The organism is Oceanobacillus sp. B139/18 (assembly GCF_055524595.1).
The window spans coordinates 749,729-865,071 of sequence record NZ_JBVFXI010000001.1; the positions used below are offsets into that span (position 1 = coordinate 749,729).

Consider the following 115,343-nt stretch of genomic DNA (forward strand, 5'->3'; position numbering starts at 1 on the left):
TACGGGCAACGGATTTTATTTATCCGATATTTGTTATTGAAGGAGAAGACATCCGTAATGAGGTTTCGTCAATGCCGGGAGTTTTCCAGGTTTCTTTTGATCATTTATTGAAAGAAGTGGAGGAAGCGTATCAATTAGGAATCCGTTCGCTTATTTTATTTGGCGTGGTAGAAGAAAAGGATGAAATCGGATCCGAGGCTTTTCATGATCATGGAATTATTCAGGAAGCAACAAGAATCGTGAAACAGGCGTATCCGGAAATGCTTGTTGTTGCGGATACCTGTTTATGCGAGTATACCTCGCATGGACATTGCGGCGTGATTGAAAACGGAGATGTAGCCAACGATGCTTCTCTGGAGCTGTTAGCTAAAACAGCTGTATCTCAAGCAAAAGCAGGTGCCGATATTATTGCTCCTTCCAATATGATGGACGGATTTGTAACTGTCATCCGCCATGCTTTGGATGAAGCCGGTTTTCACCATATTCCGATTATGTCCTATGCGGTGAAATATGCTTCCGCTTATTACGGTCCTTTCCGTGATGCAGCAGACAGCACACCTCAATTTGGAGACAGGAAAACCTACCAGATGAACCCGGCTAACCGTTTAGAGGCAATTCGTGAAGCGAAATCGGATATTAAAGAAGGCGCTGATTTCTTAATTGTCAAACCGAGCCTGTCTTATATGGATATTATGCGGGAAGTGAAAGATAATTTTGACGTGCCCGTCGTTGCATACAACGTGAGCGGGGAGTATTCCATGATTAAAGCGGCTGCTTTAAATGGCTGGATTGATGAGAAAAAATTAGTAACAGAAACCCTGCTATCGATGAAACGTTCAGGCGCAGACTTAATTATTACCTATTTTGCAAAAGATGTGGCAAAATGGTTGCAAGAAGATAAATAAGGGAGGAAGAGCATGGTAAACACAAGATCAGTAGATGCATACAAAGAAGCTGTTGATTTAATGCCCGGCGGGGTAAACTCTCCGGTACGTGCATTTAAATCAGTGGGGCTTGATCCGATTTTTATGGAAAAAGGAAAGGGCTCTAAAATTACCGATATTGACGGCAATACGTATATTGATTACGTACTAAGCTGGGGACCGTTAATTTTGGGACATGCAGATGAGCGTGTGACGAAAAGTTTAAAGGAAGTTGTTGAAAAAGGGACAAGCTTTGGAGCACCTTCATTATTAGAAAATCAGCTGGCTAAGCTCGTTATTGACCGTGTTCCATCGATTGAAATGGTTCGGATGGTCAACTCTGGGACAGAAGCAACGATGAGTGCGATTCGTCTGGCGCGGGGTTATACAAACCGGGATTTGATTATTAAATTTGAAGGAAGCTATCATGGCCATGGGGATTCCCTGCTGATTAAAGCCGGCTCTGGTGTTGCAACACTTGGTCTTCCAGACAGCCCGGGGGTACCAGAAAATATCGCTAAGAATACCATTACCGTTCCTTATAATGATGTAGAGAGCTTAAAGCTTGCTTTTGAGCATTATGGTGATAAAATCGCAGCGGTGATTATGGAGCCTGTATGTGGAAATATGGGAGTCGTGCCTCCAAAAGAAGGCTTCTTACAGGCTGTACGCGATATTACCGAGCAAAATGGTTCGTTGCTTATCTTTGATGAGGTAATGTCAGGCTTCCGCGTCGGTTATTACAGTGCGCAGGGACATTTTGATGTTACGCCTGATTTAACCTGTCTGGGTAAAGTCATCGGCGGCGGTCTTCCTGTCGGCGCATACGGCGGAAAACGGGAAATTATCGAACAGATTGCACCGACTGGTCCAATTTATCAAGCCGGTACATTATCCGGTAACCCGTTAGCTATGACAGCGGGCTATGAATCGTTAGCTTCCTTGACAGAAGCGTCTTATGAAGAAATTAATAAGAAAGTAGACCGTCTTACAGAAGGGTTCCGCCAGGCGGCAGACAAATATGATATACCGCTTCATATTAATCGTGCCGGTTCCATGGTCGGTGTATTCTTCACAGATCAGGAAGTCGTTGATTTTGAAACGGCGCAATCCTCTAATTTAGACTACTTTGCGCAATATTACCGTGCGATGATTGAAGAAGGCGTATTTTTACCGCCATCTCAATTTGAAGGATTATTCTTATCTACTGCACATACAGATGAGGATATTGAAAAGACAATTGAAGCGGTGCATACTGCTTTTTCTAAGATTGAAAAATAATGATAAAGAGAAAATAAAAGAGAAATCCATGCGGGTTTCTCTTTTTTACTGACAGAATATTACTTTCTCAAATTCAAGTGGAGGTCATACAAAGATGCTGTTTCAAAATAATAAGCTAACTGTTCGTGAATTAACAAAAGAGGATAATTATTTACTGGCAAAGTGGCTTTCCGATCCGGCAGTTCTTCAATTTTACGATGGGAGAGATAATCCATTTGATTTAGAAAAAGTGAATGAAAAATTTTATCCGCTTCAAGACAATGTAGTCAGATGTATCATAGCTTTTGATAATATTGAAATCGGTTATATTCAATATTATCTATTAAATGTAGACACGAGAAAAAAGTATGGTTATTTAAATGATAATAATGTTATTTATGGAATAGACCAATTTATAGGAGAAACGCAATACTGGGATAGAGGTATTGGCAAACTCCTGATCCAGTCTATGGTTGCTTATTTAATGAATACGAAACATGTAAATAAAGTCGTCATGGACCCCCAAGCCTGGAATAAAAGAGCGATTCGCTGTTACGAGAAAAGTGGTTTTAAGAAAATAAAATTACTTCCTTGCCATGAACTGCACGAGGGCGAGTATCGGGATTGCTGGTTAATGGAATACCCGGAAACAGAGTGATTTCTTGAAGCGCGTTTAACATAAACGATACCCCTGCTTTTCTTGTTTGCTTTAAACCAATCTTCCTCCTTAGCATATTCCAATGTTTCTTATCATATAAATGATAACGAATGATTCGCATCTGGACTGTTTGCGAGAGGAGGAATACATTTGTCAGTAGATTCTAATTCATTTGTTTTTGAACTGGAAGAATCACTGTTTTTTGAAAAAGGACAGGAAGTAGAAGAGCTCAGAGGAATTTCCATTGAACCAGAAATAACAATCGAATCATTAGATAACTATATTTCTATCCATGGCAATCTTGAACTGCAGGGAGAATATCAAAAAGTAAATGGTGAAGAAGAAGGAGAAGAGATTTTTGACTTTGATCAAATTCAGGCTAAGCGTTATGTCGAAAGTATTAGAGAGGTAAATGGACTGTATGTATTCACCCATAAATTTCCTGTAGATATATCTGTGCCGCCTCATCGGGTGAATAAAATAGAAGATGTCACGGTACAAATTGAATCCTTTGATTATGATTTATTAGGTGCAGATAGTTTAAAAATTACTGCTGCAGTTGAGATTCAAGGGATTTTACAGGATGAAGCATATCGTCCGTCAGAAGAAAATTGGGAAACAGCAGAAGCGGATCAAGAACAGGTAGGAGATACATTTTCCTTCGAAATAGAACTTCCGGAAGAAGCATTGACCCGCAATGAACAAACGATATCGGAAAATCAGCAAAAATTAGAAGAACTGCTAGCGTCAGAAGAAGAAATTAAACCGGAAGTTGAACCGATATTGGAAGAAAGCCCCCCGGAAGAAGCATTAATTCGTAATGAGCAAGCGATATCGAAGGATCAGAAAAAAATGGAAGAACTATTAACATTGGAAGAAAGCTATTCAGAAGAGGAGCCAGAAGATGACCCGGATCGATGGAAAGTAAAGTCACAGCCTCTTTCTGAATATTTCGAGTCTCTTTCGAAAGGAAAGGCTTCAGAGGATGAGTCGGAAGAAGAAGAGCAGGTGGAAGAGGTATTAGAGGCTGAGGAAGATATGGAGATGACAGGGGAGGAGCCAGGCTGGGATGTCGCTGATGAATCCGAGGTGATTGATTATATAGAAGATACCTTCTATCCAGATACACCCAGGGAGGAAGAAATACTGGTGGCTGAAGAACCGAAAAAAGAGGAGGAACGAACAGAAAGCGAATCGTTACTATCTCAGATTTTCCGCGAAGCAGACGAGGATCATTATGCCAAAATGCGTCTGTGCATTGTTCAGGAGAATGATACGATCGATACCATAGCAGAACGGTTTGCAATCAGCCCGCTGCAATTAATCAAGCATAATCAATTAGAAGAAGAATTAGAAGTAAATGAAGGACAGCTGCTTTATATTCCGTCTAAACAATAAATAAAGACTCTGCACAAATAATGAATAAGATTATTTGTGCCGGAGTTTTACATAATCTATGTTTTTAATTATTTTATGCAGGTTAATATTCAGATGTAATGCAGATTTGATATACACGAGCAATTTCAAGTTTACAAATAAGGGGTGACATGTGGTGAATATATGGAAGAAGGTCCTGGAAGCATATCATATCTATCCCGTCAGTATTGAAAAACAGACAGAGCGTGTTGTAAAAGTATTTGACGGTATGCAGGAATATGCTTTGAAGCGCAGTTTTTTAACAGAACAGACGATGGAGAATTGGCAGCATGTCTACCGTATTGCTCGTGAAAAAAATGTGACAGAGATTTTACCTGTGTATTTAACCCGGGACAATGCATTTTTTCATAAGGAGGAAAATTTTTACTATTATTTAACACCTTGGATTGACTCTCCGGAGGTCACAGATTCCGCGTATAACATTGAGCGAACATTGCAGACACTTGCACAAATTCATAAAAAGACAAGGCAGACCAGCCGTATTAAATCTGATCGTCTCAAAGAATCCTTTCAAGGGTTTTCAAGCTTTTGTAAACAATCCTTAGATCAGCTCCATGCCCGTGTCACCGATTATGAAAGCAGAAAATATATGTCGCCGTTTGAGCTGCTTTATTGCACGCATTATAAAGGGGTTTGCCATGCTGTAGGGCTGCTGCAAGATAAACTGTATCAAATCTATGGAGAGGAAGAAACGGAGATTTTATGGTCTTCCAGCTTATGTCATCAGCGAGTCGACGATACGCATTCAAAGGGGGGCTATTTAATTAATTGGGAATCAGGAGGATTCGAGCATCCGGCACGTGATTTATCACATTATTTCCGGGGCTTGACAGGAGCTTATAACCAGCCTGAGGAAACAATACAGCAGGCATTTACGGTCTATCAAAAAACAAATCATCTGACTGTAAAGGAAATGCATCTTGTTTCTGTCTATTTGTTAAATCCATCATTCTATTTAAGTGTACTTAAGAATTATACAGACCGCCGCACAAAGAAATCGATGGTTAATCAGGTCAAAGAGCTGCAGCAGCAATTCCGCCGTTTAGAATTTGGGATGAATTGGGTGGAGTTTATTCAAGAAACATATGAGTCCAAAGAAGAACAGCCAGACTAAATCCATTGCATGTAAAAAGAAAGGGCAAGGCCAATTAGTACAGCTAGTATTAAAATATCAAATGCTGTTGGTATTAAAAGCGTTCGGATAATCTGAAAGACCAGAATTGGTGTGACGCAGGCTTCTACAACGAAAATACATTTTCTGGCCCAAAGCGGTATACGATAACGATAATAACGGGACATTTATTTCCCTCCTTTTTTGAATGAAGTGTGACTTCAGGAATGATATATAATATGTTATGTATAAATGCTCGAAAAGTGTGTCAATAATATAGATACACTTTTTAATGAACTGGGAACAAGCCTATTTATCGGTAAATATATGAAAATCTAGTTGACGTTCTTAAGCGGAAACGATAAAATAAATGTTACTAAGAAAACATACGAATACGTGGAAGAGAAGTAGTAAAGAGTAAACGCTCTTAGAGAGGGAAATCCTGTGCTGAAAATTTCCCGGGAAGGTTGTTCTTGAAGTCGTCTCTGATGTAGAATCTCTGAAAAATGAAGTAGGAGGTTCCGGTTGTCAGCCGATATCCATGACCTTGAGTGTGCATTAATGAAGCTGCAGCAGCTTTTATTGATCAGCAAACAAAGGTGGTACCACGGAAATATACCTTTTCGTCCTTTATGTATAAGGATGAAAAGGTTTTTTTAGTTGAATGAATGAAGGAGGTTTTTTAACATGTCAGATAAACAAAATCAGCTTCCTCCTAAATATAATCCACAAGAAGTGGAAGCAGGAAGATATCAATTTTGGTTAGATGGGAAGTTTTTTGAAGCAAAAGATGATCCGAAGAAGGAGCCGTATTCCATTGTGATTCCGCCGCCAAATGTAACAGGACGATTGCATTTAGGGCATGCATGGGATACCACGATGCAGGATACAATCACACGTATGAAGCGTATGCAGGGCTATGATGTATTATGGCTTCCTGGAATGGATCATGCGGGGATTGCTACCCAGGCGAAGGTAGAAGCAAAATTAAAAGAATTGGGAACCAGCCGCTATGAGCTTGGACGGGAGAAATTTCTTGAAAAATCCTGGGAGTGGAAAGAGGAATATGCAAGCTTTATCCGCTCGCAGTGGGAGAAGCTTGGACTTGGATTAGACTATTCCCGGGAACGTTTCACGTTAGATGAAGGTTTGTCTGAAGCTGTTCGGGAGGTATTTGTCCGTCTTTACGAAAAAGGATTGATTTATCGCGGCGAATATATTATTAACTGGGATCCCTCCACGAAAACAGCTCTTTCTGATATTGAGGTGATTTATGAAGAGATTCCAGGGAATTTTTATCATATGCGCTACCCGATAAAGGATAGTGATGAAACAATTGAGATTGCGACAACCCGGCCGGAAACTATGCTCGGTGATACGGCGGTTGCGGTGCATCCAAAAGATGAACGCTATCAGCATTTAATCGGAAAAACGGTTATCCTGCCGATTGTAGGAAGAGAAATGCAAATTGTTGCAGATGATTATGTAGATATGGAGCTTGGCTCCGGAGCAGTTAAAATTACACCTGCTCATGATCCGAATGACTTTGAGATTGGGAACCGTCATAATCTAGAGCGTGTGCTTGTGATGAACGAAGATGGCACCATGAATGAAAATGCAGGGAAGTATCAGGGATTAGACCGTTTTGAATGCCGGAAGCAGCTGGTTAAAGACCTGCAAGAGCAGGGTGTGCTCTTTGAAATCGAAGAACGTCCGCATCAGGTCGGGCATTCGGAGAGAAGCGGTGCAGTGGTAGAGCCTTACTTATCTACACAATGGTTTGTAAAAATGGAGCCGTTGGCAGAATCAGCTTTGAAGATGCAGGATTCTGACGCGGAAAAAGTCAACTTTGTACCAGAGCGATTTGAAAAAACATATTTCAACTGGATGGATAATATCCGTGACTGGTGTATTTCCAGACAATTATGGTGGGGGCACCGGATTCCGGCCTGGTACCATAAAGTAACAGGTGAAATTTATGTAGGTAAAGAAACGCCGGAGGATGTTGAAAACTGGGAGCAGGATGAGGATGTATTGGATACATGGTTCTCATCTGCCTTATGGCCGTTCTCTACCATGGGCTGGCCGAATGAAGAATCCGCTGATTTGAAACGTTATTTCCCTACCAATGTTTTGGTAACAGGCTATGATATTATTTTCTTCTGGGTATCCCGGATGATTTTCCAATCAAAGGAATTTATGAATGAACGTCCATTTGAGGATACATTGCTGCATGGCTTAATTCGTGATGCTGAAGGAAGAAAAATGAGTAAATCCCTGGGGAACGGTGTAGACCCGATGGATGTCATTGATAAATACGGTGCCGATTCGCTGCGTTATTTCTTAATGACTGGTTCTACACCTGGTCAGGACCTGCGTTTTCATTGGGAACGAATCGAGTCTACCTGGAATTTTGCCAATAAAGTATGGAATGCCTCCCGTTTTTCTCTGATGAATATGGAAGGGTTCCAGTATGAGGATATTGATTTAACAGGGGACTTAACGGTTGCAGACAGATGGATTTTATCCCGATTGAATGAAACAATTGACCATGTAACGAGAAATGCAGATAAATATGAATTTGGCGAAGCAGGAAGATATCTCTACAACTTTATTTGGGATGAATTCTGTGATTGGTACATTGAAATGGCTAAGCTGGCGCTGTATGGTGAAGATGAAGCCAAGAAAAATACAACCCGTTCTGTATTGGCACATGTATTAGACCAGACGATGCGTATGCTGCATCCGTTTATGCCTTTTATTACAGAGGAGATCTGGCAGCAGCTTCCGCATGAAGGAGCATCTATTACAGTCAGCGAATGGCCAAAAGTAAATCCGGCATTTGATGATAAAAAAGCAGTTTCTGAAATGCAGCGCTTAGTTGCTATTATCAAATCTGTACGTAACAGCCGGGCAGAGGTAGATACACCGATGTCTAAGCAAATTGAGATACTTATCTCCGCAGAAAATGAAGAGCTTGTGCAGGAATTAGAAAAGAATCGGGAGTATTTAGAGCGTTTCTGTAACCCGAGCTCTCTGCAAATTGCAGAAGATATTGCAGCACCGGACAAAGCGATGACCTCTGTTGTGACAGGTGCAGAAATCTTCCTTCCTTTAGAAGGCCTGATTGACTTTGATAAAGAAATCGCACGTTTGGAAAACGAACTCGCTAAATGGAACAAAGAAGTAGAAAGAGTGCAGAAAAAGCTCTCTAACCAAGGCTTTATCAGCAAAGCACCAGAATCCTTAGTGGAAGAAGAAAAACAAAAAGAAAAAGATTATCTGGATAAACAGGCGAAAGTAAAAGCCCGTTTAGCAGAATTAAAACAGTAATTAAAAATGCTATGAGACAATTTCTCATAGCATTTTTTCTTTTATATACGTTACATATTCTTCTAATATATTGATATCGCTGAGTTTGCTCAACGTACGCGAACCAACGGCGTCTTCAATTTCATTAAATATAAATTCTCCATTTTCCGTGAACATAAAATCAATACCGGCAAGGCCGAAATCATAAGCATTTATAATTGTTTGAACGATACTTTTTTCTGTTTCATTTAACGTATACAGAGATGCTGTTCCGCCAAGAGAGTAGTTTGCTCGAAAATCGTTTAAGTTCTCACGTAAAACAGCTGCTATAATCCTTGTACCAATCACGAACACGCGTAAATCCTTGCCCGGCTGAATATGTTGAGAAGACTGAAGTACATAGTCTTCGGTCAGGCTCTGGCGGTATGCTTCCCATTCTTTTTGGCTATGAAGCATCGCAACCTGCTTTCCTCCTTTCCCATTAGCTGTTTTGGCAACAAAAGGGAAGTTAAAAGGCAAGGAGGGAGGGGCCATCTTTCCGGGGAAAAAATAGGTTTCCGGAACAGGAATACCTAGTTGCTGGATAGCGAGATAGCCATATGCTTTATGATTAAATGTTTCTGAGATTATAGAGTGATTAAATACGGTAATTCCCATTTGTTCTAATTGTTTATTGAGCAGAGGTTCCATTGTCCGGATAACTGCGAAATCTGCACAGATTTCTTCTCCATTCGCATAGATAACCTGTTTATTTTGATTTATGCCAATCGATAGATCTTCCCTGATCAATAATCTGAGATAGATGGATTGCTTTTTAGCTTCATCTATAAACCAGTCGATATAGCTTTTATTTCTTATTGAATCTGCTTTCGTATATATCAGCCATCCATTCATCGGGAAAGCTCCTTTTTTATATAAGTTATCATGTAATCAGCGGCGTTGACGCCCGTACACTCATAAAGATTGCGGATATGTGCATTCGCATTTATTTCACAAATCAGCAGTTCACTGTCTTGGCCAAACAATAAATCGACACCGGCAAAATCAGCTCCAATGGCTTTAGCTGCTGCTACAGCCAGCTTTTCTGTATTCTCATTAAGGGGAAAGGGCAGCATTTTGCCTCCATTAGTTACATTTGCCCGAAAATCTACTTCGTTTTGCCGTTCCACAGCAGTTATCGCTTTGTCACCAACTACCTGAACGCGAATATCCCTGCCTCTGCTTTCCTCTATATAACGCTGAAATACGAAGGGGCGCTCGCCAATATTCGAGATAATATCTGTTAAGCTCTGTTGATTGTCGATTAAATGAACCTGTTCACCAAAGGAGCCATATGCTTCTTTCACAATCAGCGGAAATCCAAAATGATTGATTATTTCCTGGATATAGTCGGATGGCAGATTATCTGCATGATATTTTTTAGGAGCAATAACCGTTTCCGGAATAGGAAGCTGATTTCTCATGAGCATTTGATAGGTGTAGATTTTATCGTCGCTGATTTCGATAGCAAGTGAACTATTAAAGACACGAACCCCCAACTGCTCCAGCTGTCTTGCCAGATAAATATCCTTGTCGATAAAAAAAGCAAAATCAGGCAGTTTATTATGGTTTGGTATAGGTGACACCGTTCCATTTTTCGGGCATAATAAAGTTAAAACCGCATCATTTTTTAAACAAATGGTTTTCATTTTTTGTTTTGCAGCGGCTTCTTCAATCATAGTTGCATAATCGATAAATTTATCCGTTGCGATACTTCCATTAATAATAATCCAGCCAGTATAATTCAAAGTTGTACATCCTTTCTGCTAAAGGGTGAAAATTTAGCTATTGGTCAATTTCTCCTGATAACCTTAAGGCAGTCACTGAGGAGATGAAGCGGCCACTTCCCTGTATAAAAAAATTTTTAGCTGTATGTAATATAGCAGGGAAAAGCACAGACGCTTATGCTGTGATAATTAGTATACGATGAAATAGATAAAGGAGGAAAGAAAGATGCGTACCAACATCCATGAATTTTTTGAAAAACGTCAGCAGCTTGGTGTACAGCCTGGACTAGACCGGATAGAAGCATTATTAGAAGCTTTAGATCATCCGGAGAAGAAGTTTACTTCGGTCCACATTGCCGGTACAAACGGAAAAGGGTCCACAGGAGCTTTTTTGCAGGCTGCTTTAAGAGCAAATCGTTATCGGATTGGAACCTTTACATCACCGAGTTTAAACGGTTTAACCGGGTTTATCCTTTACAACGGGGAATTTATTTCAGAAGATGTATTTGCAGAGTTGTTTGAGGAAATAGAACCGGTCATTGAACAAATGGATCGAGAAGGCAAACCGCCAAGCCATTTTGAAATTATGACAGCAATGGCATTTTTATATTTCTCCAGAAATGTTGATATAGCTATTATTGAAGCTGGTATGGGCGGAAGAGACGATACGACCAATGTGATACAACCAGTTTTATCCATTATTACCACGGTTTCCAAGGACCATACTGCTTTTTTGGGAGATACACTTGTGGAAATCGCAGCGCATAAAGCTGGAATTATAAAACCTCATACTCCGATTATAACAGGGGTAGAGGGAGAGGCACTCACTCCAATTGTTAATGAAGCAAATAAAAATAGAGCAGTATTATATCGTTTTGGGATGGACTTTACGATGGAAAATATCCAGATAGATGAATTTGAATGGAAAAACCTTGGCTCACGTTACCGAGTAAAGCTTCGGACAATTGGATTACATCAGCATCATAATGCTTCCGTAGCGATACAGGCGTTAAAAGTGTTAAAAAATCGATTCGGTCATCTGGATATGCACACGTCCATCGAAGCAATCCAAAAAGTGACCATCCCCGGCAGAATGGAAAAGATTCATGATAACCCGTTTATTCTAATAGATGGTGCTCATAACGAAGCAGGAGTAAGAGCTTTTATTAAAACTGTGAGAGCTATTTATCCAAGAAGAAAAGTACATGTACTGTTTGCAGCTTTTAAAGATAAGGATATAGAAGAAATGCAGCGTCTGCTGGCAGATGTCTTTCCAAACTTATATATAACATCGTTTGATCATCCCCGGGCAGCTGCCCTAACCGATTATCCGCTGCAAGATAAGGGAGAGCAGGTCGAGGACTGGCAGGCATGGATGAAAGAAAAAATAAAAACGTCAATGGCACCGATCCTGATAACAGGTTCCTTTCATTTTGTTGATTATATCCGTTCTTTTGTGAAGTCACTTGAAGCGTCTGAATAGAGGGAGGATTATTAAGAAAATTGTAGAACGATTATAATAGATAGTGTCATGATTCGCCTTACTTTTTACAAGGGCTGTGCTAGAGTGAAACAAAACTGGCACTGGAGGGCTGGATGAATGACAAAACATAAACTGCATAGAATAAAAGATACGAAAGGTACTTGGACATACAAAGTCCATACATCCTCCAAAGATGATAGTGCAGAAAGAACATCGGCAGCAACGCTGGAGAACGAACCAGAAGAAACAGACATCACCACGCTGACAGCCGTTAAAGGCACGAATAAGGGGAAATTAAAAAGAAATCCTGTATGGAAAACAATCCTGATTAGTGGGGGAAGTGCTGTGCTTGTCGGTACCTTGATTGGTTTTTTAATTTTCCGGATGTTTCTGCAGGTTGATACACCGACAAGTGCTGAAAATCCATCCCAAACAACCCCAGCGGTAACGCCGGCAGAAAAAGAAGAAGCCAGTCCAGATGTTATTGCTGTCACACTCGCTTCGTTAGAAACCTATATCCTTCAAGCAGGTGTTTTTTCAGATCAAGAAAATGCTGACCCATTAATCGCCAGCTTGAAGAATTTAAATATTCCATCTGTATTTTTTGACAGGGATGGGGAGTTTTATCTAATGGCAGGAGTTGCATCGTCAGAGGATGCTGCACAGGCTCTTGCTGCATCCCTTTCCGATAATCAAGCAGAGCTTTATGTGAAGGCATGGGGAACGCAGACAAAGGACATAGAAATGACCGAAGCAGAAAGGGAATGGATCACAGCGTTTCAAGCTTTTTTTGAGGAGCAGCTTCAGCAGACAGAGTCCAATCAGCCGATTCCTGAGGAAGAGATAGCTGCTCTAGTGGACAAGGCTCCTGCAGAGACTGTGGCGATTGATGAATTATTAAGCAGCATAACCGAAATGCAAGGAGAGCCTTCTTTTTACCAATTGTTGACCTGGATGAAAATCTATGACGAATTATAGGGAGCAGACGTTATAAAACCCTTAGAAAGCTGGATTGAGATGCCCGCTTTCTAAGGGTTTTATAATGAACTGCTGATTTTACATAAAATTTATTTTTATAGTAGTACAAGGTTATCAAAACAACAATTTTTTATTAGAAAACAACGATTATTACTAGATAATTCTTATTGAAAATGGATAATTGTCAAGTTGTAGGAAAAGTGTGTTCTCGCTATGATATAAAGGAAACTTCATTCAGCGAAAGTTTTATCTCCGTTGAAGAAGGAACAAAGGCTAAGTTTACGCCGTCTCCGGGACATTTGTGACCAACAGCCAGTTGAACTGCAATAAATAAACGAAAGGCGGGATACCCGTGGCAAAACCAATTTTTATACGAGATTTACCTACAGAAGACAGACCGAGGGAGCGTTTGTTAAAGCATGGAGCGGATAAGTTGAGCAATCAGGAAATACTTTCTATTCTAATCGGCAGCGGCTCTAAAAATGAACCTGTCCAATTACTAGCAGACCGTATTTTGATGCATTTTGAAGGAATTAAACTGCTAAGAGATGCCACCGTGGAAGAATTGAAAGCGATTAAAGGGATTGGAACGGCAAAAAGTTTAAATATACTGGCTGCCATTGAGCTTGGAAAGCGAATCAGCAGCTATAAGCCGGTGGATGCCTATGTAATCCGCTCTCCAGAAGACGGCGCGAATTACGTTATGGAAGAGATGCGTAATTTATCACAGGAGCATTTTGTAGCGCTTTTTTTAAATACTAAAAATCAAATCATTCACCGGCAGACTATCTTTATCGGTTCGTTGAATGCTTCTATCGTCCACCCCCGTGAGCTGTTCCGGGAAGCTGTAAAACGGTCAGCCGCCTCCATACTAGTTTGCCATAACCACCCCTCCGGAGATCCAACCCCCTCACAAGAAGATATTCTTGTTACAAAGCGTCTTGTCGAATCTGGAGATATCATTGGAATAAAGGTTATTGATCATTTAGTTATTGGGAATGAGTGTTTTGTTTCATTAAAACAAAAAGGATACTTATAAATACTATCTATTTTAGCGTTTTTTTCGTATAATTATATTTGGAATTAATTTTCAGCGCCATTTTTCGGAAAATATAAAAGTGGCGCTTCTTAGAATTGTATAAAGTATCACTCCATTCTGCAGGGCGGTTCTTTTCATCCCCTGCAAACGAAGCTTTACTGCGAAAGGAATACATTCTAGAGTGCTGATATAAAACGAAATTGCCTTCCAAGGGAATTTTACGGATGGCTATCCGTGATAGAGGAACAGCTAAAAATTAATATTTGATGGAAGAACGGAAAGGATGAAATTTATGGGGATATTTAACTTTTCACAGGATTTAGGAATTGATTTAGGAACAGCAAATACATTGGTTTATGTAAAAGGTAAAGGAGTTATTGTCCGGGAGCCTTCTGTTGTAGCTAAAAATTTGGAGACTGGGGCCGTCGAGGCTGTTGGAAGTGATGCAAGAATGATGATTGGGCGTACACCCGGAAATATTTCTGTTGTCCGCCCGATGAAGGATGGGGTAATTGCAGATTACGATACTACTTCCATCATGATGAACTACTATATGAAAAAAGCAATGAAGAAACGTTCTCTTTTTGCTAAGAAACCTAATGTAATGATTTGTGTTCCATCTGGCATCACCATGGTGGAGGAACGGGCAGTTATTGATGCAACGAAGCAAGCCGGTGCGAAAGAAGCCTATCCGATTGCAGAGCCCTTTGCAGCGGCAATTGGAGCAGGGCTTCCTGTCTGGGAACCGACAGGAAGTATGATCGTTGATATCGGCGGAGGAACGACGGAAATCGCTGTTATTTCATTGGGAGGAATTGTAACGAGCAGCTCCATTCGAATTGCAGGAGATGATATGGATGAAGCGATTATCTCTTACATAAGAAAAAAATATAACCTAATGATTGGAGAAAGATCCGCTGAATCGATTAAAATGGATATAGCAGCAGCGAAAAAAGGCATTGTTGGAGAAGAACGGGATATTAGAGGGCGTGATTTGTTGACGGGATTGCCAAAAACAATTACAGTTACATCGGAAGAAATTTCTGGAGCTTTGGATGATAATATTGATGCAATTGTGAATGCTGTCAAAACAACATTGGAAAAAACGCCGCCAGAATTATCGGCTGATATCATGGATAGAGGAATCGTCTTATCCGGAGGCGGTGCTCTATTAGAAAATCTGGATAAAGTCATTAGTGATGAAACGAAAATTCCTGTATTTGTTACAGAGGAACCATTGGAAAGCGTGGCAATTGGAACTGGAAAATCACTAGATTACATCGAACAATTCCGTTCAGCTCCGAGTGTGTCTTCACGCGCGTTAAATTAATAAGTAGGTGTTTGTATGAATTTTTTTCGAAGCAAGAAATTATTTATAATCCTTATCGGATTTATTGTACTCGTCGTATTAATAGGATATTCTCTAAACAATCGCGGACATTTAAACGTTGGTGAAAAGATTGTCAGTGATGCCGTGGGGTGGGTGCAGAATGTTGCACAGGCTCCAGTAACGTTTGTCACTGATATTGCTTCCAATATCAGTGATTTCAAGACAACATATGAAGAGAACCAGGTATTAAGGGAGCAGCTTTCTCAACAAAAAAGTGTAGCCTATGACCTGCAAAATCTGGAAGAAGAAAATGAAGAGCTGCGTTCCATGATTGATATGACGGAAACAGCTCGAGACTATGAACCAATCTATGCAACAGTGATTGCCCGTTCGCCGGAGCAATGGGTTAATCAGGTAACCATTAATCGCGGAGAGAATGACGGGGTACAGGAAAATATGGTTGTGCGTACAGCTGAAGGAATGATTGGAAAAGTGCTTCATACATCAGGGGGTACGGCCACGGTACAATTACTGACAGGTTTTGACGAGTTCAACCGTGTTTCTGCAACTGTATTGAGAGAAGACGACAGTGATATTTTTGGAATGATAGAAGGGTTCGATGAAGAGACAGAGATGCTCTTATTCCGCATTATTGAAGAATCGGATACAGATATCGAGGAAGGAGATACCGTATATTCCTCAGAACTTGGCGGAGAGTTTCCTGCTGGCATAACCATTGGTGAAGTAAATGAAGTAGTTGCCGACCAATATGGATTGACCAGAATCGCAATGGTCGAACCGGCGGCGGATTTATTTGACATCCGCAATGTTATTGTTGTGAACCGTTCTATTGACCAGCCGGAAGACGATGTTGAAGAAGGGGATGACGAGTCTTGACTAGACGTGTGATATTCCCTTTGATTCTGTTCGTCGTCATGGTACTCAGCGGCGTGGCTTTAGAGCTTTTACCTCAACAGTTATTAATGGGTACATATATGATTGTGCCGCACTGGCTGTTTATTATGCTCATTTACATTGCCATATTCTACGACCGTAATGATACTTATTATGCTGTTTTATATGCACTTATTTTTGGATTGCTTTTTGATATTGTGTATACAGGTATTTTAGGTGTTTATATGTTTTCTTATGCACTGGTAATTTACATTGTCCGCGGTTTAAAGAAAATGCTGCAAGGTAACTTTTATGTGCTGTTAATCCTTTCCGCTTTTGGAATAGCTTTGGCTGATCTAAGTGTCTATACGGTTTTCACTGTGATTGGATTAGCAGATATGCCGATAGAAGTATACTTATTGAATCGATTAGTGCCTACTATTCTTTTGAATCTTTTATTCCTGGTATTAATCTATCCGCTAATAATAAAACCGATACGGAAATGGGGAAGAGAATTAACCTGATCTGACCGTTTGAAATAAATCTGTTCAAACGTATATTTATGAAAGAGCGGCGGACTCTGCTCAGTCAGTAATCTGCTTTTATGCTGGCTGTAGAAAAAAGAGGTGAATATATCGTGCAAGAAACCAAACCGACCATCACGATTAAAGGGACAAGAGATGGTTTGATTTTATTTATAGATGAAAATTCTTCTTTTGAAGAAATTGTCCAAGATTTAATCAAAAAGCTTGATGAAAGCAGCCCGAAAAAAGAGGAACCTGTAGTTTCTGTAAAAGTAAAACTCGGACACCGTTATTTAACCGAGGAACAGCGCAATCAATTAAAGAAAATTATTGAAGAGAAGAATCGTTTCCAGATTGAAGCAATGGAATCCGAAGTTATACCAATCAAAGATGCAAAAACTTGGCTGGATCAGAGTAAATTAAAAGTAGTTAACCAGATTGTCCGATCTGGACAAGTTCTTGAAACAGAAGGCGATTTGCTGCTGATTGGTGATGTGAACCCTGGAGGCAGAGTAAGAGCCAGAGGAAACATCTATATCATGGGGAACTTATTAGGAATTGCACATGCTGGCACAGAAGGGGACCAAGAAGCTTTTATAGCTGCTTCTTATATGAAACCGGCACAGCTTCGAATTGCAGAATATATCAGTCGGGCACCTGATTATGAAGCAGATGGAGTATACATGGAATGCGGAATCATTGATCCGGATCAGAACAAGATTGTAATTGATTCTATCAAAATACTTTCTAAACAGAGAAAGGTGATTAGCGCATTTGAGAGGAGAATGAATAATGGGTGAAGCGATTGTAATTACATCCGGGAAAGGTGGAGTTGGTAAAACAACGACAACTGCAAATATTGGGACATCTTTAGCATTAATGGATAAAAAAGTTTGTTTAATCGATACAGATATCGGCCTTCGTAATCTCGATGTAATTATGGGGCTGGAAAATCGTATTATTTATGATATTGTTGACGTTATTCAGGGACGCTGTAAGCTGCAGCAGGCTTTAATCAAAGATAAACGTTTTGATTACCTTTCTTTACTTCCTGCCGCACAGACAAGCGATAAGTCATCTGTCACCACAGAGGGAATGAAAGAGATCGTGACAGAATTAAAGCAAGAATACGATTATATCATTATTGATTGTCCGGCAGGTATTGAACAAGGCTTTCAAAATGCCATTGCTGGTGCGGACAGAGCGATTGTAGTCACAACACCTGAAAATTCCAGTGTACGCGATGCAGATCGAATTATCGGATTGATTGAAAAAGAAGATATGATCGAACCGCCGAGACTCGTCATTAATCGAATCCGTAATCATATGATGCAGAATGGCGATATGCTCGATGTAGACGATATTGTTCAGCTCTTAGCAATTGATTTAATTGGGATTGTAGCGGATAGTGAAGAAATGATTAAAGCTTCTAATAAAGGAGAACCCATTGCGCTGCATCCAAATTTTAAATCCTCTATCAGCTATCGCAACATAGCCAGAAGGATTTTAGGCGAAACCGTTCCGCTTCAGTCGCTCGAGGAAGAAAAAAGTTTTATGCAAAAGGTAAAAGCATTCTTTAAAATATAATAATCTTATAAATAAAACATCCGCTGCGGAAGTACCGTGGCGGATGTTTTATTTATTCAGTAGCCAGTAAAAGCTTCTCCAATCGTTTTTCGATAAGGTCTCTCATTAAAATAGAAATCCAAGCATTCATTATCCTCCACAGAAATGCGTTCTCTATCAGGGTATTCAATATAAATAGTATGTTTTTTTTCACGATGAAACCGGGCTAATACATCCAAAAAGCTATCTTGAGGAGAGGCATAAATCGGTTGGATAGCACGTACAAAATGTCCGCTCTCATATCTCTTTAAAAGGAAACGGATAAATACATAAAAGCGATATTTCCATTCTTTTCGATTTTCATGTATTAAAAAGAGCCAAATAAGAAAACTGCTCAGTGTAAATGGAAAGAAAAGAAGCTGAGCGAGAATAATCAGGGCACAAATTACTAAAGAGCTGATGATAGTTACATAATACGCCTTTTTAAAGGTTAAGAAAGTAGTTAAAGCTAAGAAAACAAGTTTTCCGCCATCCAGCGGCCAAATAGGCAGCAAGTTAAATAAGAGGATGATTGTATTATAATAAAGAATTAATCCGTAGTAATAGTCTGGTATCATTCCAAAGGAAAATGCGCTATAAAGGAAGCCAAATATGAAAACTTGTACCATCGGACCTGCCAGTATAACAATTACTTCTTCACGGACGGGGCGAGTCCCGTGTTCATCTGTCTTCATGACGCCGCCGAAAGCCCAAAGAATAATAGCGGAAATTCGCCATTTAAAGGAAGAAGCAGCAATATAGTGCCCTAATTCGTGAAGAAAAACAAGGCTGAATATAATAGCAAGTTCAGTAAAAGAACCTGTTAAAAAGGAAATGACAAAGAATATCCAAAGAATCGGATGTAGATGAATAAGCTGTACGGAATTTTTAAGGCTGTTGATCAACCAGAATCACCTGCTCAGGATCAATATATTGGTTTTCTTGCTCAATTGCGAAAAAAACAGATGAACTTTCGCTTTCCATTTCCATTCCTGAGGTTCCCAGAACTTGCCCATTGGCAATATGCTGATATAAATGAACCTCGATGGAATCTAAAAAGCCATATTGTGTCGTGGTTCCATCTGCATGCTGAATCTTGACTGTTTTTTCTGTGGAACGGTCGTTGCCGGCAAACACAACAATACCTTCTTGGACAGCTGCTACATTTTCTTCTCCCTCCGGTTCAATATAGATGCCTTGCCCATTTTCATGGAAATGCTCTGAAATGATGCCGTTGACTGGAAGATACCCTGCATCGTTGGTTACTTCTTCTGAAACTGTACTCGGCCTGAATGACAGGGGAGCACCAAATGCATCAGAATACCATGCATTTACTTTTGCAAAAGGAAATTGATTCGTTAAAGTGGAAGTAAGCCACTCTTTAGGCTGTTGCATAAATGGCCTGTCTATTTCTGTAACGAATGCGGTCCCCAGAAACAGTGAAACGGACAAAAGAGCCTTCACAGCAATACTGGTAATACGGGAATTGTTCTCAGGACTTGCTGAATTTGTATGGCTGGCGGATATAGAAGGATAAAAACCGTGAGACTCTTCCATTTCCGGTAACGCGTTACTTTGCAGATAATCTTCTTGCTGGCTCCGATTTGTTCGATTTAATCCTTTTGCTTTTTGACGCATTTCAATGGCTTTGCGAATTCTTTTTAAGTTTTTATCCATACATCTCACAATCCTTTATAGCGTGGTGTGATTCATTATATGTGGAACAAGCTGTATATATGAGTAAATGGAAGAAAGATAAATGACAGACTGTGCAGGCTGAAGATGATTGATATTTATCCCTTTATCAACGGATATATCGCAGTGTAATTAAAGGTAAGGTTCTTGCAGAAGGATGCATTATTTTATATAATTTGAAAGACACTCCGTCTAAATGGACGAATATAAAGGTATTTTTTAAAAAAGGTTGACAATGAAACCTGTAAAATGATAAGATTTATCTGTTATGCAAAGTAGCACCCGTGCTACAACCGCGCAGAACAGGTTTTAAAACTGCTGTCTGCAGTACCTGAATGGCGAGTCTGAGTTTAAAGAGGAGGTGCATATAAATGTACGCAATTATTGAAACTGGTGGTAAGCAAGTTAAAGTAACTGAGGGACAAGAAATTTATGTAGAGAAAGTTACTGGTGAAGTGAATGACACGGTGACTTTTGAGAAAGTCCTATTCGTCGGCGGAGACGATGTGAAGGTTGGTGCTCCATATGTGGATGGCGCATCTGTAACAGCTAAGGTTGAAAAACATGGCCGTCAAAAGAAAATTGACGTTGTGAAGTTCAAGCCTAAAAAGAACTATCATCGTAAACAAGGTCATCGTCAACCATATACGAAACTTGTAATCGATAAAATCAGCTTATAAGGATCTGTTGTTCATAATGATTCAGGTAACGGTTTTTCAATCTGACAATCAGGTTACAGCATTTAAACTTACTGGACATGCAGAGAGTGGTCCTTATGGGTATGATCTTGTCTGTGCAGGAGTTTCAGCTGTGACATTTGGTGCTGTGAATGCAATTATGAAGCTATGTGAGACAGACCTCGATATTGATCAGGGAGCTGACGGCGGTTATCTTGCTGTGAAGCTTCCAACAAATATAAGCTCCGAAAAACTTGAAAAAATACAGTGGCTGGTAAAAGGGATGATTGTCTCTTTAGAAACCATTGAAGAAAGTTATGGGGAGCATATTGAACTGAAATTTTCATAAGGAGGTGCATTTTCATGTTACGTCTTGATTTACAATTTTTCGCATCTAAAAAAGGTGTAGGTAGCTCAAAAAACGGTCGTGATTCAGAATCAAAACGACTTGGATCTAAACGTGCTGATGGACAGTTTGTAACTGGCGGTTCTATCCTTTATCGTCAACGCGGTACAAAAATTTATCCAGGTGAGAATGTTGGCCGCGGCGGGGATGACACGCTTTTTGCTAAAATCGATGGTGTTGTGAGATTCGAACGCTTCGGTAGAGATCGTAAAAAAGTCAGTGTTTATCCTGTAGCTAAAGAAGCATAATGCTCGGATAACAGTATAGTTAAGAAACGAACAAGACAGGCTGTCGAGATAATCTCTCGGCAGCCTTCTTTGATTTCTAAAGTATAGCCGGATTCTGCTGTTTACGACTTTTGATTTCCTCTGATTTCTGCTATACTCAATTTTAATGAGGTGAAGGAATGGACGAAAAGGAGACAGTTGGTTTAATCCAGAAGTATCGACATGATCTAATGAACCGATTACAAATTGTTTCCGGTTATTTGAGTATGGGAAAAGCAGATAAAGCAAAAAAGAATTTAGATGATGTAATCAAGTTTTATGAAGAGGAACGAAAACTGATGCGGTTGAATGCTGATGCATTTATGATCTGGGTATTGCGGTTTCAGGATAACTACCCTTCTTTTGCATTAACCTATCGTATAGATTTGCTGGAATCAATGGAAAAATCCATTGACGGGCAAAAGCTTCTCTCTGCTTGTGAAGCATTATTAGCTGTTTTATCAGATGCTGCAGAAGCGTTCCATGTGCACGAACTCTTTCTCCATATGAAAGAAAAAGAAACCCATTGGGAAATCGGGATGAACATAAATGATGTCGTACTTGAGAAAATAAATATGAATAACGTAGAAAAACAATATGGGATTTCTATGACGAATGAAAAAGAACAAACAAGCTTTAATTGGAAAATAGCAAAGGAAGAAAGAGGTGAATAGCCATGTTTGTTGATCAGGTAAGTGTCTATGTGAAAGCCGGAGACGGCGGTAATGGACTTGTTGCATACCGCAGGGAGAAATATGTTCCAAAAGGCGGCCCCGCAGGTGGAGATGGCGGTAATGGAGCGGATATCGTCTTTAAGGTAGATGAAGGTTTAAATACATTAATGGATTTTCGCTACAATCGTCATTTTAAAGGTAAACGCGGTGAAAACGGAATGAGTAAAACCCAGCACGGTAAAAATGCTGCTGCTTATGTGATTCCAGTACCACCCGGAACAACTGTAATCGATGAAGATACAGAAGAAGTAATAGCCGATTTAACAACTCACGAGCAAGAGGCTGTTATCGCAAAAGGCGGACGGGGAGGAAGAGGTAACACAAGGTTTGCCAGTCCGCGTAATCCAGCTCCCGATATGGCAGAAAACGGTGAACCGGGGCAGGAGCGTAATATTAAAGTAGAGCTGAAGCTGATTGCTGATGTGGGATTGGTCGGTTTTCCAAGTGTTGGAAAGTCTACATTATTGTCTGTCGTCAGTGCGGCTAAGCCAAAGGTTGCTGCTTATCATTTTACAACGATTGCTCCAAATCTGGGTGTTGTGGACACAGGAGACCAGCGCAGCTTTGTGATGGCCGATTTACCCGGTTTAATAGAGGGCGCCTCCCAGGGGGTTGGATTGGGCCATCAATTCCTGCGCCATGTGGAGCGTACAAGAGTTATTGTTCATGTGATTGATATGGCAGGGACAGAAGGACGCGACCCTTATGAAGACTATATTAAGATTAATGAAGAGCTGGCGGCGTATGATAAGAAGCTTTTAACAAGACCGCAAATCATCGCTGCCAATAAAATGGACATGCCGGGTTCAGAAGAGAATTTAGCAGGGTTCAAAGAAAACCTTGGGGAAGAAGTTCCGATATATAAAATTTCAGCTGTTACCAAGGATGGTCTGAGAGATTTATTATTTGCAGTGGCAGATAAGCTGGAAGAGATTCCAAAATATGAGCCAGAGATAGAGCAGGCGGATGAAACGGTTGTTTATCGTTACCAGAAGGAAGAGGATCCTTTCCATATCACAAGAGATCCGGATGGTGCATACGTACTCTATGGACATCGAATCGAAACATTATTTAAAATGACTGATTTCCAACATGATGAAGCTGTTCAGCGTTTTTCACGCCAATTAAGAGGAATGGGTGTAGATAAAGCGCTTCGTGAGCGCGGAGCACAAGACGGTGATACGGTTCGGCTGTTAGATTATGAATTTGATTTTATTGAATAGATTTTAATTTTCAGTTCCAAGCGCCAAAAACGAAGAAATAACACATGAGCCCCGGCGGAAAAACTTAGCAGCCTGCAAGCCTGCAGGTGCGGACAGATCAAAGTTAAACCGCTCTAAATGAACAGGGGCTCAAGTTTCGGCGTTGTTTAACAGGTGCTTTGCATTTTTCTATTTAGGAGGAAATGAAGTTGACGAGTATTGGTTATTTAGGCCCCAAAGGAACATTTACAAAATTAGCAGTAGATGCAACGTTTAACGGAGAACATAAAGAAGCTTTTAAAACAATCCCAGAATGTATCGATGCCGTAGATAAAGGAGAAATTGATATTGGAGTTGTTCCGTTAGAAAACGCTATTGAAGGAACTGTACAATTGACGGTGGATTATTTGATTCATCAAGTGCGGATCCCTGTAGTGGGAGAAATCGTTGTCCCGATTCAACAGCATTTATTGGTGCGCAGTGATATAGTTCAAAAAGAATCCGATATAGAAGAGGTGCATTCGCATAGTCATGCTATTGCTCAGTGCCATCAATATTTGCACCAGAATTTACATAATGCCAAAATTGCTTTTACTTCCTCAACGGGGAAAGCGGCTGAAATCGTAAGCAATTCTGATCAGCCCATTGCAGCTATCGGAAATCGGGCAGCAGCTTCAGAGTATGGCTTGGAAATAATGAAAGAAAATATTCATGATTATCCAAATAACCATACCCGATTCCTGGTCCTTTCTCACCAGCCGGAGAAGGTTAAAATCAAAAGCGAAGCCAAGGGTGATAAAACAACGCTTTTAATTACGCTGCCAAGTGACCAGGCAGGAGCACTGCATCAAATTCTTTCTGCCTTTGCGTGGCGTAAATTGAATTTATCTAAGATTGAGTCCAGGCCTACGAAAACAGGATTAGGCAATTATTTCTTTATTATTGATGTGAATCAAGCCTATGATGACGTTCTTCTTCCCGGTGTAAAGGCTGAACTGGAAGCATTAGGATGCCAGGTTACAATTTTGGGATCATATTCTGTTTATGATATCTTATAAGTTAAAAGTCCTGTCCCTATTTGAAGTTTAGAAGTGATAACAGCGATAATATAATATTTTAAAATAAAAGATAGGTAACAATTTGCAAACAGAATATAGGAGAACAAAAGAAAAAAGTGCTGAGTGATTACGCCCAGCACTTTTTTCTTGCTTATATACCTTTTGTATCGTCTTTTTGCTTTTCTCTGTACGTTTCTAATTTTTTCTCATATTCCTCTGGCGATGTTTCCAGATAAGTTTTCACCCGCTGTTTGTTCGGTGTAATCGTTAGCCCCAGGAATTTTCTTTCTTCATTAGCAATTTTGAAGAAGGATATAACCAGCAATATGACTACAATACTAAATGGCAGAGCAGCTGTTATCGCAGCTGATTGTAATGCGTCAAGACCAGTTTCTCCTCCCGCTAATAAAAGAATAAATGCAATAGCTGATAAGGAAACTCCCCAAACAATTTTCACTCTTCCAGGCGGTGTCAGAGACCCGAAGGAGGTTTGCATTCCTAAAACGAAAGTTGCCGAGTCGGCAGAGGTTATAAAGAATATGGATACAAGCAGAATCGCAATAATTGATAGTATCACGCCCATTGGAAGTTCGTTGAAAATTCCAAACAATTGTGTTTCGGGCGGCATATCAAATATATGTGGAGTACTTTGACCGATAGAGATGCCAGTGACTCCAAATACGCTGAACCATATAATACCTATTACTGTAGGAACCAGCAATACAGCAAGAATAAATTCACGTACTGTACGACCCTTGGAAACACGTGCAATGAAGATTCCCACAAACGGGCTCCAGCTCATCCACCAGCCCCAATAGTAAATCGTCCAGTCGGACATCCAATCACTTTTTTGCTGATTCAGCGGTGCGACATCTAAAGCATTATATACGAAATTTTGCAGATAGCCGCCAGTGCCGGAGGTCATAATATTCAAGATTAAAATAGTCGGTCCGACAATTAATATGATTAGAAATAAAATTCCGGCCAATACCATGTTTGCATTACTTAAATATTGGATTCCTTTGCTTAAACCGCTCCAAGCGCTGATTAAGAACAGCACTGTTACCACAGCTATAATAATTGCTTGTACGAATATGTTATTAGGTATACCGATTAAGTAGTTTAAACCGCCATTAATCTGCAAAGCACCTACACCAAGTGAGACGGCAACACCGATTACGGTTGCAAAAACTGCAAGAACGTCTACCACGGTGCCCAATGGTCCATCAACGCGATCGTGGAATATCGGGCGTAATGCTTTGGATAAAAGTCCAACTTCCCCTCTTCTAAATTGAGAATATGCGAGTGCCAATGCTACAACACCATATATAGCCCATGCATGGAAGCCATAGTGTAAGAAAGTAGAGCGCATCGATTCAAGCATCGCTTCGTTCGTCTCTGGATCCGCTGTTGGCGGAGCAAGATAATGCGAAACAGGCTCAGACGCACCATAGAACACTAACCCAATTCCCATCCCGGCACTAAATAACATAGCAAGCCAAGAAACGGTATTGAATTCTGGTTTATCTTTTGGTTTTCCTAACTTTAACGTTCCGATTGGACTGAAAATAAGAAAAATACAGAAGAAAACGAGGATGGTTGTAAGAATCATGTAATACCAGCCAAAATATTCTGTAATCCAATCTGATAAATTACCTGCAATGTTTCCAAATCCTTCTGGAAAAACTGCTCCAAGTATTACTAAAATGCCAATAACAATAGAGGCGTAAAGAAAAACGTTAGACATTTTTCTTTTTGATGAGTTTTTACTCATAATTTGCTCCTTCCCGTATTTAAAACAATCCTAAATACAAATTTGAATTTTGTATTTTATAGACTTTCATATCCTAACAAGGAACCATCATAAAATCAACTGCAATCTGGATAAAAATAAAGCGAAAGCCTTATTGTACAGCGGTAAGAATGGATTTTAAATTTTATTAAGCTTCTTGTTTCAGGATATCCCCTTATATCTATATACCTCTATAAGATAAAAGAAAACATTTTTATATCAAAATGCGCCTTCAACAGAATAAATGAACTGTCCAATGAAAAAAGAAAACCATTTTTAAGGTGCCTGTATGTTTGCAGGTTCTGTTCAGGCGGACAGCCCGGGATAAAATAAAACGGTACAAGAAAAAGCGCTGAGTTATTTTCTTCCCAGCACTTTTTAAGCATCTAATCAGTGTTCAAAAATCTTTCATAACAGAACCTGTCCCTAAGCATGCAACAGCACAGAGTCTGACGGAGAAGCAAGCTGAGAGGCGTCCACAGAATTTAATTTGTTTGCATACTTATTTACCACGGAGAACCGTCCGTAAAACTCCCGCTGAGTGAAGTTTTATTTTATATTCCTTTGGTATCGTCTTTTTTCTTTTCCCGGTATGTTTCTAAATTCTTTTCGTATTCCTCTGGGGAATTTTCCAGATATGTCTGCATTCTTTTTTTGTTAGGCGTTATAGATAAACCTAAAAATTTCCTTTCCTCGTTAGCAACTTTAAAGAAGGATATCACCAGCAATATAACCACGATGCTGAATGGCAAGGCAGCGGTTATTGCGGCGGACTGCAGTGCATCGAGGCCATTTTCTCCGCCTGCCAAAAGAAGGATATATCCAATGGCTGATAATGCAATCCCCCAAATAATTTTTATCTTCCTATCTGGAGTTAAAGACCCAAAGGATGTTTGCATCCCTAAAACGAAAGTTGCTGAATCCGCAGAAGTTATAAAGAATATGGTTACGAGCAGAATTGTAACAATGGATAAAATGGTGCCCAGCGGCATTTCATTGAAAACTGCAAATAATTGCGTTTCCGGGCCCATATTAAAGATTTGCGGAGCACTTTGGGCAATCGAAATACTTGTAACGCCAAATACACTGAACCATAAAATACTAATGATTGTAGGAACAAGCATTACAGCCAAAACAAATTCTCGAATTGACCGGCCTCTGGAAACACGGGCGATGAAGATGCCGACAAATGGACTCCAGCTCATCCACCAGCCCCAATAATAAAGCGTCCAGTCAGCCATCCATTCACGCTTTTGAGCATTTAGCGGCGCGACGTCTAAAGAATTATACAAAAGATTTTGCAGATAGGAGCCTGCTCCGCTTGTCATCATATTTAAGATTAGAATAGTTGGTCCAACAATTAATATAGTAAGAAAGATGATGCCGGCTAACACCATGTTTGCATTGCTCAAATATTGAAGCCCTTTATTTATTCCGCTCCAGGCGCTGATAAGGAATAGCACCGTTACAATAGCGATAATGATCCCCTGAACGATTGAGTTATTAGGCACACCGAACAGGTAGTTTAACCCGCCATTGATTTGTAAAGCTCCGACACCGAGCGATACGGCAACACCAATTACAGTTGCAAAAACGGCTAATACATCTACGACAGTGCCGAATATACCGTCCACACGATCATGGAATAATGGACGCAGGGCTTTAGATAATAGTCCGACCTCTCCTTTTCGAAACTGGGAATATGCGAGAGAAAGAGCAACTACGCCATATATCGCCCAGGCATGAAACCCATAATGTAAAAAAGTGGAGCGGATCGACTCAAGCATCGCGGCATTGGTTTCTGGATCTTCTGTAGGTGGAGCAATATAATGTGAAATTGGCTCAGAGGCACCATAGAACACTAATCCAATCCCCATCCCGGCACTGAATAACATGGCAAGCCAAGAAATTGTATTGAATTCTGGTTTATCTCTTGGCTTCCCTAATTTTAAAGTTCCTATAGGACTGAAAATAAGAAATAAACAGAAGAAAACAAGAATCGCAGTAAGAATCATGTAATACCAGCCAAAATAGTTCGTGATCCAGGAGGATACGTTTCCGGAAATTTGTCCGAATTGATTTGGAAATACTGCACCAAGTATCACTAAAATACCTACAACAATAGAGGCATAAATGAAAACATCAGATATTTTCCTTTTTTTAGAGGGGTTGCTCATAATTTTCTCCTTCCAGTATTTAAAAAATACCTACAATGATTTTTATTATTTTTTAGAATCCAGTTTCCTAAGCAAGCATAAAAAATAATCTCTGCCATGAACGACTCATCTCAGACGCTATAACATTTACGGCCAGCATGAAAACAGACTCCAGACTAAAACAAAACCTATGATTGGAGCGTGTCCAAATAAATACCCGACACAAGAAACGTTATTTAAACGATGCTTTCTCTGGTTAGTATGTACAAATCAGATTGAAACATTTATGGATATGGACACTATTTTGACAGGTCGTCTCTTCTGTGAGGAATATGAAATAAAAAATTTGGCATATTTCTTTATCAATATAAAATGCTGGATTGAAAGCTTGAAAATGAACAAGCATGTAACCATACATGTGCAACTTTTTTCTGTTTCATGCATATGCTGATATAGAGCATTAGCCCATTTCAATCATGAAAGGGAAAGGAGTTCGTTATTTTTGAAAATACACATTGTGCAGCTTGGAGATACGTTGTGGAAATTGGCTGAGAAGTATAATGCTTCTTTTGAGGAATTAAAAAAGGTAAATTCACATTTGGCTGACCCGGAGAAACTAATGCCTGGAATGAAGATCAAAATACCCGGATCAAAAAAAGCGGTACAAAAAAGTACATCTAAAAAAGAAGAGACAGCACCACTATCTAAGGAAGAAAAGAAATCCAAGAAAGAACAAATGACGCCGGTTTCCAAAGAAGAGACAAAAACAACCAAGAAAGAACAAAAAAAACCGGTGCAAAAAGAAGAAAAGAAAAAAGAAGAGCATCCTTATAAGCATAAAACACCGACACCAATTGCTGTTTTAAAAGAGGATGATCAAAAAGAAAAGAAAAAGGAACAATTTGAAGCAGTGATGCCCAAAATGCCTCAAATGCCACAGGCGCCTGCTATGCCTATTTTAGAAAAGGAAATGAAAACAGAAAAGAAACCAGCTAAAATGCCAAAGCCGCCGAAGCCTAAAGAACATAAGCAAGAAAAAACAGCACCAGCTAAAGAGCAGCAGCCGGCAAGTAAGACCGAACCGCAAACACAAGCGCCAGAACAGCAACAGCCTGTATTTGACTTTGATTCTTACCAGCAGCCGGCAGCGATGCCTTGTGAACCTATGCCGTTTTTACCGCAGATGATGCCAGTGTTTTATATACCTTGTCCGCCAATGCATCCGCCGGTACATCCGTATCACCCGTATCCTGTTCATCCGGGAATGCAGCAAGGATTTCCAATGATGCCGCCGACGGGAGACTGCGGCTGTGGAGGACAGCAACCACTACCGCCGATGCAAGGGAGCTTTGCCCCGATTCCGGCTGGTTTTAATGAATCACAGTTTGAAGCAGCTCCTCAGCAGTTTCAAGACATGATGCCTTATCAGCAGCAGCCGTCTGTAAATGAAGCAAGTCAGCAAACGCCGATGCCTGAGTCTTATCAGTCAGTAACGAACCGAGCATTGCATTCTAAACAACAGTCCGATAATGATAAACCGTTGTCTTCTAATAAAGCTAATCATCTGCCAACATCAGCATCATTTTTGGAGCAGCCGCAGGAACAGAGTCCGAAATTCTCTGAAAATCGACACTATTTTCAGCCTCATCAGACGCCGTTATCTAATTCACATGGAAATACATTCTATCCAAAGCCGCCATTTTTTCCGGAACAGCCTGACGATAAACATGATTCCAGCTCGTAAAAGTTTTGATAAAAAAGGTGTAAAAAATCCTTCCTTATCCATACTAAAGTATAAGGGAGGATTTTTATTATGTTTAAAATACAATATATAGTTTATGCAGTGTTCACCATGATAATATTAACAGGCTGTTCAGATACCGATACAGCTACAGAAAAAAATGCAGGCAATGACCAATCTGTTCAGCCAATTCATTATGAGGAAAACAGAAACCGAACAACCTCGGAGAATGATGCTGAAAAGCAAACAAAGGCCCCGTCATTAGAGAATTTTGACCGGGAAGAATCAGCTGCATTTCAAAAATTGGTCAGCGAGCATGTTGATGCAGAAGATGTTCGGGTTGTTACAGGAAGAGATCGAGTGGTTGTTGCTGTTCAAATGAAGAAAGGGACAGATCAGCGTGATTTTGAAGAAATAAGTGAGGAAATCGAACAAATTCTGGATACAGATAAACAGCTTTTTATCTATAATGATGTGGCAAAGTGGGAGCAAGTTAAAGATTTTTATGCACGTGATGAAGCAAACCAAATGGGAGAAGATATGGAACGTATGTTTGAAAATCTGTTCGAGTAGCTAAGGAAAAAAGACGGTTTTCCTTTTCTGATGGGACTTTTTTTGATATAGTAAAAAAAGAGTTTCGAGAGAGGAGTATGTCTAATGGCTGGACATTCCAAATGGAAAAATATACAGAAGAGAAAAAATGCACAGGATGCAAAAAAAGGTAAAATTTTTATGAGGCATGCGAAGGATATCTATCTTGCTGCGAAAAGCGGCGGCGGAGATATGGATACCAATGCTGCTTTAAGAACAGCTGTGGATAAAGCAAAGGCTGATAATATGCCTAATGATAATATAGAGCGAAATATAAAAAAAGCAACCGGCACGCTGGATGGCGCCACCTATGAGGAAATTACCTATGAAGGCTACGGCCCCGGCGGTGTTGCGGTTATTGTAAATGTGTTAACAGATAATAAAAACCGTACTGCGGCTGAAATCAGACACGCTTTTAAGAAAAATGGCGGAAATCTTGGTGAAAATGGAAGTGTATCTTTTATGTTTGATCGTAAAGGCTACATTGTCGTTGAAAATGAAGATGATACTATCGATGAAGATACGATGACTTTAGATGCACTGGAAGCCGGTGCAGAAGATGTCAGTATAGAGGATGGAGCTTATGAAATCTATACGAGCCCCGAGGATTACCAGGATGTTGTCTCTTATTTGGAGGAGCAGTCTTATAAGTTAGCTGATGCAGAAGTCACTTTCATTCCGCAAAATTATAATTCTTTATCTCCGGAAGATGAAGAGAAGATGATGAAGTTAGTGGATGCATTAGAAGAAAGTGAAGATGTTCAAGATGTTCATCATAATCTGGAGTCGAATGAATAAACTTCTATTTATCCTAAATAGAAGTTTATTCATTGATTCTGTTTAAAGAGGATGTTCAAAAAGTCCATAAAAAATGACACGGCGGGGAAAAGATTTTTTCCTATGAACACCTACGTTCTGGCACATTATTAGACGACCTGTTCTTATTTATTGGTCTTTATGAACACGCACTTAAAATAAAGGGAGCTCAATATGATTGCATATATAAAAGGAAAGCTTACGACGATAAAAGATAATGCTGTCATTGTGGATGTACATGGGATTGGGTATGAGCTGATTTGCCCCAATCCCTACGTATTTGAACCGGAAATGAATCAGCAAGTCCAAATACATACGCATCATCATGTCAGAGAAGATGCACAAATTTTATTCGGCTTTCGGAATACAGATGAGAAATATTTATTTACGAAGCTTATTTCAGTGTCAGGCATCGGTCCTAAGGGAGCTTTGGCGATTTTAGCCGGCGTGAATATTCAAGGCTTTATTGCGGCTGTTGAAAATGAAGATGAAAAATTTTTAACAACCTTTCCAGGGGTCGGAAAAAAAACAGCGCGCCAGATTATTTTAGACTTAAAAGGAAAGCTGGTTCATGATTTTGCAATAGAAAATACAGAGGAACAGACTTCCGGAGAAGCAGCAGGCACTAGCGGGCGTGAAATTGTGTCTGAAGCATTGGATGCCTTAAAATCATTAGGCTTTACCACAAGTGAGCTGAAAAAAATCACACCGCAGCTGAAATCAGATAAGACGCTCACGAATACAGACGAGGTTATTCGCAAAGCATTTAGTCTGTTAGCAAAATAATAGAAAGGAGTGTTCCTTTTGGATGAACGTATGATTGACGGAAACCTGCATGATGAGGATGTGTCGATAGAGCAAAGTTTAAGGCCGTTACAGCTAGAGGACTACATTGGTCAGCCAAAGGTAAAAGAAAATTTAAGTATTTTTATCCAAGCAGCTAAAATGCGTGAAGAGCCGCTGGATCATGTATTGCTGTTCGGGCCGCCGGGGTTAGGTAAAACGACACTGGCTTCTATTATTGCTAATGAGATGGGTGTGCAATTCAGGTCTACTTCTGGCCCGGCAATAGAGAGAGCCGGAGATTTAGCAGCAATTCTATCTTCTTTGGAGCCTGGAGATGTATTATTTATTGATGAAGTGCATCGTCTCCCGAGATCTGTGGAAGAAGTGCTTTATCCTGCTATGGAAGACTTCTTTATTGATATTGTAATTGGGAGCGGGCCAAGTGCGCGCAGTGTCCGGATTGATTTGCCGCCTTTTACACTGGTAGGAGCAACAACACGATCTGGGCTCTTGAGTGCGCCGCTGCGTGACCGGTTTGGTGTACTCAGCCGTCTGGAATACTATGATGTGGCGGATTTACGTCAAATTGTTATGCGTACAGCCGATATATTCCATATGACGATTTCAGAAGATGCGGCTATAGAGATTGCCCGCAGATCGAGGGGAACGCCGCGTATTGCAAACCGTTTATTAAAAAGAGTACGTGATATTTCACAGGTAAAAGGAGAAACAGAAATTAGCTTTGAAACGACCAGACAGGCTTTAAAAATGCTGCAGGTGGATGACGCCGGTTTGGATCATATTGATCATAAATTGTTAACGGAGATTATAGAAGGCTTTAATGGAGGGCCAGTCGGGCTGGATACCATTGCGGCAACGATTGGTGAAGAATCGCAGACGATTGAAGAAGTATATGAGCCGTATCTGCTTCAATTAGGTTTTATCCAGCGTACACCCAGAGGGAGAAAAGTAACACCCAAAGCCTATGAACATTTTGGAATACCAATGATAAACGGGGAAGAGTAATGGGTAAATTATTTATTATTGCTGGAATCGTGCTAATTATCATCGGCTTGATTTGGACCTTTATCGGGAGGCTGCCGGGTGATTTTACGTTTCAAAAAGGAAATATGACCTTTCATTTTCCGTTAATGACTTCTATTCTTGTTAGTGTCATATTAACGCTGATTTTATTTATTATCAGCAGATTTAGATAGGTTTTAATGATAAGAGGAAAGTAAGGGATGGACATGAATATTGAAGATTTTGATTTTGATCTGCCTGAAGAATTAATTGCGCAGACACCGCTGAAGGATCGGACTGCATCCAGGCTTTGTGTGCTGGATAAACAGACAGGCCGAATACAGCATCAGCATTTTTCAGATATAATAGATTACCTTCAAACTGGAGATTGCCTTGTTTTGAATGATACAAAGGTGTTGCCTGCCCGCCTGTATGGTGTAAAAGAAGATACAGGTGCGAAGCTGGAGGTTCTTTTACTGCATCAGGAAGAAGGCGACAGTTGGGAAGTGTTAGTAAAGCCGGCGAAAAAAGTAAAAAAAGGGACAGTCATTGATTTTGGAGATGGGCTGTTAAAGGCTGTTTGCACAGGCACGAAAGAACATGGCGGACGTACAGTCGAATTTTCTTACCAGGGTATTTTTTATGAAATATTAGATGAACTTGGAGAAATGCCATTGCCGCCATATATTAAGGAGCAGCTTTCTGAAAAAGACCGTTATCAGACGGTTTACGCAAAAGAAAAAGGATCTGCTGCTGCTCCGACTGCCGGTCTTCATTTTACCGATGCATTATTACAGCAGATAAGGGAAAAAGGCGTCCAGATTATTTTTATTACGCTTCATGTTGGTTTGGGGACATTTCGGCCGGTAAGTGTTGATTCTGTTGAAGAGCATACGATGCATAGTGAATTTTACCGTATGTCCGAAGAAGCGGCTGACACTTTGAATCAAGCCAAAGCAGAGGGCAGAAGGATTATTTCAGTAGGAACCACCTCCACTCGGACACTGGAAACAATTGCCCGGGATTATGATGGTTCCTTTGCAGAAACGAGCGGCTGGACAGATATTTTTATTTATCCGCCATATCAATATCAGGCGATTGATGGATTAATTACAAATTTCCACCTTCCCAAATCAACACTTATTATGCTTGTAAGTGCTCTGGCCGGGAAAGATGAGGTGCTTCATGCATATCATGAGGCTGTAAAAGAACGTTATCGTTTCTTCAGTTTTGGAGATGCGATGCTAATTATCTAGCCTAACGAGGTATAAATACGTTATGATATGTTTAGGCTGAAGAAAAGGGAAGATAAATGATGACACCGATAACGTATGAATTAATAAAGACAGATAAACAGACAGGGGCAAGACTTGGCCGTGTCCATACACCGCATGGCTCGTTTGATACGCCTACTTTTATGCCGGTGGGGACACTGGCAACAGTAAAAACAATGAGTCCGGAAGAATTGCATTCGATGCAGGCAAATATTATCTTATCGAATACCTATCATTTATGGCTGCGCCCCGGAGAAGATATTATTGAAGAGGCTGGCGGCCTGCATAAGTTTATGAACTGGGATAAAGCCATTTTAACAGATTCAGGCGGTTTTCAAGTGTTCAGCTTAAGCGATATGCGTCAAATCGAAGAGAAAGGTGTACACTTCCGAAATCATTTAAATGGAGAGAAGCTGTTTCTTTCACCTGAAAAAGCAATGCATATTCAAAATGCATTGGGATCAGATATTATGATGGCATTTGATGAGTGTCCTCCGTATCCGGCGACCTATGATTATATGAAGTCATCTGTTGAACGGACCTCCCGATGGGCAGAGCGCTGCCTGGAGGCGCATAAGCGTCCGGATACCCAAGGTCTTTTTGGTATCGTTCAGGGCGGTGAATATGAAGAATTACGAAAACTAAGCGCTCAAGATTTAGTTTCTCTTGATTTTCCCGGCTATGCAATTGGCGGATTATCTGTTGGGGAGCCAAAAGATGTGATGAATCATGTCTTGGAATTTACTACACCTCTATTGCCGTCGAATAAGCCAAGATATTTAATGGGAGTCGGTTCCCCGGATGCACTGATCGATGGGGCGATTCGTGGCGTAGATATGTTTGATTGTGTTCTGCCGACCCGGATTGCCAGAAATGGAACGTGCATGACTTCAAACGGCCGATTAGTAGTTCGGAATGCGAAATATGCACGTGATTTTTCACCGATAGATGAGCATTGCGACTGTCATGTTTGTAAGAATTATACAAGAGCTTACATCCGACATTTAATAAAATGCAATGAAACATTCGGATTCCGACTTACGACTTATCATAACCTGCATTTTCTGTTAAAATTAATGGAGCAAGTCCGAACTGCTATAAAAGATGATCGACTTGGTGATTTCAAAGAGGAATTCTTTGAACAATATGGATTGAATCAAGAGAATCCAAAGAACTTTTAGGAAGGAGTTGGAACATATGGAAATGGTTACACCTATTTTATGGATCGTACTTATGTTTGCTATTTTTTATTTCTTACTTATTCGTCCGCAGCAAAAGCGTCAGAAGCAAGTAAGAGAAATGCAAGATAGCCTGCAAAAAGGTAATGAAATCATAACAATCGGTGGATTACATGCGAAAATCCATGCGATTGACGAAGGCACCATTGTGTTAATTACTGAAGAAGGTACAAAATTAACATATGACCGTTCAGCAATCAGAGAAGTAAAACAAAACGCATAATCAATGAAAAAAGCTAATGAGTAACATTCATTAGCTTTTTTTATGGATTACTATCGTTTACGAATCAATTTTCTTCAGCCGGACTTGAAAAGTTAACCCCGATAATCCCGCCTAATATGGCTGCAATCAGATAAAACCCGTGATACATTGCTTGTGTCCATGTAAAACCCTGCTGGTAGCCGAGAAATTGCACCAGAAAAACAAATCCGGTAAATCCTAAACCAACCAGTACTCCTAAAAGCCAACCCTTTGCTTTTCCTTTTAAACCAGTAATTATTCCGCAGGTGAATAAAATAACCAGACCAATGACAAAGGTTGCCCATGATAAAGTTGATTCTGTCATGTCCACGAATTTTAATAACAAGCCCAATGCAAAGCTCGTGAGAAAAAGTAAAACGAATAATATAATCCAACCGTAGAGTAAGGATGTCCATTGAATTTTTACCATTGATTCATCTCCTCTGAGTTTGTCCCTTAATTAAATTTATGCCCGGACATTTTATTTAGAAGAAATATTTATAGGAGAATGACATATAAATTCTCTAAATTTATTTCTTTTTAGAGAAAAACGGCAGCTGTCTTAATTCTTCTTTTCGAATAAATCGTAATAGAATCAGCAATATCATATAAATTAGAGCAATAATGATGAGCAGCAGGATAAACGAGATTAAAGTTGTATCGGCTGTGTAAAATTGGTTTTTTATATAAAACGTCAGCAGGAAAGTAGTTCCGCATAAAATAATCATGCGGATAATCTCCTTCCAGGCAGGAAAATAATTTATTTCCTTTTTTAATACCATAATATGGAGAAAAGTAACGAGAACAACATTTGCGCAGATAGCGATTGCTGCTCCTTGGATTCCTAAATTGGAACTGGTTGCCAGCAGTATCATCGCTCCGAATTTTAAAATGACTCCAATCAATGAGTTCCACATTGCCGGCCGGGCTAAATCAAGTGCTTGCAGTGCTGCCTGCAATGGGGCTTGAATATATAAAAATAAGAAAAAAGGTGCCATAATAATCAACAACGGGGCAGCGGAATCCGAACGATACATAAGATTTAGCAGATCAGCAGCGAATAAAGTCATTACAATGGTGGCTAATGCCCCTGAAGCAAAGGAAATTCGGATGGATTGGTGAATACGGCTATGAATCAGTTCCTTTTGGTTCTTGGCAGCAGCTTCCGAAATAGAAGGAACAAGTGCTATTGACAGGGAGCTTGTTATAAAAGTCGGTAAAAATAATAAAGGCATGGTATAGCCCATTAATTCTCCGTATTGTTTCGTTGCAACAGCTGTAGTTACTCCAGCCAGCGCAAGAGATTGGACAATAATGATTGGGTCGAGAAAATTAGAAATCGAACCAATCATTCTGTTCCCCAGGGTAGGCATAGAAATAGATAATAGTTCTTTTGCGGTTTCTTTTCCGGATAAAACTGTTTCTGTAAAGTGTTTGCGTATTTTCAGCTTTCTTTTTTGACGAAATTTTCGAATCATGTATAAGAGAGAAGCGAATTCACCAATAATAATACTGAACATAGCGCCTGCCGCTGCATATTCCACCCCGTAAGGTAAAAGGATATATATGAATATACCGACGAAGGCAATCCGTACAACTTGTTCAAGAACTTGTGCGATACTTTGCGGCTTCATATTCTGTTTTCCCTGGAAATATCCCCTTAATACTGCGGAGACAGCAGCTATAGGGATAATCGGGCTAATCACCACTAGAGGAAGCAGTACACGTTTGTCCGTGAATAAGGTATCCGATAAAATGGGTGCTGCGAGAATCAAGATGACAGTAAACAGGATACTTGCACTTAAAGTTATCGCAAGGGAGACGGCAACGATTTGTTTTATTTTTTTCGAATCATTTTGAGCATCTGCTTCGGCTACACGCTTGGAAATAGCCACAGGAAGACCGAATTGCGTCAGCGTCATTACCAGAAATAAGGTAGGCAAAGCCATCATATAGAGACCGACACCTTCTTCACCCATAAAGCGTGCGACGACCATACGGTTAATGAAGCCCATAAAACGGGTCAGCATCCCGGCGATAATTAGAATCAATGCTCCTTGGATAAAGGATTGTTTTGTCATTTGTGTTGCCCCGCCTTCTCAAAAAAATAAATTTGATATACAATGATATATATGCTGTATAATGGACAAACCATGACAGTTGAATAAAAAAGTCGTACAATAAGAAAGTACTTCATGGTGATTAACAAGGATGCTTAAGAAGAAATGGTGGGATGAAATGGACAGCCGACATGTAGACACATGGAAAGAAATGATTTATCCGGCACTGAAAAGCAAACAAGAAGAATTAGAAATGCTAGGTTATGAACAAGCGACTCCAGAGGGCGTGTGGAAGTGTCTTTGTGTAAAAATCTGGAACGGAGAACCGGAAAAAAGGTTACATGAAATCGTTCAAGATATTTTTCATTTGAAATCATCTGTTTATTTAAGCTATTTAACGATTCAATCCTATGAAAATGATGATTTAGCCGCTTCAATCGAAGCACTTATAGGCAATTCACCAGATAACGGGTAAATAATACTCGTTTGAACACGTATGAAATGGTTGATATATGAAGGAGGAAGTGCAAACGATGAAAAAAAGAGGCAGAATCGTTGCCTTTTTTCTTGTCATCGCAATTTTGGCAGGAGTAATTGGAACAACGTTTAGTAATCTGGCAAGCAATGTGAACCTTGGCTTGGATCTGCAGGGAGGCTTTGAGGTTTTATATGAAGTAGAGCCTGTTGAAGATGGTCAGGAGATTTCAAGTAGTTTACTGGAAGGGACGGTCCAGACGCTGAATGACCGGGTGAACCGACTGGGAATAAGTGAAGCGGTTATCGATATAGAAGGAGATGACCGGATTCGAGTGCAGCTTGCAGGTGTTGACAACCAAGCTGAAGCAAGAGAATTGCTGTCTACATCCGCACAATTGTCTTTCAGGGATGTTGATGATGAAGAGTACCTTGATGGATCTGATATTGTAGAAGGAAGCGCCAGTCAGGATTATAATCCGAATACCAATGCGCCGATTGTTACCTTGCAATTACAAGATGCATCTAAGTTCGGTGAAGTAACCGAAGAAATTAGCCAAATGACAGATAACCGTTTAGTAATCTGGATGGATTATCAGGAAGGTGAGGATTCTTTTTCAGAAGAGGTGACGAAAGAAGATCCTAAATTTGTCTCTGCGCCGGCAGTAAGCGAGCCCATTCATTCTCGTGATGTCATGATTGAAGGAGACTTTACGGTAGAGTCGGCTCAGCAAATGGCAGATATCATTAATTCTGGTTCACTGGATGTACATATGAATGAAATTTTCTCTACATCTGTAGGTGCACAATTCGGCGAACAGGCATTAAATGAGACAGTTATTGCAGGACTGATTGGGATTGCTTTAATCGTTCTTTATCTCTGTGTAGTTTATCGCTTCAGCGGGATTATTGCTTCCATTAATTTGGCTGTATATGTATTCTTAGTTGTATTGATTTTTGAATTACTGAATGGCGTATTGACATTGCCGGGAATAGCAGCCCTGATTCTGGGAGTAGGAATGGCAGTTGATGCGAACGTTATTACGTTTGAACGTATTAAAGAAGAGCTGCGTGCCGGCAAGTCGGTGAAAGCTGCCTTTCAATCTGGAAATAAAAGCTCTTTTGTAACGATTTTAGACGCTAACATAACAACCTTAATTGCAGCTGCTGTGTTATTTATATTTGGGACAAGTTCTGTTAAAGGCTTTGCAACGATGCTGATTATCAGTATTTTAGTCAGCTTTATCACTGCAGTATTTGGCACAAGGGGACTTCTGGCTTTATGGGTCCAAAGCGGCTTTTTGAAAAAAAGAAAGACATGGCTTGGTGTCAATAAGAATCAAATCAAAGATATTGCAGAGGGCGAAGAAGCAGAGCCGACCGTTTTAGGAAAACAGGTTAACTTTACAAATCATCGCAGGAAGTTCTTTGCTGTAAGCTTAATACTTGTAATTATTGGAGCTCTCGTTATTGGCATCTTTCGAATTAATCCGGGTGTTGATTTTACAAGCGGCTCGCGAATAGAAGTAGTAGCTGACCAAAGCTTGACAGAAGAAGAAATAGAATCGGAATTTGCAACGCTTGGTTATGAAGTCAGCTCCGTGAATTTATCAGGTGAAAATAACGATATCGGAGTTGTCCGGTTTGACACGGTTCTTGACGAAGGGGAAGTGGATACCGTACAGCAGCACTTCCTGGAAATCTATGATCATGAGCCTAGTGTGAGTGTTGTATCACCAATTGTCGGTCAGGAGCTTGTGAAAAATGCAATCTATGCAGTTGCTATCGCATCCATATTTATTGTTGCGTACATTGCCATACGTTTTGAATTCTTCTTTGGGGTTACAGCAATTATTGCCCTCTTGCATGATGTCCTGTTTATGCTGATGGCTTTCAGTATCACGCAAATTGAATTTGATGTCACCATTGTAGCGGCAATTCTGACGATTATCGGTTATTCCTTGAATAATACGCTCGTTATTTTTGACCGAATCAGGGAAAACATTCGTCAGGAGAAAAGAGTCAAATCCTTTAAGAAGCTTGCAGAAATTGTGAATAAGAGTATTGTTCAATCATTTATCCGAACAATGAATACATCGATCACTACTATTATTGCTGTTGTTGCGTTCCTAGTACTTGGAGCTGCGTCTATATGGGCTTTTGCTTTCGCTCTCTTAATTGGATTGATTGCCGGAACTTACTCTTCTCTATTCCTTGCTTCCCATATCTGGTTAGTATGGAGAGGCAGAAAAGTGAAGGATAAGCCGGTAGACTTTAGAAAGAAAGAACGAGTGGAAGGACCGCAAGTATAAATACCTTAGAGTGCGTATTCAAAAAGCCCGAAGTACGGACACTCACTATGTCATGTGTATTGGATTTTTTGAATATCCTCTTTAAATAAAATGGATAAGAGCGATGAAAAAGAGAGCTTTCAACATGGTAATATGGTAATGTATTCGAATACGTCTGATCACGGACCTTGCCGGGTACAGTATCATTTGCAATATGGAAGCTCTCTTTTTTCATTAATATGCTTAAAATGATTCCTTATCGGGTAATAAACAGGTAGTAAATATTTTTTAATGGAGGAAGTTTTATGAATGCACAAGTTTATGTCATACTCGCAATTATATTTGTAATTATTATTGCCGTTTTTGCTGTAATCAATGTGGACCCTGTTGCAGTGAACTATTTATTTTGGACACAGGAGTCTCCTTTAATTCTGGTTATTCTTTTTTCTGTATTAATGGGAGGATTGATTACTGCAGCAGTAGGAGCTATCAGACTATACAGAGCACATCAAGAAGTGAAAAAACTCCGCACAGAAAATGAGCGTCTTAAAAAGCGCATGGCAGCAAATGGAATGACGGATGAACTGGATAATGAAAATGGCAGAAACGATAAAAAAGATTACCAAGAATCCCGAAAAGAAATGCGTGTGGAAAGAAGAAATGCGAAAAGAACAGATAAAGAATAATCTGTTTAATCAATTTAATTCATAATCAGAGAAATCTATTTGATGCCCCTGGCTTACTTTAGTATAATAACTAGGTCAGGGGTGAATTTATGCTATCAAGTAAAGCGAATTGGAAATATATAGATAATTCTCCTGTAGAGGAGAGAGAGTCGCTCGACATTGCGATGTCACCTATTGTAAAAGATTTATTTTTACAAAGAGGAATTACGACAACAGAAGAAGCAAAACAATTTATGCAGCCCGATCTCAACCATTTGATTGATCCATTTTGTTTAAACGGTATGGAAAAAGCCGTAAAGCGAATCAAAGAAGCGGTAGATAATAACGAAAAAATAGTTGTATACGGAGATTATGATGCGGATGGAGTAAGTTCTACGGTTGTTTTGCTGCACGCATTGAATAAAATTGGTGCAGTTTATGAATATTATATCCCGAATCGGTTTACAGAAGGATATGGTCCCAATGAAGCTGCCTTCAGGCAGCTTCATCAAGCTGGATTTGGATTAATTATAACGGTCGATACCGGGATTGCTTCAATTCGTGAAGCCGAAGTAGCAAAGGAGCTCGGGTTGGATTTAATTATTACAGACCACCATGAGCCCCAAGCGGAGATACCGGATTGTTATACCATTATTCATCCGAAGCTGTCTGAAGCGTATCCGTTTAAAGAACTGGCAGGTGTTGGTGTTTCTTTAAAATTAGCACATGCTCTTCTCGGAGAACTGCCTGTGGAGGTGCTTCCTTATGCAGCGATAGGTACGATAGCTGATCTGGTCCCGCTGGTGTCTGAAAATCGAATTTTAGCTGCATTTGGTCTAAAAGAATTGCAACGCACAAATTATGTTGGCTTGAAAGCATTAAAACAAGTATGTCAGCTGGAAGAAACCATAACCGAAGAAGATGTAGGCTTTCGCATTGGACCGCGTATAAACGCTGTAGGAAGACTGGGTGATGCTGATCTGGCTGTTGATCTTCTGCTGGAAGAGGACGCGGAAATTGCTCTGGAAATGGCGAATGAATTGAATCACATAAATGAACAGCGTAAGAAAATAGTTCAGGATATTGTAGATGAAGCAATGGACATGGTTCAAACAGATAAGCGGATTATTATTGTAGCTAAAGAAGGCTGGAATGAGGGCGTATTAGGGATAGTTGCTTCAAAATTAGTTCAAAAATATGATCGGCCGGCGATTGTGCTTGCGAAAAAGCCGGAACAGGGAATTGTAAAAGGGTCAGCCAGAAGTATTCCTGCATTTGATTTATTCGAGGGCTGTATGACAGTCAGAGATTTGTTCACACACTTTGGCGGACATGCCCAAGCAGCGGGGATGACATTACCTGCTGAAAATCTAGAGCCGTTAGAAACTGCTTTAAATAAGCTGCTTTTTGAAAATTTATCAGAAGAAGATTTTAAGCAGGAATTATATATTAATGCTATATTAGATATGGAAGATATCAATGTTTCTCTTATCGAGGAGATAGGAAAGCTTTCTCCGTTTGGTATGGGCAACTCAAAGCCGTTATTTGAGATAAAGGAGATACCAAAGGAAGTCCGTCAAATCGGAAGCAGAAAGAATCACTTGAAAATGCAATTTGCTTCTTCCAATGCCCAAATAGATACAGTAGGTTTTGGATTTGGAGAGCTGAAAGAAGCTATTTCGCCATACACTAAAGTATCCGTTGCCGGCGAGCTTTCTGTTAATGAGTGGAATGGGAGAAGGAATGCGCAAATAATGCTGGAAGATTTAAAAATTACGGAACGGCAGCTCTTTGACTTTCGCGGAAAAAAAGCAGAGCAATTGCTTTCTGAAACGGTGAAAGAAGTTTTTGTTTGCGGAGAGCCTCTCCGGTTGAGAGAGCATCAGGAGACATTTACCTATAAAGAGGCGCTTTCTAAGAAACTTGATGCTTATCAGACCATTGGTTTTACTGCGTTGCCGGCTTCATTAGATGATATGAAGAAGATTATTCGGCAGGTGAATCCTGAAAATATTGTCATCGCGATACGTCAGGTGCCAAATCAATATCCATTTCAATTCCCTTCCCGGAAAGAATTTGTAGACTATTATAGCTTGATTAAACAGCATAAGAAGTTTCAGATTAAAGAGATGCAGAAAGCGATTGAACAGCACCGGGGCTGGAATGAAGCAAAAGTAATGTTTATGTCGGAAGTTTTTGCAGATTTAGGTTTTGCAGAGAAAAAGGATGGATGGCTCCGTTATGCGGAATCAGGGAATAAAAAGGATTTATCCGAATCCGAAATTTATCAATCCTGCATGAAACAAAAAGAAGCAGAAAATATACTTATCTATTCGAATTATCAAGATTTAAAAAAATGGTTTGAAGCTTGTATGGACACGCCCAACAACCTGAAGGAGGAAGCAGTATATGGATTATAAAGAATATATTGAGATTGTGGAGAACTGGCCGAAAGAAGGTGTCCGGTTTAAAGATATTACGCCTTTGATGGCTAATGGACCAGCTTACAAATCGTCTGTCGATGAAATTGTAGAATATGCAAAAGAAAAAGAAATTGATGTGGTTGTAGGTCCGGAAGCAAGAGGATTTATCGTAGGATGTCCGGTTTCCTATGCCTTAGAAATTGGGTTTGCTCCTGTTCGCAAAGAAGGCAAGCTGCCGCGGGAAGTAATTAAAGTTGATTACGGTCTGGAGTACGGAGAGAATGTATTAACTATTCATAAGGATGCAATTAAGCCTGGACAGCGTGTATTAATTACAGATGATCTTTTAGCTACAGGCGGTACCATCGAAGCAACGATTAATTTAGTTGAACAGCTTGGCGGAATTGTTGCGGGGTGCGCTTTCCTGGTGGAGTTAAGTTATCTGGACGGCAAGGATAAGCTGGAAGGCTACGATGTACTTACCATCATGACCTATTAAAAGCTATGGAAAAAAGAGTCAAAACAGATTCTGATACTGTGTTGACTCTTTTTGTATAGATTAATTTATCCGTATATATTAGGTTTTAGTTGGACAGACATATAAAAAAAGTCTTATAATAGTAATTATTATCGAATAATGTATTTAAATCGAAGAAATGTAAGAGATTTTAATTCAAAAGATGGCTTCAAGCTCTAAAATACTTGTTGCTATTTTTATTTTTATACAATTTATTGAATACTGAAGGTAAATAAAGGTGATTACATGGCAAAAGATGAAAATGTCAACATTACAGATATTGTAGAAAAAGTAAAAGAGTATTTATCTGATGACGATGTTGCTTTAATTGAACATGCATATGAATTTGCAAAAGAAGCTCATAAAGATCAATTTCGCAAATCTGGTGAGCCGTATATCATTCATCCGGTACAGGTCGCAGGGATACTGGCTGAATTATTAATGGATGCAGAAACAATTTCAGCAGGCTTTCTTCATGACGTAATCGAGGATACTGACGTCACATTTGAACAGATGGAAGAAGAATTCAATCATGAGATAGCTGCGCTTGTAGATGGGGTAACGAAGCTTGGGAAAATCCGCTATGAAACAAAAGAGGCCCAGCAAGCAGAAAACCACCGAAAAATGTTCGTGGCGATGGCGAGGGATATTCGTGTTATCATGATTAAGCTTGCCGACAGATTGCATAATATGAGAACGTTAAAGCATCTGCCGCCAGAAAAGCAAAGGCGTATTTCCAATGAAACGCTGGAAATTTTTGCTCCGCTTGCCCACCGCCTGGGAATATCAACAATAAAGTGGGAGCTGGAGGATACGGCATTACGTTATCTTAATCCACAGCAATATTATCGTATTGTTCAGTTAATGAAGCAAAAACGGGAGGAAAGAGAAACTTATATCCAGGAGGTTATTGCTGACCTCTCCCAGGAATTTGAAGCTGTAAATATTAAAGCAGAGATGTCCGGGCGTCCGAAGCATCTATACAGCATTTATCAAAAGATGGTCAATCAGAAAAAGCAATTTAACGAAATATATGATCTTCTTGCTGTCCGTATTTTAGTTGATAATATTAAAGATTGTTATGCTGTTTTAGGTATTATCCATACAAATTGGAAGCCGATGCCCGGAAGATTTAAGGATTATATCGCGATGCCGAAGCAAAATCTGTATCAATCCCTGCATACAACAGTTATTGGACCAAAGGGCGACCCGCTGGAGGTGCAGATTCGTACCAAGGAAATGCATGATATTGCCGAATACGGGATTGCTGCGCACTGGGCCTATAAGGAAGGAAAGCAAGCAAAAGGAAAAAGCTCTTTTGAGGAAAAATTGTCATGGTTCCGGGAGATTCTGGAGTGGCAAAGTGAAACACATGATGCAGAGGAATTTATGGAATCGCTGAAGATTGATTTGTTTTCAGATATGGTTTATGTTTTCACACCAAAAGGCGAGGTAATTGAGCTGCCGTCTGGATCCATCCCAATTGATTTTGCATACAAGATTCATACTGAAATCGGTAATAAAACCATTGGAGCGAAAATCAATGGGAAAATGGAACCTTTGGATTACGAGTTGCAAAATGGAGATATCGTGGATGTGATGACTTCGAAGCATTCCTATGGACCATCGCAGGATTGGCTGAAAATGGTTCAAACCTCACAGGCTAAAAGTAAGATAAAGCAGTTTTTCAAAAAACAGCAGCGTGATGAGAATATTGTCAAAGGAAAAGAAGCTGTGGAAAAAGAAATTCGCGCCTTTGATATTGAGCCTAAAGAAGTATTGACTCCAGATAATCTGCAGCGTGTATTCGATAAGTTTAATTTTACAAACGAAGAAGATATGTATGCTGCTGTCGGCTATCAAGGAATTACCGCAGCGCTGATAGCAACCCGTTTAACAGAACGAATTCGTCATTTGAGAGAAGCAGATCAGGATTTAGAGACAAAAATAGAAGAAGTAAAAACCAATAAAGCAAAACCATCCTCTAAGAAGGATTCGGGTATTGAAGTGGCAGGAGTAAATAATTTACTTGTCCGGATTGCAAAATGCTGTAATCCAGTTCCCGGTGATGATATTTTAGGGTATATTACAAAAGGCAGAGGAGTGTCTGTTCATCGTGCGGATTGTCCGAATGTACAAACCGAAGAAGCGAGGCAGCGCTATATCGATGTAAAATGGAAAACCCAATACGCGGAACGAAAGCAATATCATGTAGACCTGGAAATTACAGGATATGATCGCCGCGGTCTGCTTAATGAAGTATTGCAGGCGGTCAACGAAACAAAAACAAATATCACACATGTGAATGGCAGGTCTGATCGTAATAAAATGGCAGTAATCCAATTAACTATTTTAATCCACAATACGAATCACTTGAAAAAAGTAGTTGATCGAATAAAGCAAATACAGGAAGTATATACCGTAACAAGAACAGTTCAATAAGGAGCGTTTGTTTTTTATGAAGGTAGTATTACAACGGGTGAAAGAAGCTTCTGTCACCGTCCGGGAAGAGAAAATAAGTGAAATACAAAAAGGATTTTTGCTGCTTGTTGGTATTACTCACGAAGACACAGAGGAAGACGTAAAATATCTCGTAAATAAGATTGTTCACCTGCGTGTCTTTGAAGATGAGAATGAAAAAATGAACCGTTCGATTAAAGATGTAGACGGGGGTATATTATCTGTATCGCAATTTACATTGTACGGAGACACTAAAAAAGGCAGACGACCAAGCTTTATCAAAGCAGCAAAGCCGGCCGAAGCAGAAGCATTGTATAATACATTTAATCAAGCATTACGTACAGAAGGCGTCATAACAGAAACAGGAGAATTTGGCGCAATGATGGATGTCCAGCTGGTAAATGACGGACCTGTTACATTGATTTTAGACAGCAAAGACAGATAAAAACGATTAAAGAATAAGATTCTTGTTTTGTGGAGATGCTATAAAAACTTAAAGAGGCCGAATCAAAAGGAGAAATGAAGTTATGCATCGACACACAAAACAACGCAATGCCAATAATTATTCTGAATTGATGATGACAGATTTCCATCATTTTATGAAAATGGAAAAATCATCAACCTATTTAGAAATAGCAACGGAGCTTGGAATTTCCATTCAGGAAGTAAAGCAATTGAAAAAAAGCTTAGGTCGTTCTTGACATTGTGAGCAACTAACCTTATTATTATAATCATTCCACTTCCACAAGTGTTTTCAGCGGGACGAGTAATCCCAGTCCCAGGATGTGGTGTGGCTTCTGCGTTGTCCACAGGGCGTGGGCGGTATTAGTAGAAGTTCCTTAAAATTAAATGATAAAAACCATTGAAGGAAAAAGTAATGTAAGTACAGATAGCAAGAGAGTAGTTGTCAACGGCTGGAAGCAACTATCTATACGACTTATATGAAAGACATTCTGGAGGAGTTATATCGAAATAGATGAGTAGATATAAACGTGTTGCAGGCGTTAACTGATAAAGGTGGATATCATTCAGATATCAACTAGGGTGGCAACGCGGGTAAAAACCCGTCCCTTATTTTTTATAAGGGACGGGTTTTTTGTATTGTCCAATAAAAATATGGGGCAGCCGTCAAACGTTGCTTGTTATCATTTTCGCTAACCAGAAAATTACTTTCATCCGTGTTCTGTATATTCGCAAAGGAGGAAATAAAATGGCTATGAAGGCTCCAAGAGGAACAGTGGATATTTTGCCGGAAGATACGGCGAAATGGCAGTATGTTGAAAACAAAATTAAAGAAATTTGTGAAGCCTATTACTATCACGAAATACGCACGCCGATTTTCGAGCACACAGAAGTATTTCAGCGTGGGGTGGGAGATTCTACGGATATTGTACAAAAGGAAATGTATACTTTTGAAGATCGTGGAGGAAGAAGTCTGACCCTCCGTCCAGAAGGCACAGCTGCTGTAGCCCGTGCTTTTGTAGAAAATAAGTTATTTGGCAGTCCCAATTTACCGGAGAAGCTTTATTATTTCGGCTCGATGTTCCGTTATGAACGGCCGCAAAAAGGAAGAATGCGTCAACTAAATCAATTTGGCGTCGAAGCAATGGGAAGTGAAGATCCTGCAATTGACGCAGAAGTGATTGACCTGGCAATGCATATTTATCGCAGCTTAGGCTTGAAATCTTTGAAGCTGGTGATTAACTCATTAGGCGATAAAGAAAGTCGTCAAGCTCATCGTGACGCACTGGTGACTCATTTTGATCCATATCGTGAGGAACTTTGCTCCGACTGCCAATCACGATTAGATAACAATCCATTACGTGTATTGGATTGCAAGAAGGATCGTGATCATCCAGCAATGAAAACTGCGCCATCCATCTTGACCTATTTAAATGAAAAATCACAGGCTTATTTTGAGCAAGTGAAAGCTTATTTGGATGCAATGGATATTTCTTATACCGTAGACCCTAATTTGGTTCGCGGTCTAGATTACTATAATCACACTGCATTCGAAATCATGAGTGAAGCAGATGGATTTGGGGCAATCACAACACTGGCCGGCGGCGGCAGATATGATGGATTAATCAATGAATTTGGCGGACCTAACACTCCAGGTATCGGTTTTGGGATGGGATTAGAGCGCTTGTTAATGGCTCTTCAGGTAGAAAATATAGAAATCCCCGTAGATACAAAGTTAGACTGCTTTGTAGCAGGTTTTGGCTCTGAAAAGGTACGTACAGAAGCTGTGAAAGCTGTTCATCAGCTACGTATGGCCGGTATCCAGGCAGACACAGATTACCAGCACCGCAAAATGAAAGGCCAGCTTAAGGCAGCAGACCGGTTAAAAGCTAGATTTGTGATTTTCTTAGGCGATGATGAACTTGAAAAACAAATCGTAACCATTAAAAATATGGAATCCGGGGACCAAAAGGAAGTTCCGATGAAGGATATTGTTAGCGAATTTAAAGTGTTATTGGAGGAGAGCTAAAAAATGACAGAACGTGTTTTATCTGGACACTTAACTGAAAAAGAAATTGAAAAGGAGGTCAGGCTGAAAGGCTGGGTCCAAAAACGCCGTGATCTTGGCGGACTTATATTCATTGATTTACGCGATAAATCCGGAATCATCCAAATCGTTTTTAACCCAGATTATTCCGGGGAAGCATTAGAAATAGCTGAAAGCATCCGCTCGGAATATGTAATCGATGTGGTCGGAAAACTGGTTTTACGTGACGAGGCAACCATAAATCCCGCTATTGCAACTGGTAAATTGGAAGTGCTGGCCAGTTCAATCACCGTATTGAATAAGGCAAAAAATCCGCCGTTTATGATTCAGGATGATGTAAATATTGCAGAAGATATCCGTTTGAAATACCGTTATTTAGATCTGCGCCGTCCAGGCTTGCAAGAAACGTTTAAATTACGGCATCAAACAACGCAAAGCATCCGCAACTATTTAAATAAAAATGAATTCTTAGAAATGGAAACTCCGATTTTAACGAAAAGCACGCCGGAAGGAGCCCGTGATTACTTGGTGCCAAGCCGTGTACATCCTGGTGAATTCTATGCGCTGCCGCAATCTCCACAGTTATTTAAACAATTGATTATGATGAGCGGTTTTGAACGTTATTACCAAATCGCACGCTGCTTCCGGGATGAAGATTTGAGGGCGGACCGTCAGCCGGAATTTACACAGGTTGATATTGAAACTTCCTTTTTAACAAGTGATGAAATTATGACAATGACGGAAGAAATGATGAAAGAGGTTGTTAAAGAAGTAAAGGGCGTCGATATTCAATTACCTTTACAGCGGATGCCTTATGATGAAGCAATGGATCGTTATGGCTCGGATAAGCCGGATACCCGCTTTGGGTTAGAGTTAATCCATGTATCTGATATCGTAGCTGATTCTGGGTTTAAAGTATTTAAACAGGCGGTAGAGAATGGCGGTAAAGTAGCCTTATTAAATGTGGAAGGTGCTGCTGCCGGCTACTCTAGAAAGGATATTGATAAATTAACAGAGTTTGTCAATATTTATGGTGCAAAAGGCTTAGCTTGGCTGAAAGTAGAGGAAGAAGAAGTGAAAGGCCCAATCAGCAAATTCTTGTCAGATGATGAAAAAGCAGCGATTGTGGATAAAGCCAATGCAAGCAGTGGAGATTTGCTGTTATTTGTAGCTGATAAATCAGCTGTTGTCTATGATAGTTTAGGCGCTTTACGCTTAAAGCTTGGAAAAGACTTAGGGTTAATTGATGAAGAAGCGTTTCATTTCTTATGGGTAACAGATTGGCCATTATTTGAATATGATGAGGAACTGGGCCGTTATTTTGCAGCACACCATCCATTTACATCGCCAATTGAAGCGGATAAGGAAAAATTATTGACTGATCCAATCAATGTTCGGGCAAATGCATATGACTTGGTTTTAAATGGATATGAGCTTGGCGGCGGGTCCATTCGTATTCACCAAACGGAACTTCAAAACCAGATGTTTAAAGCGCTGGGATTCACAGAAGAAGAAGCAAGAGAACAGTTTGGTTTCTTGCTGGATGCACTGGAATATGGTGCGCCTCCTCATGGAGGAGTTGCGCTTGGTCTGGACCGTATCATTATGCTTCTGGCAGGACGCTCGAATCTGCGTGATACGATTCTATTCCCTAAAACAGCGTCTGCATCTGACTTGATGACAGAAGCTCCGAGTGAAGTGAGCGGAGATCAATTGCAGGAATTGTCAATTGCATTGTCAAATCATGAAATGAAAGAATAGAAATAGTAGAATATGCACGGTATTTAAAATATCGTGCATATCATTTCAGGAATATTTGCTGAAAAATGTGAATTAAAAGCAACAAATCCTCAAGAATCTTGTGTTTATTTGGTTTTTCATATAAAATATAAAAACCTTCTAGTTGAGGAATCGGTTGAAATAAATAAAGGAGATGAATGATAGAAGCCATGGAAAATAAATTACAATATCAAAACAGAACAGCAAAAGAGTACGTGCAGGGAGTCTATGAGGAACTAAAGAATAGAAACAGCCACGAGACAGAATTTTTGCAAGCAGTAGAAGAAATTGTCGAATCTTTAGAAGGCGTTTTTGAGAAGCATCCTAAATATATGGAATTAGGCATTTTAGAGAGAATTGTAGAACCAGAGCGCTTGATTGCCTTCCGTGTACCCTGGGTGGATGATGAAGGCCGGGTTCAGGTAAACCGCGGATATCGTGTTCAATTCAGCAGTGCAATCGGACCTTATAAAGGCGGGCTTCGTTTTCATCCAACAGTAAACACAAGTATTATTAAATTTTTAGGCTTTGAACAAATCTTTAAAAATTCTTTGACCGGGCAGCCTATAGGCGGAGGAAAAGGTGGATCAGATTTTGATCCAAAAGGAAAATCAGACTTAGAAATTATGCGATTTTGTCAGAGTTTTATGTCAGAATTAGCTAGACATATCGGACAGGATACAGACGTGCCTGCAGGAGATATTGGTGTGGGCGCCAGAGAGATTGGCTACCTTTACGGGCAATATAAGAAAATCAAAGGCGCTGTAGAACCAGGCGTTCTAACAGGAAAAAGCTTAGGTTTTGGAGGCAGCTTGGCACGTAAGGAAGCAACTGGTTACGGTACAGTTTACTTTGTACAGGAAATGCTTAAAGATAATGGGCAGGACTTTTCTGGCAAAACAGTTATTGTATCCGGGTCAGGAAATGTATCGATTTATGCCATGGAGAAGGCAGCTGAATTTGGGGCAAAAGTTGTTGCCTGCAGTGACTCTAATGGATATGTCTATGATAAGAACGGCATCGATGTGGAACTTGTAAAGAAAATCAAAGAGGTAGACAGAGAGCGTATTAATGTATACTTAGAAACTTATCCAAATGCAGAATACGTTGCCGGCGGATCCGTTTGGGAGATTCCATGTGAGATTGCTTTACCTTGTGCGACACAAAATGAAATCGACGAAACTGCAGCAAAAACATTAATCAAAAATGGTGTTATTGCAGTAGGTGAAGGTGCTAACATGCCATCATCCTTAGATGCAATTAACCAATTCCAGGGAAATAATGTTTTATTCGCCCCAGCGAAAGCTGCAAACGCAGGCGGTGTAGCAGTATCAGCTCTGGAAATGGCGCAAAATAGCAGCCGCGTTTCCTGGAGCTTTGAAAAAGTCGATGAAAAGCTGCAAGGCATTATGCATGATATTTATCATAATAGCATCCAAGCCGCAAATGAATATGGTAAATCAGGAAATCTTGTTGCAGGGGCTAATATTGCAGGCTTCTTGAAAGTAGCAGATGCTATGGCAGAACAAGGAATTATTTAAATAAAAAATAGGCTTTCATATATTTGAACTTTGAATCAATGTATGCTAAGATTAATTCAAATAAAACGTTAATCATCCTGATGTGTACGTTAACAATTGGTATTTTGACCGAACACCTATAAGTTAGGGAGTCCGATTGGTCTTTAAAGTGCATGCATGCCTCAAGCAGGAAGCATAAAACCTTTAAAGCAGGACACCCACCTGCCAAAAGCGGGATCAAAACTTTATTGTTTGACGGCACTATCGGGATTACGCAAAAATACTGCACATTTTTTGTGCAGTATTTTTGTATATTGAAAAAAGGAATTCCGACTCCCTCCATCATTCCAATATATATGTCTGATTCAAACTAGTTAGAGCCTTGTGCAATCTGTTCAAGATTTCCGTTTTTATCCATACGGAAGGAAGGAGAATTCACAAGATTGGTATCCTCAAAAACTGTCATCTTGCGGGCACGATCCATAATCTGGATAAATGTCTGATAATCTTCTTTCATCGCTTGCAGCTGTTGTTCCGTATCTGCTAATTTCTTTTTTAATTCTTCGACTTTTGTCTGCAAGGATTGATTCTCACTCTCTAACGATTGCATCGACGATCTCGATTGATTGGAAGTATATAATTCTTTTTTTAGTGATTTTAAATACTTAATAACAGTATCTAAATTAAATGCTGCAACCGGTTCAGCACTTGTTTGTACGGCCGGCACCTCCACGGAAGTCTCCAGTGGCGGGATATTTTCTGTGCTTTCAACAGGCTCTGCTTTGGGAACAGCCTGAATGGTTTTGTTTAAAGCTCTTTTTCTTTCTTTTCTTTGTCTTTTTGCTAAATCAATTGCATTTTCGTATTTATTACGCACTTCTGCATTCCATCTGAATCCACAAGCTGCTGAAGTACGGTTTAAATGATCTCCCACTTCTTCAAAAGCGTTCAATTGGGTGCTGCCCTCACGAATATGCCGCAAGACAGTTTCTGCCAACAGCAAATCATCTTCATGAGACCAAGCGTCTTGTCTTACTTTTACCATGTTATTCACTCCTCATAATTATAAAAATACGTAGAAAATCTGTCATCCTTTATCGTTTAATGAATATACAGTTTTTCTTACACCTGCACGTTAAAAAGTGAGATTTCCTAACGTACTAGAAAGATTATAGTAATCTCTATTCTTTCCAGAGGAGTTTAAAATTATACATTGCTTTAAAATTATAGTGTGAGTTCAAAAGTTTGATAAAATGAAGCCTCCTGTTCTTTAAAGAGAGTGAAGAGTGCAAAAAAGCCCATACACATCAGGTCTAGAATGGATGTGTATGGGCGGAAAAAGGTCACTTTATCTAATTTTTGTTAATTCGTTCATATACTTGTTTTAATGCAGTCTCAAATTTTCCTGTGTCTTTGGGTGTATAGTAGTTTCGATTTTTAATGGTGTCAGGTAAATATTGCTGTTTGATCCATGCCCCTGGGTAATTATGCGGGTATTTATAATCTGCTCCTCTGCCAAGCTTAGTTGCCCCTGAATAATGTGCATCCTTTAAATGTGCTGGAATATCACCGCTGTTGCCTTTGCGAATATCCTCCAAGGCTGCGTCCAAAGCTTTATAGGCTGTATTTGATTTGGGAGAAAGGGCTAATTCCACAATAATATTAGCTAAAGGAATCCGCGCTTCCGGAAAGCCGATCCGTTCAGCTGCTTGAACAGCAGCAATGGCGCGCGGGCCAGCCTGCGGACTTGCCAGACCTACGTCTTCATATGCAATGACAATCAGCCTTCTGGCAATACTGTCTAAGTCGCCGGCTTCAATCAGACGTCCTAAATAATGAAGCGCTGCATCCACGTCGCTTCCGCGGATTGATTTTTGAAAAGCACTTAAAACATCGTAATGAGCATCTCCGTCTTTATCGTGAGAAAAGCTTTTTTTCTGCATACATTCTTCCGCAATTTCCAGTGTTATCTCGATTTGCCCCTCTGCGTCCGGCGGGGTAGAGCTGACCGCCAGTTCCAGGCCATTTAAAGCTGATCTCAAGTCCCCATTTGCTGAGATGGCAAAATGTTCTATAGCATCTTCATGGATATGAATCGCTTTATCTCCGTATCCGTTCGATGTATCCCGGACAGCGCGCTGCAGTGCCGTTTTAACATTGTCCAGCGTTAACCCGCGTAATTCAAATAAATGACAGCGGCTCCGGATTGCCGGGTTGATGGAATGGTACGGATTGCTGGTTGTACAGCCTATCAAGGTCAGTAAATTATTCTCTAAATGCGGCAGTAAAAAATCCTGTTTTGCTTTATCCAGACGATGTACTTCATCTAAGATAAGAACTGTTTGACCTTGCATTTTAGCCTGCTCGACAACAATTTCCATATCCTTCTTTTTATCTGTAACGGCATTTAAGGTTTTGGAGGGAAGTCCGATTGTTTCTGCAAGGGCAAATGCCATGGATGTTTTTCCTGTTCCGGGAGGGCCGAATAAAATCATGGAAGAAAGCTGGTTAGCTTTTATCATCCGATCAATTATTTTCGCTTGACCTACCAGGTGTTCTTGTCCTATAATATCATCTATGTTTTTTGGTCGCATTCGAAATGCGAGTGGCTGTTTATACATGACATAACTTCCTTCATCTGTTTAGGTATCGTATTCTATTAGCTTAAAGCGAATATAGAAGAAATGCAAGAGGTTAGCAGTCATGCTATAATAGGTATTGATAATATAAATAATCAAATTTGTATAGGTGGAATTAAAAGTTGGTATAATGAAAGAATAGGTTTGAATAGAATCTTTCAGCTATTATTCGTCCGCTTGAAGACCTTTATACTTCAGGGATTAAAAAGGAAGTTTGAGTACGTTTCATAACTTGATGGAACTTTACTTGCTAAAGTTTTTCAGCGGGGCGGGCAGCTGCAGTCCCGTTTATTAGAAAAGGTAAAGTGAAGCCGGACTGTATGAGGTTTCCCTTTGTAACAACTTATTATAGTACATTATATAAATGACAGAAGATAGTTAAAAAAATTGAGGTGTAAATGATGAAAATTTCAACTAAAGGAAGATACGGACTGACAATAATGATAGATTTGGCAAAAAACGAAGGGAACGGGCCGATTTCCCTAAAGGTTATTGCAAAGGATAATGATCTGTCAGAACATTATTTAGAGCAGCTAGCTTCTCCATTAAGAAATGCTGGATTAATTAAAAGTATACGCGGTGCATATGGAGGATACCAGCTTGCTAAAAAACCGGAGGAAATTAAAGCCGGTGATGTGATTCGGGTGTTGGAAGGTCCGTTAACCATTGTGGAAGGCATGGAAAATGAGAAGCCGGCACAGGCATCCTTATGGCTGCAAATCAGAGATGCGGTAAAAGATGTATTAGAAAAAACGACTCTGGAAGATTTGGCAAATTATGATGAAAGTGATGAAGGACCTGCAGAGGCATATATGTTTTATATTTAAGGGCTGGAAAGGATTTTGACTCATGGAAGCAATATATTTAGACCATGCCGCTACTTCTCCTATGGCAAGAGGAGTTGCGGAGGCAATGATTCCTGTATATGAAGAAATCATTGGCAATGCATCAAGCGTTCATTCTTTTGGACGGAAGGCAAGGCAGCAGCTGGATGCTTCAAGGCAGGCTCTGGCAGCATCTATTGGTGCAAATGAAAAGGAACTTATATTTACAAGCGGCGGAACAGAGGCGGATAATATGGCGCTCACAGGCGTTGCAGAAGCAAACCGGAATAAAGGGAACCATATTATCACTTCCATTCAGGAACATCATGCTGCTTTGCATACAGCTGAAAAGTTAGAAAAACAAGGCTTCCGTGTAACCTATTTACCTGTTGATGAAAAAGGGCTGGTCTCGACGCAAGATGTTGAAGCAGCTTTAACGGATGATACGATTTTAGTTTCTATTATGTATGTAAACAATGAGACAGGTGTTATTCAGCCTATCAGTGAGATTGGAGAATTGCTAAAGGAGCATCAGGCTTATTTTCATACGGATGCTGTGCAGGCTTACGGTTTGCTGGATATTGATGTGCATGCACAAAACATTGATTTACTGACAGCAACTGCACATAAAATCGGCGGTCCTAAAGGGATTGGCTTTTTATATGCAAATGAAAAAGTAGCTATGAGTCCGATTCAATTTGGCGGGGAACAGGAGCGGAAACGCCGCCCCGGTACAGAAAACATTCCGGCGGCAGTCGGTTTTGAACTGGCATCGAATATTGTAATGGAAACGAAAGCTGCAAGAAATCAACAATATGAGAAATATAAACAAATTTTAATAGATACCTTTACAGAAGCCGGCATTGATTTTGGTATCAATGGAGATCCGGAGAAGACTGTCTCCACGATAATCAATGTCCGTTTTCCAGGGGCGAATGTAGAAGCACTGCTTGCCAATTTTGATTTGAGCGGTGTTGCGGCTTCAAGTGGAAGCGCGTGTACAGCAGGAAGTGTTGAGCCTTCTCATGTATTGTCAGCCATGTTTGGTTCAGAAAGTCCGGTTACGACAAATTCAATTCGATTCAGTTTTGGACTGGCAAATACAGAAGAGAATGTAAAGGAAGCGGCAGAAAGAATTGCCGGAATCGTAAAACGATTAACAAGCTAAAGGAGGGGCGGAAATGAAAGAGAATAAAAATACACGTGTTGTTGTTGGTATGAGCGGCGGTGTCGACTCTTCCGTTGCAGCACTACTATTAAAAGAACAAGGATATGATGTTGTAGGGATCTTTATGAAAAACTGGGATGATACAGATGAATTTGGAGTCTGTACCGCGACAGAAGACTTTGATGATGTTGTCCGGGTCTGTAATCAATTAGATATACCCTATTACTCAGTCAATTTTGAAAAACAATACTGGGACAAGGTATTCACCTATTTTCTGGATGAATATAAAGCGGGAAGAACGCCAAATCCGGATGTGATGTGTAATAAAGAAATCAAGTTCAAAGCATTTCTTGACCATGCGCTTTCTTTAGGGGCAGATTATCTAGCTACCGGACATTATGCGCAGGTGGCAAGAGATGAAAATGGCAGTATTCAAATGCTGCGCGGGGCGGATGACAATAAGGATCAAACTTATTTCTTAAATCAACTCAGCTCAGATGTATTAGAAAAAGTCATGTTTCCGTTAGGGCATCTGCCAAAGCCGGAGGTCCGCAAAATTGCAGCTGATTATGGTTTGGTAACGGCAGCGAAGAAAGACTCTACCGGCATCTGCTTTATTGGAGAACGAAATTTTAAAACCTTTTTAAGTGAATATTTGCCGGCACAGCCAGGAAAAATGATGACGTTGGATGGGATTGAAAAAGGAAATCATGATGGGTTAATGTACTATACAATCGGTCAGCGTCAAGGGCTTGGCATCGGCGGTTCTGGTGACCCTTGGTTTGTTGTGGGCAAAAATTTAGAAGATAATTATTTATATGTTGCACAGGGCTATCATAATGATTATCTATATTCGGACTCGCTCGTAGCAACGGATATTAATTGGGTACAGCCGGATCAAATTGAAGAAACATTTACTTGCACAGCGAAATTCCGCTATCGTCAGAAAGATTCAGAAGTAACGGTGACAGTGAAAGACGATAAAGCCTATGTCGCATTTAAAGAAAGCCAGCGGGCAATTACGCCTGGCCAAGCCGTGGTATTTTATCAAGGCGATATTTGTCTCGGCGGCGGAACGATTGACGAAATTATTAAAGATAATAAAGCATTACAATATGTTGGTTAGTAGGATGGTTTGATAAATGGATAAAAATCAGCAGGCAATTGCATTATTAAATGAAAAAAAGTATGAAGAAGCAGCACAGCTGTTTAACGACGTTATTGAAGAGTCACCCAACGATCCGCTCGGTTATATTAATTTCGGCAACCTTTTAGTGCAGCTGAATGAGACAGAAAGGGCAGAGCGCTTTTTTGAGCGTGCTGTTGAACTGGATGAAAAAGCAGCAACAGCTTATTATGGTTTAGGTAATTTATATTTTGAGAAGGAAGATTACCAGAAAGCTTCGCAAAAATTTCTAAAGGCAATTGAGCAGGGGCTGGAGGAAGCGGATGCTTACTTTATGCTCGGGATGTGCTTCCGGAATCAAGAACAGTGGAAGCTGTCTTTACCTTATTTATTACGGGCAACCGAACTAGACTCTCAGGATGAGAGCTTTCTGTTTCAATATGGTTTGTCCTTAGCTCAGGTTGAATTGTTAGATGAAGCGCAAAAAACATTTGAAAAAGTGCTTGAATTGGATGAAGCGCATAGCGATGCTTATTATAATCTGGGTGTGATTTCCTTATTCCATGAGAAAATAGAGGAAGCTTTGCGTTATTTTGAAAAAGCACTGGAATTGCAGTCAGATCATGTCTTAGCTGCAAACGGAAAGAAAATTGCATTACAGTATATGGAGCAATTTGAGGATAAATAAGGGGTAATCATCATGGGAAACCAGATAGAAACAAAGGAAGCACTGCCTTTTGTAACAGGGAGCGTCATCAATACAATTTTTCGCAATGAGGCAGAACATTTCTCTATCGTCCGAATTAAAATAACAAAAACAAACCTTGATTATCAAGATAAAGAAATCATTGTAAAGGGGTATTTTGATCAGCTTCAGGATCAGACTGCCTATTGTTTTTATGGAGTGATGGAGAAGCATCCCCGCTATGGTTCACAATTAAAAGTACAATCCTATGAGACCATTCTGCCGACCACAAAGGATGGGCTTGTCCAATATTTATCCAGTGATTTATTTTACGGTGTCGGAAAAAAGAGCGCCTTAAAAATTGTAGAGAAGCTTGGAGAGAATGCTGTGTCTAAAATTATGGATGATCCCTCTGTTTTAGACGGCGTCTCCGGCGTATCCAAGGAAACAGGAAAAAAGCTGGCTGAGCGTCTCCGGGAAAATCAAGGATTTGAACGGGTTGCTGTTAAATTATCAGAGTACGGAATTGGTCTGAAAATGGCTCAGGTCATTTATCAGACTTATCGAGATGAAGCATTAGAGGTTCTGAAAAAAGATCCGTATCAATATGTTTTTGATATTGAAGGCTTCGGGTTCAAAATGGCAGATCAAATAGCTTCCGGACAAGGGATTTCACATACACATGAAAGCCGTATTGGTGCAGGTGTCATTTATATTCTGCAGCAAAGCATTCAGGCAGGTCATGTGTATCTTCCGTTTGAAAAATGTATGCAGGAGGTTATTTATTTACTTCATCTGCCTAATCCAGACCAAGGCTCTGTTTCTGATGTTATCATGCAGTTAAATACAGAAAAAAAGGTTATTGTCATTGATGAACGTGTTTACCTGCCCTCGTTATATTATGCAGAGGATAACTTTACTGCCAGCTTGAAAAAAATTCTTACCAAACCGATAGAGGATGAAGTGCCTTTGGCGGAGCTTTTGAAGATAACGGGTGAGATTGAGGAAGAAGAGTCATTGAGCTATGGAAAAGAACAATTTGATGCCATTGTTCAGGCAATCCACTCAAAAATTATGATTTTAACAGGCGGACCGGGAACGGGGAAAACAACGGTAATCACCGGAATTATTCAAGCATTTGCCCAAATCCACGAGCTTTCTTTAAATCTATCGGATTATCAAAAGAAAGATAATTTTCCGTTTATATTAACAGCTCCTACCGGGCGGGCAGCAAAACGGATGTCTGAGTCAACTGGCTTGCCGGCTGTGACCATCCATCGATTACTTGGCTGGAACGGTATGGGCAGCTTTGAAAAAGATGAGCATGAACCATTATCCGGAAAGCTGCTGATTGTTGATGAATTTTCCATGGTTGATACCTGGTTAGCCAATCACTTATTTAAAGCTATTCCCGATACAATGCAGATTATTCTGGTTGGTGATGAAGACCAGCTTCCATCGGTGGGGCCGGGTCAGGTTTTAACTGATTTGATGAAAAGTGAGGTATTGCCGGTTATTTCATTAACGGATGTATATCGTCAAAAAGAGGGCTCTAAAATTATTCAGCTTGCCCACCAAATTAAAAACACCGATTGTGATAAAAATTCGTTGGAGAATGCGCGTGATTTCAGTTTTATTTCCTGTCATGATTATCAGATGACAGATGTGTTGACATCTATTATTGATAAAGCGCAAAAAAAAGGAATTGCTTCTTCTTCTATTCAGGTGCTGTCTCCCATGTATCGTTCGCAAGCTGGCATTCATGCAATCAATGAAGCATTGCAGCAATTGATTAATCCTCCCGGCGAGAAAAAACGGGAGATTGCATTTCAGGATGTGGTTTATCGTGTCGGCGATCGTGTAATACAGTTAATCAATCAGCCTGAGGATGGCATATACAATGGGGACATTGGAGAGATTGTCGCCATGTTTAAACCGGAAGAAAATGCAGAGAATGAAGAACAGATTGTAATTGCATTTGAAGATAAAGAAGTTGTTTTCATTCGAAAAGATTATAATAACTTTACTCATGCCTTTTGTATTTCCATTCATAAATCACAGGGAAGTGAATTTCCAATTGTGATTCTTCCGGTGGTTTATTCACACCACCGCATGTTGCGAAAAAATCTTTTGTATACAGCAATTACAAGAGGAAAAGAGTCATTGATTATTTGCGGTGAAAAAGAGGCCTTTATTAAAGGTGTGCAAACGGAAGATACGAATCGCAGATATACTTCATTACAGGAAATGCTGCACATTCAATTAGCGAATCAAAAAGCGGAGAAGAAGGAATATGAAACGGTAGAGGACATCCCGGAGGAAGAACTGTCTCCCTACGATTTTATGGATTAAATGTATAAATATTTTTATTTGGGGCAATACTTGGACTGATAGAAGCAGAAAAAGGATGAAGATGTATGCTAGTATGTCCAAATTGCCGGGAAAAACAAATAGGAAAATTAAGCCCCACAAGTTATTATTGCTGGGTGTGTTCGATTGAATTAACAGTGTCTGGAAAGGAAGTACACATCCACCAGGTAGAAGCGGACGGGACACTCAGTTCATTAGACGATCTATTTTCAAAAGAAGAAAGAAGATTATTATAATATGGGTTTCTAAAGCGGGCAATGGTTTTCGGCGGGGCGAGTAACCGCAGTCCCAGCCCCATCGGAAAAACCACGTCAGCTAAAAAGAAAAAGTTCGCCGATTATCATTTAGTAACTTTTTGAACATCCTATTATAAACTCCCAGTCTGTTGGTTACACTATCATGGACTGGGAGTGATTATTATGTGGAAAAAAATAAAGGCAAAGCAAGTCATCTATTTCCTTGTGATTGCTATCCTTTCTTTTATTCTTTTATATTTTTTAGCTATCACCAAACCATATTATGCGGCATTTTTTTCCTTTGTCTTTAAGCTGGTGCTTCCATTTTTGATTGCCGGAATTTTGGCTTTCTTGCTGCACCCATTGATTGAGTGGCTGCATCGATACCGGATTCATCGCGGGATCGCAATATTAGTGATATATCTGCTTTTTTTTGGAGGTGCCGGCTACGCAATATATCGCGCGTATCCATTAATTGTTGAACAGGTGAAGGAAATGAGCCGTAACTTTCCAGAATTTATCGCGCTGTACCAAGACGGGTTAAATAAGGTATATACCTCTACTGCTTTTTTACCGGAGACCGTACATGACAGGATGGATATGTTTATTCAATCCCTAGAGAATGCGATGAACAACTTTTCAGGGAAAATCATCGGCGGTTTTAATGGAATGATGGATGCGGTTATTCTCTTAACGATTATCCCGGTCCTTGTCTTTTATTTCTTAAAGGATTATCCATTTATCAAATCCTTTCTGTTTCGACTTATCCCGTATAAATATCGAAGCGACACAGGAAATGTATGCAAAGAAATAGGGAAAGGACTCGGCGGTTATATTCGTGGACAGTTTATTATCAGCGCAGCAGTCGGCGTTATTTCCACCTTGAGCTGGATGTGGTTAGATTTACCTTATGCTTTATTGCTGGGAATCATTTTGGCAATCGTCAACATCATTCCTTATTTTGGTCCGATCCTTGGTGCTATCCCGGTAGTAACCGTTGCTTATATGGTTGAACCGGAAAAAGCATTATTCGTTATCGTGATCATCTTTGTCATTCAATTGATTGAGAGTAATCTGTTATCGCCATATATAATGGGAAAAACAGTAAAGATTCATCCGATCGGCATTATTTTCGCCTTGTTATTAGGCGGACAACTGGCCGGCGTCATTGGTATGGTTATTTCAGTCCCTGTTTTTACCATGTTGAAAGTATTGATTCAGCAGTATCAGGTTTCAAAAGCCGGCTAAATTAGAAATAAGTATTTCATTATGTATTTTCTAAAGGCGAAAAATTGACATACAGCGGAAAAATCACTATAATAACGCTATAATCATACAAACAACAGGAAATGATAAAAAACTGTCATTTTTAATCATGTAGAACACGTTGAAGGTATTAAGTACATGACATGATATTTCAAGAGAGGGACTCCCCCGGCTGAAAGGAATCCTAATTATACTGTTATGGAAAGCTACACTGGAGTACGGCTAATCCCCGTCGGTATCATACCGTTATAATGATGAAAGTGATGAACATGGATTGTTCATAATAAGGGTGGTACCGCGAAATCTCGTCCCTGCAATGATGCAGAGAGGAGATTTTTTGTTTGATAAAAAAAGGAGGGAAAATGATAATGAAATTTTTAAGTTCCGCAGAAATTCGGCAAATGTTTATTGATTTTTTTAAAGAGAAAGGGCATCAGGTTGAACCAAGTGCTTCTTTAGTACCGCATGAAGACCCTACGCTTCTTTGGATTAATAGCGGGGTGGCAACATTAAAAAAATATTTTGACGGCCGGATTATCCCGGATAATCCTAGGATTGTGAATGCACAAAAAGCAATACGTACAAATGATATTGAAAACGTCGGTTTTACAGCGCGTCACCATACGTTTTTTGAGATGCTAGGAAACTTCTCCATTGGTGATTATTTTAAAGAAGAAGCGATTGAATGGGCATGGGAGTTTTTGACAGATGAGAAATGGATAGGTTTTGATCCGGAAAAATTATCTGTCACGGTTCACCCGGAAGATGATGAAGCGTATGATCTTTGGCTGCAAAAAATTGGTCTGCCAAAAGAGCGGATCATCCGATTGGAAGAAAACTTCTGGGATATTGGAGAAGGCCCAAGCGGACCGAATACCGAGATTTTTTATGATAGAGGCGAAAGCTATGGAAATGACCCGGCTGATCCAGAACTTTATCCGGGGGGAGAAAACAGCAGGTATTTAGAGGTTTGGAATCTCGTGTTTTCGCAATTTAACCATAATCCAGACGATACGTATACACCGTTGCCAAAGAAAAACATTGATACAGGAATGGGATTAGAACGGTTAACCTCCATTATTCAAGAGGTACCTACAAACTATGAAACAGATTTATTTATGCCGATTATCCAGGCAACGGAAATGATTGCAAACAGCAAATATGGGGAGGATGATGCAGCGGATACGGCATTTAAAGTAATTGCTGATCATATTCGAACAGTCAGCTTTGCCATTGGTGATGGGGCCATGCCGTCGAATGAAGGCAGAGGTTATGTCCTGCGCCGGCTGCTTCGCCGTGCTATCCGTTTTGCGAAGGACCTTAATATCCATGAAGCCTTTATGTACCGTCTTGTTCCGGTAGTAGCTGAAATTATGAAAGATTTCTATCCGGAGGTTGTAAAGGAAACAGACTACATTCAAAAAATAATTAAAGTGGAGGAGGATCGCTTCCATGAAACGTTAAATGATGGATTAGAAATCTTAACCAAACTTATGGAAGCAGAAAAAGAAAAAGGAAGCACGATATTTCCTGGGGAAGAAGTATTCCGCTTATATGATACGTACGGTTTTCCAAAGGAATTAACAGAAGAATATGTAGAAAAACTTGGTTTTACTGTGAATCAAGAAGGCTTTGAAAATGAAATGAAGCTGCAGCGTGAAAGAGCAAGAAATGCACGGCAAAAAGTGGATTCCATGCAGGTTCAAGACACTGTTTTTTCAACGATAGATGTAGAAAGTGAATTTGTAGGATATTCTTTATTAGAAAAAGAAACGGTCATTCAAGCAATCATTCAGGGCAAAGAAACAACAGAATCTGCAGAAGCAGGACAAGAAGCATATATTCTGCTGAAGGAAACGCCATTTTATGCGGAAAGCGGTGGGCAGGTTGCTGATATTGGTTTCATTCAAACAGATCATGCCTATGCGGTCGTTACGGATGTGCAAAAGTCTCCAAATGGCCAGCATATACACCGTGTAGAAGTAAAAGAGGGCGTATTACAGGTTGGGGAGCAAGCAGAAGCGGTTGTTGACCGTGCATTTCGGAATGATGTCATTAAAAACCATACGGCGACGCATTTACTTCATCAGGCATTAAAAGATGTACTGGGTTCTCATGTTAATCAGGCAGGTTCATTGAACGGGACCAATCGTCTCCGCTTTGATTTTTCTCATTTCAGCAGTGTAACGGATGAAGAACTGGATGAAATCGAAAAAATAGTAAATCAAAAAATATGGGAATCGATTCCGGTTGTGATTGAAACAAAAGGAATTGAAGAAGCAAAAGCGATGGGGGCAATGGCCTTATTCGGTGAAAAATATGGCGATGTTGTCCGGGTTGTTCAAATCAATGATTACAGTATTGAGCTGTGCGGCGGATGCCATGTGAGCAATACAGCTGAAATAGGCTTGTTTAAAATCGTATCAGAAAGCGGCATAGGTGCAGGTACAAGAAGGATTGAAGCTGTTACAAGCAAAGAAGCTTACAGCTATTTAAATAATAAAATCGAATTGTTGAAGCAGTCAGGTACATTATTAAAAGCTAAAGACGAGCAGATTCCGCAAAAAGTGACTGCTTTACAATCGGAATTAAAAGAAACACAAAAACAGGTAGATTCACTGCAGGCTAAACTATCTAATCTCGAAGCATCTTCTATTTTAGATGAAATAAAAGAGGTAAATAATGTAAAAGTTCTGGCTAAACAAGTCGATGTAAAAGATATGAATCAGTTACGTTCGATGGTAGATGAATTAAAACAAAAAATAGAATCAGGTGTAATTCTTCTCGCAGCTGTCAATAATAATAAAGTACAGCTTATTGCAGGAGTGACAAAAGACCTGATGAAACAAAATCTCCATGCCGGAAACTTGGTGAAGCAGTCAGCTGCAATTTGCGGCGGCGGTGGTGGTGGCCGTCCGGATATGGCACAGGCTGGGGGAAAAGACCCATCTAAAGTTACAGAAGCATTACAAAGTGCTTTAACTTATGTAACAGACGTGACAAATGCTTAATCCTTGGTTGTATGTTTTCTCGTTAATAAGTATAATGATAGAGATAAACATGTTAAAATAGAAGTAGAAGGTTAATGAAGGACGAGGTGTCATTATGAGTTCAATTGATAAAACAATGAAATTCAACTTTTCCGAAGAACCATTTGACCAGGATATTAAAAAGATTTTAATGACTGTTCATGAATCATTACAGGAAAAAGGATATAATCCGATCAATCAGATTGTCGGATACCTATTGTCAGGTGATCCTGCATACATTCCTAGATATAATGATGCGCGTAATTTGATACGTAAAGTTGAACGGGATGAAGTTATTGAAGAACTTGTAAAGTTTTATCTAGAACAGAATAAGGAGAATTCATGAAAGCGATAGGTTTAGACGTGGGTTCAAAAACAATAGGTGTTGCCGTAAGTGATGCCCTTGGCTGGACAGCGCAAGGGTTAACCACTATTTATTGGGATGAGAATGAATTTGAATCTGCAGATGAAGAACTAAAGGGTCTGATTGAGGAAAATGAAGCATCTCTGATTGTAATCGGACTCCCTAAAAATATGAACGGCACGATTGGTGAAAGAGGCGAGGCGTCCGAGCGCTATGCTGCGTATGTAAAGGAAAAGTATGAATTGCCTGTGGTATTATGGGACGAGCGTTTAACCACGATGGCAGCGGAACGTGTACTGCTGGAAGCGGACATGAGCCGTAAGAAAAGGAAAAAAGTAATTGATAAGATGGCAGCTACAATGATTTTGCAGGGTTATCTAGATTCAAAAGGAGGCATTATGTAATGACATTAGAAGAAAAAGAACGCATTATTATCCCCGACGAAAATGGGGACGAGCATTTGTTTGAAGTGCTATTCACCTTTGATGTGGATGAAACAGAACAATCTTATATTGCTGTCGTGCCTGCTGAACAAGCAGAGGATGAAGAGGTAGAGGTATACGCATTCCGTTACGAAGAACAGGAGAATGAAGATTTTACCCTGTACCCGATTGATTCCGATGAAGAGTGGAGCATGGTAGAGGAAATGTTAAACACATTAGCTGAAGAAGAAGAGTAAAGAGATAAAAGAAAGCTGACATTCACATTTTGTGACATCAGCTTTCTTTTCCCGTGTAATTGCTGCTTTCTATCCCTTTTCATACCTGCTGAAATATATATTTTTTTCAAAATTCCTGTTGAAAATGAATCTTTTTGTTTAAGATGTAGAAGGATGAAATAAAATAACAGGAATATTGGATAATTTTATATGAATTTAGTATAATGAAGCGGATGAAAGGGGGACACAGAGTGTCAAAAGATGACAAGCATAACGGATTCCAAAAGAATCTTATACAAAGAGCAAAAGATGCTTCTAAAGTAAGAAAGATTGTCGCAATTATTATTGTTTGTTTTACGCTCATCTTAATAATCGGCGGAATTTCAGGTTATTTATATATTCATTCTGCACTACAGCCTATTGATGAAGAAAATTCAACTCCTGTAGAAGTGGAAATCCCGATTGGGTCTTCCAGCTCAACGATAGCCGGGATACTTGAAGAAAACGGAATTATCAAGGATGCCCGTGTATTTCGTTTTTATACAAAATTTAATAATGTGAACGAATTTCAAGCTGGAAATTATACATTCAATACAGCCATGAGCATGGATGAAATTATTGAATCGCTGCAGCATGGAAGAATTATTGTCGATGCGGTCCATACTATTACAATCCCTGAAGGATTGACTGTAGACCAAATTGCTGAAATATATAGTGAGCAGCTTTCTTTTTCGGAGGAAGATTTCCTGGAGGTTGCCAATGATCCAGATTTTATTGACGAATTAATGGAGGAATATCCTTCCTTACTGACGGAGGATATTCTGGATGAAGATATTCGTACCCCTTTAGAAGGTTATATGTTTGCTTCCACTTATGAGTTTTATGAAGAAGAACCATCCATTGAATCGATAATAGATCGTATGGTAGAACAAACAAATTCTATCTTCCAGCAATATGAAGGAGAGATTGCAGATCGAGGTTTTACTCCACACGAAGCGATAACCTTTGCATCCGTAGTGGAAAAAGAAACTGCTCATGAAGAGGAGCGCGCACAAATTGCCGGCGTATTCCAGAATCGCTTGGATGAGGATATCCAGCTGCAGACAGATCCAACGGTATTGTATGCAAAAGGAGAACATCAAGCAGTGGTCACCTTTGATGATTTAGAAACCGAGTCACCTTACAATACCTATTTGGTGGATGGACTGCCGGTAGGCCCGATATCGAATTTTGCGGAAAACTCCTTGAAAGCAGTAATCTCACCGGAAGATTCCGATTATCTGTATTTCTTACATGATGAAGATGGTAATATTCATTTTGCTGAAACATTTGATGAACATGTAGAAAACCGGGAAAAATATATCAATTAAAGTGTGTTCCAAAAGTGCTCACTCTTAAACGGACTAATGGAGAGCTTCTCCATTTTCCGTTTTCTTTTTTAGCCGTCAGGAAAGGGTCGTGTTTTTCTAAGAATTGGTTGCGATTGCTCAACCCGTCATGCCCTCACAGCGGTTGTTAATATTAAAAATAAAGCTGCATTGTCACCCATCGATTTTGGTGAAGAACCAATTATAATGGTTGAATGTAAAAGGAAATGATGAAATGGAAAAAGATATCGAGAGCTACTTGGAAAATCTGCTTCCTGCTTCTTCAGGAGCTGCAGACGTCCTTGAAAAATATGCCGAAATCAATCATGTGCCGATTATCAACCGGAGCAGCATGCATATGATTAATCTTATTTTAAAGATGAAGCAGCCGGAAAAGATTTTAGAAGTAGGCACAGCGATTGGTTATTCCGCATTGCGTATGCTGGAAGGAGCGTCAAAAGCAAATATCGTTACCATTGAAAAAGATGCCAATCGTTATCAGGAAGCAATCACAAATATCAAGGAACAGAAACGTGATAATCAAATCGAAGTTATTTTTGGAGACGCCGCAGAAGTCATGCAGGAATTAGCTGAAAAAAATTTACAGTATGATGTTATTTTTATTGATGCAGCAAAAGGGCAATATCAAGTTTATTTTGATTTAGCAGATAAAATGCTGATGCCCGGAGGTGTATTGATTACCGATAATGTATTATTTCGGGGCATGGTCTTCTCGAATGAAGAGGTGCCTAAAAAATATAAAACACTGGTACGGAAATTAAGATCGTACAATGAGATGCTAGTGAATCATCCGGATTATCATACATCGATTATACCGATGGATGATGGTGTCTCCATTAGCTATAAAAAGTAAGGTGTGTAAGGAGTTAGCAGCATGGAAAAAAATAAACCCGTTGTAATCGGTGTTGCCGGGGGAAGCGGCAGTGGAAAAACCTCCGTTACAAGAGCTATCTATGAGCGTTTTAAGGAAACGTCCATCCTGGTAATTGAGCAGGATGCATATTATAAGGATCAGTCGCATCTTCCTTTTGAGGAAAGGTTAAAAACAAATTATGACCATCCCTTGGCATTTGATAACGATTTATTAGTAGAGCATCTTCAACAATTACTTGAATATAAATCAATTGAAAAGCCTATATATGATTATAAGGTGCATAACCGTTCAACAGAAACAATCCATGTTGAGCCCAAAGAAGTCATTATCGTTGAAGGAATTCTGATTTTAGAGGATGCTAACCTCGTTGATTTAATGGATATAAAAGTATTTGTCGATACCGATGCAGATTTGAGAATTATCCGCCGGCTATTAAGAGACATTAAAGATCGCGGGAGAACATTGGATTCAGTCATTGACCAGTACATTCAAGTGGTCCGGCCGGCACATATGCAATTTATTGAACCGTCAAAACGATATGCAGATTTGATTATTCCAGAGGGCGGAGAAAATCATGTTGCAGTGGATATTATGGCATCTAAAATTGAAAATATCTTAGTAAAGAATTCAAATTTATAATTATTTTTCTTGATATTTTAGGTAATATCTGCCATAGTATTGATTAGTATATTTTGAAGAGTTAGCACATAAGCTATATAGCCAATTTTATTAATTAAATTATATATACTAGGAATAGGCAGCTGTGTTCTTTTGGATAAACCAGGTTTGAGAATAAGCTGCGATTATTACCAGATAGAAAAGAAATTAGAAGGAGTGTTTAGAAGATGGCTGCAGAAAAAAGCTTTTACATGACACAAGAAGGGAAAGACAAGTTAGAGGAAGAATTGCATTATTTAAAAACGGACCGTCGCCAAGAGGTCGTTGAAAGAATAAAAGTAGCTCGTGATTTCGGAGATTTGTCCGAGAACTCGGAGTACGATGCGGCAAAAGATGAGCAGGCGTTTGTGGAACAGCGTATTACCCAGGTAGAAAACATGATTCGCAATGCCGTAATTATTGAGAATGATAATGAAGATCCTAATGTAGTCGGAATGGGAAAATCAGTTACATTTGTGGAATTACCTGATGGGGATGAAGAAACATATACTATCGTCGGCAGTGCAGAAGCTGATCCCTTTGAAGGGAAAATTTCCAATGATTCTCCAATGGCAAAAAGCCTGTTAGGACAAGAAATTGGACAGGAAGTTTCCGTAGCTACACCAGCTGGAGACATTGAAGTCCGCATAACCAATGTTGAATAAAAATTGGAAAGCGTTTGCGTAAACTTTTATCTCATTGAAGCTGCTGAGAAAAAGGTATTATCTTTGACCAGTAGAAAGGTTATCCAAACGTATATTTTTGAAGTACGAAAACTTACAGTTAAACACAACTGTAAGTTTTCGTACTTCTATATATTTCTATATTGTTTGAAAATATAAACCTGTTTGCTGTATTAATGCGGCGATGTTGTAAAACAGGAACCGCAATAGTTTTCTAATTAAAACGTTAAAAACCAAACAATATGTACGAATAGTATTACATACCCGAATTTTTAAGGATTTAAATAAGGTGTCTATCTTCATCACATTCTCTTAATCCTTTAAGTTTAAACAAGAAATAAACAGTAATTTTGTGCTAAAATAGAATAGACAAAAATCGCTGGATTCGATAGGATAGTATAAAGTAAATAGTGTAGCGAGGGGGAATCTCTGGTGAGTCAGACAAGATCAAACAAATTTGAAAAAAGAAGAAAAAATACAAACGCAATTACCATTCTATCTATTGCTGCAGGAATCGTCTTAGTTATTTTTCTTGCGATATGGGTGTTTGGCGGCGGAGATGATACAACGGAGGAAGGTACTGAATCGGATGCATCCGAAAATACGTCAGAGGAAGATAATGGGGAGGCCGGCGGAGAAGATGATAATGGCTTCTTAATAACCGATCCGGATTCTAATGAAGATGAAGAAAATAACAATGAATCTGACAATGAGGACGCAAATCGAGAAGAAGACAATGCAGATGAAGACGAGGATGCTGATGAAGATGCAGCCAATGAGGAAGAAAATGAAGAAGATAATTCCTACGAAGACAGAGAGTCTGCAGAACCTTCCGGTGATGACGTTGCGGAGGCCTATACCGGTGACTGGGATCCGATCGGTACAGAACAGGAAGGCGACCATAATACAGATTTTAGTGATGGATCTTCAGACCGTGTTGAAATTAAGAGAGCAGTCTCTAAAGTTACTGGTTTAAGTGAAGATGGTATGATAGAGCACTGGGTTGGAAATAATGGACCTGACAAAGTAATTGCTACCGTTTCAGATTCAAGCAATTCAGAGAATTATCGTGTATTCCTAAACTGGGTTGACGGTGAAGGCTGGCAGCCGACTCAGGTAGAAGAATTGAATTAAATTGACGCGGGACAATAATGGAGGATTAGAATGACTATCGGAATTATTGGAGCAATGGATGAAGAAATTGAATTACTGAAACAAAGCATGACTGATGTACGAGAAATTGAAATAGCAAAGACTCATTTTTATCAAGGTTACCTGGAAGGGAAAAAAGTTGTCCTCATGCTATCCGGTATCGGGAAAGTAAATGCAGCCATGTCTGCAACCATCTTACATGAACGGTTTAATCCGGATAAAATTATTAATACTGGGTCTGCAGGAGGTTTTGCTGAAAACCTGGAGGTTGGAGATGTTGTTATTTCCACCGAGGTATTGCATCATGATGTGGATGCGACAGCATTTAATTATGTCTATGGACAAGTTCCGGGGATGCCTGCAGTCTATACAGCTTCGCCTGATTTGATAGATTTGGCAGGTAAGGTAGTATTAGAATCAAGTATTCAGGCAGAAACAGGTATTATTGCAACTGGTGATTCATTTATGCAGCGTGAGGATCAGACAGCTGTTGTCCGTGGACGTTTTCCTGAAATGCTTGCTTTAGAAATGGAAGCTGCTGCAATTGCGCAGGTATGCTATCAATATCAAACACCATTTGTCATTATTCGAGCATTATCAGATATTGCCGGAAAGAAATCATCGGTTTCATTTGATGCATTTTTAGAAAAAGCAGCAAAAAATGCAGCGGATGTGATTATAAAAATGGTTCGTGAATTATAAGTTGTTTAGTTAGAAAAACTCGTATTTGCTAATGAGCGAATACGAGTTTTTTAATGCATTGGTATTTCTTTGTGAAATATCATCCTTGAAGACCTGGACGGATATCCTTTTACTCCCCAACATCAAAATAATCCTGAATAAAATTATAAAAAACTCGTTCAGATGGAGCCAGGTTACGGTTTTTCGGAATGATAATACCGACTGCCCGCTTGAGAGGCGGATTATCAATAGCTACCTTGGCGCTATAAGCGGTATTTAAATCATTAAAGGCACTTTCAGGAAGTAACGTAATCCCCATCCCGGCCGCAACTAATCCTTTAATGGCATCTAAGTCCTCTCCTTGGGATTGAATATTCGGTGTAAACCCGGAACGGATACAAGCATCAATAACTAGCTGATGAAGCACATACCCCTCAGGAAACAATACAAAATTCTCCGCTTCTAACTCTGCGACAGAAATTTTTTCTTCGTTTGATTTAGCGTGAGAACTAGGAATAAGAGCATAAAAATTTTCCATAAATAGAACCTTGCCAATGATGTCCGGCTGATTATCGGGAACAGGGCCAAGGAATGCTAAATCAATTTCTCTATTCCGGACAGATTCAATTAGAAAATTATAAGATCCCTGTCTTAATTGAAAACGGATATTAGGATAGCTTTTCTTAAATGCGGATAAAACGGTCGGCAAGAGATTACTGGCTAAGCTTGTCGGAAAGCCGATTTTTATTGAACCGCCTTCCGGGTCTAAGTATTCATCGACCTGTTTCTTAGCATAATCCACTCCCCTTAAAGCGGATTTTATATGAGTTAAAAATATTTTTCCAATAGGTGTTAAATGTACATTTCTCCCAGCTCTTTCAAAAAGCTGAACCCCTAATTCACTTTCTAAATTTGAAATTTGCCGGCTGACTGCAGATTGGGCAACATGCAGTTCGAAGGCAGCCTCTGATACATGTTCTCTTTCTGCTACAGCAACAAAATATCTTAATTGGCGCAGTTCCATATTTCCACCTCATATCAAAATTAGATTATTCCTATGTTTATTATATATTGTTTCGATAAATAAAAAAACATAAAATATATTTTACCCACTTTTATTGCAGTGTGAGATGAAAAGAGCATCCCGCTGAATGAAACAGATATTAATGGATACGGAATGGAGGAACAAAGATGATATTTCAAGATTTGCCAAAAGCACAAGGTCTATATCAACCGGATTTTGAGCATGATGCTTGCGGCATTGGCTTATATGCACATATTAAAGGGAAGCAGACGCATGACACAGTTACAAAAGGGCTGGATATGCTTTGTAAGCTGGAGCACCGCGGCGGACAGGGAAGTGATCCGATGACGGGCGACGGTTCTGGTTTAATGGTGCAGATTCCCGATCAATATTTCAGAAGAGTCTGCCCGGAATTTCAACTGCCGTCTGCAGGAGAATATGCTGTTGGTATGATCTTTCTTTCTCAAGATAAACAAGAGCAAACAGCAGTCATAAACCAAGTCAATCAGCTGATTGCGGGGGAGAGACAGCAGTTGATTGGATGGAGAGATGTGCCTGTAGACACTGCTTGTATCGGTAAAGGTGCAGTAGAAACGCTCCCGGAAGTTAAGCAGGTATTTATTCGGTCGACTATGGCGGCAGACGAAATGGCTTTTGAAAGAAAGCTGTATGTGATTCGTAAGCAAGCAGAGCATTGGGCTGAGGAAAAGAATATTCGCTTCTATGTTCCGAGTCTTTCTGCCAGAACCATTGTATATAAAGGCTTGCTGACTCCAGAGCAGGTAAATGGATTTTATTTAGATTTACAGGAAACGGATTTTGTTTCAGCTTTTTCACTCGTTCATTCCCGATTCAGCACAAACACATTTCCATCCTGGGAACGGGCGCATCCGAACCGCTATTTAATCCATAATGGCGAAATTAATACATTACGTGGAAATGTCAATTGGATGCGGGCGAGAGAAAAACAATTTGTTTCTGATGCATTTGGCGATGATTTAGAAAAGCTGCTTCCCATTATCCGCAGTGACGGAAGTGATTCAGCAACATTAGATAATGCACTGGAATTTTTAACACTTGCAGGAAGAGAGCCTGCTCATGCGGCGATGATGCTGATACCAGAACCATGGGATAAGAATAGCCATATGAATCAGGAAAGACGTGCTTTTTATCAATATCACAGTCTGATGATGGAGCCTTGGGATGGGCCGACATCAATTACCTTTACGAATGGAAAGCAAATCGGAGCAATATTAGATCGAAATGGGCTGCGTCCGGCAAGGTATTATGTGACGAAGGATGATTACATTATCTATTCCTCTGAAGTAGGTGTCGTTGACGTAGAGGAAAGCAATGTTTTATTAAAGGAACGATTAAGTCCGGGGAAAATGCTGTTAATAGATATCGAGAAAGGAAGAATTATTTCCGATGAAGAGATAAAATCTGCTATTACAACAGAATACCCCTATCAAGATTGGGTAAAGGAGCAAACCGCCGTCTTAGCTCCAGAAGTTGATGAAAGCACGGAAATGGATCCGCAATTGTATCATAAACAGAAAGCATTCGGTTATACGATGGAGGATATTGAAAAGTATTTGATTCCGCTTGTACAGGATGGAAAGGACCCGATCGGTGCAATGGGGAATGATGCTCCGTTAGCTGTTCTATCCGAACGTCCGCAAAGCCTGTTCAATTATTTTAAACAGCTCTTTGCTCAAGTGACAAATCCGCCGATTGATGCTTATCGGGAGCAGTTAGTGACATCCATGCTGACCTGGCTTGGAAGCGAGGGGGATATGCTTCACCCGGAAACTGAAAAGAAAAGACGAATCCGTCTGGATTCACCAATTTTATCGAATGTGCAGATGAAAAAAATTGAAAATAACGAAATAGACGGTTTAAAAGCGGAAGTCATTGAAGCATTATTTACAGATGATTTGGAAGCTGCGCTGAAACAAGTGTTTGAGCAGGCGAAAGCAGCAATCTATAAAGGGAAAAATATATTGGTGTTGCGGGATACAGAAATGAATCAAATGCAGAAAGCAATCCCGGCACTGCTTGCAGTCAGCGGGCTGCATCAATTTTTAATTCGTGAGGGTATCCGTACAAAAGCGAGTATTCTTATCCAGTCAGGGGAAGCGCGTGAGGTGCATCATTTTGCAGCCATGCTTGGTTATGGAGTCGATGCGATTTACCCATATCTCGTGTATCAAACCTACCATCAGGCATTTGATACGGGTAAATTAGCATTAAATCCAAAAGAAGCACAGGCAAAATATATTGCCGTGGCGACAGAAGGCATTATCAAAGTAATGTCTAAAATCGGAATTTCAACTGTACAGAGCTATCGCGGTGCTCAGATTTTTGAGGCGGTCGGCATCAGCAAGCAGGTCATTGAAGATTATTTTACCGGAACGGCTTCGCAAATAGACGGAATTGATTTGGGTGTGATTCAGCTTGAAACAGAAAAACGTCATCAGGAAGGGTACCAGGAAGCATTTGATCAGCTTCTGGATTCAGGAAGTGAGTTTCAATGGCGAAAAACAGGTGAACATCACGCATTTAATCCGTCAACGATTTATAAGCTGCAATGGTCCTGCCGGCGCGGGGACTATAAGCTGTTCAAGCAATTTTCTAAAGAATCAAATGAAGCGCGTATCGGCTTTTTACGAAATCTATTTGACTTTAAAAAGACAAACTCGATTTCTATCGATGAGGTAGAATCTGTGGACACGATTGTAAAACGATTTAAAACAGGAGCGATGTCGTTCGGATCTATTAGTAAAGAGGCACATGAGACATTGGCGATTGCCATGAATCGCCTCGGCGGTAAAAGCAACAGCGGAGAAGGCGGCGAGGATACAGCACGCTTCACCCCGGATGCGAATGGGGATTTACGATCCAGCACAATTAAGCAGGTAGCATCCGGCCGCTTTGGAGTGACCAGTAATTATTTGATAAATGCGAAAGAACTGCAAATAAAAGTTGCGCAGGGAGCGAAGCCTGGAGAAGGCGGTCAGCTGCCGGCGGAAAAAGTATATCCATGGGTTGCTGATGTGCGCAGGTCCACACCTGGAGTCGATTTAATTTCTCCGCCTCCGCATCACGATATCTACTCCATTGAAGATTTGGCGCAGTTGATCCATGATTTAAAAAATGCGAATCGCAACGCAAGAGTGAGTGTTAAGCTTGTTGCTAAATCAGGTGTCGGAACGATTGCTGCCGGTGTGGCTAAAGGGAATGCGGACGTTATCTCTGTCGTCGGTTATGATGGAGGAACAGGGGCTTCGCCAAAAACAAGTATTAAGCATACAGGTCTGCCGTGGGAATTGGGTCTGGCGGAAGCGCATCAGACATTAATGCTAAACGGACTGAGAGACCGTGTTATTTTAGAAACGGACGGCAAGCTGTTAACTGGAAAAGACGTGGTAACAGCAGCCTTGCTGGGAGCAGAGGAATATGGGTTTGCTACAGCACCGCTCGTTGTTGTCGGCTGCGTGATGATGCGTGTCTGTCACAAGGATACCTGTCCAGTCGGTGTCGCTACCCAAAATCCAGAGCTTCGTAAAAAGTTTGCCGGAGACCCGGACCATGTTGTGAACTATATGCGGTTTATTGCGGAAGAGGTCAGGGAATTTATGGCAGATCTTGGCTTCCGGACAATGGATGAGATGATTGGGCGGACAGAATATTTGGAAAGGTCAGCGCGTGCTGACGCACATTGGAAAGCGAAGCATCTCGATTTATCAACACTTGTTTATCAGGTGGAAGGAACCAAAAGAAACACCACGCAGCAGGATCATAAATTAGATCGATCCTTAGACATAAAAGAAATCCTGCCTGCTGTTCAAGAATCATTAAAAACAGGCGAAGCAATGGAAGCAAGCTTCTCTATAAAAAATACAGATCGTGTGGCAGGCACGATTGTCGGCAGTGAAATAACGGCTAAATATGGAGAAGAAGGCCTGCCGGAGGATACAATCAATTTACATTTTACCGGTTCAGCCGGGCAAAGCTTTGGTGCTTTTATCCCTTCAGGTATGACCATGACAGTAAGTGGGGATGCCAATGACTATGTAGGCAAAGGGCTTTCAGGAGGGAAAGTGATTGTGCGTGCGCCAGAAGTTACAACCATTGACGCCAGCCATAATGTCATCGCTGGAAATGTTTCCTTCTATGGTGCGACAAGCGGAGAAGCATATATTCATGGCTATGCAGGCGAGCGTTTTGCAGTCAGAAACAGCGGTGCAAAAATTGTTGTAGAAGGCGTCGGAGATCATGGCTGCGAGTATATGACAGGCGGCAGAGTTGTTATCCTTGGCAATGTCGGTAAAAACTTTGCAGCCGGAATGTCTGGCGGAATTGCTTATGTAAGACCGGATGATGTTCCTGCCTTCCGTGCTTTAACGAATGCGGCGCTGATTCAATTTGAAGAAATAACAGATTTGGAAGAGCAGGAAGAAGTAAAAGATTTGATTATCAACCATTTAGATTATACCAACAGTGAGAAAGCAGCATTTATCTTAAAGCACTGGAAGGAAGAAGTGAAGAAATTTGTCAAAGTAATCCCGACAGACTATAAATTAATGCTTCAGCAGATTGAATGGTTTAAAGAACAGGGCTTAGGTACAGAAGATGCGCGTTATGAAGCGTTTATGGCAAAGAAAAATAACGAAATGACCGTAAAGTTAGATGAGGAATCCTTGATGAAGGAAGAGAAAGGGGCCAGAGTAAATGGGTAAAGCAACTGGATTTATGGAAATCAAAAGAAAAAAAGCAACGGAGCGTGACCCGCTTGAAAGAATAAAAGACTGGAAAGAGTACGCTGGCACCTTCTCTGATGATGCAGCAAGCCAGCAGGGTGCGCGCTGCATGGATTGCAGTATTCCGTTTTGTCATATCGGCATGGAAATCGAGGGGGCAGCCTCAGGCTGCCCTGTCTATAATCTGATTCCGGAGTGGAATGACCTTGTTTATAAAGGCAGATGGAGAGAAGCGCTAGACAGGTTAATGAAAACTAATAATTTTCCTGAATTCACTGGAAGAGTTTGTCCTGCCCCATGTGAAGGTTCTTGTACCGTAGCAATTAATGACCCGGCTGTATCGATCAAGAATATTGAGCAGAAAATTATTGATAAAGGCTTTGAAGAAGGCTGGATTGAACCGCGAATTCCAGAAGTGCGTACTGGCAAAAAAATCGCTGTGATTGGTTCGGGGCCGGCTGGATTAGCGGCAGCAGATCAATTAAACCAGGCGGGGCATGAAGTAACTATTTACGAACGTGCAGACCGTGCCGGCGGATTATTGATCTATGGTATTCCAAACATGAAGCTGGATAAGGGAGTCGTTGAACGGCGTATTCAATTGCTACGGCAGGAAGGGATTCATTTTGTATTGAACACCGAGGTAGGAAAGGATATTTCAGCCGAGGATATGAAAGCAAGCTTTGATTCGGTGATTATTTGTACTGGTGCCCAGAAGCATCGTGATCTGCCTTTAGAAGGAAGAGATGGAAAGGGAGTCCGTTTTGCGATGGATTACTTGACGCGTTCAACGAAAAAGCTGCTTGATGCAGACATCGAGTTGGAAGAGGAGTTAAATGCAGAAGGAAAAGATGTGATTGTTATCGGCGGCGGAGATACTGGCGCGGATTGCATCGCCACAGCACTTCGTCAGGGAGCTAAAAGCATTGTCCAATTCGGAAAGCATCCGCAGCTGCCGGTAAGGCGCGCTGACTCCAACCAATGGCCGGCTTATCCGCAGGTATTCAGTCTGGAATATGCGCATAAGGAAGCGAAAGAAAAATTCAGGAAGGATATTCGTGAATATTCTATCCAGACACAAAAATTTGTAACAGATGCGCAGGGGAATTTAAAAGAGCTGCATACGATTCAAATGGAGAAAAAACAGGATGAAAATGGTGTCTTCTTTTTTGAGGAAATACCGGGAACTGAAAAAGTGTGGCCGGCACAGCTTGTGTTAATTGCTATCGGTTTTGAAGGTGCTGAGGAAACAGCTGTCAAAGCATTTGAGGTGAAAACGATGCGAAACCGCGTGCTTGCAGCTTATGGAAAGTTTTTAACAACAGAAGAAAATGTATTTACAGCAGGAGATGCCCGCCGCGGTCAGAGCTTAATTGTCTGGGCAATTAATGAAGGGAGAGAAGCGGCTTACCAGGTTGATGAATATTTAATGGGAACCACTTCCTTGCCGACTGTTGCGAATATGTAATAGCAACGTGATAAATAAGCGAGTTGCCTGTCTAAGCATAGATGGGTAGCTCGCTTGTTGTATGAATATACTTTTTTTAATGAAGGTAAAAGCATTATGCTTTGATAAGCCTATGGCGAATCTTTATAGGCATCTGTCACCTCTTTTTAGGTATTTGCGTATATTGTTAGGGAATAAGGGGTGATGGAGAATTGGCACAGGCAGAAGGGTATAAAAATGGCCGTATTAATATTATATTAAGTGAGAATACACCGCAATCCAGCGCGAATCTCCGTGTAAAAAAACAAAAGCATTCGCCGCTTGAAATCGTCGATAAAGAATTTGCGTCGTTTGTCGGATTAAATGACTTAAAAACGTCCATTAAAGAGATTTATGCGAGTATTCTTATCAATGAAAAGAGAAAGGAAGAAGGGTTAAAAAGTTCGAAACAGGTTCTTCATATGCTGTTTAAGGGGAATCCGGGAACGGGAAAGACAACGGTAGCCCGAAAATTAGCAAAGCTTTATCATGATATGAATATCCTTTCGAAAGGACATTTTATAGAGGCAGAGCGTGCCGATTTAGTCGGAGAATATATCGGCCAGACAGCGCAGAAAACAAGAGCGGTTATCCAGAAGGCGATGGGCGGTATTCTGTTTATTGATGAAGCTTATTCTTTATCTCGGGGCGGAGAAAAAGATTTTGGTAAAGAGGCGATTGATCTGCTTGTAAAACATATGGAAGACGGACGGGAAGATATGGTGCTTATCCTTGCTGGTTATCCGCGCGAAATGGATCGTTTTCTTTCGATGAATCCCGGCCTCGAATCCCGATTTCCATTTATTTTAGATTTTGATGATTACTCTGTGGATGAATTATTAAATATAGGAAACCGTATGCTGAGCGAAAGACAGTATCAATTATCAAAACAGGCGGAATGGAAGTTTCGCAATCATTTGGCCAAAAAATTGCGGGAAGATAACTATAATTTTTCGAATGCGAGATATGTGCGGAATGTAATTGAAAAAGCAATCCGGCTGCAAGCGGTCCGGCTGCTTAACTCTGACAAAATGGTATCCAGAGATTTAATTGTTTTAACAGACCAGGATTTGTTGCTAGAATAGAAATAATGGGTATGATAGTATAAGAACTATTTTAAGAAAGAGGTAGGCTATGACAGTAGAAAATGTATTAGTAATTGCGGTTAACCAATCTGAAAGATCTGAACGTCAATTCGAGTCTTCTTTAGATGAGCTTGTTTCTCTATGTAAAACTGCAGGAGGGCAGGTTCAGGACGTTATCACACAAAATCGGGAACGTATCCATCCGGCTACCTATATCGGAGAAGGAAAGCTTCAGGAAGTAGCTCAAATCGTTCGCGCAGAGGGAATTGATTTGGTAGTAGCTAATAATGAGTTATCGGCTGGCCAGGTTCGCAATTTAGCCGATACACTGGATGTTCGTGTCCTTGATCGAAGTCAATTGATATTGGATATTTTTGCGATGCGCGCGCAAACGAAGGAAGGAAAGCTCCAGGTCGAGCTGGCTCAGTTGGAGTATTTGCTTCCCCGTTTGCATGGACAAGGTGCTAATTTATCCAGACTTGGCGGCGGAATCGGGACAAGAGGTCCGGGGGAAACAAAATTGGAGACAGACCGCCGGCATATCGAAAGAAGAATCTATGATATCAAACGCCGCTTACAGCTGGTTGTGAAGCAGCGTGACCAATATCGGAAGCGCAGACGGTCAAATGATGTTTTCCAAATAGCGATTGTCGGTTATACGAATGCAGGGAAATCGACGATATTTAACAGATTGACAAATAGTCATTCATTAGAAGAGGACCAACTATTTGCGACGCTGGATCCGCTCACACGCCGTATTCAATTCCCCAGCGGTTTGAAAAGCTTAATAACAGATACAGTCGGGTTTATCCAGGATCTCCCGACGGCCCTGATTGCTGCATTTAAATCAACACTGGAGGAAGTGACAGAAGCAGATTTTCTTCTGCATGTGGTCGATATCTCAGATCCTGATTTATTACAGCAGCAGGAAACCGTTCGCAAGCTTTTGCAGGAATTAGACGCCGGCCATATCCCGGTACTGACCGTGTATAATAAAAAGGATCAGCTGGAAGCCGATTTCTTTTTGGCAAACCAATTCCCTAATATTCAAATCAGTGCGTTAGAGGAAGAAGACTTACATGCATTATTAATCAAAATGGAAGAAGTATTAAAAGAAGAATGGGATTTATTTGACATTGTGTTAGATTCAAGTGAAGGAGATTTGTTGTACCAGCTTCAATCAGCAGCGTTAGTTGTCAAAAAAGAACTGCTGGAGGAAACGAACCAATTTCATGTGCAGGGCTATGTCAGAAAAAATCATCCATTTCACCGATTTGTAGAGGAGAAGTAAACGATGCAAGCAGAATCACTTATGATAGAAGCAGAAAAAGATTGTTTAGAAGGTCACCAGTATATACAAGAAATTGTAGAGAAAAATCAAAGACGTGTTCTGGAGGCCTTCCGAAATCATCGGATTAGTGACGCACACCTGCAAGGGACGACAGGCTATGGGTACGATGATTTAGGCCGGGAAGGCTTAGAAGCAGTATATGCGCAGGTTTTCGGCGGAGAGGATGCCGTTGTGCGTCCGCAGATTGTTTCGGGCACACATGCTATTACAACAGCTTTATTCGGTATGCTCCGCCCGCAGGATGAGCTTGTTTATATTACGGGGCATCCATATGATACGTTGGAAGAAGTAATCGGGAAGCCCGGCAAAGAAGAAGGATCGCTGGCTGATTTTCAAATCGGTTATCGTGAGGTTGCCTTAAAAGAAACAGGAGAAATTGACTTTGAAGCGATAAAAAGCAGCTGGACAAAGCAGACGAAAGTAATTGCTATCCAGCGTTCAAAAGGTTATGATGCCAGACCTTCCTTCACGATTAGTGAAATAAAAGAAATGGTGGATTTTGTGAAAGCCATTGATCCATCTGTTATCGTATTTGTTGATAATTGCTATGGGGAATTTACAGAAACAAAAGAACCGCTGCATGTCGGTGCCGACTTGATTGCCGGTTCACTCATTAAAAACCCTGGCGGCGGATTAGTCCGGGCAGGAGGATATATTGCAGGCCGTCAAGACCTGATCCATTTGTGTGCAAACCGTCTGACAGCTCCTGGTCTGGGCAAGGAAACAGGAGCTTCTCTTGGTATGCTTCAGGAAATGTATCAGGGTTTCTTCATGGCGCCGCATACTGTAGGGGAAGCCTTAAAGGGCGCCTTGTTCACAGCGCGTTTTCTGGAGCTGGCCGGGTTCCGCACAGCCCCGTCCTATCACGAAAAAAGAACAGACCTGATACAAACAGTTACTTTTCATACAGCGGAGGAAATGATTGCTTTTTGTCAGGCGATTCAAGAGAACTCTCCTATTAATTCTTATGTAACACCTTATCCGAGTGAAATGCCGGGATATGAAGATGAAGTGATTATGGCAGCAGGAACGTTTATACAAGGGGCGAGCATCGAGCTGTCTGCGGACGGGCCTATCCGTGCTCCATATACAGCTTATGTTCAGGGCGGTTTAACCTATACGCATGTAAAAATTTCCATTATCGAAGCAGTAAAAACATTAAAAAATCAAGGTTTTATTTCTTAGTGTGAGGGTAAAAATAAGTATCGAATAATTTATATGTCAAATAACCTAACATTTCATTGACATTAAAACTGACATCCATTATACTGAATGTATCATATAAAGAAGGGGGTCATCTTTTGAATGATCAAGATCGTCGTTCAATGCCCTTATTCTCAATAGGAATAGTTATGAAATTAACCGAACTGACCGCGAGACAAATTCGTTACTATGAAGCAAATGATTTAATTGCTCCCGAGCGGACAAAAGGAAATCAGCGTCTATTTTCATTTAACGATGTAGACAGGCTGCTTCAAATCAAGGATCTCTTAGACAAAGGATTAAATATGGCCGGCATCAAGCTTCTGCTGGATGAAGAAAACAAAGAAACTCCGGAAGAAGCTCCGAAGAAAGAGAAAAAAACACCGGCTAATTTAACGGATAAAGAGCTTAGAGGAATCTTGAAAAATGAATTAAACGAAGCGGGAAGATACGGAAAAGCCAGTATGAGGCAAGGAGAACTGGCACGCTTTTTTATAAAGCATTAACATCAGGTTAAAAGAGTTTTCGCTGCAAAGACAGTGTAGTGGAGGTTTTCTTTTCATACTTAAATGAATTTTTAGGAGGAGAACAAATGGCTAAGAAATTAACCAGAGAAGAAATTATTACACAGATTAAAGAGGAGAATGTACGTTTTATCCGCCTGCAGTTTACAGATATGCTCGGAACCATTAAAAACGTTGAAATCCCTTTAAGCCAGCTTGACAAAGCATTAGATAATAAAATGGCTTTTGACGGGTCCAGCATCGAAGGGTTTGTCCGTATTGAAGAATCAGATATGCTCTTGCATCCTGATTTGGATACATTCATTGTATTCCCTTGGACTTCTGAAAAAGGAAAAGTGGCGCGTTTTATCTGTGATATCTATAATCCGGATGGTACTCCTTTTGCAGGCTGCCCGCGTTATAACCTGAAACGCAACCTGAAAAAAATGGAGGAATTAGGATTTGATGCATTTAATATTGGTGCGGAGCCGGAGTTCTTCTTATTCAAATTGGATGAAAACAGAGAACCTACACTGGAATTGAATGACCACGGCGGTTATTTTGACTTAGCGCCGACAGACCTGGGTGAAAACTGCCGACGTGATATTGTATTAGAGCTGGAAGAAATGGGCTTTGAAATTGAAGCATCTCACCATGAGGTTGCCCCTGGGCAGCATGAAATTGATTTTAAATATTCGGATGCAGTGAAGCATGCAGACGATATTCAAACCTTCAAGCTGGTAGTAAAAACCATTGCCAGAAAGCATAATTTACACGCTACATTTATGCCGAAACCATTATTTGGAGTGAATGGATCAGGAATGCATGTAAATATGTCCCTTTTCTCAGGAAAAGAAAATAAATTTTACGATACAAAAGGTGAGTTAGAACTAAGTCAGACAGCTTATCAGTTTATCGCCGGCATTATTGATCATGCGACAAACTTTACAGCGATAACAAATCCTACAGTCAACTCTTATAAGCGTCTTGTACCCGGATACGAAGCGCCTTGTTACGTGGCATGGTCTGCATCTAACCGCAGCCCGCTTGTCCGTATCCCGAGCTCACGCGGTTTAAGTACTCGTGTAGAAGTACGAAGTGTTGACCCGGCTGCTAACCCGTATATGGCATTATCCGTACTATTAGCTTCTGGCTTAGACGGCATTAAGAGAAAGTTAGACGTGCCAGAATCTGTCGACCGCAACATTTATGTTATGAATAAAGCAGAGCGCGAAGAGAATGGTGTGAAAGATTTACCGTCTACTTTAAAAGAAGCAATGGATTTGCTTGAGCAGGATGAAGTGCTTGTTGAATCTTTAGGAGAGCATTTATTTGAACACTTTATTGAAGCAAAAGATATTGAGTGGGATATGTTCCGTACAACTGTGCACCCATGGGAGCGCGAGCAGTATCTGACGAACTATTAATTCAGACGTAAAGAATTACTATCTCTTAAACATTAATAAATAACAGCTGTTTAGGTACTGTGCATAGACTTTTTGTTCTAGGGCAGTACCTTTTTTTGGGTGAAAGGGACAGATTTTGGATGCGTGGAATAATTCGAAAAAATATGATGGAATGGTTTTTTATTGCTCTTGTAAATAAAGAAACGCAAGCAGTTCGTGCTTCAACCTGCTTGCGTTTCTTTATTTGTTTACTTTTGATTCCTGCGATATAAGATAAATCCAGATCCGGTTAAAATAGGCGTAGCTATAGAGAGAGCAAAAATAAAACGATGTGCCGTCTGATCAGAGAAGTGAGAGGAAATGTAAATGGATTCTAAGCCGCCGCCCCGACATTGTATGCGGTCAAAATGAGAGTACTCGTTATCGTTGGTAAAAAGATGAGTTACCTCTGTATCTGAAAAAGCGGCTTCCGTATTTTTAGAATCCAAAGAAACCTCTTTACTATCTTTTTCTGTAGCACAGTGTACTTCATTTACGTCGGTTGTAACCGGGTAGGCCCAAATTTCTGTGGTTTTACGATTGTCTGCCGGCGAGAAGGATTCATTTATTTCTATTCCACTTGCTGATAATTCTCCTGGGAATGCTGCTTTTTGATATACCATCCAAATACCTAACGGACCGGCTATAATACAAAGCATGCAAGATATTGCAAGTAAGGAGGTGATTTTTTTAGCATTTTTCATAACTAAAACACCTTTCTGTCAGTAGATAGCTATTATACGTTTGCATAACGGGATTTGTTTCAAAAAAAAAGCATCGCCTAGGAGCGGGGATTCCGTTCCTGGGCGATGCCTTATATTTGCTTATTATTGATGGCCTCTTGCGGCTGCAGAAGGGAAAGTTAAATTGGATTCATCCTCTGTGAAAAATTCTTTGTACAGTGACTGAATCGCTTTTTCCAAATCCACTGCGTGAACACCGAACATCATGGATACTTCCGAAGATCCCTGGTTAATCATATCAATATTGATACCAGCCTTAGCAAAAGATGCGGTAGCTTTAGCGGCAACACCGATTGTATTTACCAGTCCTTCCCCGACCACCATAACAACAGCCAGATCGCGATGAATACTTACGGTATCCACATGCAACTCATTGCGGATTCGGTCGATAACAATCTGTTCCTTTTCAGGTGTGAAAAGATGATCTCTAAAAATAACAGACATATCATCGATTCCAGAAGGTGCGTGCTCAAAGGAAATTCCTTCATCTTCAAAAATATTTAACAGCTTTCGGCCAAACCCGACTTCCCTGTTCATCAGGAATTTACTGACGTATAAGCTGCAGAAGCCGACGTCGCTTGCTATGCCTACTACACATTGATCTGTGGAATCTCTTTCTGCAACAACCATTGTGCCGGGAGCTTCCGGGTTGTTGGTGTTTTTGATACAGACCGGGATTTCTTCTTTAAAAGCCGGGATAAGCGCTTCGTCGTGAAATACAGAAAAGCCGGCATAAGATAATTCCCGCATTTCCTTATATGTTAGAACAGTAATATCTTTAGGATTTTCTACGAAGTTTGGATTTACCGCAAACACTGAATCAACGTCTGTGAAATTTTCGTACAAGCTTGCTTTGGTACCTGCAGCTAAGATAGCTCCAGTAATATCGGAACCGCCCCGGGAGAAGGTAACTAAATCATTATTTTCGGTATAACCAAAGAATCCGGGGACGACAGATACACCTTCGCGTTCTCTGAGTTTATAAATTCTAGAAAAGCTTTCCGGCAATAATTGAGCATTTCCAGGTTCATTACTGACAAAAATTCCAGCCTCTTTTGGATTGACATAGCTTGCATTTAAGCCTAAATGCTTTAAATAAGCACTTACGATTTTAGCAGAACTGTCTTCACCGATGGATTTTAAAGCATCAAGCTGTGCCATAGGTGATATATCAAACTGAAGATACTTTTCAATGGTTTGCTGAATATCTTCTAAAATAGACTGGTCAAGGCCCAAATCCTCTATTATTTCTTGAAATCTAACCATGATGTTTTGTAACTGCAAATCATGATCTTGATTTTGCTGTTTTGCATAACAAAGCTCGATTAATAAGTCTGTCATTTTTACGTCATCTGAGAAGCGTTTCCCTGGTGCAGATACAACAATCACTTTTCGGGAGGAATCAGACTTAATGATATTCGCTACCTTTTTAATCTGTTTTGCATTTGCTACAGAACTTCCTCCAAATTTTGCTACTTTCATTTACATGATACCCCATTTCAAAATTCCCACTATAAACTAGCTATTTTAGTTACGAAGATTTTTAGTGCGTGGTATTTTTTATTTTTACTAATATAACATATTTTCTGTTAAATTAAAGAGGAAAATGAAAAAAAGAAAGAAAAATAACGAAAATACCATTTTTATTCTCTTTGCTGGACAAATGTTTACCATTTTAGGCCATTTAGAAGGAAAAACAAGTGTTTAGCAGGGATGAATCAAATTCCATTTTTAGTATTACTGCAAGCATGAACAGTGTAGCGGAAATGTAGTTTAAATGAAAAAATCCCGTTTCAATGAAACAGGATAGATCAGCTTGCTGATTCCTTTTCTTGACTGCGCTTCTTCCTGTCTCTGTAGACAATAAAACCGCCAAGGAATAACAAACCGCCGAGAAAAAGAATTAAACCAACAATAAATTGAATGCTTCCAAAAATAAAAAATGGATAAAATGTATCAAAAAGCGTATCCCGCATCAATTTAATACCAAAAGCTGCAATCACCCCTGGAATAAATAGGATGATTAAAGCGAGGTTTCTTTGCATAAAAACTCCTGCTCCTTTATAGATATACTTGCAATCATTCATCAATCTTCTGTCCGTTCAGATGCCTCTTTATTTTTAATCAAACAATTTCTTAAAACTTCATTATAAGTATATCAAAATACGTCGAAAAATAGAAATAGAATTCATTTGCTAAATTATGCATGGTATCGTATGATGAAACTGTGCAAATAAATTCAAGGTGGATGAAAAGTATGAAGCAAATTCTGATAGTCGGCGCTGGTAAAGGTGGTACAGCATTATTCCGCCTGTTTAAAGAAACAAAAAGCATGCAGATTTGTGCAATCGTTGACAAGGAAGCAGACGCTCCTGCTATGAAGCTTGCGGAAGAAATGGATGTTCATACAAGTACAGAGTGGAAAGATTGGATTCACCATGACATTGATATTGTAATTAACGTAACAGGCGAAGAGGAATTATTTGAAAAGATGATTGAGCTGTTTCCAAGAAAGACAATTATCATCCCTGGTTCTGTAGCCAATATTATTTATGAATTAATTCATGAGAAAACTGTTTTAACAGATGAGGTAAAAGTACAGGCGAGCCGTTTGGAATTAATTTTAAACCATATGAATGACGGCATGATTGTTGTCAATAAAATGGAACAGGTTCAGCTGTTGAATCGCCGGGCGGAACAAATTCTCGGCAAAAAAGAAAAAGACTACAAAGGGAAGCATATCAAAGATTTACTCAAAACAAGCCGTTTATCTCACGTGTTAAGGAGTCAAAGAAAAGAGTTAAACCAAAAGACAATTTTAGATAATGGCAAGAAAGTGATTGCTTCACGTATCCCCATTATTAATAAAACAGGAGATTTAGTGGGAGCCTTTGCTGTTTTTAAAGACATTACGGAAGTAGTGCAATTAGCAGAAGAAAATACCGATTTGAATGAAATCAAAACCATGCTGGAAGCCATTATTAAATCTTCGGATGAGGCAATCAGTGTGGTGGATGAGCATGGAAAAGGCTTAATTATTAATCCCGCCTATACGAGAATCACTGGTCTGACCGAAGAGGAAGTAATAGGGAAGCCGGCAACAGTAGATATATCTGAAGGGGACAGTGTGCACATGAAGGTCTTAAAAAACCGGCGTGCTGTTCGCGGTGTACATATGAAGGTCGGACCGTCAAAAAAAGATGTTATCGTTAACGGGGCGCCGGTGATTGTACAAGGAAAGATAAAAGGCAGTGTTGGCGTGCTCCATGACGTCAGTGAATTACAATCTGTGACAAGGGAGTTAAAGCGTGCCAGACAAATCATCCGTAATTTGGAAGCAAGGTATACATTCGATGATATTATTGGTAACTCATCCGAAATGAAGCTTGCTTTAGAACAGGCAAAAGTAGCTGCCAAAGCACCGGCTATTGTTCTTTTGAGAGGGGAAACCGGCACCGGCAAAGAATTATTCGCCCATGCAATACACCATGAAAGTGATCGGAAATTTAATAAATTTATTCGTGTGAACTGTGCTGCATTGTCAGAACCAATGCTGGAAAAAGAGCTGTTTGGTTCGGCAGAGGAGCAGGCAGAACATTTGAAAAAAAAGGAAGGTCTGTTTGAACAGGCGAACAATGGAAGCATCTTTCTTGATGAAATTGGTGAATTATCTTTATCAATCCAGGAAAAATTAATCCATGTACTCAAGGAGAACAGAGTCACTCCAGTCGGCGCATCCAATTCGGTGCCGGTTGATGTCCGCGTGATTGCCGGAACGAATACAAATCTGGAGAAGGCTGTGATGAATGAGAAATTTCGTGAAGATCTTTATTATCTCATTAATAAACTTCCAATATCCATCCCATCGCTAAAGGAACGGGAGGAGGATATCCCTGAGTTGGTGGAGCATATCATCCATCAGCTGAACGAAGAATATGGAAAAAATGTGCAAAAGATATCGGATGAAGCGTTAAAAAAACTAATGGCATATCATTGGCCGGGGAATGTCAGGGAAATGGCTAATGTTATCAGTCATTCCATGATATTTATCGGCAACATGGAGGAGCAGATTGAAGTATCTCATTTGCCTAAATTGCAAACGAAAGAAATGACAGCAGGACCGGATATGGTACAGACAGATAAACCATTAAAATTACAGGAAGCGTTAGATCGTTTTGAAAAAAAATACTTGCAGGAAGTGTATCTGCAATGTAATAAAAACAAGACAAAGACAGCAAAAGCGTTACAAATATCTGTCCGCAATTTGTATTATAAGCTTGAAAAATATCAGCTTGAATAAGGTGTCTGCAACATTTTGCAGGAAGGGCAGGTATATCATGCTGTGGAAAATTTACGGAGGGTTCTCCGTGGTAAATAGGGAATACTGACAAATGTATTACAATAGCATACCATTCAGGAGTTGGATTCATTTGTCATTTTAAATAAGTATGTATGATTAGTGAATCACGATGTATTACAGGAGGGGTTAAGATGGAAATCTTCAGTTACTTAGAAAAATACGATTATGAACAGGTACTTTTCTGTCAGGATAAACAATCAGGGCTAAAGGCTATTATTGCCATTCATGACACGACATTAGGACCAGCATTAGGCGGGACCAGAATGTGGACGTATCGTTCAGAAGCAGAAGCTATCGAAGACGCACTGCGTTTAGCTCGTGGAATGACATATAAAAATGCGGCAGCCGGCTTAGATCTCGGCGGCGGAAAAACAGTAATTATCGGAGATCCCAAAAAGGATAAGAATCCGGAAATGTTCCGTGCATTCGGTCGTTATATCCAAAGCTTGAATGGAAGATACATCACTGCTGAGGATGTAGGAACGAATGAATCAGATATGGATCAAATTGCGCTTGAAACAGAATATGTAACGGGATTGTCCTCCTACAGCGGAACTGCCGGCAATCCTTCCCCTGTTACTGCATGGGGAATTTATCAGGGGATGAAAGCAACTGCAAAAGAAGCATTCGGATCAGAATCTTTAGAGGGCAAAGTTGTTGCAGTTCAAGGAGTCGGAAACGTGGCTTACAGCCTATGCGAATTATTGCATGAAGAGGGCGCAGAATTAGTTGTTACAGATATTAATAAGGAAGCTGTGAAGCGTGCGGAAAATGATTTTAATGCCAAAGCAGTCGATCCAGATGATATTTATGATGTGGAATGCGATATCTATGCTCCTTGCGCACTTGGAGCAACCATTAATGATCATACGATACCGAGGCTGAAAGCTAAAGTAATTGCAGGTTCGGCTAATAATCAGCTGCAGAGTCATGAACATGGAGATATTCTGCATCAAAAAGGAATTTTATATGCTCCTGATTATGTGATCAATGCAGGCGGGGTAATCAATGTTGCAGATGAACTGGTTGGTTACAATCGCGATCGCGCTTTACATAATGTACAGCGCATCTATAAAAATCTGGAGCAGGTCTTTGCCATTTCTAATCGTGATCAGGTACCGACTTATATTGCGGCTGATCGTCTGGCTGAGGAAAGAATTCAAGCAAAACAACAATCACGCAGTCAATTTCTTACAAATGAGCGAAATATTTTAGACCGCCGACAATAGAAATTTACTGTTGTACTTATCATTTACAGCTTTGGAAGAACGGCATATTGGAGGGTGTTTTGTGAATCAACGTGGTCGTATTTTAGTTATCTACCCCGACTTGTATTTCACCACGATCGGTGTATTTGAAGGAAATCATCTTTTATATCAGCAAAAAATTTCACATAACGAAGATGAACTGCATCGTTTTGAACAGCTGATGGAGCAAGTGCCGTACAGAAAGCAGGCTATATTTGAACAGCTTGATTTGGATGGAATGAATACATCACGTTTTATTAGTGTATGCGGGCGGGGAGGACTATTGCGTCCAATCAGCGGCGGAACATATAAAGTGAATAACGCGATGCTATATGATTTAAAAACAAATGCTTACGGGGAACATGTATCCAATTTGGGAGCTGTTCTAGCCCATGAAATTGCTGAGAATTTAAATATACAAGCATATATTGTTGACCCTCCGGTAGTAGATGAACTGCAAACCATTGCAAAATATACAGGTATACCGGAAATAGAGAGAGCCAGTATCTTTCATTCGCTAAATCATCGTCATGCCGGCCGGATTGCGGCAAAACAAATTGGTTCAGCCTATCATTCGTTAAAGCTCATTTCCATTCATATTGCAAGAGGGATTACCATTGCATCCCATCATAGCGGCAAAATTATTGATGTAACGAATGGCGTAGACGGAGAGGGTCCGTTTACTATCGATCGATCCGGCAGTATACCGTTAAAAGGATTTCTGACTTATCTATCTGAACAATACACTACAGATGAAGATTTTTTGTGGAATCATGTCCAGCAGGATGGGGGAATCAAAGCATATCTGCATACAGAGGACCCTTCCATCATCCGTTCCCGGCTGACGAAAGGTGATCAGTATACGAAAGAAGTAATTGAGGCACAGGCATACCAGATTGCTAAAGAAATTGGAGCAATGAGCACGGTATTGCATGGAGAAGTAGATGGCATTGTTTTTACTGGAAAAATCAATGAAAATGATTTTGTTATTGATGCGGTTATTCCAAGAGTCAATTGGATTGCCGATGTGATGGTGTTTCCTGGTAAAAATGATTTAGAAGCGATGAATGAGGGCGTATTAGAGGTTTTAAACAATACCCAGAAAGAAAAGATATATGTTGCAGAGGAGGCAAATTAGATGGCAACTGAGTACGATTTAGTCATTTTAGGGGGCGGAACAGGAGGCTATGTTTCTGCTATTCGTGCCACTCAATTAGGCATGAAAGTGGCAATAGTAGAGAAATCTGAGCTGGGAGGGACCTGCTTACACAGAGGCTGCATACCCTCTAAAGCATTACTTCGCAGTGCAGAGGTTTTTCAGCAGACAAAAAAAGCAGATGCATTCGGAGTAGAGGTAAACGAACCAGTCTTAAACTTTTCAAAAGTCCAGCAGAGAAAAAATGAGATTATTGAACAGCTGCATAAAGGTGTCCAGGGTTTAATGAAAAAGGGAAAGATTGATGTCTATCAAGGGTTCGGCCGCATTCTTGGACCAAGTATCTTTTCTCCAATGCCTGGAACTATCTCTGTTGAATATGAAAATGGAAATGAAAATGATATGCTGCTTCCTAAAAATGTTTTAATTGCGACCGGATCGCAGCCGAATACATTACCTGGTCTGGACTTTGACGGTGAGTACCTCATCAGCTCAAATGAAGCTTTAGAAATGAAGGACCTGCCTAAATCAATGCTTATTGTAGGCGGCGGAGTTATTGGCATCGAATGGGCCTCCATGCTAAACGATTTTGGAGTTGATGTAACCGTCTTGGAATTTCAAAAGCAAATCTTGCCGACAGAGGATAAAGATATCGCAAAAGAGATGGAAAAACAGTTGAAAAAAAGAGGCGTCAATATTATAACCGGAGCCAATGTTCAGACGGATACAATAGAAAAAAATAACGGCATCGTGATAGAAGCAGTAATCGGTGATAAAAAAGAAAGATTTGAAGCTGACAGACTGCTTGTATCTGTCGGCAGAAAAGCGAATATCCAAAATATTGGTTTAGAGAATACGGAAATTCAAATTTCTAATCATACGATTGACACAAACGCGTTTTATCAAACAAAAGAATCACATATTTACGCTATTGGCGATGTTATTGGAGGCATGCAGCTGGCTCATGTGGCTTCCCATGAGGGAATTGCTGCTGTGGAGCATATGGCAGGGGAATATACCCAAGAGATAGACTACCAGACGGTATCAAGCTGTATCTATGCCAGTCCGGAAGCTGCAAGTGTCGGCTTGACGGAAACACAGGCCAAAGAAGAAGGATATGACCTTGTCATCGGCAAGTTCCCATTTAAAGCAGTAGGAAAGGCATTGGTTTATGGTGAATCAGATGGTTTTGTCAAAATAATCACAGATAAAAAGACACAGGATTTAATTGGGGTTCATATGATTGGTCCCCATGTGACAGATATGATAACAGAAGCTGGATTAGCAAAAGTGCTCGACGCAACAGCATGGGAAATCAGCCAGACTATTCACCCGCATCCGTCCTTATCAGAAATTATCGGTGAAGCAGCACTGGCAGTCGACGGGTTACAAATTCATGGTTAAACTATCTGGGCAGTCTGCATGATGTCATCATGTGAAATGGCTGAAGGAGGGAAAAATAATGACAGAAACATCTTGGGAAAATGTAAGTGATGAGATGGCTTTAGAAATGTTTGAAATGATGTTATTAGCAAGAAAAATTGATGAAAGAATGTGGTTGTTAAACCGCTCGGGGAAAATACCATTCGTCGTTTCCTGTCAGGGACAGGAAGCAGCACAGGTCGGAGCGGCCTTTGGTCTGGATCGAACGGTCGATTATACCGCTCCGTACTATCGGGATCTGGGTCTTGTATTAGGCTTTGGAATGACAGCAAAAGAATTAATGTTATCTGCCTTTGCCAAAGCTGAGGATCCAAATTCAGGCGGACGTCAAATGCCTGGTCATTTCGGACAGAAGAAAAATCGTATTTTAACCGGTTCTTCTCCAGTAACAACACAGGTTCCTCATGCAGTAGGCGTTGCATTAGCAGCGAAAATGGATAAAAAGGATATTGCGACCTTTGTGACATTAGGAGAGGGCTCTTCTAATCAGGGTGATTTTCATGAAGGATTAAACTTTGCCGGTGTTCATCAGCTGCCGGTGATCACCATGGTGGAAAATAATAAGTATGCTATTTCTGTTCCGTATGATAAGCAGGTAGCCAGCAAAACGGTTTCAGAGAGGGCATCATCTTATGGCATGCCGGGAGTTACTGTGGACGGGAATGATCCGATAGCTGTGTATCAAACTGTAAAAGAAGCGAGAGAACGAGCGGTAAAAGGAGAGGGGCCGACATTGATTGAAGCGGTAACCTATCGTTTTACTGCCCATTCCAGTGATGATGATGACAGTGCTTATCGTGAAATGGATGAAGTAAAAGAAGCTAAAAAGAAGGATTCCATTGTTACGTTTGCTGAAAAGCTAAAAGAAAAGAAAATAATGGATGAAGCCAAAGAAAAAGAAATTCATGATAAAGTCAATAAACTTGTTAATGAAGCAACAGAATATGCAGAAGAAGCCCCATATGCAGCTCCAGAGGATACGTTGAAGTATGTTTATGAGGAATTGGATAAGGGAGGGGAATAATCATGCCTGTGATGTCTTATATACAAGCAATTACAAAAGCTTTAAAGGAAGAAATGCAAAGAGATGAGAATGTCTTTATTCTTGGGGAAGATGTAGGAAAAAAGGGCGGCGTATTTAAAGCAACAGACGGGCTGTACGATATGTTTGGTGAAGAACGTGTATTAGATACCCCATTAGCGGAATCAGCAATTGCCGGTGTTGCTATCGGTGCAGCTATGTATGGGAAACGGCCGATTGCTGAGATGCAGTTTGCAGATTTTATTATGCCTGCGGTCAACCAGATTGTTTCCGAAGCAGCCAAAATACGCTATCGCTCCAATAATGATTGGGATTGTCCGATAACCATCCGTGCTCCATACGGCGGCGGGATACATGGTGCTTTATATCATTCCCAATCAGTAGAAGCATTGTTTGCGAATCAGCCGGGATTAAAAATTGTTATGCCGTCGAATCCATATGATGCGAAAGGATTATTAAAGGCATCAATCCGAGATAATGACCCTGTTCTATTTTTTGAACATAAACGTGCGTATCGTCTGTTAAAGGAAGAGGTTCCGGAAGAGGATTATGTTCTGCCAATCGGTAAAGCAGATGTAAAAAGAGAAGGGGATGATATTACTGTCATCACTTATGGACTTTGTGTTCACTTTGCATTGCAGGCTGCGGAAAGATTAGCAGCAGATGGCATTCATGCGCATATTCTTGATTTACGTACGGTATATCCGTTAGATCAAGAAGCTATAATTGAGGCAGCCAGTAAGACTGGAAAAGTTTTGCTTGTTACAGAGGATAATAAAGAAGGCAGTGTAATGAGTGAAGTGGCTGCAATTATTTCGGAAAACTGCTTATTTGACCTGGATTCACCTATTGAACGCCTGGCAGGTCCGGATGTTCCGGCAATGCCTTATGCACCGTCCATGGAAAAATACTTTATGTTAAATCCGGATAAAGTGGAAAAAGCAATGCGTGACCTTGCAGAATATTAATTGGAGGTAGAAATATGAGTGTGGAAAAAATGACAATGCCTCAGCTTGGTGAGAGTGTAACAGAGGGAACGATTAGTACCTGGCTGGTTTCCGTCGGGGATCAAGTGAATAAATACGACCCGATTGCTGAAGTGATGACGGATAAAGTAAACGCCGAAATCCCATCTTCTTATACAGGTAAAATAACAGAGCTTGCAGCAGAAGAAGGGGAAACGGTAGAAGTTGGTTCCCTAATCTGTTATATAGAGACAGAGCAAGCCGCTTCAGAGGATGCGGAAGCAGCTCCTGAAAAAGAAACAAATACAGTGGAAAAGGACACAGCTGAGCATGCTGAAAATACAGAAAGCTCTATGAAAAAAAGATATTCACCGGCAGTACTACGTTTATCTCAAGAGCACAGCATTGATTTGAACCAAATCGAAGGAACGGGCAGAGGAGGCAGAATTACCAGAAAAGATGTGGAAAAACACATTGGAAGCAGTGCTTCTGCGCAAGAAGAACCAGCCCCTTCACAAGAAAAGAAATCCGATACTGCTGCTGGAAAAGAAACACCTGCTGCTGCGCAAAAAGAAAGTATCCAAAGCGCAGCAGGAGATATTGAAATCCCTGTAAAAGGTGTCCGGAAAGTAATTGCAGAGAATATGGTCCGGTCCACACAGGAAATCCCGCATGCATGGATGCAGGTGGAAGTAGATGTTACAGATTTAGTAAAATACCGGAACAGTGTAAAGGAATCATTTAAGCAGCAGGAAGGCTTTTCGTTAACTCCTTTTGCTTTCTTTGTAAAAGCTGTGGCTCAAGGTTTAAAAGAATTTCCTGAATTAAACAGCATGTGGGCCGGAGATAAAATTATTCAGAAAAAAGATATACATTTATCCATTGCTGTGGCGAAAGACAAAGAATTATTTGTTCCAGTTATTAAGCATGCAGATGAAAAAACGATTAAAGCCATTGCCCGTGATATTACTACCTTAGCATCCAAAGCACGTCAGGGTAAGCTGTCACCGGAGGATATGCAGGGCGGTACCTTTACTGTCAACAATACAGGCTCCTTTGGTTCGGTTTCGTCAATGGGAGTAATCAATTCGCCGCAAGCAGCGATTTTACAAGTCGAATCTATCGTAAAACGGCCTGTCATTATCAATGATATGTTTGCTGCCCGCGATATGGTGAATTTATCTCTTTCTTTAGACCATCGTATTTTAGACGGTCTTGTATGCGGAAGATTTTTATCTAGTGTGAAAGAAATCCTTGAAGGGATGAACGACTCAACTATAACCCTTTATTAAGCCAACACGAATAGATTGAATTTTTAACTGCTAGCTGATAAGCTATAATTATATTTTAAGTAAAAAGGGTGAAGTACAATGGATTTCGATTTATTTATGCAGGATGTTGTTAACGTTGCAAGAACAGATATAACAGAATCAGGTTATGAGGAAGCACGTACAGCAGAGGAAGTAGATGCCGCGCTGACTCGTGAAGGAACTACACTTGTCATGGTGAATTCAACATGCGGCTGTGCCGGCGGTGTAGCCCGTCCAGCAGCAGGGAATGCGATTCATTATGATAAGCGTCCAGATCACTTAGTCACGGTGTTTGCCGGACAGGATAAAGAAGCGACAGAGCAGGCAAGAACTTATTTTGAAGGATATCCGCCATCCTCTCCTTGTTTCGCATTGCTTAAGGACGGAAAAATCCTTGATATGGTAGAGCGGAATGAGATTGAAGGACATAGCGCCATGGAAGTATCTGCGAAGCTTCAAGGCCTGTTTGATCAATATTGCGAAGAAGTATAAGAGATATTAAAAGGCTGTCATCAGGCAGCCTTCTTTGTGTATTCTGAATATATATCAGGAGGTTTATAAAGGGTGAAAATTGGATATCGTACCCTAAAAACTGCTATCGGAACTCCCATTGCAATTTCGTTGGCACAATGGGTTGGTCTTTCAAATTTTATTTCCGCTGGAATATTAACGATTCTCTGTATCCAGCCGTCGAGAAAATCTTCTTTTTTAAGTGCGTGGCAGCGGTTTATTGCATGTACAGCAGCCGTTGTTTTTTCATGTGTTATTTTTGAATTAATAGGCTATCATACAATTTCTATATTTTTACTGCTTCTTTTATTTATTCCAGCAACGGTTAGATTAAAAGCAACTCCAGGAATTGCATCCAGTTCCGTTGTCATGCTGAATTTATATGGCTCTGGAGGTGTAACACTTTCTCTGGTCGGCGAGCAGTTCGTTCTAATTACCATTGGGCTGGGGGTAGGACTTCTGTTGAATATTTATATGCCAAGCTTGGATAATAAATTAAAGAAGCTGCAAGCACAGTTAGAAAAGAATTTCAGCCGTATTCTATATGAATATTCTTTGTATATCCGGGATGAAAATGACGCGTGGCAAGGAAAAGAAATAGCAGCTACAGAGGATATCCTGGCTGAAGCAAAACAGTTAGTTATCCGGGATAGAGATAACCATTTATTACGAAATGAGCATACCTATTATAATTATTTTAGGATGAGAGAAAGACAGTTTGAGCTGTTGAAGAAAATGCTTCCGCTTGTTACGCATCTTCCAAAGACAGATCATATTGCCCTTGAGATTGCAGATTTCTTTGAGCGATTATCTAAAGCTGTCCATCCAGGAAATACAGCAATTACTTTTTTAGAGCAGTTAAAAGAATTAAAGCGGGAATTTCACGCGGAGGAGTTACCGGAAACGAGAGAAGCGTTTGAAACAAGGGCGCACTTATTTCAATTATTACATGAAATAGAAGAGTACTTGATTATAAAAAATAAATTCAAAAAAAGTGACGTAACGCCTTGGAAGAAAAGGAAAAAAGAAGCTTAACTTTTCCTTTTTACATAAGATTGGAACCATATCAAAAGGCTGTGCCAAAATGAAATAATCATTTTGGCACAGCCTTTTATTTTTAAACAAATGCAGCCAGTCCAGCTGTAATTGCTGAAATAAGCATTAGAGCGACCATGAAATAGATAATCATTTTCGTGCGGCGTTCACGTTTTGAACGCTTTTTTTGCACAGATTGCTTTGCTGCCATGAAATATCCCCCTTTAGAATCCGATATCATCTACCGCTATTTTAACGTGAAATGATTCATCCGACAAGCTAATCGTATGGTTTTTCTTAAAATGTTCTTCCGGATTTTAATTAACGGATGAGAGAAACTTAGACTCTAATTCATTCTACTGTAAAAAAAAGAGAAAATATAGTAGCCTAGAAGGTAGGAGGTTACGCAAATGAGTGTGAATGAAGAAAGATTAGTTAATGAATTTTTAGAACTTGTGCAGGTAGATTCTGAAACAGGTTTCGAAAGAGAGATAGCATCGGTTTTAACCAAAAAAATGGAAGCTCTAGGTGTGCAGGTGGAAGAAGATAATGCAAAAGAGCAGACAGGTCATGGTGCAGGAAATTTAATTTGTACATTGCCTGCAACCAAAGACGGTGCGGATGCTATTTATTTTACTTCCCATATGGATACGGTTGTTCCCGGGAAGGGTATACATCCAATTATTAAAGATGGCGTGATTTCTTCAGAGGGAGAGACAATTCTAGGTTCAGACGATAAAGCAGGCTTAGCTGCCATGTTTGAGCTGATTAAAGTGCTTCAGGAAAACAATATTCCTCACGGCCAGATTCAATTTATTATTACTGTAGGAGAAGAATCTGGTCTGGTAGGCGCTAAAGCGTTAGATTCCTCGAAGTTAGATGCTCGTTATGGATATGCGCTAGACAGTAATGGAAACGTTGGTGATATTGTTGTGGCTGCACCCACGCAGGCGAAAATCCATGCAACCATAACCGGCAAAACAGCACATGCTGGATTGGAGCCGGAAAAAGGTGTTTCTGCCATTACGATTGCCTCTAAAGCTATTTCTAAAATGCCTTTGGGACGTATTGATAAGGAAACAACTGCTAATATCGGACGCTTTGAGGGCGGCAAACAGACAAATATTGTTGTAGATCATGTAGAAATTTTAGCAGAGGCACGTTCCCTGTCTGAAGAGAAGATGGAAAAACAGGTCGAGAAAATGAAAGCAGCTTTTGAAGAGGCTGCTGAAGAGCTTGGCGGTTCCGCTGATGTAAAGATAGCAATCGCTTATCCCGGCTATCATTTTAAAGCGGGAGATCAGGTGGTTGAAGTTGCCAGAGAAGCTGCAAAAGCAATCGGCAGAGAAAGTAAATTAGAACAGAGTGGCGGAGGCAGTGACGCCAATGTGATTGCAGGGTATGGAATCCCTACCGTTAATCTGGCAGTTGGCTACGAGGAGATTCATACGACCAATGAGCGGATTAAAGTGGAAGATCTTGTGAAAGTAACTGAATTTGTTGTGGAAATTGTTAAAATCGCAGCAAAATAAGATAAAGCTTCCATTCTTGGAGCGGCTTTCTGTGAAAAAGGAGAATGCATTCCATGATGGAGTGTGTTCTTCTTTTGTTAAGAATAGAGGTGTTATGATGGAACAGCCGGTCAATTCGAAAAGACGAGTTATCTTCCATATAGATATGAACTGCTTTTATGCTTCGGTAGAAATGGCGCATAATCCGGAATTAAAAGGAAAGCCGATTGCAATCGCCGGAAACCCGGAAGAGCGGAAGGGGATTATTGTTACAAGCAGCTATGAAGCCAGAGCAAAAGGCGTGAAAACGACGATGCCCGTGTGGCAGGCAAAAAAATTATGCCCCGATTTATTATTGATGCGGCCTAATTTTGACAGATACCGGGAAGCGTCCCGGGCTATTTTTAAGATGCTTTCAGAAATTACACCGCTCGTCCAGCCGGTTTCGATTGATGAAGGCTACCTGGATATTACTGATACGGAAGGATTCGGAACGCCGGTAGAAATAGCTAATTACCTGCAGCAGCGGATATTAAAAGAGCTGGATATCCCATGCAGTCTTGGTATTGCCCCGAATAAATTTCTGGCAAAAATGGCGTCAGATATGAAAAAACCTTTAGGAATAACTATCCTTCGAAAGCGGGAATTATCTAACGTATTATGGCCACTTCCAATTGAAGAAATGCACGGAATCGGGAAGAAGACTGCTGAAAAACTTCGAAAAGTATCTATTCATACAATCGGTGATTTAGCTGTACATGATGTCTATCAATTAAAGCAGCTATTAGGGGTTAATGGAGAAAGAATGAAGAACCTGGCCAATGGAATAGACTATCGGATTGTGGATCCAGAAGCGGTACATGATTTCAAAAGTATCGGCAGCTCACAGACATTGGCTCATGATTCAACAGATTGGGATGAACTTCACCAGCTGTTAGGCCAGCTTACCGACAATGTAGCAAGAAGAGTGAAACGAAAAAATGCGACAGGAAAAAGCGTTCAATTAATGATTCGTTTTCACAACCATCAAACGATTACGCGCAGTAAAACATTGCAAGGGTATATCGATGAAAAAGAAGATATTCTTTTTGTCGCAAAGGAGCTATTAAAAAAACATTGGAATGAAGAGCCTGTACGGCTATTGGGTGTCTCTTTGCAAAGTGTAGAGGAGAAGAGTCAAGTAGGAGAACAGCTTGATTTGTTTACTTACCGCGATAACGCTAAAAAAGAAAAGCTCTACGAAACCATGGAAGCATTAACGGATAAATACGGAAAAGATATATTTTTATCTTTAAAAAATGAAGAGAAGGACAAACAGCAGCCACGGACAAGCTTTCAAAAAGATTTCCTAGATGATTATAAAAAGCCTTGATTTTATATCTATTGAAATAGAATAAAATCAAGGCTTTTGTTTTTTTAAGATAAGAATTTCTTCAAAATATTTGAAGTAACCGTACCGCCCGAATAACGGAATGGCAAATCAAATTTCGTTGTTTGTTTTAAGATGCTTTTCTGATGTGAAAATGTATCAAAGCTGGCTTTCCCGTGATAGCTTCCCATTCCGCTCTGCCCGACTCCGCCAAACGGAAGATACGGGTTTGCTAAATGGAAGAATGTATCATTGATAGAACCGCCGCCAAATGAAACGTATTCCATTACCTGAGACTGCATTCTCGGATTTTCTCCAAAATAGTATAGTGCTAATGGTTTTTCTCTTGATTTAATCAACGAAAGGGCGTCCTCTATATTCTCAAAGGATAATACGGGAAGAATCGGTCCAAATATCTCTTCTTGCATAATAGGGTCTTCCCAATCTATTTTATCAAGAATAGTAGGTTCAATGATTAATTCTTCATCATTATATTCTCCGCCATGAACAATATGATCTTCATTTAAAAATGCTTTTAAGCGGTTAAAATGATCCAGATTTATGATTCTTGAATAATTTTCACCCTGGAGTACATTCTTGCCAAATAAAGACTTTATTTGCTTTTTCATTGCTTTTAAAAGCTTGAATTTAACAGATTCTTGTACTAATAAATAATCCGGCGCCACACAGGTCTGACCGGCATTTGTATATTTTCCCCATACAATTCGTTTAGCTGCCAATTGGATGTTTGCATCTTCATCTACAATTGCAGGACTTTTTCCGCCCAGCTCTAACGTTACCGGAGTTAAATGCTCGCTTGCGGCCCGCATCACGATTTTTCCAACTGCACTTCCTCCGGTAAAGAAAATGTGATCAAAACGCTGTTTTAACAGCTCTGTTGTTTCTTCGACAGCACCCTGAACAACAGTGAAATAAGACGGGTCGAAATGCTCTTCTGCGATTCTGGCAAGAAAATCGGATGTATGCGGAGCATGTTCAGACGGCTTCAGAATAACTGAGTTACCTGCTGCAATCGCTCCGATAACAGGTACTAATGATAATTGTAAAGGATAATTCCATGGTGCAATAACGAGCACAACACCGAGCGGTTCTTTTATAATATAGCTTTTCGAGCCTTTATGCGTTAATGGAGAGGCAACTTTTTCAGGCTGCATCCAGTAGCGGAGATTTTTAATGGCTACTTCCAATTCGCTTTGAATAATGCCAATCTCCGTAAGTATTATTTCATGATCAGGTTTATTTAAATCTTTTTTTAATACATCATATATCTCTTCTTCATTATCTTTGAAAATCTTTTTGATTTTTTCTAATTGTTGTTTACGAAACGTATAATCAACGGTATTTCCTTGATCAATATATTTTCGATGATCATCAACAATTTGCTGATAGTTTTCTTGTAAGGTCATCAAATCTGTCTCTCCCTTTCTCACTTCAAGAGGATGTGCAAGCTGTAAACGATGCACAAACTATAATTGAAACACACTAAAATCGCCGGCTATGGATGTATTCAAAAATACTTCTTTTGTCTCTTCCAGAAACGCATCCATATCTGAAAATTGATATCTTGAAGATATGTGTGTCAAGATTAGCTGTTTACATCCTGCATCAAGCGCTATTTTAGCGGCTTGTATATTTGTTGAATGAAAATAGTCCTCTGCAAGTGTCTCTTTATCTGCAGCAAAGGTTGCTTCATGAATTAACAGATCGCTATTTTTTACAAATTCTTTATGCGCCGCCTGATAGGTGGTGTCCCCAAGAATTGAAATAACCCTTCCTTTTTTGGGCGAGCCGATAAAATCAGAACGGTAAATTATCGTGCCATCTTCCAGAGTGACAGAAGGTTTTTCTTTTATTTCGCCGTAAACTGGACCGGGACGTACCCCTTTTTCTTTTAATTTATCTACAAGAAGCTCACCTGGCTTGTCTTTTTCAACAATACGGAAACCAAAGCTTGGTACACCGTGGACAAGTTTTTTTGCATATACTTCGATGGCTTCCGTTTCAAATAACAGTCCTTCTTTTATCTCTATAACAGTAAGAGGATACGTTAAATGCGTATAGCTTAATTTCAAAGCAGCTTGGATAAATTCCTTTGAACCCTCCGGACCATAGATGGTTAATGGTCTGTCTGCGCCTGCCTGAAATGAACGGCTGCTGAGAAATCCCGGTAATCCATAAATATGATCGCCATGCATATGGGAAATAAAGATTTTATTTATTTTTCCCGGTTTAATTTTAGTATGAAGAAGCTGATGCTGCGTGGCTTCTCCGCAATCAAACAACCAGACTTCATTTAATTCTTGCAGCATGCTGAGTGCAACGGCTGTTACATTCCTTTCTTTAGAAGGAAGTCCTGCTCCGGTGCCTAAGAAAGTAATTTCCATGTTTCAATCTCACCTTAATATTATATTATAATTTAAAATTTTACCCAAATATACGACAATCATCAACGCAGAAGGTCAAAAATTAGGAAGCGCTCTTCAATCAAGACAAAAAACTGCGATATAATGCTTTGCGTACAGCAAACGCCCGATTGGGTACATCAGTAAATATGCTATTTACTTTGTAAGAAAAGCATCGGTTTAAAAGCCGGGTTGAATTCACCGTATACACTCTTACCGGAATCCCGTTTTTCATCGCTTCATTTATGAGCTGCTGACGCAGCAGCGTGTGTTTTATATGAACGGCTGTTGCGCCGATAGACAAGGCATATGCTAATAAATCTCTTCTTGATCGCTTGGTTAACCAACCGATATTTGAAATTTCATCAAAACTTGCCAGGCGCGTTATACTGGTATCAGAGAATGTAGAAAAGTATGTCCGGTCCAGCATTTGATATTGTTTAATAAGCTGATATGTAATTTTCTCCAGATTCTTATGTGCAATTTTATTATTTTTTAATTCTAAATGAAGAATCAAAGGTTTATCTTTGATCCAGATTAGAAATTCCTCCAGTGTTACGATCCGTGTTCCTGCAAATTCAGTGTGAAAGGATTTGCCCATGTCTAATTGTTTTAGCTCGTCCAGCGTAAATTGAGTAATCCATCCTTTTACTCCAAAAATACGCTGCAAACCTTCATCATGAAAAAGGACAGGAATATTATCCTTTGTTAATTGGACATCTGTTTCAATGCCATCAGCCTTCATCTCGTAAGCAAGCTCAAAAGCCGGGAAACTGTTCTCAGGGGCATAATTGCTTGCACCCCGGTGTGCGATAATGGACGTCATCGTGTCACCCCCAATCTTATTGTGTTAGATTTTCCCCCGTAAGTCAATGTTTAAACCAGTGTACGGGAGGATTGTTTCGTTGTACAATATATATAAACACAGGATATCCATCTAATAAATGATGTTCACACTTTGAAAGCAAGGTCACACACTTTAAATCATTATATGAAGTAAGGGTCGATAAATATGAGAATAGGAAGAAATCATTTTGTTAAAGATAAAAAAATTATTGTCACCGGTGCATCAAAAGGAATTGGAAGAGGGATTGCTATAGAAATCGCTGCTCATGGCGGCATACCTATTTTAATCGCAAGGTCACAAGAATTGCTGCAAGAATTAGCAGATGAAATAGAAGCAAATAACGGCATTTGCAGGGTTTATCCCATTGACAGATTTTCAAGGGAAGCAATTGAAGAACAGATTAATGATATGTTGGAGACAGAGAAGCGTATTCATGGATTAATCAATAATGCAGGCTTTGGTGTATTTGATTCAATCGAAGAATTAAATATGGATGAGGTAGAGGAAATGTTTCAGGTGAATGTTTTAGCAGGGATGCAATATGCAAAAGCCTTCCTGCCACATTTTCTGCAGTTTAAAGGGAAATCGCATATTATTAATATTGTTTCTCAGGCTGCAAAATTGCCAACACCAAAAGCAGCAGGATATGCTGCGTCTAAACATGCGATGCTGGGCTTTACAAATGTACTCAGACAAGAGACAAGGGGAAGCAGCCTGACGGTCACTTCTGTTAATCTGGGCCCGGTGAAAACAAACTTTTTTGAGATGGCTGATAAGGAGGGCAAATACCAGCAGAATGTAGAAAAGTATATGCTTTCTCCTGAAAAAGTAGCTTCAAAGGTAGTGCATTCTTTATTTTCTAATAGAAGAGAAATCAATATGCCGTGGTGGATGGAAGCTGGCAGTATTCTGTATCGCTTATTTCCAGGGTTAATGGAGAAACTCCTTCAATCTCAATTTGATAAAAAATAATAGAGTAAGTATATCTTATAAAACAGGTCTGCTTTTCCTGAGCATCATCTCTCAGTGAAAGCAGACCTGTTTCTTTGGCAATGCTGTAAAAGGCTTATGAAGTTGCGGAAACTCCGCCTTTTTTAACGATGCTGCTCATACTGTGAAGCTTTGGACAGCTGCTGCAGAATAGGATAAGCTGCATCGGTGATTTCGTTAATTGATTGGTGAACTGCAATATTTTTTTCTAATTGTTCCAGAGAGCTTGCTCCAAAGACGGTTGACGTAATCGCAGGATGATTAGCTGCATAATACATCGCTAATTGCTGCAGAGAACTGTCCGGCAACGCCTGTTCCAACTCATAATAAAGTGATTTTAATTCGCTGTAGGAATAGTCGAGGTAGCCGTCCTCCGCTTTTTTATCGAGAACTTCATCGGCTTTATTGCTTAGTAGCCCCTGTGCCAGCGGACCGCGGGCAACAACACCGATTTTATTTTCTTCTGCAATCGGTAGAATGGCTTCCTCTGGTCTTCTGTCTAAAAGACTGTACTGTGTCATTAAAATATCAATAGAGGAGCGGATGGCGTATTCCCGGACAACATTTGGACGGATGGACGAAATACCATAGGTGCGGATTAGACCATCTTTCTTTAGTTCATCAAAAGCTTCTATGGTTTCATCGATTGGATCCTCCAATGTGCCGCCATGAAGCATGTAGACATCAATATAGTCTGTATTCAGTCTTTGTAAACTATCCCGGACGGCTTTGTGGATATATTTCTTCGAAGGATCCCAGAACCAATCATCTTTACCTTTTTCAAAATGGTTTCCGACCTTTGTAGTCACAACTACATCCGATCTGCGATGCTTTATTGCTTCTCCAACGATTTTTTCATTCTCGCCAAAGTGATAAAGGTCTGCCGTATCTAAGTGATTGATTCCTTTATCTAACGCATAATCAATCATTTTTTTACCTTGCTGTACATTTGTTCCCAGCGACATACAGCCGAGAGTTAAATCAGAAATTTCGATATCGCTTTTGCCAAGCTGCCGTTTCTTCATGCTATTCCTCCTTGTAAATCCGGTATGCATATATTGTAGAGGGTGATAGAAAAGAATACAATTAATACACTTTTTTAACGAATGAAATAAGTCATTTCTATCAAATAGTTTGTGGGGCGGATGGGAATGATAATCAGTGTCTGAAAGTAATGAATGGTTAAGAAATAAAATACCGTTTGTCATAAAAAAAGAAATCGAATCAGAAGAAAAAAAGAAATAGACTTGCTACAATAGAGTTCTGCGAATAAAATGAATGGAAAGACACATATAAGGGAATTGCATTCAGCAGGAATTTCACAGGCGATTGTCCATAAAAAAGTACTTGTTCAAACTGCTGGCGGGTCAGCCTGTTAACCTGCACTAAATGACGAAAAGGTGGAGTAGCATATATGCAACGTTTTGAAGAAAAAACAATGACATCCAAAAAAATATTTGAAGGGAACATTATTGATGTACAACTAGATGAGGTACGGCTTCCCAATGGAGAAACAGCTCAAAGAGAGCTTGTCTATCATCCAGGAGCCGTAGCGATTATTCCAATTACACCAGATAATAAAATTGTACTTGTAGAACAATATCGCAAACCATTGGAAAGAACATTAGTAGAAATTCCGGCAGGGAAGCTGGAGCAGAATGAAAATCCATTAACTGCCGCAGTCCGTGAGCTGGAAGAAGAAACAGGGTATACAACAACTAATCTCTCGCAAGTGACCTCTTTTTACACCTCTCCAGGCTTTGCTAATGAACTGGTGTATGTTTACGTCACCAATGATTTAATTAAAATGGAAAATCCCCCGGCGGGCGATGACGATGAATTTGTGGAAATCATGGAAGTAACGTTAGATGAAGCAAAAGACCTCGTGGAAAAAGGGCGTATTCAAGACGCAAAAACGAACTATGCTGTTCTTTATTTACATGCTTTAACGAAATAAGAAAAAAGGTTTTCACCGGACGCGTTCTACCTGCTCTATTAAAAGATAAAAATTAATAGGTATGTTTTAAGAGGGATTCTCATAGTTTGAAGTATAGGAACTATAGTGAAGTCAGGAGGATCTCAATGTATAATACCTCTCAACATTTATTAATCGGGCATATAAAACGGCACACGACCATTTATGTATTTACTGCCATTCTTTTTTTGACAGGCATCGTGTTCGGGGCTATCTTGGTAAATAGTATGGATTTTGTACAAAAACAAAATCTGTTCTTTTACTTGGAACGGTTCTTTACACAGCAAACAAATGAAGGAGAAGTTATTGGACGGCAGGATATATTTATTCAAAGTCTTCTTTATCATATTAAGTATCTTTCTTTTATTATATTATTGGCATTGAGTATGATTGGGCTCCCTATTATTTGGATTATGATATTCATGAAAGGGCTCGTTGTCGGTTTTTCAGTCGGTTTTATGGTCAATCAGCTGGGAGGGCAAGGGCTTCTTTTATCAACGATATCGATTGCTCCTCAAAACCTATTGATTATTCCTATATATATCATTGCAGGAAGTGTGGCTATGATATTTTCAATTGGTTTATGGCAGAAGCTTTTATTAAAGCATCAGTACCAGGAAGTATGGCCGCCTTTTATAAGATTGCTTATCACTTTTGCAATTTTAATTGTATGTACAGCATTAGCAGCATTGATGGAAGCTTATCTGTCAAATACACTTCTGTTAGAATGGATAGAGAGGTACCATGGATAATCCTCCTGCGGGAGAATAAAGTATCTTTATCTTAACTCCTTTACATTTTACATTACTTGCTTATTGCTTGATAAAAGGTATTTGTTTTAATATAATAATTTATGTTATTTTATAATAATTATTATTAACAATTGAGAATACCTTTGACACATGGAAGATAGATGCATATAATAAAAATGTAGAGTGAGGGAGGCGACTATCCATGGAACACCGGATTGAAAAAATAAAAAAACAGCTACATTCGCATAGCTACAAATTAACTCCCCAAAGGGAAGCTACGGTTCGAGTGCTTCTGGAAAGAGAAGACGATCACTTAAGTGCGGAGGATGTGTATCTTCTTGTAAAGGAGAAATCACCAGAAATTGGTCTGGCAACCGTTTATCGTACATTAGAATTATTATCCGAATTGAAAATAGTAGACAAAATTAATTTTGGTGATGGTGTATCCAGATATGATTTGCGTAAAGAAGGCGCAAAGCATTTCCATCATCATTTAGTATGTATTGAATGCGGCTCTGTTGAAGAGATTGAAAATGATTTATTAGGTGAAGTAGAACAAATCGTTGAAAATGACTGGGGCTTTGAGGTGAAGGATCATCGCTTAACCTTTCATGGGATTTGTCGCCAATGTCAAAAAGCAGCTGCAGCAGAAAAAGAAGATGTTCAAAAAGCAACATAAGTAATGAGAGTAAAACCTTTTTCCGGGAGAGAAAGGTTTTATTTTTATTTGGAGCAAAATACATATTGATCAGCAACAGGGATAGCCGGCGGCAGAATGTCATTACATACTGCCGCCGGGCTGAGGCGGTGAAGAAAATCAAATATATCTTTTTAAAATGCGATCTACGCTGCCGCCATAGACCTCGCCAAACATATTTAAATGAACAAGCAAATGGAAAAGCTGGTAAATCGGCTTCACGTCCTGATAATAATCAGCTAGTGGCATTGCTTCCTGATATTGCGAATAAAACGTATTGGAAAACCCACCAAAGAGTTCCGTGAAAGCTAGTTCAAATAAATGGTCCCCGTAAAGTATAGAGGGATCAATCAGATAAGGCTGTCCTGCGCCCCCTATAATCCAATTGCCTCCCCATAAATCACCGTGTAATAAGGAAACCTTAGGCTGACTGGGGAGATAAAGATCTAAATCACGAATCAATGCCTCTAGTTTTAAACGTCTATTTTGGTTCATCCGATTGTACTGCACCGCCAAATCTAACTGGGGCTGAAGCCGATGCTCACGATAATAATCCACCCAATTGGTGTACCACTCATTTGACTGAGTTAATTTTCCAACATAAGTTAACTGATCTAAACCATATGCTGTGGAGCCGCCGACTAAATGCATCGAGGCCAGCTGTTCGCCTAAATGCTGCTCTGCAGCTGCAGTTTCTTCTCCCTCAATCCACTCCATGATCAGCATCATTTCTTCATTTCCGGCGGAATTATCAAAGTAGTATACTTCCGGTACAGCAATTGTCTGTGTCGAACGAATTTTTTCCAGTCCATTTACTTCTATTTGAAAAAAATCACTGGCTGCACTTTGATTCGCTTTTATAAAATATTCCTGCTTTCCGGTTTTTACATAGTAAGCCTGATTAATATCGCCGCCGGAAATGGGCGTCTTTGTTTCGATAGCGGAGTTGTCACCTAATTGTTTTAATTTTTCTTCAAGCACCTGTAAGACCTCCTTTTTGATTAATTTTAGTATGGCAAAAATCTGGACGACACAAAAGTGTAAAAGTGTTTGTAGTTTAACTCTGCTTCCAATCATTGTATAATATTAACAGAAGGAGATGTACCGATTTTGTTCCTGTCCGCATCTTTTTCTTGTATTTTTGAAGAGCTTGTTTGCATATTCTAACTATAAACGTGTTTGGCTGCGATACAGCGTAACAGCACAGGGAGGTTAGAGTATGGAGAAGCATGTTAAGGAAACTGTTAAAATATTTATTTGGTTTATGATAGGTGCTTGCTTTTTTTCGGTTTGTCTGCATTTTATATATAAAGAGTTTCAAGAAATGCATCGTTATGATTTGCCGGAAGGACCAGCGGTTAAGGTGGTGGAGGAGGGGATTCCCTGGTTTCCATTTGATTTTCTGAAAGGGGAATAAATATGTTGAAATATGCATTAGAGGATTTTTTTCATTTTCTGCGGGTAGAGAAGGGATTGTCAGATAATACCATCACTTCCTATCAGAGAGATCTTACTGCTTACGAGAAACATTTGACCCAAATCGGCTATAATGTTTGGAATGAAATCACCCGAAATGATATTATGCGCTTTTTGTATGAGCTAAAAGACAGCGGTAAGTCGACTGCTACGATTTCGAGGCATATTTCTTCTATCAGATCCTTTCACCAATTTTTAATACGGGAGAGAATTGCTGATACAGATCCCAGTCTGCATATTGAAACTCCGAAAAAAGACCGGAAGCTTCCGGATACACTTTCTCAGGAGGAAGTAGATCGATTATTAAGCATAAACACTGCAACACCGCTGTCACTGCGCAATAAGGCAATGCTAGAATTATTATATGCCACGGGCTTGCGTGTATCTGAAATGATAGGCTTAAAACTGGAGGATTTACACTTGACGATGGGCTTTGTCCAATGTATGGGGAAAGGCTCGAAAGAAAGGATTGTTCCACTGGGAGACACAGCCAGAAAGACTCTGGAAGATTATATACAAACGGCGAGAAAAGAGCTTGTGAAGAAAAACAAACAGGAGAGTGCACTTTTTTTAAATCAGCATGGCCGTCCTTTAAGCAGACAGGGATTTTGGAAAATTTTAAAGGGATTGGCTATAAAAGCTGATATTCATAAGACAATCACTCCGCATACTTTAAGGCATTCTTTCGCCACCCATCTATTGGAAAACGGAGTAGATCTAAGAATTGTACAAGAGATGCTTGGACATGCGGATATATCGACAACACAAATTTATACGCATGTAACGAAAGCTAGGCTGAAGGATATCTATCAATCTTATCATCCGAGAGCTTAATTTTATCTTTATTAAATGTAAAAAAAGTGTATCAGCAAAAATTTCATTGACCTTTTGTTGTCAGACATCTAACATCTATAATAAATATCATACGGAACCATAGTTTCGGGAATATAGTACATAGGAGGTAGATACAAATGAAATCATTTAAACGTGTATTTTTAATTGTCATGGATTCAGTAGGGGTTGGAGAGGCACCGGACGCCGCGAAGTTTGATGATTTGGGAGCGGATACACTAGGCCATATTGCAGAAGAAATGAATGGGCTGGATATGCCGACGATGGGAAGCCTAGGCCTGAGCAATATTCGTGAAATTAAAGGGATTGCTCCGGCGGACAAGCCTAAAGCACATTATACAAAAATGCAGGAGGCTTCTAATGGAAAAGATACCATGACTGGTCATTGGGAAATTATGGGACTCCGTATTGACCAGCCATTCCGAACGTTCCCGGATGGATTCCCAGATGAGCTTATTCAAGCATTAGAAGAAAAGACTGGAAGAAAAGTAATTGGCAATAAACCGGCATCTGGAACAGAAATATTAGTAGAGCTTGGAAAAGAACATGTCGAAACGGGCAGCTTGATTGTGTACACATCTGCAGATTCTGTTCTGCAGATTGCTGCTCATGAGGATGTGGTTCCAATCGATGAATTGTACCAGATTTGTGAAATTGCCAGAGAGCTCACGCTGGATGAGAAGTATATGGTAGGGCGTGTCATTGCCCGTCCGTTCGTAGGAGAGCCGGGGGCTTTTGAACGTACATCCAACAGACATGACTACGCGTTAAAACCTTTTGGGCGCACAGTGATGAATGAATTAAAAGATGCCGGAATTGACGTTATCGCACTTGGGAAGATATCTGATATTTATGATGGGGAAGGAGTGACAGAGGCAGTCCGTACAAAGGATAACGATGATGGAATGGTGAAATTAAGTGATACGTTGAAAAAGGAATTCACCGGCTTAAGCTTCCTTAACCTGGTTGATTTCGATGCAAAGTATGGCCATCGCAGAGATCCAATGGGATATGGAAAAGCGCTGGAGACCTATGATAAACAGCTGCCGGAAATACTTGATCAGCTGCAGGAAGATGATTTATTGATTATTACAGCTGACCACGGAAATGATCCGATACATCACGGAACGGATCATACCCGCGAATATGTGCCGCTGCTTGTTTACCACATAGGTATTGAAGAAGGGAAAGAGCTTCCGGTCAGGACAACCTTTGCGGATATCGGTGCAACCATTGCAGACAATTTTAATATTACATTACCGGAACATGGTACGAGCTTTTTAGACGATATTAAATAAATAGAGAGGGCGATTAACATGAATACGGTAGAGATAATCAATAAGAAAAAATACGGAGAAGCATTATCTTATGAAGAAATCGAGTATATGATAGATGGATATGTCAATGATACGATACCGGATTATCAAATCGCAAGCTGGTTGATGGCCGTGTATTTTCAAGGTTTAAACAGTGATGAGACCTCTGCACTTACAGACTTCATGGTGAAGTCTGGGGAAACCATTGATTTATCCTTTTTAAATACCACAGTTGTAGACAAACACTCTACTGGCGGCGTAGGGGACAAGGTCAGTTTAGTAGTCGCTCCGATTATCACGTCCTTAGGCATCCCTTTTGCAAAAATGAGCGGACGCGGGCTCGGTCATACCGGCGGAACAGTAGATAAGCTGGAATCGATTAAAGGGTTTCATACAGAGCTTCCGTTAGACAGGTTTAAAGAGCAGGTACAAGAATTAGGTATCGCGCTGGTCGGACAATCAGGGAATTTAGTACCTGCGGATAAAAAGATTTATGCTTTAAGAGATGTGACAGGTACGGTTGACTCTATTCCATTAATTGCAAGCTCCATCATGAGTAAGAAAATAGCCTCCGGAGCAGATGCCATCGTATTAGATATTAAAGTCGGCAATGGCGCTTTTATGAAAACAGAAGAGGAAGCAAGGAAGCTTGCGGAAACAATGGTTGCCATCGGGAAAAAGTTAAATCGGGAAACCGTGGCTGTTTTAACTAATATGGATCAGCCTCTTGGCACAGAAATCGGTAATGGAAATGAAGTGCTGGAGGCAGTAAAATTATTACGTGACCAGGAATATAGTCAGGATTTATATGATGTCTCTGTAGAGATTGCTGCGCAAATGGTCTATCTGGCCGGAAAAGCAACGACGGAAGAACAAGGCAGAAAATTGGTTGAAGAAGTGATTCAAAATGGAGATGCTTATGAGAAGTTTGTTACCTTTATTGAGGCACAAGATGGGGATATGTCCAGTATTCATGAAATCGAAGCAAAGCAATCTATTGATGTGACTGCAGAGAAGGCAGGGTATATTTCTTCTGTCGAAACACAGCAGATGGGAGAGGCTGCTATGCTGCTCGGCGCCGGCAGAAAAACAAAGGATGATCAAATCGATCATCAAGTAGGAATCACCTTTCATGTAAAGCTGGGTGATAAGCTGGAGGCTGGCGATAAGCTTGCAACCATCCATACTAATATAGAAGATAATGCAGCTGTCATTCAGAAAATAAAGGATGCAATTACAATTACAGAAACTCCCGTTCAAGTAAATCCAAGTGTTATTGGTGTTATCCATTAAATAGAGATGAGTGGAAAAAGAGCTTTAGAAATCACTGTATAGTGTCTAAAGCTCTTTTTTTCTTTTTTTAAAATGGATTGGTCGCCCATTGTGCAGATTGCTTAATAAAAATACGCTGATTTAATTTTAATTGAGCTGCGATATATTCGGCGATATCTTCCGGCTGCATAAACTTATCTTCGTTCTTTTCTTCTAATTCATCGCCAAAAGCTAGCTCAGTTGCGACTAAGCTGGGGTTCATGGTAAATACACGGATGTTTTCTCTGCGTACCTCCTGCATCAATGCTTCTGACATGCCCTGAATAGCAAATTTAGATGCGCTGTAGGCAGTTGAGCCTGCGGTTGCTTTTAATCCATTGCTGGAAGAAATGTTGATAATGTCTCCTTTTTGCTTGCTGACAAGATGCGGCAGCACTTCCTTCAGCATATGATATGTTCCAAAAACATTCACTTCAAAAATATGCTTCCATACTTCCTCATCCATATCCTGAAAATTACCGTAATCGCTTATTGCTGCATTATTAATCAAAATATCTGCTTTGCCTAATTGCTGTTCTAGCGTCTGAACCGCAGATTTGACTTGGTCATGCTTCGAAATATCCGCACTGCAGGTGACAACAGAAATACCTTCATTTTCTAATCCCTTTTGGACATTCT

105 protein-coding genes, 1 other RNA gene and 4 other annotated features (2 of these 110 running past the window's edge) are annotated in these 115,343 nt (G+C 40.1%); of the genes, 84 read left to right on the forward strand and 22 right to left on the reverse strand.

The window, feature by feature from the left end:
• The 5 genes from hemB to ysxE all read left to right on the forward strand — a co-directional run.
• Positions 1-905 carry the 3' portion of a porphobilinogen synthase gene (gene hemB, locus ACZSMY_RS03620; RefSeq protein ID WP_465147462.1) on the forward strand. 79 nt of this gene lie to the left of the window's left edge, so only the last 905 of its 984 coding nucleotides appear in the window; the start codon falls outside the window, past its left edge; its stop codon occupies positions 903-905.
• 12 nt (positions 906-917) lie between these two features.
• Positions 918-2,204 (forward strand): glutamate-1-semialdehyde 2,1-aminomutase, encoded by a 1,287-nt coding sequence (hemL, locus tag ACZSMY_RS03625; RefSeq protein ID WP_042534411.1) that lies wholly within the window; start codon positions 918-920, stop codon positions 2,202-2,204.
• A gap of 94 nt (positions 2,205-2,298) precedes the next feature.
• A complete protein-coding gene (locus tag ACZSMY_RS03630; RefSeq protein ID WP_368901854.1) occupies positions 2,299-2,841 on the forward strand; it encodes a GNAT family N-acetyltransferase in 543 nt (180 codons plus the stop codon).
• A gap of 150 nt (positions 2,842-2,991) precedes the next feature.
• A complete protein-coding gene (spoVID, locus tag ACZSMY_RS03635; protein WP_042534409.1) occupies positions 2,992-4,239 on the forward strand; it encodes a stage VI sporulation protein D in 1,248 nt (415 codons plus the stop codon).
• A 154-nt stretch (positions 4,240-4,393) separates the two neighbouring features.
• Entirely contained in the window at positions 4,394-5,392 is a 999-nt protein-coding gene (gene ysxE / locus ACZSMY_RS03640; protein WP_042534407.1) for a spore coat protein YsxE, read from the forward strand.
• On the opposite strand, the gene ACZSMY_RS03645 is transcribed toward ysxE, so the two are convergent.
• Positions 5,389-5,577, reverse strand: coding sequence for a hypothetical protein (locus ACZSMY_RS03645; RefSeq protein ID WP_042534406.1), 189 nt, complete (start codon positions 5,575-5,577; stop codon positions 5,389-5,391). The genes ysxE and ACZSMY_RS03645 overlap by 4 nt on opposite strands.
• Before the next feature lie 200 nt (positions 5,578-5,777).
• Positions 5,778-6,023 (forward strand) — a binding site (T-box leader).
• A 53-nt stretch (positions 6,024-6,076) separates the two neighbouring features.
• On the opposite strand from ACZSMY_RS03645, the gene ACZSMY_RS03650 reads away from it, so the two are divergent.
• Positions 6,077-8,722 (forward strand): valine--tRNA ligase, encoded by a 2,646-nt coding sequence (locus ACZSMY_RS03650; protein ID WP_465147463.1) that lies wholly within the window; start codon positions 6,077-6,079, stop codon positions 8,720-8,722.
• Positions 8,723-8,746: 24 nt separating this feature from the next.
• Here ACZSMY_RS03650 and ACZSMY_RS03655 read toward each other — a convergent pair whose 3' ends face one another.
• Together ACZSMY_RS03655 and ACZSMY_RS03660 are read right to left on the reverse strand one after the other, a co-directional pair.
• Positions 8,747-9,595 carry an ATP-grasp domain-containing protein gene (locus tag ACZSMY_RS03655; protein ID WP_256704754.1) on the reverse strand — a complete coding sequence of 283 codons (849 nt, stop codon included), beginning with the start codon at positions 9,593-9,595 and terminating at the stop codon, positions 8,747-8,749.
• Positions 9,592-10,488, reverse strand: a complete 897-nt coding sequence (locus ACZSMY_RS03660; RefSeq protein WP_042534400.1) for a RimK family alpha-L-glutamate ligase — start codon at positions 10,486-10,488, stop codon at positions 9,592-9,594. The genes ACZSMY_RS03655 and ACZSMY_RS03660 overlap by 4 nt, the downstream gene beginning before the upstream one ends.
• 205 nt (positions 10,489-10,693) lie before the next feature.
• On the opposite strand from ACZSMY_RS03660, the gene ACZSMY_RS03665 reads away from it, so the two are divergent.
• The 8 genes from ACZSMY_RS03665 to minD all read left to right on the forward strand — a co-directional run bounded on the left by ACZSMY_RS03665 (position 10,694) and on the right by minD (position 18,302).
• Positions 10,694-11,950, forward strand: a complete 1,257-nt coding sequence (locus tag ACZSMY_RS03665; protein WP_193062315.1) for a bifunctional folylpolyglutamate synthase/dihydrofolate synthase — start codon at positions 10,694-10,696, stop codon at positions 11,948-11,950.
• A gap of 117 nt (positions 11,951-12,067) precedes the next feature.
• Positions 12,068-12,928 (forward strand): SPOR domain-containing protein, encoded by an 861-nt coding sequence (locus ACZSMY_RS03670; protein ID WP_042534396.1) that lies wholly within the window; start codon positions 12,068-12,070, stop codon positions 12,926-12,928.
• A gap of 352 nt (positions 12,929-13,280) precedes the next feature.
• Positions 13,281-13,967, forward strand: coding sequence for a RadC family protein (gene radC, locus ACZSMY_RS03675; protein WP_193062313.1), 687 nt, complete (start codon positions 13,281-13,283; stop codon positions 13,965-13,967).
• A gap of 292 nt (positions 13,968-14,259) precedes the next feature.
• Positions 14,260-15,297 (forward strand): rod shape-determining protein, encoded by a 1,038-nt coding sequence (locus ACZSMY_RS03680; RefSeq protein WP_042534394.1) that lies wholly within the window; start codon positions 14,260-14,262, stop codon positions 15,295-15,297.
• A 15-nt stretch (positions 15,298-15,312) separates the two neighbouring features.
• A complete protein-coding gene (mreC, locus tag ACZSMY_RS03685) occupies positions 15,313-16,194 on the forward strand; it encodes a rod shape-determining protein MreC (RefSeq protein ID WP_042534393.1) in 882 nt (293 codons plus the stop codon).
• Complete coding sequence (gene mreD / locus ACZSMY_RS03690) at positions 16,191-16,715, forward strand: rod shape-determining protein MreD (RefSeq protein ID WP_042534391.1); 525 nt, start codon at positions 16,191-16,193, stop codon at positions 16,713-16,715. The genes mreC and mreD overlap by 4 nt, the downstream gene beginning before the upstream one ends.
• A gap of 113 nt (positions 16,716-16,828) precedes the next feature.
• Positions 16,829-17,515: a septum site-determining protein MinC gene (gene minC, locus ACZSMY_RS03695; RefSeq protein ID WP_042536291.1), complete on the forward strand. Its 687-nt coding sequence runs from the start codon at positions 16,829-16,831 to the stop codon at positions 17,513-17,515.
• Entirely contained in the window at positions 17,508-18,302 is a 795-nt protein-coding gene (gene minD, locus ACZSMY_RS03700) for a septum site-determining protein MinD (protein ID WP_042534389.1), read from the forward strand. Before minC ends, minD begins: the two co-directional genes overlap by 8 nt.
• A gap of 56 nt (positions 18,303-18,358) precedes the next feature.
• Here minD and ACZSMY_RS03705 read toward each other — a convergent pair whose 3' ends face one another.
• Together ACZSMY_RS03705 and ACZSMY_RS03710 are read right to left on the reverse strand one after the other, a co-directional pair.
• The gene (locus tag ACZSMY_RS03705; RefSeq protein ID WP_052485080.1) at positions 18,359-19,225 is read right to left on the reverse strand and encodes a M50 family metallopeptidase; all 867 of its coding nucleotides are present in this window, start codon (positions 19,223-19,225) and stop codon (positions 18,359-18,361) included.
• Positions 19,209-19,997: a M23 family metallopeptidase gene (locus ACZSMY_RS03710; protein WP_042534387.1), complete on the reverse strand. Its 789-nt coding sequence runs from the start codon at positions 19,995-19,997 to the stop codon at positions 19,209-19,211. The genes ACZSMY_RS03705 and ACZSMY_RS03710 overlap by 17 nt, the downstream gene beginning before the upstream one ends.
• A gap of 299 nt (positions 19,998-20,296) precedes the next feature.
• Positions 20,297-20,371, forward strand: a sequence feature (ribosomal protein L21 leader region).
• 15 nt (positions 20,372-20,386) lie between these two features.
• On the opposite strand from ACZSMY_RS03710, the gene rplU reads away from it, so the two are divergent.
• From rplU to pheA, 6 genes are all read left to right on the forward strand, one after another.
• On the forward strand, positions 20,387-20,695 hold the full coding sequence (rplU, locus tag ACZSMY_RS03715; RefSeq protein ID WP_042534385.1) for a 50S ribosomal protein L21: 309 nt from the start codon (positions 20,387-20,389) through the stop codon (positions 20,693-20,695).
• A gap of 16 nt (positions 20,696-20,711) precedes the next feature.
• Positions 20,712-21,041 (forward strand): ribosomal-processing cysteine protease Prp, encoded by a 330-nt coding sequence (locus ACZSMY_RS03720; protein WP_042534383.1) that lies wholly within the window; start codon positions 20,712-20,714, stop codon positions 21,039-21,041.
• 14 nt (positions 21,042-21,055) lie between these two features.
• Complete coding sequence (rpmA, locus tag ACZSMY_RS03725; RefSeq protein WP_042534381.1) at positions 21,056-21,346, forward strand: 50S ribosomal protein L27; 291 nt, start codon at positions 21,056-21,058, stop codon at positions 21,344-21,346.
• Positions 21,347-21,504: 158 nt separating this feature from the next.
• Positions 21,505-22,038 (forward strand): Spo0B domain-containing protein, encoded by a 534-nt coding sequence (locus tag ACZSMY_RS03730; protein WP_042534379.1) that lies wholly within the window; start codon positions 21,505-21,507, stop codon positions 22,036-22,038.
• A 2-nt stretch (positions 22,039-22,040) separates the two neighbouring features.
• Positions 22,041-23,321, forward strand: a complete 1,281-nt coding sequence (obgE, locus tag ACZSMY_RS03735) for a GTPase ObgE (protein ID WP_256704753.1) — start codon at positions 22,041-22,043, stop codon at positions 23,319-23,321.
• A 182-nt stretch (positions 23,322-23,503) separates the two neighbouring features.
• Positions 23,504-24,358, forward strand: a complete 855-nt coding sequence (gene pheA, locus ACZSMY_RS03740) for a prephenate dehydratase (RefSeq protein ID WP_042534376.1) — start codon at positions 23,504-23,506, stop codon at positions 24,356-24,358.
• Positions 24,359-24,509: 151 nt separating this feature from the next.
• On the opposite strand, the gene ACZSMY_RS03745 is transcribed toward pheA, so the two are convergent.
• Positions 24,510-26,132 carry a BCCT family transporter gene (locus tag ACZSMY_RS03745; RefSeq protein WP_042534374.1) on the reverse strand — a complete coding sequence of 541 codons (1,623 nt, stop codon included), beginning with the start codon at positions 26,130-26,132 and terminating at the stop codon, positions 24,510-24,512.
• A 572-nt stretch (positions 26,133-26,704) separates the two neighbouring features.
• Complete coding sequence (locus tag ACZSMY_RS03750; protein ID WP_256704752.1) at positions 26,705-28,327, reverse strand: BCCT family transporter; 1,623 nt, start codon at positions 28,325-28,327, stop codon at positions 26,705-26,707.
• Between the two features lie 481 nt (positions 28,328-28,808).
• On the opposite strand from ACZSMY_RS03750, the gene safA reads away from it, so the two are divergent.
• From safA to yajC, 9 genes are all read left to right on the forward strand, one after another.
• Complete coding sequence (gene safA / locus ACZSMY_RS03755) at positions 28,809-30,050, forward strand: SafA/ExsA family spore coat assembly protein (protein WP_256704751.1); 1,242 nt, start codon at positions 28,809-28,811, stop codon at positions 30,048-30,050.
• 69 nt (positions 30,051-30,119) lie between these two features.
• Complete coding sequence (locus ACZSMY_RS03760; protein ID WP_256704750.1) at positions 30,120-30,620, forward strand: YhcN/YlaJ family sporulation lipoprotein; 501 nt, start codon at positions 30,120-30,122, stop codon at positions 30,618-30,620.
• 84 nt (positions 30,621-30,704) lie between these two features.
• Complete coding sequence (locus ACZSMY_RS03765) at positions 30,705-31,436, forward strand: YebC/PmpR family DNA-binding transcriptional regulator (RefSeq protein ID WP_042534369.1); 732 nt, start codon at positions 30,705-30,707, stop codon at positions 31,434-31,436.
• Between the two features lie 192 nt (positions 31,437-31,628).
• On the forward strand, positions 31,629-32,240 hold the full coding sequence (gene ruvA / locus ACZSMY_RS03770; protein WP_042534367.1) for a Holliday junction branch migration protein RuvA: 612 nt from the start codon (positions 31,629-31,631) through the stop codon (positions 32,238-32,240).
• A gap of 18 nt (positions 32,241-32,258) precedes the next feature.
• Positions 32,259-33,266, forward strand: coding sequence for a Holliday junction branch migration DNA helicase RuvB (ruvB, locus tag ACZSMY_RS03775; RefSeq protein ID WP_042534365.1), 1,008 nt, complete (start codon positions 32,259-32,261; stop codon positions 33,264-33,266).
• Complete coding sequence (locus ACZSMY_RS03780; protein WP_042534363.1) at positions 33,266-33,457, forward strand: DUF2905 domain-containing protein; 192 nt, start codon at positions 33,266-33,268, stop codon at positions 33,455-33,457. Before ruvB ends, ACZSMY_RS03780 begins: the two co-directional genes overlap by 1 nt.
• 33 nt (positions 33,458-33,490) lie before the next feature.
• Positions 33,491-34,519, forward strand: a complete 1,029-nt coding sequence (gene queA, locus ACZSMY_RS03785) for a tRNA preQ1(34) S-adenosylmethionine ribosyltransferase-isomerase QueA (protein ID WP_276540067.1) — start codon at positions 33,491-33,493, stop codon at positions 34,517-34,519.
• Positions 34,520-34,578: 59 nt separating this feature from the next.
• The gene (tgt, locus tag ACZSMY_RS03790) at positions 34,579-35,718 is read left to right on the forward strand and encodes a tRNA guanosine(34) transglycosylase Tgt (RefSeq protein ID WP_042534359.1); all 1,140 of its coding nucleotides are present in this window, start codon (positions 34,579-34,581) and stop codon (positions 35,716-35,718) included.
• A 16-nt stretch (positions 35,719-35,734) separates the two neighbouring features.
• Positions 35,735-35,998 carry a preprotein translocase subunit YajC gene (yajC, locus tag ACZSMY_RS03795; protein WP_042534357.1) on the forward strand — a complete coding sequence of 88 codons (264 nt, stop codon included), beginning with the start codon at positions 35,735-35,737 and terminating at the stop codon, positions 35,996-35,998.
• Between the two features lie 64 nt (positions 35,999-36,062).
• Here the strand turns inward: yajC and ACZSMY_RS03800 are convergent, their stop codons facing one another.
• Together ACZSMY_RS03800 and spoVB are read right to left on the reverse strand one after the other, a co-directional pair.
• Complete coding sequence (locus ACZSMY_RS03800) at positions 36,063-36,446, reverse strand: TIGR04086 family membrane protein (protein WP_042534355.1); 384 nt, start codon at positions 36,444-36,446, stop codon at positions 36,063-36,065.
• Positions 36,447-36,546: 100 nt separating this feature from the next.
• Positions 36,547-38,097 (reverse strand): stage V sporulation protein B, encoded by a 1,551-nt coding sequence (spoVB, locus tag ACZSMY_RS03805; protein ID WP_042534353.1) that lies wholly within the window; start codon positions 38,095-38,097, stop codon positions 36,547-36,549.
• Positions 38,098-38,227: 130 nt separating this feature from the next.
• Between spoVB and ACZSMY_RS03810 the strand changes: the two genes are divergently transcribed.
• From ACZSMY_RS03810 to ssrS, 12 genes are all read left to right on the forward strand, one after another.
• Positions 38,228-38,551 (forward strand): post-transcriptional regulator, encoded by a 324-nt coding sequence (locus tag ACZSMY_RS03810; protein WP_226894692.1) that lies wholly within the window; start codon positions 38,228-38,230, stop codon positions 38,549-38,551.
• 58 nt (positions 38,552-38,609) lie between these two features.
• A complete protein-coding gene (gene secDF, locus ACZSMY_RS03815) occupies positions 38,610-40,862 on the forward strand; it encodes a protein translocase subunit SecDF (RefSeq protein ID WP_042534351.1) in 2,253 nt (750 codons plus the stop codon).
• 284 nt (positions 40,863-41,146) lie between these two features.
• The gene (locus ACZSMY_RS03820; RefSeq protein ID WP_289584811.1) at positions 41,147-41,527 is read left to right on the forward strand and encodes a LapA family protein; all 381 of its coding nucleotides are present in this window, start codon (positions 41,147-41,149) and stop codon (positions 41,525-41,527) included.
• 89 nt (positions 41,528-41,616) lie between these two features.
• Positions 41,617-43,926 carry a single-stranded-DNA-specific exonuclease RecJ gene (gene recJ, locus ACZSMY_RS03825; protein WP_465147464.1) on the forward strand — a complete coding sequence of 770 codons (2,310 nt, stop codon included), beginning with the start codon at positions 41,617-41,619 and terminating at the stop codon, positions 43,924-43,926.
• Positions 43,916-44,428 (forward strand): adenine phosphoribosyltransferase, encoded by a 513-nt coding sequence (locus ACZSMY_RS03830; RefSeq protein ID WP_042534345.1) that lies wholly within the window; start codon positions 43,916-43,918, stop codon positions 44,426-44,428. Before recJ ends, ACZSMY_RS03830 begins: the two co-directional genes overlap by 11 nt.
• Before the next feature lie 264 nt (positions 44,429-44,692).
• Positions 44,693-46,888: a RelA/SpoT family protein gene (locus ACZSMY_RS03835; protein WP_042534343.1), complete on the forward strand. Its 2,196-nt coding sequence runs from the start codon at positions 44,693-44,695 to the stop codon at positions 46,886-46,888.
• 16 nt (positions 46,889-46,904) lie between these two features.
• Complete coding sequence (gene dtd, locus ACZSMY_RS03840) at positions 46,905-47,351, forward strand: D-aminoacyl-tRNA deacylase (protein WP_042534341.1); 447 nt, start codon at positions 46,905-46,907, stop codon at positions 47,349-47,351.
• An 82-nt stretch (positions 47,352-47,433) separates the two neighbouring features.
• Positions 47,434-47,607 (forward strand): hypothetical protein, encoded by a 174-nt coding sequence (locus ACZSMY_RS03845; RefSeq protein ID WP_256704747.1) that lies wholly within the window; start codon positions 47,434-47,436, stop codon positions 47,605-47,607.
• A gap of 152 nt (positions 47,608-47,759) precedes the next feature.
• Positions 47,760-47,981: a binding site (T-box leader), on the forward strand.
• Positions 47,982-48,116: 135 nt separating this feature from the next.
• The gene (gene hisS, locus ACZSMY_RS03850) at positions 48,117-49,397 is read left to right on the forward strand and encodes a histidine--tRNA ligase (protein ID WP_042534339.1); all 1,281 of its coding nucleotides are present in this window, start codon (positions 48,117-48,119) and stop codon (positions 49,395-49,397) included.
• Positions 49,398-49,400: 3 nt separating this feature from the next.
• On the forward strand, positions 49,401-51,176 hold the full coding sequence (gene aspS / locus ACZSMY_RS03855) for an aspartate--tRNA ligase (RefSeq protein WP_256704746.1): 1,776 nt from the start codon (positions 49,401-49,403) through the stop codon (positions 51,174-51,176).
• Between the two features lie 176 nt (positions 51,177-51,352).
• Positions 51,353-52,735 (forward strand): NADP-specific glutamate dehydrogenase, encoded by a 1,383-nt coding sequence (gene gdhA / locus ACZSMY_RS03860; RefSeq protein ID WP_084612980.1) that lies wholly within the window; start codon positions 51,353-51,355, stop codon positions 52,733-52,735.
• 71 nt (positions 52,736-52,806) lie between these two features.
• Positions 52,807-52,989: non-coding RNA, 6S RNA (gene ssrS / locus ACZSMY_RS03865), on the forward strand.
• A gap of 95 nt (positions 52,990-53,084) precedes the next feature.
• On the opposite strand, the gene ACZSMY_RS03870 is transcribed toward ssrS, so the two are convergent.
• The gene (locus tag ACZSMY_RS03870; RefSeq protein WP_042534335.1) at positions 53,085-53,759 is read right to left on the reverse strand and encodes an RsfA family transcriptional regulator; all 675 of its coding nucleotides are present in this window, start codon (positions 53,757-53,759) and stop codon (positions 53,085-53,087) included.
• Between the two features lie 307 nt (positions 53,760-54,066).
• Positions 54,067-55,335 carry a replication-associated recombination protein A gene (locus ACZSMY_RS03875; protein WP_256704745.1) on the reverse strand — a complete coding sequence of 423 codons (1,269 nt, stop codon included), beginning with the start codon at positions 55,333-55,335 and terminating at the stop codon, positions 54,067-54,069.
• A gap of 419 nt (positions 55,336-55,754) precedes the next feature.
• Here ACZSMY_RS03875 and cymR point away from each other — a divergent pair, with 419 nt between their 5' ends.
• From cymR to mtnN, 17 genes are all read left to right on the forward strand, one after another.
• Positions 55,755-56,180: a cysteine metabolism transcriptional regulator CymR gene (cymR, locus tag ACZSMY_RS03880; protein WP_042534331.1), complete on the forward strand. Its 426-nt coding sequence runs from the start codon at positions 55,755-55,757 to the stop codon at positions 56,178-56,180.
• A gap of 22 nt (positions 56,181-56,202) precedes the next feature.
• Positions 56,203-57,345, forward strand: coding sequence for a cysteine desulfurase family protein (locus ACZSMY_RS03885; RefSeq protein WP_256704744.1), 1,143 nt, complete (start codon positions 56,203-56,205; stop codon positions 57,343-57,345).
• A gap of 13 nt (positions 57,346-57,358) precedes the next feature.
• A complete protein-coding gene (gene mnmA, locus ACZSMY_RS03890; protein WP_042534327.1) occupies positions 57,359-58,471 on the forward strand; it encodes a tRNA 2-thiouridine(34) synthase MnmA in 1,113 nt (370 codons plus the stop codon).
• A 16-nt stretch (positions 58,472-58,487) separates the two neighbouring features.
• A complete protein-coding gene (locus ACZSMY_RS03895; RefSeq protein WP_193062270.1) occupies positions 58,488-59,159 on the forward strand; it encodes a tetratricopeptide repeat protein in 672 nt (223 codons plus the stop codon).
• Positions 59,160-59,171: 12 nt separating this feature from the next.
• Positions 59,172-61,508 (forward strand): SF1B family DNA helicase RecD2, encoded by a 2,337-nt coding sequence (recD2, locus tag ACZSMY_RS03900; RefSeq protein WP_193062268.1) that lies wholly within the window; start codon positions 59,172-59,174, stop codon positions 61,506-61,508.
• A gap of 65 nt (positions 61,509-61,573) precedes the next feature.
• Positions 61,574-61,762 carry a hypothetical protein gene (locus ACZSMY_RS03905; RefSeq protein ID WP_084612979.1) on the forward strand — a complete coding sequence of 63 codons (189 nt, stop codon included), beginning with the start codon at positions 61,574-61,576 and terminating at the stop codon, positions 61,760-61,762.
• A 183-nt stretch (positions 61,763-61,945) separates the two neighbouring features.
• A complete protein-coding gene (locus ACZSMY_RS03910) occupies positions 61,946-63,010 on the forward strand; it encodes an AI-2E family transporter (protein ID WP_052485078.1) in 1,065 nt (354 codons plus the stop codon).
• A 130-nt stretch (positions 63,011-63,140) separates the two neighbouring features.
• Positions 63,141-63,344 (forward strand) — a binding site (T-box leader).
• Positions 63,345-63,396: 52 nt separating this feature from the next.
• Entirely contained in the window at positions 63,397-66,039 is a 2,643-nt protein-coding gene (gene alaS, locus ACZSMY_RS03915; RefSeq protein WP_465147465.1) for an alanine--tRNA ligase, read from the forward strand.
• Between the two features lie 94 nt (positions 66,040-66,133).
• Positions 66,134-66,403, forward strand: coding sequence for an IreB family regulatory phosphoprotein (locus ACZSMY_RS03920; protein WP_042534321.1), 270 nt, complete (start codon positions 66,134-66,136; stop codon positions 66,401-66,403).
• On the forward strand, positions 66,400-66,825 hold the full coding sequence (gene ruvX / locus ACZSMY_RS03925) for a Holliday junction resolvase RuvX (protein ID WP_042534319.1): 426 nt from the start codon (positions 66,400-66,402) through the stop codon (positions 66,823-66,825). The genes ACZSMY_RS03920 and ruvX overlap by 4 nt, the downstream gene beginning before the upstream one ends.
• Entirely contained in the window at positions 66,825-67,100 is a 276-nt protein-coding gene (locus tag ACZSMY_RS03930) for a DUF1292 domain-containing protein (RefSeq protein WP_042534317.1), read from the forward strand. Before ruvX ends, ACZSMY_RS03930 begins: the two co-directional genes overlap by 1 nt.
• 230 nt (positions 67,101-67,330) lie before the next feature.
• On the forward strand, positions 67,331-68,449 hold the full coding sequence (gene mltG, locus ACZSMY_RS03935; protein ID WP_465147466.1) for an endolytic transglycosylase MltG: 1,119 nt from the start codon (positions 67,331-67,333) through the stop codon (positions 68,447-68,449).
• Between the two features lie 232 nt (positions 68,450-68,681).
• A complete protein-coding gene (locus ACZSMY_RS03940; protein ID WP_465147467.1) occupies positions 68,682-69,320 on the forward strand; it encodes an O-methyltransferase in 639 nt (212 codons plus the stop codon).
• A 21-nt stretch (positions 69,321-69,341) separates the two neighbouring features.
• Positions 69,342-69,980: a uridine kinase gene (gene udk, locus ACZSMY_RS03945; protein WP_042534315.1), complete on the forward strand. Its 639-nt coding sequence runs from the start codon at positions 69,342-69,344 to the stop codon at positions 69,978-69,980.
• A gap of 206 nt (positions 69,981-70,186) precedes the next feature.
• Positions 70,187-70,663: a transcription elongation factor GreA gene (greA, locus tag ACZSMY_RS03950; protein ID WP_042534313.1), complete on the forward strand. Its 477-nt coding sequence runs from the start codon at positions 70,187-70,189 to the stop codon at positions 70,661-70,663.
• A 450-nt stretch (positions 70,664-71,113) separates the two neighbouring features.
• Positions 71,114-71,815: a YrrS family protein gene (locus ACZSMY_RS03955; protein ID WP_465147468.1), complete on the forward strand. Its 702-nt coding sequence runs from the start codon at positions 71,114-71,116 to the stop codon at positions 71,813-71,815.
• 30 nt (positions 71,816-71,845) lie between these two features.
• Positions 71,846-72,535 (forward strand): 5'-methylthioadenosine/S-adenosylhomocysteine nucleosidase, encoded by a 690-nt coding sequence (gene mtnN, locus ACZSMY_RS03960; RefSeq protein WP_465147469.1) that lies wholly within the window; start codon positions 71,846-71,848, stop codon positions 72,533-72,535.
• Positions 72,536-72,644: 109 nt separating this feature from the next.
• On the opposite strand, the gene ACZSMY_RS03965 is transcribed toward mtnN, so the two are convergent.
• The gene (locus ACZSMY_RS03965) at positions 72,645-73,538 is read right to left on the reverse strand and encodes a LysR family transcriptional regulator (RefSeq protein WP_042534308.1); all 894 of its coding nucleotides are present in this window, start codon (positions 73,536-73,538) and stop codon (positions 72,645-72,647) included.
• A gap of 167 nt (positions 73,539-73,705) precedes the next feature.
• Here ACZSMY_RS03965 and gltB point away from each other — a divergent pair, with 167 nt between their 5' ends.
• From gltB to glnA, 7 genes are all read left to right on the forward strand, one after another.
• Positions 73,706-78,280, forward strand: coding sequence for a glutamate synthase large subunit (gene gltB / locus ACZSMY_RS03970; protein ID WP_465147470.1), 4,575 nt, complete (start codon positions 73,706-73,708; stop codon positions 78,278-78,280).
• Entirely contained in the window at positions 78,273-79,769 is a 1,497-nt protein-coding gene (locus ACZSMY_RS03975) for a glutamate synthase subunit beta (RefSeq protein ID WP_465147471.1), read from the forward strand. The genes gltB and ACZSMY_RS03975 overlap by 8 nt, the downstream gene beginning before the upstream one ends.
• Before the next feature lie 191 nt (positions 79,770-79,960).
• The gene (gene spoVK / locus ACZSMY_RS03980) at positions 79,961-80,872 is read left to right on the forward strand and encodes a stage V sporulation protein K (protein WP_042534302.1); all 912 of its coding nucleotides are present in this window, start codon (positions 79,961-79,963) and stop codon (positions 80,870-80,872) included.
• A 49-nt stretch (positions 80,873-80,921) separates the two neighbouring features.
• Complete coding sequence (gene hflX, locus ACZSMY_RS03985; protein WP_212928154.1) at positions 80,922-82,163, forward strand: GTPase HflX; 1,242 nt, start codon at positions 80,922-80,924, stop codon at positions 82,161-82,163.
• Positions 82,164-82,166: 3 nt separating this feature from the next.
• Positions 82,167-83,408 (forward strand): methionine gamma-lyase family protein, encoded by a 1,242-nt coding sequence (locus tag ACZSMY_RS03990; protein ID WP_465147472.1) that lies wholly within the window; start codon positions 82,167-82,169, stop codon positions 83,406-83,408.
• A 116-nt stretch (positions 83,409-83,524) separates the two neighbouring features.
• A complete protein-coding gene (locus tag ACZSMY_RS03995; RefSeq protein WP_042534297.1) occupies positions 83,525-83,932 on the forward strand; it encodes a MerR family transcriptional regulator in 408 nt (135 codons plus the stop codon).
• Positions 83,933-84,018: 86 nt separating this feature from the next.
• On the forward strand, positions 84,019-85,356 hold the full coding sequence (glnA, locus tag ACZSMY_RS04000; protein WP_042534295.1) for a type I glutamate--ammonia ligase: 1,338 nt from the start codon (positions 84,019-84,021) through the stop codon (positions 85,354-85,356).
• 227 nt (positions 85,357-85,583) lie between these two features.
• On the opposite strand, the gene ACZSMY_RS04005 is transcribed toward glnA, so the two are convergent.
• The 3 genes from ACZSMY_RS04005 to ACZSMY_RS04015 form a co-directional block, all read right to left on the reverse strand.
• Positions 85,584-86,078: a hypothetical protein gene (locus ACZSMY_RS04005; RefSeq protein ID WP_256704740.1), complete on the reverse strand. Its 495-nt coding sequence runs from the start codon at positions 86,076-86,078 to the stop codon at positions 85,584-85,586.
• A gap of 123 nt (positions 86,079-86,201) precedes the next feature.
• A complete protein-coding gene (locus ACZSMY_RS04010) occupies positions 86,202-87,599 on the reverse strand; it encodes an aspartate kinase (RefSeq protein ID WP_256704739.1) in 1,398 nt (465 codons plus the stop codon).
• A gap of 329 nt (positions 87,600-87,928) precedes the next feature.
• Positions 87,929-88,162, reverse strand: a complete 234-nt coding sequence (locus tag ACZSMY_RS04015) for a DUF2627 family protein (RefSeq protein WP_042534289.1) — start codon at positions 88,160-88,162, stop codon at positions 87,929-87,931.
• Positions 88,163-88,374: 212 nt separating this feature from the next.
• Here ACZSMY_RS04015 and ACZSMY_RS04020 point away from each other — a divergent pair, with 212 nt between their 5' ends.
• The 9 genes from ACZSMY_RS04020 (at position 88,375) to ACZSMY_RS04060 (ending at position 99,185) form a co-directional block, all read left to right on the forward strand.
• Positions 88,375-90,417, forward strand: a complete 2,043-nt coding sequence (locus ACZSMY_RS04020; RefSeq protein WP_256704738.1) for a sigma 54-interacting transcriptional regulator — start codon at positions 88,375-88,377, stop codon at positions 90,415-90,417.
• 191 nt (positions 90,418-90,608) lie between these two features.
• Positions 90,609-91,706 carry a Glu/Leu/Phe/Val family dehydrogenase gene (locus ACZSMY_RS04025; RefSeq protein ID WP_256704737.1) on the forward strand — a complete coding sequence of 366 codons (1,098 nt, stop codon included), beginning with the start codon at positions 90,609-90,611 and terminating at the stop codon, positions 91,704-91,706.
• Positions 91,707-91,767: 61 nt separating this feature from the next.
• The gene (gene buk, locus ACZSMY_RS04030) at positions 91,768-92,862 is read left to right on the forward strand and encodes a butyrate kinase (RefSeq protein WP_256704736.1); all 1,095 of its coding nucleotides are present in this window, start codon (positions 91,768-91,770) and stop codon (positions 92,860-92,862) included.
• Positions 92,863-94,284 (forward strand): dihydrolipoyl dehydrogenase, encoded by a 1,422-nt coding sequence (lpdA, locus tag ACZSMY_RS04035; RefSeq protein WP_042534281.1) that lies wholly within the window; start codon positions 92,863-92,865, stop codon positions 94,282-94,284.
• Positions 94,285-94,342: 58 nt separating this feature from the next.
• The gene (locus tag ACZSMY_RS04040; RefSeq protein ID WP_256704734.1) at positions 94,343-95,347 is read left to right on the forward strand and encodes a thiamine pyrophosphate-dependent dehydrogenase E1 component subunit alpha; all 1,005 of its coding nucleotides are present in this window, start codon (positions 94,343-94,345) and stop codon (positions 95,345-95,347) included.
• A gap of 2 nt (positions 95,348-95,349) precedes the next feature.
• Positions 95,350-96,333, forward strand: a complete 984-nt coding sequence (locus ACZSMY_RS04045; RefSeq protein WP_042534277.1) for an alpha-ketoacid dehydrogenase subunit beta — start codon at positions 95,350-95,352, stop codon at positions 96,331-96,333.
• 14 nt (positions 96,334-96,347) lie between these two features.
• Positions 96,348-97,622, forward strand: a complete 1,275-nt coding sequence (locus ACZSMY_RS04050; RefSeq protein ID WP_465147473.1) for a dihydrolipoamide acetyltransferase family protein — start codon at positions 96,348-96,350, stop codon at positions 97,620-97,622.
• A gap of 78 nt (positions 97,623-97,700) precedes the next feature.
• A complete protein-coding gene (locus tag ACZSMY_RS04055; protein WP_042534274.1) occupies positions 97,701-98,132 on the forward strand; it encodes a BrxA/BrxB family bacilliredoxin in 432 nt (143 codons plus the stop codon).
• A gap of 72 nt (positions 98,133-98,204) precedes the next feature.
• On the forward strand, positions 98,205-99,185 hold the full coding sequence (locus ACZSMY_RS04060) for an aromatic acid exporter family protein (RefSeq protein ID WP_042534272.1): 981 nt from the start codon (positions 98,205-98,207) through the stop codon (positions 99,183-99,185).
• An 82-nt stretch (positions 99,186-99,267) separates the two neighbouring features.
• On the opposite strand, the gene ACZSMY_RS04065 is transcribed toward ACZSMY_RS04060, so the two are convergent.
• A complete protein-coding gene (locus tag ACZSMY_RS04065) occupies positions 99,268-99,396 on the reverse strand; it encodes a DUF4044 domain-containing protein (protein ID WP_139089138.1) in 129 nt (42 codons plus the stop codon).
• A gap of 199 nt (positions 99,397-99,595) precedes the next feature.
• Here ACZSMY_RS04065 and ACZSMY_RS04070 point away from each other — a divergent pair, with 199 nt between their 5' ends.
• Positions 99,596-100,717, forward strand: coding sequence for a M20/M25/M40 family metallo-hydrolase (locus ACZSMY_RS04070; RefSeq protein WP_042534270.1), 1,122 nt, complete (start codon positions 99,596-99,598; stop codon positions 100,715-100,717).
• A 97-nt stretch (positions 100,718-100,814) separates the two neighbouring features.
• Positions 100,815-102,068: a DNA polymerase IV gene (locus ACZSMY_RS04075; protein WP_419880316.1), complete on the forward strand. Its 1,254-nt coding sequence runs from the start codon at positions 100,815-100,817 to the stop codon at positions 102,066-102,068.
• 44 nt (positions 102,069-102,112) lie between these two features.
• Here ACZSMY_RS04075 and ACZSMY_RS04080 read toward each other — a convergent pair whose 3' ends face one another.
• The 3 genes from ACZSMY_RS04080 to ACZSMY_RS04090 form a co-directional block, all read right to left on the reverse strand.
• The gene (locus ACZSMY_RS04080; RefSeq protein WP_212928222.1) at positions 102,113-103,492 is read right to left on the reverse strand and encodes an aldehyde dehydrogenase; all 1,380 of its coding nucleotides are present in this window, start codon (positions 103,490-103,492) and stop codon (positions 102,113-102,115) included.
• Between the two features lie 60 nt (positions 103,493-103,552).
• A complete protein-coding gene (gene rnz / locus ACZSMY_RS04085; RefSeq protein WP_193062205.1) occupies positions 103,553-104,470 on the reverse strand; it encodes a ribonuclease Z in 918 nt (305 codons plus the stop codon).
• A 100-nt stretch (positions 104,471-104,570) separates the two neighbouring features.
• Positions 104,571-105,314, reverse strand: a complete 744-nt coding sequence (locus ACZSMY_RS04090; protein WP_042534265.1) for a glycerophosphodiester phosphodiesterase — start codon at positions 105,312-105,314, stop codon at positions 104,571-104,573.
• Positions 105,315-105,500: 186 nt separating this feature from the next.
• Here ACZSMY_RS04090 and ACZSMY_RS04095 point away from each other — a divergent pair, with 186 nt between their 5' ends.
• Positions 105,501-106,307 (forward strand): SDR family NAD(P)-dependent oxidoreductase, encoded by an 807-nt coding sequence (locus ACZSMY_RS04095; RefSeq protein ID WP_042534263.1) that lies wholly within the window; start codon positions 105,501-105,503, stop codon positions 106,305-106,307.
• A 122-nt stretch (positions 106,308-106,429) separates the two neighbouring features.
• On the opposite strand, the gene ACZSMY_RS04100 is transcribed toward ACZSMY_RS04095, so the two are convergent.
• A complete protein-coding gene (locus tag ACZSMY_RS04100; protein ID WP_042534261.1) occupies positions 106,430-107,350 on the reverse strand; it encodes an aldo/keto reductase in 921 nt (306 codons plus the stop codon).
• Positions 107,351-107,739: 389 nt separating this feature from the next.
• Between ACZSMY_RS04100 and ACZSMY_RS04105 the strand changes: the two genes are divergently transcribed.
• From ACZSMY_RS04105 to fur, 3 genes are all read left to right on the forward strand, one after another.
• Positions 107,740-108,282, forward strand: coding sequence for an NUDIX hydrolase (locus ACZSMY_RS04105; protein WP_042534259.1), 543 nt, complete (start codon positions 107,740-107,742; stop codon positions 108,280-108,282).
• 125 nt (positions 108,283-108,407) lie between these two features.
• Positions 108,408-109,052, forward strand: a complete 645-nt coding sequence (spoIIM, locus tag ACZSMY_RS04110; RefSeq protein WP_042534257.1) for a stage II sporulation protein M — start codon at positions 108,408-108,410, stop codon at positions 109,050-109,052.
• Between the two features lie 202 nt (positions 109,053-109,254).
• Positions 109,255-109,731: a ferric iron uptake transcriptional regulator gene (gene fur / locus ACZSMY_RS04115; protein ID WP_042534256.1), complete on the forward strand. Its 477-nt coding sequence runs from the start codon at positions 109,255-109,257 to the stop codon at positions 109,729-109,731.
• A gap of 138 nt (positions 109,732-109,869) precedes the next feature.
• Here fur and ACZSMY_RS04120 read toward each other — a convergent pair whose 3' ends face one another.
• On the reverse strand, positions 109,870-110,730 hold the full coding sequence (locus ACZSMY_RS04120; protein WP_256704730.1) for a fructosamine kinase family protein: 861 nt from the start codon (positions 110,728-110,730) through the stop codon (positions 109,870-109,872).
• A 238-nt stretch (positions 110,731-110,968) separates the two neighbouring features.
• On the opposite strand from ACZSMY_RS04120, the gene ACZSMY_RS04125 reads away from it, so the two are divergent.
• From ACZSMY_RS04125 to ACZSMY_RS04140, 4 genes are all read left to right on the forward strand, one after another.
• Positions 110,969-111,166: a DUF4227 family protein gene (locus ACZSMY_RS04125; protein WP_042534254.1), complete on the forward strand. Its 198-nt coding sequence runs from the start codon at positions 110,969-110,971 to the stop codon at positions 111,164-111,166.
• Between the two features lie 2 nt (positions 111,167-111,168).
• Positions 111,169-112,059 (forward strand): site-specific tyrosine recombinase XerD, encoded by an 891-nt coding sequence (gene xerD, locus ACZSMY_RS04130; RefSeq protein WP_465147474.1) that lies wholly within the window; start codon positions 111,169-111,171, stop codon positions 112,057-112,059.
• Between the two features lie 137 nt (positions 112,060-112,196).
• Entirely contained in the window at positions 112,197-113,375 is a 1,179-nt protein-coding gene (gene deoB / locus ACZSMY_RS04135) for a phosphopentomutase (protein ID WP_256704728.1), read from the forward strand.
• Positions 113,376-113,393: 18 nt separating this feature from the next.
• Positions 113,394-114,686, forward strand: coding sequence for a pyrimidine-nucleoside phosphorylase (locus ACZSMY_RS04140; protein WP_042534248.1), 1,293 nt, complete (start codon positions 113,394-113,396; stop codon positions 114,684-114,686).
• Between the two features lie 67 nt (positions 114,687-114,753).
• Here ACZSMY_RS04140 and ACZSMY_RS04145 read toward each other — a convergent pair whose 3' ends face one another.
• Positions 114,754-115,343 carry the 3' portion of a 3-ketoacyl-ACP reductase gene (locus tag ACZSMY_RS04145; RefSeq protein WP_256704727.1) on the reverse strand. 133 nt of this gene lie beyond the right edge of the window, so the window shows 590 of its 723 coding nt (coding positions 134-723); its start codon lies off the right edge, out of view; the stop codon is at positions 114,754-114,756.

Bases quoted from the DNA above. Each gene is read 5' to 3' on its own strand.
- ACZSMY_RS04050 (WP_465147473.1), top strand. From the start codon at position 96,348: ATGAGTGTGGAAAAAATGACAATGCCTCAGCTTGGTGAGAGTGTAACA.
- alaS (WP_465147465.1), top strand. From the start codon at position 63,397: ATGAAATTTTTAAGTTCCGCAGAAATTCGGCAAATGTTTATTGATTTT.
- ACZSMY_RS04065 (WP_139089138.1), bottom strand. From the start codon at position 99,396: ATGGCAGCAAAGCAATCTGTGCAAAAAAAGCGTTCAAAACGTGAACGC.
- rplU (WP_042534385.1), top strand. From the start codon at position 20,387: ATGTACGCAATTATTGAAACTGGTGGTAAGCAAGTTAAAGTAACTGAG.
- lpdA (WP_042534281.1), top strand. From the start codon at position 92,863: ATGGCAACTGAGTACGATTTAGTCATTTTAGGGGGCGGAACAGGAGGC.
- ACZSMY_RS03650 (WP_465147463.1), top strand. From the start codon at position 6,077: ATGTCAGATAAACAAAATCAGCTTCCTCCTAAATATAATCCACAAGAA.
- secDF (WP_042534351.1), top strand. From the start codon at position 38,610: ATGAAAAAAAGAGGCAGAATCGTTGCCTTTTTTCTTGTCATCGCAATT.
- xerD (WP_465147474.1), top strand. From the start codon at position 111,169: ATGTTGAAATATGCATTAGAGGATTTTTTTCATTTTCTGCGGGTAGAG.
- greA (WP_042534313.1), top strand. From the start codon at position 70,187: ATGGCTGCAGAAAAAAGCTTTTACATGACACAAGAAGGGAAAGACAAG.
- ACZSMY_RS04095 (WP_042534263.1), top strand. From the start codon at position 105,501: ATGAGAATAGGAAGAAATCATTTTGTTAAAGATAAAAAAATTATTGTC.
- ACZSMY_RS03940 (WP_465147467.1), top strand. From the start codon at position 68,682: ATGGAAAAAGATATCGAGAGCTACTTGGAAAATCTGCTTCCTGCTTCT.
- mtnN (WP_465147469.1), top strand. From the start codon at position 71,846: ATGACTATCGGAATTATTGGAGCAATGGATGAAGAAATTGAATTACTG.
- recD2 (WP_193062268.1), top strand. From the start codon at position 59,172: ATGGGAAACCAGATAGAAACAAAGGAAGCACTGCCTTTTGTAACAGGG.
- ACZSMY_RS03975 (WP_465147471.1), top strand. From the start codon at position 78,273: ATGGGTAAAGCAACTGGATTTATGGAAATCAAAAGAAAAAAAGCAACG.
- gdhA (WP_084612980.1), top strand. From the start codon at position 51,353: ATGATAGAAGCCATGGAAAATAAATTACAATATCAAAACAGAACAGCA.
- pheA (WP_042534376.1), top strand. From the start codon at position 23,504: ATGAAGTTGACGAGTATTGGTTATTTAGGCCCCAAAGGAACATTTACA.
- ACZSMY_RS03905 (WP_084612979.1), top strand. From the start codon at position 61,574: ATGCTAGTATGTCCAAATTGCCGGGAAAAACAAATAGGAAAATTAAGC.
- ACZSMY_RS03780 (WP_042534363.1), top strand. From the start codon at position 33,266: ATGGGTAAATTATTTATTATTGCTGGAATCGTGCTAATTATCATCGGC.
- ACZSMY_RS03990 (WP_465147472.1), top strand. From the start codon at position 82,167: ATGCAAGCAGAATCACTTATGATAGAAGCAGAAAAAGATTGTTTAGAA.
- ACZSMY_RS04055 (WP_042534274.1), top strand. From the start codon at position 97,701: ATGGATTTCGATTTATTTATGCAGGATGTTGTTAACGTTGCAAGAACA.
- aspS (WP_256704746.1), top strand. From the start codon at position 49,401: ATGACAGAACGTGTTTTATCTGGACACTTAACTGAAAAAGAAATTGAA.
- ACZSMY_RS03810 (WP_226894692.1), top strand. From the start codon at position 38,228: ATGCTTAAGAAGAAATGGTGGGATGAAATGGACAGCCGACATGTAGAC.
- ACZSMY_RS03680 (WP_042534394.1), top strand. From the start codon at position 14,260: ATGGGGATATTTAACTTTTCACAGGATTTAGGAATTGATTTAGGAACA.
- hisS (WP_042534339.1), top strand. From the start codon at position 48,117: ATGGCTATGAAGGCTCCAAGAGGAACAGTGGATATTTTGCCGGAAGAT.
- ACZSMY_RS03895 (WP_193062270.1), top strand. From the start codon at position 58,488: ATGGATAAAAATCAGCAGGCAATTGCATTATTAAATGAAAAAAAGTAT.
- spoIIM (WP_042534257.1), top strand. From the start codon at position 108,408: ATGTATAATACCTCTCAACATTTATTAATCGGGCATATAAAACGGCAC.
- ACZSMY_RS03630 (WP_368901854.1), top strand. From the start codon at position 2,299: ATGCTGTTTCAAAATAATAAGCTAACTGTTCGTGAATTAACAAAAGAG.
- ACZSMY_RS04125 (WP_042534254.1), top strand. From the start codon at position 110,969: ATGGAGAAGCATGTTAAGGAAACTGTTAAAATATTTATTTGGTTTATG.
- ACZSMY_RS04090 (WP_042534265.1), bottom strand. From the start codon at position 105,314: ATGACGTCCATTATCGCACACCGGGGTGCAAGCAATTATGCCCCTGAG.
- ACZSMY_RS03730 (WP_042534379.1), top strand. From the start codon at position 21,505: ATGGACGAAAAGGAGACAGTTGGTTTAATCCAGAAGTATCGACATGAT.
- glnA (WP_042534295.1), top strand. From the start codon at position 84,019: ATGGCTAAGAAATTAACCAGAGAAGAAATTATTACACAGATTAAAGAG.
- gltB (WP_465147470.1), top strand. From the start codon at position 73,706: ATGATATTTCAAGATTTGCCAAAAGCACAAGGTCTATATCAACCGGAT.
- ACZSMY_RS03845 (WP_256704747.1), top strand. From the start codon at position 47,434: ATGCATCGACACACAAAACAACGCAATGCCAATAATTATTCTGAATTG.
- cymR (WP_042534331.1), top strand. From the start codon at position 55,755: ATGAAAATTTCAACTAAAGGAAGATACGGACTGACAATAATGATAGAT.
- fur (WP_042534256.1), top strand. From the start codon at position 109,255: ATGGAACACCGGATTGAAAAAATAAAAAAACAGCTACATTCGCATAGC.
- ruvA (WP_042534367.1), top strand. From the start codon at position 31,629: ATGATTGCATATATAAAAGGAAAGCTTACGACGATAAAAGATAATGCT.
- ACZSMY_RS03710 (WP_042534387.1), bottom strand. From the start codon at position 19,997: ATGGATAAAAACTTAAAAAGAATTCGCAAAGCCATTGAAATGCGTCAA.
- ACZSMY_RS03920 (WP_042534321.1), top strand. From the start codon at position 66,134: ATGAGTTCAATTGATAAAACAATGAAATTCAACTTTTCCGAAGAACCA.
- ACZSMY_RS03885 (WP_256704744.1), top strand. From the start codon at position 56,203: ATGGAAGCAATATATTTAGACCATGCCGCTACTTCTCCTATGGCAAGA.
- spoVB (WP_042534353.1), bottom strand. From the start codon at position 38,097: ATGACAAAACAATCCTTTATCCAAGGAGCATTGATTCTAATTATCGCC.
- ruvX (WP_042534319.1), top strand. From the start codon at position 66,400: ATGAAAGCGATAGGTTTAGACGTGGGTTCAAAAACAATAGGTGTTGCC.
- ACZSMY_RS04100 (WP_042534261.1), bottom strand. From the start codon at position 107,350: ATGAAGAAACGGCAGCTTGGCAAAAGCGATATCGAAATTTCTGATTTA.
- ACZSMY_RS04045 (WP_042534277.1), top strand. From the start codon at position 95,350: ATGCCTGTGATGTCTTATATACAAGCAATTACAAAAGCTTTAAAGGAA.
- ACZSMY_RS04075 (WP_419880316.1), top strand. From the start codon at position 100,815: ATGGAACAGCCGGTCAATTCGAAAAGACGAGTTATCTTCCATATAGAT.
- ACZSMY_RS04140 (WP_042534248.1), top strand. From the start codon at position 113,394: ATGAATACGGTAGAGATAATCAATAAGAAAAAATACGGAGAAGCATTA.
- ACZSMY_RS03800 (WP_042534355.1), bottom strand. From the start codon at position 36,446: ATGGTAAAAATTCAATGGACATCCTTACTCTACGGTTGGATTATATTA.
- ACZSMY_RS03965 (WP_042534308.1), bottom strand. From the start codon at position 73,538: ATGGAACTGCGCCAATTAAGATATTTTGTTGCTGTAGCAGAAAGAGAA.
- ACZSMY_RS03720 (WP_042534383.1), top strand. From the start codon at position 20,712: ATGATTCAGGTAACGGTTTTTCAATCTGACAATCAGGTTACAGCATTT.
- ACZSMY_RS03830 (WP_042534345.1), top strand. From the start codon at position 43,916: ATGGATTATAAAGAATATATTGAGATTGTGGAGAACTGGCCGAAAGAA.
- deoB (WP_256704728.1), top strand. From the start codon at position 112,197: ATGAAATCATTTAAACGTGTATTTTTAATTGTCATGGATTCAGTAGGG.
- ACZSMY_RS03760 (WP_256704750.1), top strand. From the start codon at position 30,120: ATGTTTAAAATACAATATATAGTTTATGCAGTGTTCACCATGATAATA.
- ACZSMY_RS03655 (WP_256704754.1), bottom strand. From the start codon at position 9,595: ATGAATGGATGGCTGATATATACGAAAGCAGATTCAATAAGAAATAAA.
- mreC (WP_042534393.1), top strand. From the start codon at position 15,313: ATGAATTTTTTTCGAAGCAAGAAATTATTTATAATCCTTATCGGATTT.
- ACZSMY_RS03870 (WP_042534335.1), bottom strand. From the start codon at position 53,759: ATGGTAAAAGTAAGACAAGACGCTTGGTCTCATGAAGATGATTTGCTG.
- ACZSMY_RS04005 (WP_256704740.1), bottom strand. From the start codon at position 86,078: ATGAAAAATGCTAAAAAAATCACCTCCTTACTTGCAATATCTTGCATG.
- ACZSMY_RS03835 (WP_042534343.1), top strand. From the start codon at position 44,693: ATGGCAAAAGATGAAAATGTCAACATTACAGATATTGTAGAAAAAGTA.
- ACZSMY_RS03820 (WP_289584811.1), top strand. From the start codon at position 41,147: ATGAATGCACAAGTTTATGTCATACTCGCAATTATATTTGTAATTATT.
- mnmA (WP_042534327.1), top strand. From the start codon at position 57,359: ATGAAAGAGAATAAAAATACACGTGTTGTTGTTGGTATGAGCGGCGGT.
- ACZSMY_RS03765 (WP_042534369.1), top strand. From the start codon at position 30,705: ATGGCTGGACATTCCAAATGGAAAAATATACAGAAGAGAAAAAATGCA.
- ACZSMY_RS03910 (WP_052485078.1), top strand. From the start codon at position 61,946: ATGTGGAAAAAAATAAAGGCAAAGCAAGTCATCTATTTCCTTGTGATT.
- rnz (WP_193062205.1), bottom strand. From the start codon at position 104,470: ATGGAAATTACTTTCTTAGGCACCGGAGCAGGACTTCCTTCTAAAGAA.
- hemL (WP_042534411.1), top strand. From the start codon at position 918: ATGGTAAACACAAGATCAGTAGATGCATACAAAGAAGCTGTTGATTTA.
- ACZSMY_RS03930 (WP_042534317.1), top strand. From the start codon at position 66,825: ATGACATTAGAAGAAAAAGAACGCATTATTATCCCCGACGAAAATGGG.
- ACZSMY_RS03875 (WP_256704745.1), bottom strand. From the start codon at position 55,335: ATGTATAAACAGCCACTCGCATTTCGAATGCGACCAAAAAACATAGAT.
- ACZSMY_RS04040 (WP_256704734.1), top strand. From the start codon at position 94,343: ATGACAGAAACATCTTGGGAAAATGTAAGTGATGAGATGGCTTTAGAA.
- ACZSMY_RS03745 (WP_042534374.1), bottom strand. From the start codon at position 26,132: ATGAGTAAAAACTCATCAAAAAGAAAAATGTCTAACGTTTTTCTTTAC.
- ACZSMY_RS04025 (WP_256704737.1), top strand. From the start codon at position 90,609: ATGGAAATCTTCAGTTACTTAGAAAAATACGATTATGAACAGGTACTT.
- ACZSMY_RS04015 (WP_042534289.1), bottom strand. From the start codon at position 88,162: ATGCAAAGAAACCTCGCTTTAATCATCCTATTTATTCCAGGGGTGATT.
- ACZSMY_RS03670 (WP_042534396.1), top strand. From the start codon at position 12,068: ATGACAAAACATAAACTGCATAGAATAAAAGATACGAAAGGTACTTGG.
- tgt (WP_042534359.1), top strand. From the start codon at position 34,579: ATGACACCGATAACGTATGAATTAATAAAGACAGATAAACAGACAGGG.
- obgE (WP_256704753.1), top strand. From the start codon at position 22,041: ATGTTTGTTGATCAGGTAAGTGTCTATGTGAAAGCCGGAGACGGCGGT.
- ACZSMY_RS03665 (WP_193062315.1), top strand. From the start codon at position 10,694: ATGCGTACCAACATCCATGAATTTTTTGAAAAACGTCAGCAGCTTGGT.
- udk (WP_042534315.1), top strand. From the start codon at position 69,342: ATGGAAAAAAATAAACCCGTTGTAATCGGTGTTGCCGGGGGAAGCGGC.
- minD (WP_042534389.1), top strand. From the start codon at position 17,508: ATGGGTGAAGCGATTGTAATTACATCCGGGAAAGGTGGAGTTGGTAAA.
- ACZSMY_RS04105 (WP_042534259.1), top strand. From the start codon at position 107,740: ATGCAACGTTTTGAAGAAAAAACAATGACATCCAAAAAAATATTTGAA.
- ACZSMY_RS04020 (WP_256704738.1), top strand. From the start codon at position 88,375: ATGAAGCAAATTCTGATAGTCGGCGCTGGTAAAGGTGGTACAGCATTA.
- hflX (WP_212928154.1), top strand. From the start codon at position 80,922: ATGACAGTAGAAAATGTATTAGTAATTGCGGTTAACCAATCTGAAAGA.
- ACZSMY_RS03645 (WP_042534406.1), bottom strand. From the start codon at position 5,577: ATGTCCCGTTATTATCGTTATCGTATACCGCTTTGGGCCAGAAAATGT.
- ACZSMY_RS03750 (WP_256704752.1), bottom strand. From the start codon at position 28,327: ATGAGCAACCCCTCTAAAAAAAGGAAAATATCTGATGTTTTCATTTAT.
- ACZSMY_RS04010 (WP_256704739.1), bottom strand. From the start codon at position 87,599: ATGAAAGTAGCAAAATTTGGAGGAAGTTCTGTAGCAAATGCAAAACAG.
- ACZSMY_RS04070 (WP_042534270.1), top strand. From the start codon at position 99,596: ATGAGTGTGAATGAAGAAAGATTAGTTAATGAATTTTTAGAACTTGTG.
- rpmA (WP_042534381.1), top strand. From the start codon at position 21,056: ATGTTACGTCTTGATTTACAATTTTTCGCATCTAAAAAAGGTGTAGGT.
- queA (WP_276540067.1), top strand. From the start codon at position 33,491: ATGAATATTGAAGATTTTGATTTTGATCTGCCTGAAGAATTAATTGCG.
- yajC (WP_042534357.1), top strand. From the start codon at position 35,735: ATGGAAATGGTTACACCTATTTTATGGATCGTACTTATGTTTGCTATT.
- ACZSMY_RS04080 (WP_212928222.1), bottom strand. From the start codon at position 103,492: ATGACCTTACAAGAAAACTATCAGCAAATTGTTGATGATCATCGAAAA.
- dtd (WP_042534341.1), top strand. From the start codon at position 46,905: ATGAAGGTAGTATTACAACGGGTGAAAGAAGCTTCTGTCACCGTCCGG.
- recJ (WP_465147464.1), top strand. From the start codon at position 41,617: ATGCTATCAAGTAAAGCGAATTGGAAATATATAGATAATTCTCCTGTA.